The sequence below is a fragment of the Pseudoneobacillus rhizosphaerae genome (assembly GCF_917563885.1).
Classification (GTDB): domain Bacteria; phylum Bacillota; class Bacilli; order Bacillales; family Cytobacillaceae; genus Pseudoneobacillus; species Pseudoneobacillus rhizosphaerae.
In genome coordinates this window covers 1-109008 of sequence record NZ_CAKJTG010000013.1, presented here as the reverse complement: position 1 = coordinate 109008, position 109008 = coordinate 1, and the positions used below count along the sequence as shown (strand labels likewise).

General features: G+C 36.5%; 102 protein-coding genes, 1 tRNA gene, 1 riboswitch and 4 other annotated features. Of the genes, 91 read left to right on the top strand and 12 right to left on the bottom strand.

Annotated elements, in window-relative coordinates; genetic code table 11:
* Positions 1 to 169 precede the first annotated feature (169 nt).
* Positions 170 to 619 carry a universal stress protein gene (locus LRP83_RS13050; RefSeq protein WP_230497138.1) on the bottom strand — a complete coding sequence of 150 codons (450 nt, stop codon included), beginning with the start codon at positions 617 to 619 and terminating at the stop codon, positions 170 to 172.
* A 148-nt stretch (positions 620 to 767) separates the two neighbouring features.
* On the opposite strand from LRP83_RS13050, the gene LRP83_RS13045 reads away from it, so the two are divergent.
* The 3 genes from LRP83_RS13045 to LRP83_RS13035 all read left to right on the top strand — a co-directional run bounded on the left by LRP83_RS13045 (position 768) and on the right by LRP83_RS13035 (position 3323).
* The gene (locus LRP83_RS13045) at positions 768 to 923 is read left to right on the top strand and encodes a hypothetical protein (protein ID WP_230497137.1); all 156 of its coding nucleotides are present in this window, start codon (positions 768 to 770) and stop codon (positions 921 to 923) included.
* Between the two features lie 677 nt (positions 924 to 1600).
* On the top strand, positions 1601 to 2722 hold the full coding sequence (gene ald, locus LRP83_RS13040; protein WP_230497136.1) for an alanine dehydrogenase: 1122 nt from the start codon (positions 1601 to 1603) through the stop codon (positions 2720 to 2722).
* Between the two features lie 61 nt (positions 2723 to 2783).
* Positions 2784 to 3323, top strand: a complete 540-nt coding sequence (locus tag LRP83_RS13035) for a hypothetical protein (protein WP_230497135.1) — start codon at positions 2784 to 2786, stop codon at positions 3321 to 3323.
* Between the two features lie 47 nt (positions 3324 to 3370).
* On the opposite strand, the gene LRP83_RS13030 is transcribed toward LRP83_RS13035, so the two are convergent.
* On the bottom strand, positions 3371 to 4465 hold the full coding sequence (locus LRP83_RS13030) for a M24 family metallopeptidase (protein WP_230497134.1): 1095 nt from the start codon (positions 4463 to 4465) through the stop codon (positions 3371 to 3373).
* 172 nt (positions 4466 to 4637) lie between these two features.
* Between LRP83_RS13030 and LRP83_RS13025 the strand changes: the two genes are divergently transcribed.
* From LRP83_RS13025 to LRP83_RS13015, 3 genes are all read left to right on the top strand, one after another.
* On the top strand, positions 4638 to 5321 hold the full coding sequence (locus LRP83_RS13025) for a metal-dependent hydrolase (protein ID WP_230497133.1): 684 nt from the start codon (positions 4638 to 4640) through the stop codon (positions 5319 to 5321).
* Positions 5322 to 5433: 112 nt separating this feature from the next.
* The gene (locus LRP83_RS13020) at positions 5434 to 5673 is read left to right on the top strand and encodes a hypothetical protein (RefSeq protein WP_230497132.1); all 240 of its coding nucleotides are present in this window, start codon (positions 5434 to 5436) and stop codon (positions 5671 to 5673) included.
* Positions 5674 to 5780: 107 nt separating this feature from the next.
* Positions 5781 to 7100, top strand: a complete 1320-nt coding sequence (locus LRP83_RS13015; RefSeq protein WP_230497131.1) for a CBS domain-containing protein — start codon at positions 5781 to 5783, stop codon at positions 7098 to 7100.
* A gap of 54 nt (positions 7101 to 7154) precedes the next feature.
* Here LRP83_RS13015 and LRP83_RS13010 read toward each other — a convergent pair whose 3' ends face one another.
* The gene (locus LRP83_RS13010) at positions 7155 to 7457 is read right to left on the bottom strand and encodes a YtpI family protein (protein WP_230497130.1); all 303 of its coding nucleotides are present in this window, start codon (positions 7455 to 7457) and stop codon (positions 7155 to 7157) included.
* Between the two features lie 106 nt (positions 7458 to 7563).
* Between LRP83_RS13010 and LRP83_RS13005 the strand changes: the two genes are divergently transcribed.
* Positions 7564 to 8496 (top strand): DHH family phosphoesterase, encoded by a 933-nt coding sequence (locus LRP83_RS13005; protein ID WP_230497129.1) that lies wholly within the window; start codon positions 7564 to 7566, stop codon positions 8494 to 8496.
* Positions 8497 to 8527: 31 nt separating this feature from the next.
* Here LRP83_RS13005 and ytrI read toward each other — a convergent pair whose 3' ends face one another.
* Together ytrI and ytrH are read right to left on the bottom strand one after the other, a co-directional pair.
* Positions 8528 to 9037, bottom strand: coding sequence for a sporulation membrane protein YtrI (gene ytrI, locus LRP83_RS13000; RefSeq protein WP_230497128.1), 510 nt, complete (start codon positions 9035 to 9037; stop codon positions 8528 to 8530).
* Complete coding sequence (gene ytrH / locus LRP83_RS12995; RefSeq protein ID WP_230497127.1) at positions 9034 to 9372, bottom strand: sporulation membrane protein YtrH; 339 nt, start codon at positions 9370 to 9372, stop codon at positions 9034 to 9036. Before ytrH ends, ytrI begins: the two co-directional genes overlap by 4 nt.
* 167 nt (positions 9373 to 9539) lie before the next feature.
* On the opposite strand from ytrH, the gene dnaE reads away from it, so the two are divergent.
* The 8 genes from dnaE to LRP83_RS12955 all read left to right on the top strand — a co-directional run bounded on the left by dnaE (position 9540) and on the right by LRP83_RS12955 (position 20454).
* Positions 9540 to 12902 carry a DNA polymerase III subunit alpha gene (gene dnaE / locus LRP83_RS12990; protein WP_230497140.1) on the top strand — a complete coding sequence of 1121 codons (3363 nt, stop codon included), beginning with the start codon at positions 9540 to 9542 and terminating at the stop codon, positions 12900 to 12902.
* Positions 12903 to 13038: 136 nt separating this feature from the next.
* Entirely contained in the window at positions 13039 to 14277 is a 1239-nt protein-coding gene (gene ystJ / locus LRP83_RS12985; RefSeq protein ID WP_230497126.1) for an NADP-dependent malic enzyme, read from the top strand.
* A gap of 9 nt (positions 14278 to 14286) precedes the next feature.
* Positions 14287 to 14910: a FadR/GntR family transcriptional regulator gene (locus LRP83_RS12980; protein ID WP_230497125.1), complete on the top strand. Its 624-nt coding sequence runs from the start codon at positions 14287 to 14289 to the stop codon at positions 14908 to 14910.
* A 178-nt stretch (positions 14911 to 15088) separates the two neighbouring features.
* Positions 15089 to 15958 (top strand): acetyl-CoA carboxylase, carboxyltransferase subunit beta, encoded by an 870-nt coding sequence (accD, locus tag LRP83_RS12975; protein ID WP_230497124.1) that lies wholly within the window; start codon positions 15089 to 15091, stop codon positions 15956 to 15958.
* The gene (gene accA, locus LRP83_RS12970) at positions 15952 to 16929 is read left to right on the top strand and encodes an acetyl-CoA carboxylase carboxyl transferase subunit alpha (RefSeq protein ID WP_230497123.1); all 978 of its coding nucleotides are present in this window, start codon (positions 15952 to 15954) and stop codon (positions 16927 to 16929) included. Before accD ends, accA begins: the two co-directional genes overlap by 7 nt.
* Positions 16930 to 17256: 327 nt before the next feature.
* Positions 17257 to 18216 carry a 6-phosphofructokinase gene (gene pfkA / locus LRP83_RS12965; RefSeq protein ID WP_230497122.1) on the top strand — a complete coding sequence of 320 codons (960 nt, stop codon included), beginning with the start codon at positions 17257 to 17259 and terminating at the stop codon, positions 18214 to 18216.
* Between the two features lie 17 nt (positions 18217 to 18233).
* Complete coding sequence (gene pyk, locus LRP83_RS12960) at positions 18234 to 19994, top strand: pyruvate kinase (protein ID WP_230497121.1); 1761 nt, start codon at positions 18234 to 18236, stop codon at positions 19992 to 19994.
* Between the two features lie 73 nt (positions 19995 to 20067).
* Positions 20068 to 20454 (top strand): FxsA family protein, encoded by a 387-nt coding sequence (locus LRP83_RS12955; RefSeq protein WP_230497120.1) that lies wholly within the window; start codon positions 20068 to 20070, stop codon positions 20452 to 20454.
* A 36-nt stretch (positions 20455 to 20490) separates the two neighbouring features.
* Here the strand turns inward: LRP83_RS12955 and ytvI are convergent, their stop codons facing one another.
* The gene (ytvI, locus tag LRP83_RS12950) at positions 20491 to 21612 is read right to left on the bottom strand and encodes a sporulation integral membrane protein YtvI (protein ID WP_230497119.1); all 1122 of its coding nucleotides are present in this window, start codon (positions 21610 to 21612) and stop codon (positions 20491 to 20493) included.
* Between the two features lie 191 nt (positions 21613 to 21803).
* Here ytvI and LRP83_RS12945 point away from each other — a divergent pair, with 191 nt between their 5' ends.
* The 26 genes from LRP83_RS12945 (at position 21804) to LRP83_RS12820 (ending at position 47464) form a co-directional block, all read left to right on the top strand.
* Positions 21804 to 22265, top strand: coding sequence for a DUF441 domain-containing protein (locus tag LRP83_RS12945; protein ID WP_230497118.1), 462 nt, complete (start codon positions 21804 to 21806; stop codon positions 22263 to 22265).
* A gap of 371 nt (positions 22266 to 22636) precedes the next feature.
* Positions 22637 to 23755 (top strand): citrate synthase, encoded by a 1119-nt coding sequence (gene citZ, locus LRP83_RS12940; protein WP_230497117.1) that lies wholly within the window; start codon positions 22637 to 22639, stop codon positions 23753 to 23755.
* A 125-nt stretch (positions 23756 to 23880) separates the two neighbouring features.
* The gene (gene icd / locus LRP83_RS12935; RefSeq protein ID WP_230497139.1) at positions 23881 to 25152 is read left to right on the top strand and encodes an NADP-dependent isocitrate dehydrogenase; all 1272 of its coding nucleotides are present in this window, start codon (positions 23881 to 23883) and stop codon (positions 25150 to 25152) included.
* Positions 25153 to 25241: 89 nt separating this feature from the next.
* On the top strand, positions 25242 to 26180 hold the full coding sequence (gene mdh, locus LRP83_RS12930; protein WP_230497116.1) for a malate dehydrogenase: 939 nt from the start codon (positions 25242 to 25244) through the stop codon (positions 26178 to 26180).
* Between the two features lie 100 nt (positions 26181 to 26280).
* The gene (locus LRP83_RS12925; protein WP_230497115.1) at positions 26281 to 26757 is read left to right on the top strand and encodes a MaoC/PaaZ C-terminal domain-containing protein; all 477 of its coding nucleotides are present in this window, start codon (positions 26281 to 26283) and stop codon (positions 26755 to 26757) included.
* Between the two features lie 123 nt (positions 26758 to 26880).
* Positions 26881 to 27588, top strand: coding sequence for a response regulator transcription factor (locus LRP83_RS12920; RefSeq protein ID WP_230497114.1), 708 nt, complete (start codon positions 26881 to 26883; stop codon positions 27586 to 27588).
* Entirely contained in the window at positions 27588 to 28997 is a 1410-nt protein-coding gene (gene pnpS / locus LRP83_RS12915) for a two-component system histidine kinase PnpS (protein ID WP_230497113.1), read from the top strand. The genes LRP83_RS12920 and pnpS overlap by 1 nt, the downstream gene beginning before the upstream one ends.
* Before the next feature lie 224 nt (positions 28998 to 29221).
* Positions 29222 to 30190, top strand: coding sequence for an FtsH protease activity modulator HflK (gene hflK, locus LRP83_RS12910; protein ID WP_230497112.1), 969 nt, complete (start codon positions 29222 to 29224; stop codon positions 30188 to 30190).
* Positions 30180 to 31115: a protease modulator HflC gene (gene hflC, locus LRP83_RS12905; protein ID WP_230497111.1), complete on the top strand. Its 936-nt coding sequence runs from the start codon at positions 30180 to 30182 to the stop codon at positions 31113 to 31115. The genes hflK and hflC overlap by 11 nt, the downstream gene beginning before the upstream one ends.
* Before the next feature lie 94 nt (positions 31116 to 31209).
* On the top strand, positions 31210 to 33843 hold the full coding sequence (gene polA, locus LRP83_RS12900; RefSeq protein WP_230497110.1) for a DNA polymerase I: 2634 nt from the start codon (positions 31210 to 31212) through the stop codon (positions 33841 to 33843).
* A 58-nt stretch (positions 33844 to 33901) separates the two neighbouring features.
* Positions 33902 to 34738, top strand: a complete 837-nt coding sequence (mutM, locus tag LRP83_RS12895) for a DNA-formamidopyrimidine glycosylase (RefSeq protein WP_230497109.1) — start codon at positions 33902 to 33904, stop codon at positions 34736 to 34738.
* Positions 34739 to 34797: 59 nt separating this feature from the next.
* Positions 34798 to 35433, top strand: coding sequence for a sporulation membrane protein YtaF (gene ytaF, locus LRP83_RS12890; protein WP_230497108.1), 636 nt, complete (start codon positions 34798 to 34800; stop codon positions 35431 to 35433).
* Positions 35434 to 35450: 17 nt separating this feature from the next.
* Entirely contained in the window at positions 35451 to 36059 is a 609-nt protein-coding gene (gene coaE, locus LRP83_RS12885) for a dephospho-CoA kinase (RefSeq protein WP_230497107.1), read from the top strand.
* A 159-nt stretch (positions 36060 to 36218) separates the two neighbouring features.
* Complete coding sequence (locus tag LRP83_RS12880) at positions 36219 to 37259, top strand: glyceraldehyde-3-phosphate dehydrogenase (protein ID WP_230497106.1); 1041 nt, start codon at positions 36219 to 36221, stop codon at positions 37257 to 37259.
* Between the two features lie 615 nt (positions 37260 to 37874).
* Complete coding sequence (gene speD, locus LRP83_RS12875; protein WP_230497105.1) at positions 37875 to 38255, top strand: adenosylmethionine decarboxylase; 381 nt, start codon at positions 37875 to 37877, stop codon at positions 38253 to 38255.
* A 91-nt stretch (positions 38256 to 38346) separates the two neighbouring features.
* A complete protein-coding gene (locus LRP83_RS12870; RefSeq protein WP_230497104.1) occupies positions 38347 to 38733 on the top strand; it encodes a hypothetical protein in 387 nt (128 codons plus the stop codon).
* 96 nt (positions 38734 to 38829) lie between these two features.
* Positions 38830 to 39294: a transcriptional regulator NrdR gene (gene nrdR / locus LRP83_RS12865; RefSeq protein WP_230497103.1), complete on the top strand. Its 465-nt coding sequence runs from the start codon at positions 38830 to 38832 to the stop codon at positions 39292 to 39294.
* 60 nt (positions 39295 to 39354) lie between these two features.
* Positions 39355 to 40752, top strand: coding sequence for a replication initiation and membrane attachment family protein (locus LRP83_RS12860; protein WP_230497102.1), 1398 nt, complete (start codon positions 39355 to 39357; stop codon positions 40750 to 40752).
* A gap of 13 nt (positions 40753 to 40765) precedes the next feature.
* Complete coding sequence (dnaI, locus tag LRP83_RS12855; protein WP_230497101.1) at positions 40766 to 41692, top strand: primosomal protein DnaI; 927 nt, start codon at positions 40766 to 40768, stop codon at positions 41690 to 41692.
* Positions 41693 to 41848: 156 nt separating this feature from the next.
* A complete protein-coding gene (locus tag LRP83_RS12850; protein ID WP_230497100.1) occupies positions 41849 to 42715 on the top strand; it encodes a putative sporulation protein YtxC in 867 nt (288 codons plus the stop codon).
* Between the two features lie 60 nt (positions 42716 to 42775).
* Positions 42776 to 43008, top strand: a binding site (T-box leader).
* Between the two features lie 76 nt (positions 43009 to 43084).
* Positions 43085 to 45016 carry a threonine--tRNA ligase gene (gene thrS, locus LRP83_RS12845; protein ID WP_230497099.1) on the top strand — a complete coding sequence of 644 codons (1932 nt, stop codon included), beginning with the start codon at positions 43085 to 43087 and terminating at the stop codon, positions 45014 to 45016.
* A gap of 153 nt (positions 45017 to 45169) precedes the next feature.
* Positions 45170 to 45302: a sequence feature (ribosomal protein L20 leader region), on the top strand.
* Positions 45303 to 45373: 71 nt separating this feature from the next.
* Positions 45374 to 45880: a translation initiation factor IF-3 gene (gene infC, locus LRP83_RS12840; protein ID WP_230497098.1), complete on the top strand. Its 507-nt coding sequence runs from the start codon at positions 45374 to 45376 to the stop codon at positions 45878 to 45880.
* Between the two features lie 12 nt (positions 45881 to 45892).
* Positions 45893 to 46090, top strand: a complete 198-nt coding sequence (rpmI, locus tag LRP83_RS12835; protein WP_230497097.1) for a 50S ribosomal protein L35 — start codon at positions 45893 to 45895, stop codon at positions 46088 to 46090.
* A 35-nt stretch (positions 46091 to 46125) separates the two neighbouring features.
* Positions 46126 to 46485, top strand: coding sequence for a 50S ribosomal protein L20 (gene rplT, locus LRP83_RS12830; protein WP_230497096.1), 360 nt, complete (start codon positions 46126 to 46128; stop codon positions 46483 to 46485).
* Between the two features lie 65 nt (positions 46486 to 46550).
* Positions 46551 to 46814 (top strand): DUF1294 domain-containing protein, encoded by a 264-nt coding sequence (locus LRP83_RS12825; RefSeq protein ID WP_230497095.1) that lies wholly within the window; start codon positions 46551 to 46553, stop codon positions 46812 to 46814.
* A gap of 71 nt (positions 46815 to 46885) precedes the next feature.
* Positions 46886 to 47464 carry a TVP38/TMEM64 family protein gene (locus LRP83_RS12820; protein WP_230497094.1) on the top strand — a complete coding sequence of 193 codons (579 nt, stop codon included), beginning with the start codon at positions 46886 to 46888 and terminating at the stop codon, positions 47462 to 47464.
* Between the two features lie 37 nt (positions 47465 to 47501).
* On the opposite strand, the gene LRP83_RS12815 is transcribed toward LRP83_RS12820, so the two are convergent.
* Positions 47502 to 47879 (bottom strand): sigma-w pathway protein ysdB, encoded by a 378-nt coding sequence (locus tag LRP83_RS12815; RefSeq protein ID WP_230497093.1) that lies wholly within the window; start codon positions 47877 to 47879, stop codon positions 47502 to 47504.
* Between the two features lie 97 nt (positions 47880 to 47976).
* On the opposite strand from LRP83_RS12815, the gene LRP83_RS12810 reads away from it, so the two are divergent.
* Both LRP83_RS12810 and LRP83_RS12805 read left to right on the top strand, forming a co-directional pair.
* Entirely contained in the window at positions 47977 to 48465 is a 489-nt protein-coding gene (locus LRP83_RS12810) for a dUTP diphosphatase (RefSeq protein WP_230497092.1), read from the top strand.
* Between the two features lie 70 nt (positions 48466 to 48535).
* Entirely contained in the window at positions 48536 to 49624 is a 1089-nt protein-coding gene (locus LRP83_RS12805; protein ID WP_230497091.1) for a M42 family metallopeptidase, read from the top strand.
* Positions 49625 to 49669: 45 nt separating this feature from the next.
* Here LRP83_RS12805 and sspI read toward each other — a convergent pair whose 3' ends face one another.
* Positions 49670 to 49876 carry a small acid-soluble spore protein SspI gene (sspI, locus tag LRP83_RS12800; protein WP_230497090.1) on the bottom strand — a complete coding sequence of 69 codons (207 nt, stop codon included), beginning with the start codon at positions 49874 to 49876 and terminating at the stop codon, positions 49670 to 49672.
* A gap of 118 nt (positions 49877 to 49994) precedes the next feature.
* On the opposite strand from sspI, the gene LRP83_RS12795 reads away from it, so the two are divergent.
* The 16 genes from LRP83_RS12795 (at position 49995) to LRP83_RS12720 (ending at position 69540) form a co-directional block, all read left to right on the top strand.
* A complete protein-coding gene (locus tag LRP83_RS12795; RefSeq protein WP_230497089.1) occupies positions 49995 to 50747 on the top strand; it encodes a TrmH family RNA methyltransferase in 753 nt (250 codons plus the stop codon).
* Positions 50748 to 50805: 58 nt separating this feature from the next.
* Positions 50806 to 51042, top strand: a binding site (T-box leader).
* A 58-nt stretch (positions 51043 to 51100) separates the two neighbouring features.
* Positions 51101 to 52138: a phenylalanine--tRNA ligase subunit alpha gene (gene pheS, locus LRP83_RS12790; RefSeq protein WP_230497088.1), complete on the top strand. Its 1038-nt coding sequence runs from the start codon at positions 51101 to 51103 to the stop codon at positions 52136 to 52138.
* 21 nt (positions 52139 to 52159) lie between these two features.
* Positions 52160 to 54574 (top strand): phenylalanine--tRNA ligase subunit beta, encoded by a 2415-nt coding sequence (gene pheT, locus LRP83_RS12785; protein ID WP_230497087.1) that lies wholly within the window; start codon positions 52160 to 52162, stop codon positions 54572 to 54574.
* 176 nt (positions 54575 to 54750) lie between these two features.
* Positions 54751 to 55011, top strand: a complete 261-nt coding sequence (gene zapA, locus LRP83_RS12780) for a cell division protein ZapA (RefSeq protein WP_230497086.1) — start codon at positions 54751 to 54753, stop codon at positions 55009 to 55011.
* A gap of 10 nt (positions 55012 to 55021) precedes the next feature.
* Complete coding sequence (locus tag LRP83_RS12775) at positions 55022 to 55570, top strand: CvpA family protein (RefSeq protein ID WP_230497085.1); 549 nt, start codon at positions 55022 to 55024, stop codon at positions 55568 to 55570.
* A 107-nt stretch (positions 55571 to 55677) separates the two neighbouring features.
* Positions 55678 to 57411, top strand: a complete 1734-nt coding sequence (polX, locus tag LRP83_RS12770) for a DNA polymerase/3'-5' exonuclease PolX (RefSeq protein WP_230497084.1) — start codon at positions 55678 to 55680, stop codon at positions 57409 to 57411.
* A gap of 22 nt (positions 57412 to 57433) precedes the next feature.
* A complete protein-coding gene (locus LRP83_RS12765) occupies positions 57434 to 59791 on the top strand; it encodes an endonuclease MutS2 (protein WP_230497083.1) in 2358 nt (785 codons plus the stop codon).
* Between the two features lie 14 nt (positions 59792 to 59805).
* Positions 59806 to 60213 carry a DUF350 domain-containing protein gene (locus tag LRP83_RS12760; RefSeq protein ID WP_230497082.1) on the top strand — a complete coding sequence of 136 codons (408 nt, stop codon included), beginning with the start codon at positions 59806 to 59808 and terminating at the stop codon, positions 60211 to 60213.
* A gap of 242 nt (positions 60214 to 60455) precedes the next feature.
* Positions 60456 to 62150: an AMP-binding protein gene (locus LRP83_RS12755; protein WP_435531355.1), complete on the top strand. Its 1695-nt coding sequence runs from the start codon at positions 60456 to 60458 to the stop codon at positions 62148 to 62150.
* Between the two features lie 185 nt (positions 62151 to 62335).
* Positions 62336 to 62923 carry a fatty acid metabolism transcriptional regulator FadR gene (gene fadR, locus LRP83_RS12750; RefSeq protein ID WP_435531354.1) on the top strand — a complete coding sequence of 196 codons (588 nt, stop codon included), beginning with the start codon at positions 62336 to 62338 and terminating at the stop codon, positions 62921 to 62923.
* Between the two features lie 25 nt (positions 62924 to 62948).
* Positions 62949 to 63722, top strand: coding sequence for an enoyl-CoA hydratase (locus LRP83_RS12745; RefSeq protein ID WP_230497079.1), 774 nt, complete (start codon positions 62949 to 62951; stop codon positions 63720 to 63722).
* A 60-nt stretch (positions 63723 to 63782) separates the two neighbouring features.
* Entirely contained in the window at positions 63783 to 64556 is a 774-nt protein-coding gene (locus LRP83_RS12740; protein ID WP_230497078.1) for an electron transfer flavoprotein subunit beta/FixA family protein, read from the top strand.
* Positions 64557 to 64592: 36 nt separating this feature from the next.
* The gene (locus LRP83_RS12735) at positions 64593 to 65570 is read left to right on the top strand and encodes an electron transfer flavoprotein subunit alpha/FixB family protein (RefSeq protein ID WP_230497077.1); all 978 of its coding nucleotides are present in this window, start codon (positions 64593 to 64595) and stop codon (positions 65568 to 65570) included.
* A gap of 184 nt (positions 65571 to 65754) precedes the next feature.
* Positions 65755 to 66069 (top strand): thioredoxin, encoded by a 315-nt coding sequence (gene trxA / locus LRP83_RS12730; protein WP_230497076.1) that lies wholly within the window; start codon positions 65755 to 65757, stop codon positions 66067 to 66069.
* 111 nt (positions 66070 to 66180) lie between these two features.
* Complete coding sequence (gene uvrC, locus LRP83_RS12725) at positions 66181 to 67953, top strand: excinuclease ABC subunit UvrC (protein WP_230497075.1); 1773 nt, start codon at positions 66181 to 66183, stop codon at positions 67951 to 67953.
* Positions 67954 to 68016: 63 nt separating this feature from the next.
* A riboswitch (Lysine riboswitch) is annotated at positions 68017 to 68194 on the top strand.
* Positions 68195 to 68310: 116 nt separating this feature from the next.
* A complete protein-coding gene (locus LRP83_RS12720; RefSeq protein ID WP_230497074.1) occupies positions 68311 to 69540 on the top strand; it encodes an aspartate kinase in 1230 nt (409 codons plus the stop codon).
* 37 nt (positions 69541 to 69577) lie between these two features.
* On the opposite strand, the gene LRP83_RS12715 is transcribed toward LRP83_RS12720, so the two are convergent.
* Positions 69578 to 70033, bottom strand: a complete 456-nt coding sequence (locus LRP83_RS12715) for a YslB family protein (RefSeq protein ID WP_230497073.1) — start codon at positions 70031 to 70033, stop codon at positions 69578 to 69580.
* Positions 70034 to 70422: 389 nt separating this feature from the next.
* On the opposite strand from LRP83_RS12715, the gene LRP83_RS12710 reads away from it, so the two are divergent.
* The 18 genes from LRP83_RS12710 (at position 70423) to yihA (ending at position 88753) form a co-directional block, all read left to right on the top strand.
* Complete coding sequence (locus LRP83_RS12710) at positions 70423 to 71034, top strand: succinate dehydrogenase cytochrome b558 subunit (protein ID WP_230497072.1); 612 nt, start codon at positions 70423 to 70425, stop codon at positions 71032 to 71034.
* 49 nt (positions 71035 to 71083) lie between these two features.
* Positions 71084 to 72841 (top strand): succinate dehydrogenase flavoprotein subunit, encoded by a 1758-nt coding sequence (gene sdhA, locus LRP83_RS12705; RefSeq protein WP_230497071.1) that lies wholly within the window; start codon positions 71084 to 71086, stop codon positions 72839 to 72841.
* Positions 72842 to 72847: 6 nt separating this feature from the next.
* Positions 72848 to 73609 (top strand): succinate dehydrogenase iron-sulfur subunit, encoded by a 762-nt coding sequence (sdhB, locus tag LRP83_RS12700; protein WP_230497070.1) that lies wholly within the window; start codon positions 72848 to 72850, stop codon positions 73607 to 73609.
* 174 nt (positions 73610 to 73783) lie between these two features.
* Positions 73784 to 74248, top strand: coding sequence for an acyl-CoA thioesterase (locus LRP83_RS12695; protein WP_230497069.1), 465 nt, complete (start codon positions 73784 to 73786; stop codon positions 74246 to 74248).
* 147 nt (positions 74249 to 74395) lie between these two features.
* Positions 74396 to 74620, top strand: a complete 225-nt coding sequence (locus LRP83_RS12690) for a helix-turn-helix domain-containing protein (protein WP_230497068.1) — start codon at positions 74396 to 74398, stop codon at positions 74618 to 74620.
* Between the two features lie 200 nt (positions 74621 to 74820).
* Positions 74821 to 75279: a MarR family winged helix-turn-helix transcriptional regulator gene (locus LRP83_RS12685; RefSeq protein ID WP_230497067.1), complete on the top strand. Its 459-nt coding sequence runs from the start codon at positions 74821 to 74823 to the stop codon at positions 75277 to 75279.
* A 10-nt stretch (positions 75280 to 75289) separates the two neighbouring features.
* Positions 75290 to 76087 (top strand): glutamate racemase, encoded by a 798-nt coding sequence (gene racE, locus LRP83_RS12680; protein WP_230497066.1) that lies wholly within the window; start codon positions 75290 to 75292, stop codon positions 76085 to 76087.
* Between the two features lie 133 nt (positions 76088 to 76220).
* Positions 76221 to 77294, top strand: coding sequence for a GerMN domain-containing protein (locus LRP83_RS12675; protein ID WP_230497065.1), 1074 nt, complete (start codon positions 76221 to 76223; stop codon positions 77292 to 77294).
* A 111-nt stretch (positions 77295 to 77405) separates the two neighbouring features.
* On the top strand, positions 77406 to 78170 hold the full coding sequence (gene rph, locus LRP83_RS12670; RefSeq protein WP_230497064.1) for a ribonuclease PH: 765 nt from the start codon (positions 77406 to 77408) through the stop codon (positions 78168 to 78170).
* Complete coding sequence (locus tag LRP83_RS12665; protein ID WP_230497063.1) at positions 78167 to 78781, top strand: XTP/dITP diphosphatase; 615 nt, start codon at positions 78167 to 78169, stop codon at positions 78779 to 78781. Before rph ends, LRP83_RS12665 begins: the two co-directional genes overlap by 4 nt.
* Entirely contained in the window at positions 78774 to 79292 is a 519-nt protein-coding gene (locus LRP83_RS12660) for a metallophosphoesterase (RefSeq protein ID WP_230497062.1), read from the top strand. The genes LRP83_RS12665 and LRP83_RS12660 overlap by 8 nt, the downstream gene beginning before the upstream one ends.
* A gap of 110 nt (positions 79293 to 79402) precedes the next feature.
* A tRNA-Arg gene (locus LRP83_RS12655) sits at positions 79403 to 79476 on the top strand.
* Positions 79477 to 79578: 102 nt separating this feature from the next.
* Complete coding sequence (locus LRP83_RS12650) at positions 79579 to 80607, top strand: tetratricopeptide repeat protein (protein ID WP_230497061.1); 1029 nt, start codon at positions 79579 to 79581, stop codon at positions 80605 to 80607.
* Positions 80608 to 80767: 160 nt separating this feature from the next.
* The gene (gene tig / locus LRP83_RS12645; RefSeq protein ID WP_230497060.1) at positions 80768 to 82045 is read left to right on the top strand and encodes a trigger factor; all 1278 of its coding nucleotides are present in this window, start codon (positions 80768 to 80770) and stop codon (positions 82043 to 82045) included.
* A 388-nt stretch (positions 82046 to 82433) separates the two neighbouring features.
* On the top strand, positions 82434 to 83693 hold the full coding sequence (gene clpX, locus LRP83_RS12640; protein WP_230497059.1) for an ATP-dependent protease ATP-binding subunit ClpX: 1260 nt from the start codon (positions 82434 to 82436) through the stop codon (positions 83691 to 83693).
* A 215-nt stretch (positions 83694 to 83908) separates the two neighbouring features.
* Positions 83909 to 85597, top strand: a complete 1689-nt coding sequence (lonB, locus tag LRP83_RS12635) for an ATP-dependent protease LonB (protein ID WP_230497058.1) — start codon at positions 83909 to 83911, stop codon at positions 85595 to 85597.
* 251 nt (positions 85598 to 85848) lie between these two features.
* Entirely contained in the window at positions 85849 to 88185 is a 2337-nt protein-coding gene (gene lon, locus LRP83_RS12630) for an endopeptidase La (protein WP_230497057.1), read from the top strand.
* Positions 88172 to 88753, top strand: coding sequence for a ribosome biogenesis GTP-binding protein YihA/YsxC (yihA, locus tag LRP83_RS12625; RefSeq protein WP_230497056.1), 582 nt, complete (start codon positions 88172 to 88174; stop codon positions 88751 to 88753). Before lon ends, yihA begins: the two co-directional genes overlap by 14 nt.
* Positions 88754 to 88775: 22 nt before the next feature.
* On the opposite strand, the gene LRP83_RS12620 is transcribed toward yihA, so the two are convergent.
* Positions 88776 to 89276 (bottom strand): LiaI-LiaF-like domain-containing protein, encoded by a 501-nt coding sequence (locus LRP83_RS12620; protein ID WP_230497055.1) that lies wholly within the window; start codon positions 89274 to 89276, stop codon positions 88776 to 88778.
* 306 nt (positions 89277 to 89582) lie between these two features.
* Between LRP83_RS12620 and hemA the strand changes: the two genes are divergently transcribed.
* The 8 genes from hemA to ysxE all read left to right on the top strand — a co-directional run bounded on the left by hemA (position 89583) and on the right by ysxE (position 98109).
* Positions 89583 to 90932 carry a glutamyl-tRNA reductase gene (gene hemA, locus LRP83_RS12615; protein ID WP_230497054.1) on the top strand — a complete coding sequence of 450 codons (1350 nt, stop codon included), beginning with the start codon at positions 89583 to 89585 and terminating at the stop codon, positions 90930 to 90932.
* 15 nt (positions 90933 to 90947) lie between these two features.
* Positions 90948 to 91781, top strand: a complete 834-nt coding sequence (locus tag LRP83_RS12610) for a cytochrome C assembly family protein (RefSeq protein WP_230497053.1) — start codon at positions 90948 to 90950, stop codon at positions 91779 to 91781.
* A 16-nt stretch (positions 91782 to 91797) separates the two neighbouring features.
* Positions 91798 to 92730 carry a hydroxymethylbilane synthase gene (gene hemC / locus LRP83_RS12605; protein WP_230497052.1) on the top strand — a complete coding sequence of 311 codons (933 nt, stop codon included), beginning with the start codon at positions 91798 to 91800 and terminating at the stop codon, positions 92728 to 92730.
* The gene (locus LRP83_RS12600; protein WP_230497051.1) at positions 92730 to 93500 is read left to right on the top strand and encodes a uroporphyrinogen-III synthase; all 771 of its coding nucleotides are present in this window, start codon (positions 92730 to 92732) and stop codon (positions 93498 to 93500) included. The genes hemC and LRP83_RS12600 overlap by 1 nt, the downstream gene beginning before the upstream one ends.
* An 18-nt stretch (positions 93501 to 93518) precedes the next feature.
* The gene (hemB, locus tag LRP83_RS12595; RefSeq protein ID WP_230497050.1) at positions 93519 to 94496 is read left to right on the top strand and encodes a porphobilinogen synthase; all 978 of its coding nucleotides are present in this window, start codon (positions 93519 to 93521) and stop codon (positions 94494 to 94496) included.
* Positions 94497 to 94522: 26 nt separating this feature from the next.
* Entirely contained in the window at positions 94523 to 95812 is a 1290-nt protein-coding gene (gene hemL / locus LRP83_RS12590; RefSeq protein ID WP_230497049.1) for a glutamate-1-semialdehyde 2,1-aminomutase, read from the top strand.
* 124 nt (positions 95813 to 95936) lie between these two features.
* Positions 95937 to 96986: a stage VI sporulation protein D gene (gene spoVID / locus LRP83_RS12585; RefSeq protein WP_230497048.1), complete on the top strand. Its 1050-nt coding sequence runs from the start codon at positions 95937 to 95939 to the stop codon at positions 96984 to 96986.
* A gap of 94 nt (positions 96987 to 97080) precedes the next feature.
* Positions 97081 to 98109 (top strand): spore coat protein YsxE, encoded by a 1029-nt coding sequence (gene ysxE, locus LRP83_RS12580; protein ID WP_230497047.1) that lies wholly within the window; start codon positions 97081 to 97083, stop codon positions 98107 to 98109.
* Positions 98110 to 98122: 13 nt separating this feature from the next.
* Here ysxE and LRP83_RS12575 read toward each other — a convergent pair whose 3' ends face one another.
* Positions 98123 to 98302 (bottom strand): YszA family small membrane protein, encoded by a 180-nt coding sequence (locus LRP83_RS12575; protein WP_435531353.1) that lies wholly within the window; start codon positions 98300 to 98302, stop codon positions 98123 to 98125.
* Between the two features lie 169 nt (positions 98303 to 98471).
* Positions 98472 to 98712: a binding site (T-box leader), on the top strand.
* Positions 98713 to 98755: 43 nt separating this feature from the next.
* Here LRP83_RS12575 and LRP83_RS12570 point away from each other — a divergent pair.
* Positions 98756 to 101401: a valine--tRNA ligase gene (locus LRP83_RS12570; RefSeq protein WP_230497045.1), complete on the top strand. Its 2646-nt coding sequence runs from the start codon at positions 98756 to 98758 to the stop codon at positions 101399 to 101401.
* Between the two features lie 54 nt (positions 101402 to 101455).
* Here the strand turns inward: LRP83_RS12570 and LRP83_RS12565 are convergent, their stop codons facing one another.
* Entirely contained in the window at positions 101456 to 102733 is a 1278-nt protein-coding gene (locus LRP83_RS12565; protein ID WP_230497044.1) for a bifunctional folylpolyglutamate synthase/dihydrofolate synthase, read from the bottom strand.
* A gap of 79 nt (positions 102734 to 102812) precedes the next feature.
* Here LRP83_RS12565 and LRP83_RS12560 point away from each other — a divergent pair, with 79 nt between their 5' ends.
* The 5 genes from LRP83_RS12560 to LRP83_RS12540 all read left to right on the top strand — a co-directional run bounded on the left by LRP83_RS12560 (position 102813) and on the right by LRP83_RS12540 (position 108903).
* Positions 102813 to 104642 carry a hypothetical protein gene (locus tag LRP83_RS12560; RefSeq protein ID WP_230497043.1) on the top strand — a complete coding sequence of 610 codons (1830 nt, stop codon included), beginning with the start codon at positions 102813 to 102815 and terminating at the stop codon, positions 104640 to 104642.
* Complete coding sequence (locus LRP83_RS12555; protein ID WP_230497042.1) at positions 104621 to 105271, top strand: N-formylglutamate amidohydrolase; 651 nt, start codon at positions 104621 to 104623, stop codon at positions 105269 to 105271. The genes LRP83_RS12560 and LRP83_RS12555 overlap by 22 nt, the downstream gene beginning before the upstream one ends.
* The gene (locus LRP83_RS12550) at positions 105268 to 106179 is read left to right on the top strand and encodes an ATP-grasp domain-containing protein (RefSeq protein WP_230497041.1); all 912 of its coding nucleotides are present in this window, start codon (positions 105268 to 105270) and stop codon (positions 106177 to 106179) included. Before LRP83_RS12555 ends, LRP83_RS12550 begins: the two co-directional genes overlap by 4 nt.
* Positions 106172 to 107044: an ATP-grasp domain-containing protein gene (locus LRP83_RS12545; RefSeq protein WP_230497040.1), complete on the top strand. Its 873-nt coding sequence runs from the start codon at positions 106172 to 106174 to the stop codon at positions 107042 to 107044. Before LRP83_RS12550 ends, LRP83_RS12545 begins: the two co-directional genes overlap by 8 nt.
* A gap of 140 nt (positions 107045 to 107184) precedes the next feature.
* Positions 107185 to 108903: a sensor domain-containing diguanylate cyclase gene (locus LRP83_RS12540; RefSeq protein ID WP_230497039.1), complete on the top strand. Its 1719-nt coding sequence runs from the start codon at positions 107185 to 107187 to the stop codon at positions 108901 to 108903.
* Positions 108904 to 109008 lie beyond the last annotated feature (105 nt).

Genomic DNA, 109008 nt, shown 5'->3' with positions numbered 1-109008 from the left:
TAAATAAATACTCAAAAATTTAAACAAGGCACGAAAAGATGCCACGAAATCAAAATTGATACGGGAGGAGAATTGGTTCGAAAAGCAACAATCTTTGCGAAAACAGCCTTTTGTTAAGAAACTTATTATAAAAATCTCCAATAAAAAAAGCCAGGATTTTGTCCCCGGCTTAGCTGTCCTTTTGTGTCCGAACTACTAAAACATCACATGGTGCATATCTTGTAATACTTTCTGATACGCTACCAATAAAAATTCTTTCCACCATATTTAAGCCTGTGGCACCGCAAATAATTAAATCAGCATGAAATTTTTTAGCCAAATCCTTTGGAATTTTCACTTTGGGTGAACCGTAGTCAATTTCAGAAATGACATGAGTAATTCCAGCTTTTTCGGCCTCAGCCTTATAGCCTTCTATTAATTCACCTGCATAACAATTGGCCTTTTCTGCAAAGGTAGCATCATAAACACCGACAGTAGCAAAGGTCCGTGTGTCAACAATATGTGCCAATATAAGCTTAGAGTCATATCTTTTGGCCATTTCGATTGCCTTTTTAAACGCCCATTCAGCTTCTTTAGATCCGTCGACTGCGACTAAAATAGTTTTGTAAGTTAAACCCATCTTGCTCTCCTCCTTTTTAATTGTATGGAGTAAAAAATCAAGTTGGAAGGTTTCCACATCTTAATTATACATAAATTTAACAGGAATAAATGTCACAAATTTTCGAAAAATAAATAGGATAATTACTTTTTTGAAAGGGGGAAATACAATGAAAAAACGTGATACAAATGAACAGTATGGTTTTTTTTATGATGAAGATGGAACAAATGTAGTATCCCAACAAATAATGGCCTCTTACAACAGTGGGGTTATTGGGGTCAAAGATCAAGATGATGTTCAGTCGGATGAACAAACAAATATGTAAATTATTCAAAAGTATATTTCTTTGAAACAGGCGGATCTTTTCAATAAACGTTCCGTTTTGAGGTACGCATCCTTATAAATGACAATGAAAAAGGCGTGCAATCTGACAACAGATTTGACACGCCTTTTTCATTTATAATAGATTTGACACACCATAGATTTAAAAAAAGTACTAACCCTCAAGATAAGAGATGAGGAAAACAGTGCGGTTAAAAAACATAAGCGGAGAAATTCCCATTAAATTTAAAATAGCACTTAAAACAGAGTAAATAGACGGAAGAATTCCGACTATTTACTCAAAAAACGTCAAAATGGGTCATTTTGTATTGCTTAATCGGAAAACCTCCGCTTATATATCCCGTATTAAACCTTTTTACGCAGTTTAACCGGAAAATCTCCGCTTATTTTTAATGATCACTGGTACTATATGAAGGATATCCTTCTTATTTATTTGGAAACGTTGTCAAAACGGAACGGCTGACCCTTTTAATCAGCCTGTTCTTTTGATTTTATAGAAGCTTTTTCAGTAGGTACTATTTTTTTATGTAGGAATTTGTTAAAATGTAAGTGTTTTCATAGTTAAGAAGATTTTTCTTCTTCTTTTGCCTTAAAGGTGATATAGTAAAATCTAATTACCAATTAGTAACAAAATTTTTTTATTATAAGGAGGTATGCTTCTTGCGTATCGGGGTACCTAAAGAGATTAAAAATAACGAAAACCGTGTAGCGATGACACCAGCAGGTGTTGTAAACTTAACGAAGTTTGGACATGAAGTATTAATTGAAACAGGCGCAGGACTTGGTTCAGGATTCACTGATGAAGATTATTTCACAGCTGGTGCAAAGATTGTTGATTCAGCAAATGATGCTTGGTCAACGGAAATGGTTATGAAGGTTAAAGAACCACTACCGAGTGAATATACATATTTCCGTGAAGGTTTAATACTATTTACATACTTACATTTGGCTCCAGAGCCGGAATTAACAAAGGCATTAATTGATAATAAAGTTGTAGGAATCGCTTATGAAACTGTGCAAACAGCTAACGGTGCTCTACCTTTATTAACACCAATGAGTGAAGTAGCAGGTAGAATGTCAGCACAAATCGGTGCACAATTTTTAGAAAAGGTACACGGAGGACAAGGTATTTTATTATCGGGAGTACCAGGCGTTCAACGTGGAACAGTGACAATCATCGGTGGTGGTGTTGCTGGAACAAATGCTGCGAAAATGGCAATTGGTCTAGGCGCAAAGGTTACGATGTTAGACTTAAATCCAGAACGTCTTCGTCAATTAGATGATCTTTTTGGATCAGACGTAACGACTTTAATGTCTAATCCTTACAACATCGCAGAGGCTGTGAAAGAATCAGATTTAGTAATTGGTGCTGTATTAATTCCTGGTGCAAAGGCACCTAAGCTTGTTTCTGAGGAAATGATTAAATCGATGAAGTCTGGTTCTGTTGTTGTAGATATTGCGATTGACCAAGGCGGAATTTTTGAAACTACTGATCGCATTACAACTCACGATAACCCTACTTACACGAAGCATGGAGTCGTTCACTATGCGGTTGCGAATATGCCTGGAGCTGTACCACGTACATCCACTATCGCGTTAACAAATGTAACAGTTCCATATGCTGTTCATATTGCTAATAAAGGATATAAGCAGGCAGCTTTAGAAAATGAAGCCCTCTTAAAGGGATTCAATACATTAGCTGGATATGTGACTTATGAAGCAGTTGCTAAGGACCAAAACTTGGAATATAAGAGTACAAGAGAGCTTTTAGAACAGCTCTAATTATGAAAAAAATTCGAGGGTGTTCCCTCGAATTTTTTTGTTTTCAATTTTTCATTTTGGAATGAGAAGGATATTAGCAATAGAAACAGAATTAGTAAAAATAGAAATGGAGGGGATAGAGATTAGGATTAAAACGATACTTTCAATCTTATTATCACTTTTGATTATAGCTGGCTGTGCAAATGATGAAAATGCGGAGGTTGCAATGGATTCAGAGGTAACTTCTACAGTTACAAATACTAATATGTTAAAAATCGTTCTTACAACCGAAGAATTCAACTCGATGTTTAAAAAGAAATCTGATGAAACTCAATATAAGGATGGTAAGTTTGAACTAATGGATGGTACCCTTGTGACGGCTGATTTTTATTCCTATGGAGTTAGTTCTTTATTCGAATATGCAACAGCTGTTTTTTATAAGGAGGAATTAGCTAGTTTACATTTAATAACTACTGTTGGTATAGACCAGATAGAAGAAGCATTAAATATGAATTTTGAAGAGCTTGCATTAGTAGAACCGACTGAAAATGGTTACCAAATCATATTTGATAGTATGTTCCATGACACGAATATAAGCGTTTATCCTTTTGAATGGAAATAGAAAAAACTCGTCATTTACAGACGAGTTTTAAATGTTAATCAGCAATGTTAGATTGTTAGTAATTCTTTAGGGAATTTTGTTAGTATTTCAATTCCATCTTTTGTTACGTAAACATCATCTTCAATTCGAACCCCTGCTACATTTGGCACGTAAATCCCTGGCTCAATGGTATAGACCATACCTTCCTGAAGAAGCAATTGATTAGTCTCTGTAAGAGATGGGAATTCATGAACGCTAATACCTAAGCCGTGTCCAAGGCGGTGAGGAAAGAACTCTCCGTAGCCAGCCTCTCTAATAATATTTCTAGCCGTTAAATCGACTTCTGCACAGGTAGCACCTGGTTTACTAGCTTCGAGAGCAGCTAACTCAGCCTTTAGAACGGTTTCATAAATCTCACGTTGTCTATCATTGATTTCTCCAAAAGCAACTGTTCTTGTAATATCTGAACAATAGCCATCAACAACGACACCTAGGTCAAAAAGAACTAAATCTCCTTTTTGAATTTTTGTTAGTCCTGGTGTACCATGTGGAGAGGCTGCGTTTGCACCTGTTAACACCATCGTCGAGAAGGACATTTCGTTGACGCCTTTTTTCTTCAATGCGTATTCGATAGCAGCAAGGACATCTAATTCAGTTTTACCTTCTTTGATTTCCTGAACCCCAATTTCAATCGCATAATCAGCTAGCGCACAGGCTTCACGGAGTGTTTTTAATTCTGATTCATCCTTAACTAAACGAAGTGTACGAACCTTGTCTTCTGCAGAAACAAAAGTTGCTTGCGGAAAAAGATTAATAATCGCTTCATAGCGTTCAACATTCATATGCTCTTTTTCAATGGCGACTTTGTTAATAGAAATATTTCTATCTGAAATTGCTTTTTGAATGAGATCCCAAGGGCGATCAATATCGCTATGGCCAATTATTTCACCAGACCATCCTGAACGTTTTGCATCCTCTATTTCCATTCCAGGACAGATTAAGAAAGGCTCCTGTTCTTGAAAAATGGCAATAGCTAATAGTCTCTCATGCGGCTCGCTTAAAAATTTACTAAAATAAAAAACATTGTCAGGATTGGTAATAAAACAAAGCTGTATATCAGAGTCCTTCATCCAGCTAGATACTTTTTTTATTCTCTCGTTCATTTCGATATCCCCCTTTTACTATTAAAAACAAAAACACTACTTCGAGATTAGCAAGGATAAGCTAAAAAGTAAAACTTTTTAAGTAATTTAAATGAGTATTAAAAATGTTCTAGAAGGATATGATGAACATTTATTGAAATTATGATTAATAAAATTTAAGGAGGTATTTTTCTTGAAGCTATCCTATCATGGACATTCGGTAGTAAAGATTGAGACTAAAGGTAAGGTCATTATGATTGATCCATTTATAACCGGTAATAGCTTAACGGATTTAAAGGTTGATGACGCAAAACCAGATGTCATTCTTTTAACGCATGGACATAATGACCACGTCGGAGACACAGTAAGATTGGCGCAAAAGCACAACTCACTTGTTATAGCGGTTCATGAGCTTGCAACATTCTTGGGCTGGCAGGGAGTAGAAAGACTTCACGGCATGTCTATCGGAGGCGCTTTTGAATTTGATTTTGGTAAGGTAAAGCTAACCCCAGCATTTCATGGAAGTGCCTACATAACCGAGAATAAAGAAATCGTTTATTGTGGAATGCCATCAGGAATTTTGTTTACGGCTGAAGGTAAAACGATTTACCATGCTGGTGATACGGCTTTATACTCAGATATGAAATTAATTGGTGAGCGTCACTCAATCGATGTTGCATTTTTACCAATTGGAGATAATTTTACGATGGGGCCAGAAGATGCGGCATATGCTGCTAAGCTACTAAATGCAAAAACAGTTATTCCAATTCACTACAATACTTTTCCACCAATAAAACAAGATCCCAAAAGGTTCGTTGAACTATTAGAAAACCAAACATGCATAGTACTTCAACCAGGAGAATTTATTGAATTGTAAAAAAAGCTAAGTTAGAAGGTGTAAAATACTTCTAACTTGGCTTTTTTGCATAATTAAATGACTCCTTCTAGCATACATATGAAACAAGCTATGAAAAAAGGAGGAGAAAGGAATGAAAAAAAATCGCTATATTTTATGCTTGCTAGTAGGTGCTTTTTTACTGTATTTTGCGGTTCCAAGGTTTTCTATGTTTGCAGAAGGGTTAGAAGGAGTTTTTACAGCTAGCTGGATGTTGCTTGCATTATTAGTGATGGCAGGAAACCTCTCTGCCATGTTGTATGCACCTAAGCGAAAAGCTAAATCAAGAAAACTTACAAAACAAACAGCAAAACGATTACGTTATTACGCCTAATCAATGGAAATAAACGGGTTGTAGGTTGAATTACATTGAATCCGTCATACCTTCACTTTATAATAAAGTTATCATAATCCTATCATAGGACGGAAATAGGTGAACGTATGGCCACAAAGCATGAACAAATACTACAATATATTGATTCCCTTCCAGTCGGAGAGAAAATATCCGTTCGGCAAATTGCAAAGGCAATGAGCGTGAGTGAAGGGACTGCTTATCGCGCCATTAAAGATTCGGAAAACAAAGGCTATGTCAGCACAATTGAACGAGTTGGAACCATCCGCATTGAACGCAAGAAAAAAGAAAATATCGAAAAGCTAACCTACGCAGAAATAGTTAATATTATCGATGGACAAGTGGTAGGGGGGAGATCAGGTCTTCATAAAACATTAAATAAATTTGTCATTGGTGCTATGAAGTTAGATGCAATGATGCGTTATACAGCTGCTGGAAATTTATTGATTGTTGGTAACCGAACGAATGCACACGAACTAGCGCTAAAGGCTGGGGCTGCAGTTCTCATTACAGGTGGTTTTGATACAGAAGAACATGTAAAGAAATTAGCTGACGAGTTACAGCTACCAATCATTTCAAGTAGCTATGACACGTTTACAGTCGCAACCATGATTAATCGGGCGATTTATGACCAGCTTATTAAAAAGGAAATTGTCCTTGTGGAGGATATACTTACTCCAGTTGATGATACAATTTATTTAAAAGTAAATGATACGACTGAGGTCTGGCATGAACATAATCGTGAAACGATGCACAGTCGTTTTCCAGTAGTCGATGATAATCGGAAGATTCAAGGAATGGTTACCTCAAAGGATATACTTGGACAGAAACCGAATACCCATATTGATAAAATTATGACAAAAAATCCGATGACCGTTAGTGGAAAAACAAGTGTGGCTTCTGCAGCCCATATGATGGTGTGGGAAGGGATTGAAGTGTTACCTGTTGTCGATGATTCCAATCGTTTAGAAGGAATAATTAGCCGCCAGGACGTGTTAAAAGCATTGCAAATGGTACAACGTCAGCCTCAAGTGGGAGAAACCATTGATGATATCGTGACTAGCCAATTAGTTTTAACGAATGGAAAAAACAAAGGCGAAGAAATCTATCAGTGTGGAGTAACGCCACAAATGACCAACCATCTTGGTACCATCTCATATGGAGTTTTTACGACAATTGTGACTGAGGCAGCAAATCGGGTGCTACGAACGTATAAAAAAGGTGATTTGGTCGTTGAAAATATGACTATTTACTTTATTAAACCTGTACAAATTGACAGTATGTTAGAGATATACCCAAAAGTATTGGAAGTGGGTAGAAAGTTTGGTAAAGTTGACGTAGAAGTATTTAATGAGGGAACACTTGTTGGGAAAGCCATGATGATGTGTCAATTAATAGATCGTAGTTAATTGTAAAGGTTGAAAAATAAAGCTGTTTCTATTATAGAAACAGCTTTCAGGTTTTTATTTTTGGAATTGTTCAGCTTCTTTAATCGCAAGTGGTAGAAAATATCTGTAGGATTTCCAACCAGACCAAATACTCAAGCCACCTATTAGAATAAAAATGGCTGCTACTATATAGGTAACGGTTGATTGAAAGAGAAATAGTTGGTTGATTCCAAATAGACTAACAAATAATCCTAGAGCCATACTAGATTTAGCTGAAATCCATTTTTTTTCAATGGGTAAATTACTTCTAACAAATTTGATTTTATAAAAAATATAAAATGAGAATGAAATGACAATACATAGAACAAAAATTGGCATAAAGCAAGTCCTCCACTTTCAAAAATCGACAATCTATTTTATTTTAACGGTATTTTAGTGGAATTGCTACATGTAGTAAAGAATCTTTTAATTAAAGGAGAATGAAATGAAGGAGCAAATATTAGAAACCATCCAACAATATGAAACGATTATCGTACACCGTCACGTTAGACCTGATCCAGACGCCTATGGTTCGCAATGCGGGCTAGTAGAGATATTGAAAACCTCTTATCCGAATAAAAATATTTTTGCGGTTGGTAAGGAGGATCCATCTTTACATTACATGAGTCGATTAGATGATGTAGTAGATGAGGTTTTTCAAGAAGCATTAATTATTGTATGTGATACGGCAAATGCTGAAAGAATTTGTGATTCTAGATATAAGCTTGGTAAAAAGCTTATTAAAATTGATCATCATCCAAACGAAGATCCATATGGCGACTTATTATGGGTTGATACAACAGCCAGCTCTGTTAGTGAGATGATCTACGAATTCTATTTATTTGGGAAAGATAAGGGTCTGAAAATGTCTGATGAAGCAGCTCGCTTACTGTTTGCTGGAATTGTTGGAGATACAGGCAGATTTTTATTTCCAAGTACTTCAGAAAAAACATTCATGTATGCTGGTGAACTTATTCATTACCATTTTTCGAGAACGGAGTTATTTGACAAAATGTATGAGCTTGACAATAATGTCATACAGTTAAATGGATATATTCTACAAAACTTCGAGATGCGCTCAAATGGTGTTGCCAAAGTTGTCCTCTCCAAAGAAATATTGAGTAAGTTTGAGGTTGTACCTTCTGAAGCATCTTTACTGGTCGGAACGTTAGGAAATGTAAAAGGAATAAAGGCCTGGGTTTTCTTTATTGAAGAGGATGATCAAATTCGAGTGCGCCTGCGTTCAAAAGGTCCGGTTATTAATGGTATCGCAAGAAACTATAATGGTGGCGGCCATCCTTTAGCAGCAGGGGCATCTATCTATCATTGGGATGAAGCTGAAAAGGTAATAAAAGAGCTCGATGAGGCATGCTCATAACAAGAAAAGAGAAGGCCCAATGCCTTCTCTTTTAATTTGCTAAATGAATATTTAATTGTACATTCAAAGTCGTATAAATATATATTTCCTTCAATTCAAATCGATAGCGTTTACTATTGATTTTCACGACTTTATTCTCAATAACACGCTTCAACAGGTCGCGGCTTTTAAAAACAGTCTCTAAGTCCTTTGCAACGATTATACTTAAGTCTCCTTTTATACTTTCCTCCACCTCGTAAATGCTTAATCCATCTAGGTTAAATTTTAGCGCACTTTTCGGATTGATTTTGACCTTAATATCCTGCACGGTCATTTTTTCTTGGCTTTTTTTATTTAAAGCTTGGAACTCTGCCTGCCAAATCTTCTTTTCTTCTTTTAGTTCCTTAATAGACTCTTGCTGAGCATGGATAAGTTTTGATTGTTTTTCTTGTAATGTTCCATAAATAAAGACAAATAGAGCCCAGCTAATGGCCCCACCTATTGCCATTCCGGTAAAAAAACGGCGCCACTGCATCCATAAATGTATAGGTGGAATTTTCATATGGTCGTCTGCTCCTGTGTTAGCCAAAAAATCAATTTTGCTCCTGTTTGTGCTCCACCTAAAGCAGATAAAATTAATAAAAATTGCTTGAAGATATCCTTTGTGCCTCCCTCAAGGAATCCCTTTTCAAAGCTATAAACAGTATCAAAGGTCCCGCCAATAGCTGCGATAATCGCCCATATTCGTAAATCAGTTGAATATCGATAAATAGCAGTTAGCGGAGGTTGTCCAGTTAAAAAGGCGGCTAATCCACCTAGCAGCGAGCCTCCTAATATGACACCTAGTGCGAGAAAATAACCTTCAATTAGATTGGGAAAGAAGCCAATATCTTTCATAACATTACCACCTGTCCTATATATAGCATTACTTCATCTTATGAAAAATCGGTAGGATTATGATTTAAGAGCAAAAAACATTCACTTTTTTAAAGGGGAACATATTTTCTTTTTTTACAATTTGGCCCTATAATAGAGAAGGAATAACTTTGAAGGGTGTGATTGAAATGTCCTTTATTCACCTTCATGTATATAGTGCATATAGCTTATTAAACAGTACTATACAAATAGAAGAGCTTATCCAGGACGCGAAAGTGAAAGGCTTTAAAGCACTAGCGTTAACGGATCGGAACGTCATGTATGGAGCTATACCTTTTTATAAAGAATGCTTAAAGCATGGAATAAAACCTATATTAGGCTTAACGGCAGATATATTAAATGAGAAAGAGGAAAGCTTCCCATTAGTTTTCCTTGCAAAAGATCAACAAGGATTTCAAAATCTGTTGAAAATCACGAGTGTAATAAAAACGAAGTCGCAGGCTGGGATTCCGTTGAAATGGTTAAAGCATTATCAACAAGGTCTCTTTGTGATTACACCAGGTTTAGAAGGAGAGGTAGAGGGCCATTTATTAAATAACGATCTGGACCTGGCAAAAGAGATAATAGAGAAATACAAAAAGATTTTTGGCCAATCGAATTTTTATTTATCTTTACAGAATCACCTTTCACCAAAAGAAGCCGCCATCCAAAGACAGTTAATAGAATTAGCCGCTTTAACTAAAACGGAATTAGTTGCGACAAATCAAGTTTTTTATCTGAAGCAGGAAGATGCCCTTGCACATGAATGCATGTTAGCTATTAAAAATGGGGACAAACTCTCCGATGATCATATTGAGAAGCTGGAGAGTGACCAATATTACTTTAAAACTGCTAAGGAAATGGTAGAGTTATTATCGGAATATCCTTCTAGCTTAGAAAACACGTTTCGAATTGCTTCCGAATGTAACATTACTCTAGAGCTAAACCGAAAACGCTTACCTAAGTTTCCTACAGGAGAAAATCATACAGCTAATAGCCTACTTGAAGAAATTTGTTTAAAAGGACTGAAAGAACGCTTTGGAACTAGTCCCTCACAAATTTACCGTGATCGATTAAATTATGAATTACAAATCATTAATAAAATGAAATTTAGTGATTATTTTTTAATTGTTTGGGACTTTATGAGATTTGCCAGGGAACATCATATTCTAACTGGACCAGGTAGGGGCTCAGCGGCTGGATCATTGGTTGCTTATGTGTTACAAATTACTGATGTTGACCCAATAGAGCATGAGCTGCTGTTTGAACGATTTCTGAATCCTGAGAGAATTTCAATGCCAGATATCGACATCGATTTTCCAGATCACTCGAGAGATGAAGTCATTCGTTATGTAGCAGAAAAGTATGGTGAGTTACATGTTGCTCAAATTATTACTTTTGGAACATTGGCAGCTAAAGCTGCCTTAAGAGACGTCGGAAGAGCCTTTGGTTTAAACACGAAGGAATTAGACTATCTCTCTAAACAAGTTCCCTCCCATTTAGGTATTAGCTTATTATCTGCCTATCAACAATCAGAAGGCTTGCGTAAATTTGTTGATGAAAGTCCTTTACATGAGAAGCTATTCAACACCGCTTTAAAGCTAGAAGGTTTACCAAGACATACATCAACTCATGCAGCTGGAGTTGTCATAAGTGAGGAACCACTTGTCAATGTAGTTCCAATTCAGACTGGACATCAAAATGTATTCTTAACCCAATATTCAATGGAATACTTAGAGGATGTTGGTCTATTAAAAATGGATTTCCTCGGATTAAGAAATCTTACTTTAATCGAATCAATTCTTAAAAATATCGAAAAAGGGACTGGCAGAAAAGTAGATATCAGATTGATTCCTTTAGATGATCAGCTTACATTTGAGCTTCTTTCAAACGGGGAAACTACAGGGGTTTTTCAGTTAGAGTCAGAAGGTATGCGTAAAGTATTGATGAAATTAAAACCGTCTACATTCGAGGACATTGTCGCCGTTAATGCTTTATATCGCCCAGGTCCAATGGAAAATATTCCATTGTTTATCGATCGAAAGCATGGAATTGTGCCCATTCAATTTCCACATCCGGATCTTGAAAAAATTCTTAATAAAACCTATGGAGTTATTGTTTATCAGGAACAAATTATTCAGATTGCCTCGAAAATGGCTGGGTTTACTCTTGGGGAAGCTGACCTATTGAGACGAGCTGTCAGCAAAAAAAATAAAGAGGTATTGGACAAAGAAAGATCCCATTTTGTCGAGGGGTCGTCTAAAAATGGCTATTCACTTGAAGTAGCAAATGATATTTATGATTTAATTGTTCGGTTTGCTAATTATGGCTTTAACCGCAGTCATGCGGTAGCATACAGTTTAATCTCTTATCAGCTTGCTTATTTAAAAGCGAATTACCCATTATTTTTTATGACGGCATTGCTTACCTCAGCGATAGGTAATGAAACAAGGATTGCACAATATATTCGAGAATTGAAGCAAATGAATTATAAAGTGCTCGCACCTTCAATCAACAAAAGTGGTTACTCCTTTCATGTTGAAAATGGTGCGATTCGGTACAGTCTATCTGCGATAAAAGGGATTGGTGCTGTAGCACTTAAAGAGATTTTTCATAAAAGAAAAATAAAACATTTTGATGATTTATTTGATTTTTGTATGAGGGTTTCTACAAAAATTGTAAATCGAAAATCACTTGAATTGCTTGTGCATTCTGGTTGTTTTGATGAGTTTGGACATGACCGCGCTACATATCTAGCTAGTCTTGATGTTGCTATTGAGCATTCTTTGCTTGTGAATCCAGATGATAGTAATCAAATTGATTTCTTTTCAGAAGCAGAGTTTTTTTTGAAACCTAAATATGTTGAGATAGAAAACCTATCTATTGAAGATAAGCTAAATTTAGAGAAAGAAGTTTTAGGTATATATCTTTCTGATCATCCTGTTTCCATTTATGAAAAGGAGCTTTTAGCGGCAGGAGCTGTTCAGCTTTCGAGTTTAAAGGAAGACAGTAGAAACGTAACTGTTGGAATTTATATTACCAGTGTGAAGAAAATCCGCACTAAAAAAGGCGAAGCAATGGCCTTCTTAACAGTCACTGATTCAAGTGGCGAAATAGAATCAGTGGTTTTTCCGACTGTATATAACAAGATTATGTCTCTTTTGAAACAAGGAAATATGCTTGTCGTGGATTGTAAGGTTGAACAACGTTTGGACTCAAAACAATTAATCATCCAAAATGGAATAGAAATACATGAATGGATTGAAAAAAATAAGAAGCCAACATCAGTTCTTTACTTAAAGCTTGAAAAAGAAAAACAATCAGCTAAACAGCTTCAAAATTTAAAAGAACTATTAAGTAAATATCATGGCCGAACTAGTATCGTTCTTTTTTATGAAGGGTCAAAAAAGACAGTCCTACTAGAGGAACGATATCACATAAAACCCTCTAGATTATTATTGGAACAATTAAGCAAATTTCTTGGTTCTGAAAACGTAATCCTTAAGGAATAGTCTTTACAAGCTGTACAGTTATGTTATATTGATAGAGTGATTATTTGTGGTCTGACCACTGATATTTAAGAAAAAAATACCTTTTATGATAAAGGCCTTTTTAACTTCTTTTGATAAATATAGGGAGTGAATTCAGATGAGTTTACGTGAAGAAGCATTACATATGCATAGAGTGAGTAAAGGTAAATTAGAAACGGTATCAAAGGTCCCAGTTAGAGATGCAAAAGATTTAAGTCTTGCTTATTCCCCTGGTGTAGCAGAACCTTGTAAGGAAATCTATGATAAGCCTGAAACAGTATATGACTATACAATGAAGGGGAATATGGTAGCAATTGTATCCGATGGAACAGCGGTACTTGGATTAGGTAATATTGGTCCTGAAGCAGCACTTCCTGTAATGGAAGGAAAAGCAGTTCTATTTAAAAGCTTTGCAGGCGTAGATGCTTTCCCTATTTGTTTGGCAACTACTGATATTGATAAAATTGTTGAAACAGTAAAATTACTTGAGCCAACATTTGGTGGAGTAAACCTTGAAGATATCGCTGCCCCGAATTGTTTTGAAATTGAAGAGCGTTTAAAAAGAGAAACTAATATTCCTATTTTCCATGATGATCAACATGGAACTGCGATTGTAACGGTAGCTGGGCTTGTTAATGCATTAAAAATTGTTGGTAAAAAAGTTAATGAAATAAAGGTCGTAGCAAACGGTGCAGGTGCTGCTGGAATTGCGATTATTAAACTTCTTTATAGCTTTGGTGTAAGAGATATTATTATGTGCGATACAAAAGGTGCTATTTATGAGGGACGTCCTAATGGAATGAATACTATTAAGGATGAAGTAGCAAAATTCACAAACCGCGAAAATTTAAAAGGCAGTCTTGAAGATGTTATTAAAGGTGCAGATGTATTTATTGGAGTTTCAGTTGCTGGTGCACTAACAAAAGAAATGGTGGAATCAATGAATAGCGATTCGATTATTTTTGCTATGGCAAATCCAGTACCTGAAATTATGCCTGAAGTTGCAAAAGCCGCAGGGGCAAAAGTAATTGGGACTGGTCGTTCAGACTTCCCCAACCAAGTAAACAATGTGTTAGCATTTCCTGGTATCTTCCGTGGTGCACTCGATGTACGTGCAACACATATAAATGAAGCTATGAAGGTTGCAGCAGTTGAGGCGATTGCAAGTCTAATCGATGAAAATGAGCTAAATGCGGATTACGTAATTCCAGGACCATTCGATTCTCGTGTAGCACCAGAAGTAGCTGCAGCAGTTGCTAGAGCGGCTATGGATACAGGTGTTGCTCGTATTAAAGTTGACCCTGAAGAAATTAAAGAAAAAACAAGCAGACTTGCGACTATTGGAAAAAGTGAGTGATAAATAATAGTGCAACCCTCACAAAATGAATCTAAAGTCTATATAGAGATTGTGAAGCAACTAAGACTGATAATATCAAAAGAAGCATTAAAACCTGGAGATAAAATACCTTCTGAACGTGAACTTTCGGAGCGCCTTAACGTTGGGCGTTCCTCTGTTCGGGAGGCATTAAGAGCGTTAGAGCTCCTTGGATTAATTGAAACCAGACGTGGTGAAGGTACATTTATCCGCGACTTTCATGGGAATCAATTAGTCCAGCTTCTAGGTACTTTTGTTCTGCAAGATCAAAAAGCCATTAAAGATGTATTGGAGACAAGACATAGTATTGAGATGGATTGTATAAGGCTAGTCATAAAAAGATGTAATGATTCTCATTTCACTAAGCTTAGAGCTTTGCTTCAATTTCAAAGGGTGAATGATGAGCAAATTTTTTATGAAATAGCATTATTATCGGACAACCACTTAGTCATGCGAATTTGGCAAATATTGAATGATTATGTTAAAGCATTAGAAATTAAACAGGAAATGAAAAATAAAAGCCTGTATACTGAACTGATTGATGCTATAGTAAGTCGAAACGAAAAAAGCGCACTTCTCATATACAAGACACTGCGAAATTTGTCGTTTGACTAACGACAGATTCAAACACAATTCGTAAATAAATTGTTCTATAGTATTAGGACAAGCAAATTGCCCATGCATGCCGCTGGGTATTAAAAAACGATAAGTGGTCTGACCACTTTTTTACTTTAACTAGTTGTAGCGCCAAGCTCCTTAAGGCGCTTCCACATTTTTATTAGGAGGTTTCACTTTGCTTAAAGAATTATTTACAAAGTCTAAAAAGAAGAAATATGCAACGATTCCTTCTGAAAGTGCTAAGCAAGATGTTCCTGAAGGTATTATGTCCAAATGTCCAGATTGCAAAAAAATTATGTATACAAAGGAATTAATAAAAAATAATAAGGTATGTTTGCATTGTTTATATCATTATCCTATGAATTCTTTTGAGAGAATTGATAGCTTTTTGGATGAAAATAGTTTTGAAGAAATTAATTCTGGTATGATCTCTGAAAACCCACTTAATTTTCCTGATTATCTAGAAAAACTAGAAAAGGATAAAGAAAAAACAAACCTAAATGAGGCAGTAGTTACGGGAATTGGAACAGTTGGTGGCTTCAAAACTGTTGTTGCCATCATGGATTCTACCTTCAGAATGGGCAGTATGGGTTCGGTAGTAGGCGAGAAGATAACTAGAGCGATTGAGAAAGCAGATGAACTTTCCGTACCGTTCATTATTTTTACAGCTTCTGGTGGTGCTAGAATGCAAGAAGGTGTCTTAAGCTTGATGCAGATGGCTAAAACTAGTGTTGCGCTAAAGCGATTTAGTGACCATGGTGGATTAATTATATCCATAATGACACATCCAACAACTGGTGGGGTTTCAGCGAGCTTTGCTTCTCTTGGAGATTATAATTTTGCAGAGCCTGGTGCACTCATTGGCTTTGCTGGCAGAAGAATTATCGAACAAACAATACGCGAAGAGCTGCCAGAGGATTTTCAAACAGCAGAATTTTTACTTAAACATGGTCAATTAGATGCTGTTATATCTAGACTGGAGCTGAGAGAAAAAATGATTAACTTACTCGAAATCCATCAACCAGGGGGTGTACTTCAATGGTAGGCGGATTAGATTTCGAAAAGCCAGTAGTAGAATTAAGAAAAAAAATTCAAGAGCTTAAAGAATTTACGAAAAATGCCGATGTTGATTTGTCTTCTGAAATAGAGAAGCTAGAAGAGCGTCTTACAAGGCTAGAAAAGGACATTTACGAGAATATGAAACCATGGGATAGAGTACAAATAGCACGACATCCCAATCGTCCTACAACACTGGATTATATTTCTATACTCTTTAAAGATTTCTTCGAATGTCATGGGGACCGAGCGTACGGTGATGATGAAGCCATTGTTGGAGGAGTGACCATGTACAGAGGGCTTCCTGTAACGGTTATTGGACATCAAAGAGGAAAAGATACAAAGGAAAACATTCGCCGGAATTTCGGAATGCCACATCCAGAAGGATATCGTAAGGCATTAAGATTAATGTATCAAGCAGAAAAATTCCGACGTCCTATCATTTGCTTTATTGATACAAAGGGTGCCTACCCAGGAAAAGCGGCTGAAGAACGAGGACAGAGTGAAGCGATTGCCAAAAACTTATTTGAAATGGCAAGTTTAAAGGTTCCAATCGTTTGTATCGTGATTGGTGAGGGTGGAAGTGGTGGTGCCTTAGCATTAGGAGTAGGAAACCATATCCATATGTTAGAGAACTCAACCTACTCAGTTATTTCACCAGAAGGAGCTGCAGCGATTCTTTGGAAGGATGCCTCACTTGCGAAGCAAGCGGCTGAAACTATGAAGATTACCGCTCCAGATTTAAAAGGATTAGGAATAATCGATGAAATCATACCTGAGGTTAAAGGTGGAGCACACCGAGATGTGAAACACCAAGCTGAAGAGATTGATCAAGTTTTACATCGTTCATTATTAGAATTAACGAAAATGAGCGAGGAAGAATTGATCAACCATCGATATAATAAATTTAAAGCGATTGGTGAATTTTCTTTCGAAAAAGAGTCAATTGGGATAAATTAGAATGCCAAAATCTAATGGCTGACTTAAGCATGCTTGAATCAAGCATACTTAAGTCAGCTATTTCTTATTTGTTTTCATTGTGTATTTTTATAGTTGGACGGTTATCTGACATTTTTATGACATTTTTAAGTATATGAAACGCTTACATCGAATTATCATTCATTTAGTGTAAAAGTTGTATATGATTGTATTGTTATAGCAATTGCTTCATGTTATTTTAGAAATATTCTAGAGTGAATTGTTTATAATAAGAAGAGCATAGATAGCTCATCAGGATGTACACTTCATTCATACATACGTTACAATTATTCATAGAGGTGATTATAAATGAAAAGAATAGGTGTATTAACAAGTGGTGGAGATTCCCCAGGAATGAATCCTGCTGTTCGTGCAGTTGTTCGTAAAGCAATATTCCATAACATAGAAGTATTTGGGATATATGGAGGCTATACGGGCTTGATAAATGGAAATATAAAACAATTGGAATTAGGTTCAGTTGGTGACATTATTCACCGTGGTGGAACAATGCTTTATTCCGCACGTTGTGAAGAGTTTAAAACAAAAGAAGGCCAACAAAAAGGAATTGAACAATTAAATAAACTGGGGATAGAAGGACTAGTCGTTATTGGTGGTGATGGCTCCTATCGTGGTGCTAAGGCTTTAACTGAACAAGGCTACCCATGTGTTGGTGTACCTGGAACTATTGATAATGATATTGCAGGTACTGATTATACAATTGGTTTTGATACCGCATTAAATACTGTCATTGATGCGATTGATAAAATACGTGACACGGCGACTTCCCATGAACGTACCTTTATTATTGAAGTAATGGGTCGTGATGCAGGTGATATCGCTTTATGGGCAGGACTTGCTGGTGGAGCGGAAACCATTCTAATCCCAGAGGAAAATTATAATATGGAGGAAATCGCCGCACGTCTTAAAAGTGGACATGAGCGTGGTAAAAAGCATAGTATTATTGTGGTTGCTGAAGGTGTTTGTAGTGCTACGGAATTTGCAAAGCACTTAAAAGAAGCAACAAACTATGATACACGAATTTCTGTTCTAGGTCATATTCAGCGTGGAGGTTCTCCTACAGCTTTTGACCGTGTTTTAGCCAGCCGTCTTGGAGCTAGAGCTGTTGAGTTGTTGTTGAATGGTAAGGGTGGAAGAGCTGTAGGAATAGAAAAAAACGAACTAGTTGATTATGATATATTAGAAATTTTTAACCGGAAGCACAAGATAGATATGAATTTATTTAATTTATCGAAAGAATTATCGATTTAATTGGAGGAATACAACGTATGCGTAAAACAAAAATTGTTTGTACGATAGGTCCAGCTAGTGAAAGTGTAGAAAAATTAACACAGTTAATCGAAACGGGAATGAATGTTGCCCGTCTTAATTTTTCCCATGGAGATCATGTTGAGCATGGCCAACGTATTAAAAATATTCGTGAAGCAGCTAGCAAAACAGGAAAAACGGTTGCGATTCTTTTAGATACAAAAGGTCCAGAAATCAGAACGAACAATATGGTGGGTGGGGCAATCGAGCTTCAAGCTGGTAATAAGATAATTGTTAGCATGGCTGAGGTTGAAGGTACACTTGAGAAGTTTTCAGTTACATACCCTGGTCTAATAGAAGATGTGCACATTGGGTCAAAAATTTTACTTGATGACGGATTAATTGGTCTTGAAGTAACTAAAATTGATAAAGAAAACCAAGAAATTCATACAGACATTTTAAATAGTGGTACATTAAAGAATAAAAAAGGTGTAAACGTGCCTGGTGTTTCTGTTAACTTACCAGGGATTACGGAGAAGGATGCAAAGGATATTTTATTCGGCGTTGAGCAAGATGTTGATTTTATTGCTGCATCTTTTGTCAGAAGAGCTTCAGACGTATTGGAAATTCGCCAATTGCTTGAAGAAAATAAAGCTAGCCATATCCAAATTATCCCGAAAATTGAAAACCAAGAAGGGGTAGACAATATTGATGAAATATTAGAAGTCTCTGATGGTTTAATGGTTGCACGTGGTGATTTAGGAGTGGAAATACCAGCTGAAGAGGTACCACTAGTTCAGAAACAATTAATTAAAAAATGTAATACACAAGGTAAACCTGTTATTACAGCAACACAGATGTTAGATTCTATGCAACGTAATCCTCGCCCAACGCGTGCTGAGGCAAGTGATGTAGCAAACGCTATTTTTGATGGAACAGATGCGATTATGCTTTCTGGAGAAACGGCGGCTGGAACATATCCAGTAGAAGCGGTACAGACTATGCATAATATTGCATCACGTGCTGAACAAGCGTTAGATCATAAAGAAATTCTTTCGCAACGAAGCAAAGAAAGTGAGCATAGTATTACAGATGCAATCGGACAATCTGTTGCGTATACGGCATTGAATTTAGATGTAAATGCCATCATTACGCCAACAGAAAGTGGTCATACGGCTCGTATGATTTCGAAGTATCGACCGAAAGCTCCAATTGTTGCTGTTACAGCAAATGAATCGACAAAACGTCGTTTATCATTAGTATGGGGCGTATATCCGCAAATGGGTACTGAAGCACGTACTACAGATGAAATGCTAGATATAGCGGTAGAAGAAAGTTTAAATAGTGGCTTAGTAAAACATGGCGACCTAGTTGTCATTACAGCGGGAGTTCCTGTGGGTGAAGCTGGAACGACTAATTTAATGAAAATACATGTTGTCGGAGATATCATTGTAAAAGCACAAGGAATCGGCCGTAAAACAGCATACGGAAAAGTGGTTATTGCTAATAATGCAAAAGAGGCATTAGAAAAAGTAAAAGAAGGCTCTATTTTAATAACAATTGGCTCTGATAGAGATATGGTTCCAGCTATAGAAAAATGCAGTGCCTTAATTACGGAAGAAGGTGGCTTAACGAGCCATGCAGCCGTAGTAGGATTAAATTTAGGAATTCCAGTCATTGTTGGAGTTGAAAATGCTACAACACTATTTAAAGATGGTCAAGAAATTACAGTAGATGCAGGTCGAGGAGTTATTTATAACGGCCATGCAAGTGTATTATAATTAAATCAAAGAGAGGAATCTTCCTCTCTTTTTTGCTATAATATAAAGTAGAAGTACATTGAGGAGTGTCGACTTGAGATACTTATTTTTATTTATTATTATTGTACCTGCTGCTGAAATCGGATTCTTATTAGTTTCTGGCCAAATTATTGGTGTATGGCCAACCGTTTTAATAATCATTTTAACTGGAGTTATAGGATCTTACTTAGCAAAAAAGCAAGGCTTAGCTACTTATTACCAGCTTCAACGGCAGCTCCAAACTGGTCAATTACCAGGTGATGCTTTATTGGATGGTATATGTATCCTTGTGGGTGGAACGTTATTACTTACTCCTGGATTTTTCTCAGATATACTTGGATTTTTATTATTATTTCCAGGGACTAGGATATTTTTTAAACAAATGATGAAAAAATGGTTTCAAAAAAGAATAAAAAATGGAAATAGAAAAATAATATATTAAAAAGCTACTCCAAAATGGAAGTAGCTTTTTAATATATTATTTAACTTCTTCTGTTCCTTTAATATATGTCCACAGATCCCGAAATACATTTGCCCGATGTAGTGTACTTATGATAACTAGCAAAACTGGTCCAATAATAAGTCCTAAAAATCCCATTAATTTAAAACCGACGAATAAAGAAATCAAAGTTGCTAGCGGGTCTAATCCGATATTAGAGGATAAAACCTTTGGTTCCATGACCTGTCTTTGAACAAGGACAACCAAATAAAGTACACCAAGACCAATCGCAGTGTTAACATCCCCAGCAATAGCCTCGTAAATAATCCAAGGTACAAAGATTGCTCCAGTTCCAAGATAAGGAATAATATCGACAACACCTGAAATTAGAGCGATAGTAATCGCATAATCTACTCGAAGTATGAGTAAACCGATTAAAATAATGACAGTAGTAATAGAAATAAGTGTTAACTGTGCTTTAATAAATCCAAATAGCGCCTTTTTTAAATCGATAAATACAGTTCTTCCACTTGATTTTGCCCGATTCGGAAGGAAACGACTGCCAATTGTATTTAGTCGATACCAGTCTTTACTAATGAAAAAGGTAGCAAGCAATGAAAAAATTAACACGGTGGCTGCATTTGGAAACCAGGAAAGAATATTAGGAATATTACCAAATAAATTTTGTATGAAATCTCCCACAGTTGTTCCAAATTTTTTCCCGACATTTTGTATATTGTCCATAATTGTATCTTGTTGTCCTGCATCAAGTGTATTAAACAAGCTTGTCAGCTGATTGTATAGAGGGATAATTTGACCAGCAAACATTTGTTCAATATAATCTATAACGGTTTCTAAATGGGCTGGTACCACACTAGCTAAATATTCAGCTCCCGAAACAATCTCAGTAATAAGTAAGGTTATTAAACCTCCTGTAATAGCAAATAAAATAACTAAAGCTACAAAGACAGAAAGTGCTCGAGGCATTCTTGCCTTTGTTGAAAAAAAATTTACTAATGGATTTATTAAGAAGGCAATTGCCAAACCAATTAAAAAAGGATACGTTACCTTCGATATATAATAAAATGCCATAAGTCCAAAAATAACTGCAGCAACGACCATTACCAAGCGCAATGTTCGATAGAAGTAGGTTAAATTCATATTTTCCTCCTTAAATAAAATACTTAAATATAATTTATTTTAACATTTAATCGAATAATCTGCCTATTTAGATGAATGATTTATTTCCTTTTAGATGTAAAAGTATGTTTATTCAAAACATGCCTTGTATTATTCGATTTGTTGTTTAAGTTAAGTTATTTTACAATAGTGTTAAAAAGGAGGGTAAAAGATTGATAAGTCAATCCTTGTTATTTCTTCTATTATTATTTTCTATAGGTCTTATTGCTAAAAATAAATCGTTAATCATAGCTGTTTCAGTATTGCTCCTCTTAAAATTAATAGGTGTAGAATCGAAAGTTTTTACACAAATTCAATCAAAAGGAATTGAATGGGGAGTTACGATTATTACAATAGCTGTACTAGCCCCAATCGCCAGTGGTGATATCGGTTTTAAGGATTTAGGTGGTGCCTTTAAATCTCCCTTTGCATGGATAGCTTTACTATCCGGAATTGTAGTAGCACTATTAGCAAAGGGCGGAGTAATCCTACTAGCAAAAGATCCTCATATTACAACAGCGTTAGTCCTCGGGACCATATTAGCAGTATCACTTTTTAAGGGAGTGGCAGTTGGTCCTCTCATTGGTGCCGGAATCGCCTTTGTCGCGATGAAATTATATGAGTTTTTTAAATAGTTTTTTTGCGATATAATAATTTTTAAGACAATTTCATTCACAAAGTTCTGATAATTGTTTATAATAGGCTTGTAAGCGTATCCTTTTTTCTTTAATAAGTTTTTTATTAGTGGATATAGTAGAAACATAATTTTTGTTCAAAACAATTGAAAGCACTTTCTATTTGTTTCATTTCCGAGCAAACGCTCGATTTCTTTTGAAGAAAAAAGGATTTTGTAATATGATTCTATTTGAATGACTATATGTCGACATTAGCATTCAAAAGCTAATGAATAATTTTTATTTCTCACTAGTCGGTTTTTCCGACTAACATACAAAGTGGCTAAGACAAGTGGGATGGGGAAATTTTTTCATGTAAAGGAGAGATTCAAGTGACAGTTACACGTGGTCTTGAAGGGGTAGTTGCAACATCATCATCGATTAGCTCTATTATTGATGATACATTAACTTATGTAGGTTACAATATTGATGATTTAGCGGATAATGCCAGCTTTGAAGAAGTAATCTATCTTTTGTGGCATAGAAAGCTACCAACATCAGCAGAGCTTGCGGAATTGAAACAACAATTAGCTATGAACATGGAGCTTCCGAAAGAGGTTATTGAGCACTTCAAAATGTACCCAATTAACGAAGTTCATCCAATGGCTGCGATTCGTACAGTAGTTTCTTTGCTTGGTCTATATGATGAAGAAGCTGATGTAATGGAAGTAGAAGCAAATTACCGTAAAGCGATTCGGTTACAAGCTAAGATGCCTGCAATTGTTGCAGCATTTTCACGAGTACGAGCAGGTTTAGATCCAGTAGCTCCACGCACAGATTTAAGCTTTGCTGCAAATTTCCTATATATGTTAACTGGAAAGGAACCAGATGCTATCGCGGTTGAAGCTTTAGATAAAGCACTAGTACTACATGCTGATCATGAGCTTAATGCATCAACCTTTACTGCACGTGTTTGTGTAGCAACACTTTCTGACGTTTACTCAGGCGTTACAGCTGCAATTGGTGCTTTAAAAGGGCCTCTTCATGGAGGAGCAAATGAAGCAGTTATGAAAATGCTGAAAGAAATTGGTACAGTTGAAAATGTTGATACTTATGTACGCGGTAAACTAGCTAATAAGGAAAAAATCATGGGCTTCGGTCACCGTGTATATCGCCTAGGAGATCCTCGTGCAAAGCATTTAAAGAAAATGTCCGAAAAACTTACTGCTCTAACTGGTGAGCCTCATTGGTATACAATGTCTGTTGAAATCGATAAAATTGTAACAGGTGAAAAGAATCTACCACCAAACGTAGATTTCTATTCTGCTTCTATGTACCATAGTTTAGGAATTGATCATGACCTATTCACGCCAATTTTTGCGGTGAGCCGTGTTTCTGGTTGGTTAGCTCATATTCTTGAGCAATACGAGAATAACAGACTAATTCGTCCACGTGCGGATTACACAGGTCCTGGTATGCAATCGTACATACCGATTAACCAAAGAGGGTAATATTTTTACTTTCAATCGAAAACTGTTAATATGATTAGGGTTAGAAGGAATTCTTCTAACCTTTGAATATGTTTATATTAATTAATTTTAGCTTGTTTGCGAACAAAGAATTCGGAGGGAAAACAATAATGGCTGGAGAAAAAATTACTGTATCAAATGGAGTTCTTAATGTACCAAATCAACCAATCATTCCTTTTATCGAAGGAGACGGCACTGGTCCAGATATTTGGGCATCTGCATCACGCGTTCTTGACGCAGCAGTTGAAAAGGCTTATAAAGGCGAGCGTAAAATCGTATGGAAAGAAGTTTTAGCTGGAGAGAAAGCTTTTAACCAAACTGGAGAATGGTTACCATCTGAAACTTTAGATGTAATCAACGAATACTTTATCGCAATTAAAGGTCCATTAACAACTCCTGTTGGCGGTGGAATTCGTTCTCTAAACGTAGCACTTCGTCAAGAATTAGATTTATTCGTATGCTTACGTCCAGTTCGTTGGTTTGAAGGAGTTCCTTCACCAGTAAAACGTCCACAGGACACTGACATGGTTATTTTCCGTGAAAACACTGAGGATATCTATGCTGGAATTGAATATGCAAAAGGTTCTGACGATGTAAAAAAACTAATCAATTTCCTACAAACTGAATTAGGTGTTAATAAAATCCGTTTCCCTGAAACTTCAGGTATTGGTATTAAACCTATTTCTGAAGAAGGTACAACTCGTTTAATCCGTGCAGCACTTAACTATACGATTGCAGAGGGTCGTAAATCTTTAACAATCGTACATAAAGGTAATATCATGAAGTTCACTGAAGGTGCCTTCAAAAATTGGGCATACGAACTTGCTGAAAAAGAATTTGGAGATAAAGTATTTACTTGGGCTCAATACGACCGCATTAAAGATGAGCAAGGTTCAGATGCTGCTAACCAGGCACAAGCTGATGCTGAAGCGGCTGGCAAAATCATCGTTAAAGATGCAATTGCTGATATCTTCTTACAACAAATTTTAACAAGACCAAGTGAGTTCGATGTAGTTGCTACAATGAACTTAAATGGTGATTATATTTCTGATGCATTAGCAGCACAAGTTGGTGGAATCGGTATTGCTCCAGGAGCAAACATCAACTATGAAACTGGCCATGCAATTTTTGAAGCTACTCATGGTACAGCACCTAAATATGCTGGATTAGATAAAGTTAACCCATCTTCTGTCATTTTATCTGGTGTACTTATGCTTGAACACCTTGGTTGGAATGAAGCGGCTAAATTGATTGTTCAATCAATGGAAAAATCAATTGCGTCTAAAGTTGTAACTTATGACTTTGCCCGTCTAATGGATGGCGCAACAGAAGTGAAATGCTCTGAATTCGGGGATGAGTTAATTAAGAACATGGACTAATCTTTAAAAATTGTTGAAGTTTACGGGTCGTTTTTTTTACGGCCCTCTTGCACCAAAAAATTTCACGATCAATTTTAGGGGGAGTTACAATGTCATTCAATCGTAAAAAAGTATCAGTAATCGGTAGCGGCTTTACTGGAGCAACAACTGCATTTATGCTTGCTCAAAAAGAACTTGCAGATGTTGTATTAGTGGATATTCCACAAATGGAAAACCCGACAAAAGGTAAAGCACTAGATATGCTTGAAGCAGGTCCTGTACAAGGGTTTGATGCTAATATTACTGGTACTTCTAATTATGAAGATACGAAGGATTCTGATATTGTTGTTGTTACTGCTGGAATCGCACGTAAGCCAGGGATGAGTCGCGATGACTTAGTTCAAACGAATCAAAAGATTATGAAGAGTGTTGCTCAGGAGATCGTTAAACATTCTCCAAATGCCTATGTGGTGGTATTAACAAACCCTGTTGATGCAATGACGTATACTCTTTTTAAAGAAACTGGATTCCCGAAACATCGCGTGATTGGACAATCAGGAGTATTAGATACAGCACGCTTCTGCACATTTGTTGCCCAAGAATTAAATCTTTCTGTTAAAGATATTACTGGTTTTGTTCTTGGTGGTCACGGTGACGAAATGGTTCCGTTAGTTCGTTATTCTTATGCTGGTGGGATTCCATTAGAAACGCTTATCCCTAAAGATCGTCTAGATGCTATTGTTGAACGTACTCGTAAAGGTGGCGGAGAGATAGTCGCATTATTAGGGAACGGAAGTGCTTATTATGCACCAGCTGCATCTCTTGTTCAAATGTGTGAAGCTATCCTTAAAGACCAACGTCGTGTTATCCCTACAATTGCTTATTTAGAAGGGGAATACGGGTACGAAGGAATTTACCTTGGTGTTCCAACTATTTTAGGTGCAAATGGTATCGAGAAAATTATCGAACTTGAACTCACCGAAGATGAGAAAAAGGCTCTTGATAAATCTGCAGAGGCTGTTCGTAATGTAATGGGAGCATTAGTTTAATTTAGCTGAAATTTTATAAAATGAAAAAGGGTCTGATCAATGGTCAGTCCCTTTTGTATAAATAGCTTGAAATCGCTTTCATTTGGAGGTATGTCACAAAATGTTACTTGGGAAAAAAAGAAAATTAGGCCGTAAGATTGAAGAAATTACGGTTGGAGAAAAGCTAAGCTTAACCGAAAAAATCGAAGATAAGGATCTTTTATTATATTTAGGATTAACGAATGATGCGAATCCTCTTTATATTCAGCATGATTATGCGTCGCAAACACCGTATCAAAAACCAATTGTTCCAAGTGTTATGTTAACAGGAATTGTTACGGCTGCGGTATCAAAATACTTACCAGGTCCAGGAAGTCATGTATTAAAACAAACAATAGAATTCCCAAAACAGGTATATCATTACGGTACGGTTCAATTCTTGTTTGAAGTAACAGAGGTTAATAAAAGTGCTCATACGGTTCTAATTCATGTTGAAGGTGTAAATGAATCAGAGGAGCTAGTCATTTCTGGAGATATTCTAGTATGCCCTCCATATCAATTAGAAAAATTAGAAGGAAAAGCGCTAGATAATTTTTAGATTTAACATTTATTTAAAACCACAGTATAAAATGCTGTGGTTTTTTTATACTTTTCATTATAATGAAGGTGGATATAAAGGGGTTTTCGATTTTGGGGGTAAATAAATTTTGCGGAGGCAGATATGTCGAAAAAGGTGCTAGTCGTTGATGATGAGCAACATATTATTACTCTATTGCAATACAATTTAGAACAAAATGGTTTTCAAGTTATAACAGCTATGGACGGGGAAGAGGGGCGAGATTTGGCTCTATCCCATAATCCAGACTTTATTGTTTTGGATTTAATGCTACCCAAATTAGATGGTATTGAAGTATGTAAACAGCTTAGACAGCAGAAATTATCAACTCCAATCCTCATGCTAACTGCTAAGGGGGATGAGTTTGATAAGGTCCTTGGGCTAGAGCTTGGGGCCGATGATTATATGACCAAACCATTTAGCCCAAGAGAAGTAATTGCCAGAATCAAAGCCATTTTACGAAGAACTCAAATCAATAATGACCAACAGGATGCTGAAGATAAGGACTATATGAAAATTGCTGATCTTAAAATTTTTCCTGAAAGGTACGAAGCCTTTTTTGCAGATGAGTTAATTGAATTAACTCCAAAGGAATTTGAATTATTACTTTATTTAGTAACAAATAAAGGAAGGGTATTAACGAGGGATCAGCTCTTAAGTGCTGTTTGGAAATATGATTTTGCAGGTGACACAAGAATTGTGGATGTTCATATCAGTCATTTGCGCGATAAAATAGAAAAGAATTCAAAAAAACCGATTTATATTAAAACGATTAGAGGATTAGGCTATAAGCTAGAGGAGCCAAAATCGTAATGTTTAAATCTCGTTCAAAATTCCTTTTTGTTTTTATCAGTATTATTGTAGTCGTATTAATCTTTTCCGATATTCTTTTAGCCACATTGTTAAACAATTATTTTGATCAAGCCAATCGTGAAATATGGTGGTTAGTAAGCATTAGTCAAGCAATTGTTTTATTATTGATTTTTACATTAGGTATTAATATCAAAAAACGCTATACAAAACCGTTAGAAGCAGCTACTAATGTTGCCATTGAGTTATCAAAAGGAAACTATCGAGCACGTACGTATGTGGATCATCGAAAAGAAACGAGTATGCTCAGTAATGCCATCAATCTTCTGGCAAAGGACTTGCAAGAAAACCTAAAAACTCAACAGATGCAACAGGATAGATTAAGTACTTTAATTGAGAGTATGGGCAGCGGCCTCATGTTAATTGATAATCGGGGTTATATTAGTTTAATAAATAAAGCCTATATCGAAACTTTTGCTGTAAATTCGGAAAAATACTTATACAACCAATATTATACTGTTATAGAGCATAAGGAAATTACTTTGCTAATTGAAGAAATATTTATGACCGAACAAAAAGTAAAAAGGCAGCTACTACTTCCGATGGGAATCGTAAGACGTTATTTTGAGGTATCTGGTTCACCTATTATTGGTACACAAAATGAATGGAAAGGAGTACTACTTGTTTTCCATGAAATTACCGAAATTAAAAAACTGGAGCAAATGAGAAAAGATTTCGTTGCAAATGTATCCCATGAATTAAAGACTCCCATTACTTCGATAAAAGGTTTTTCTGAAACTTTATTGGATGGAGCAATGAAGGATGAATCCACATTAGAGGACTTTTTAAAAATAATTTTAAATGAAAGCGATCGTCTACAAACCTTAATAGAAGATTTATTAGATTTATCGCGAATCGAGCAGCATGGTTTCCATTTAAATATCGAGGAATTTGACATCGGTATTCTTATGAGTGATATTATTACGTTGTTAAAAGGCAAAGCTGAAGAAAAAAATATTATTCTTCACATTAATCCAATCTCAAAAACTCTCTTCATCAAAGGGGATTATTCTCGACTTAAGCAGGTTTTTATTAATTTATTGAGTAATGCTTTAACCTACACTCCTTCTGGAGGCTATGTTGAGATTGAGGTAAAGGAAATTGAGGAAATGGTTCATATTCAAATTAAGGATACAGGTATAGGGATAGAACAGGAAGAAATTCCAAGAATCTTTGAACGCTTTTATCGAGTAGATAAAGCGAGAAGTAGAAATTCAGGTGGTACGGGGTTAGGTTTAGCAATTGTCAAACATATTGTTGAAGCCCATAAAGGAAGCATATCTGTAACGAGTGTGAAAGAAAAAGGGACAACTTTTACAATTTCATTAGAAAAAGTCCTTCCAGCTATTTAAATGTAATGATTTAACATTACATTTACTTAAAATTAACATTTTCTTCACAATAAGTTGATATGATATTTTTGAAAACCCCCTTACCCAGGGAGCTAAGCAAAGAAAAGGGAAAGAGCTTACCCCGCTCTTTCCTTTTTCTTATGTTTAATATTATTTTATTATGAAACTTTTACAATGGTTATCCGTATAGACTAATGTGGATATTTTAAAAGGATGTGAAACGAATGACTAGTATAAAAAGAGTTTATACGATTGTGGGACTAATATTTTTAATAGCAATTTTAAGTGTTCTGGCGTTTACGACCTGGTATACAGTTGATGAATCAGAACAAGCGGTCATCCTGACATTCGGAAAGGTAGAAGAGGGACTTAATGAGCCTGGATTACACTTCAAGCTACCATGGCCAATACAAAGTGTAGAAAAGTTATCTAGAGAAACTTTTAGTTTGCAATTTGGTTATGAAGAAAATGCAGGACAAATTAAGGAGTTTCCTAACGAAACAAAGATGATTACCGGGGATGAAAATATTGTTTTAGCAGACCTTGTCGTGCAATGGAAAATAACAAATCCTTCCGAATATTTATTTAATGCCGAAAAGCCGGAAGAAATCCTTTATGACGCTACATCGGCAAGTCTAAGAAGTATAATTGGAAGCTCGAAAATCGACGATGCCTTAACCTCAGGGAAAGCTGAGATTGAAGCGGATGTTCGAGATTTACTATCAGAGTTAATAAAAAAATATGAAATTGGGATTTCAATTCTGGCTGTGAAGCTACAGGATGTAGAGCTTCCAAATGACGAAGTTCGAAAGGCCTTTACAAATGTTACAGATGCTAGAGAAACGATGAATACAAAAATAAACGAGGCAAAAAAATATCGTAATAAACGAACCAATGAAGCTCAAGGGGAAAAAGATGCGTTAATGTCAGCTGCCCAAGGTGATAGAGCAGCTCGTATTGAAGCAGCTCGTGGGGATGTGTCGGTTTTTAATAAGCTATATGCGGAATATAGTAAAAGTCCTGAAATTACAAGACAACGACTTGTACTAGAAACCATTGAGCAAGTACTTCCTAATACAGAGATTTATATTATGAATGACGATGGTAATACTTTAAAATATTTTCCGATTCGGCCTCTAGAAAAAGAACAGCCGAAAACGAAACAAGAAGGAAGTGATACCAATGGACAATAACAATGTGATTGATATAAAGGAAAAAAGTAAAAATGGTTTTAATATGTTTGGATATATGAAAGTTGGTATTTTCTTGCTTATCCTTCTTGCGTTATTAATTTTTACGATTACAAACGTTTTTATCGTTAAAGAGGGTGAGTATCGTGTCATCCGCCAATTTGGTGAAGTAGTTCGTATTGAAAGCTCACCTGGACTTAGCTATAAGATACCTTTTATCCAAAGTGTATCAACATTACCGAAATACCAGATGACCTACGATGTTTCAGAGGCAGAAATCAACACAAAAGATAAGAAAAGAATGATAATTGATAATTATGCCATTTGGAGAATACAGGACCCTAAGAAAATGATTTCCAATGCAAGAACCGTTGAAAAAGCTGAATCTAGAATGGAAGAATTTATTTATTCCGTTGTTCGAGCCGAACTTGGACAATTAAATTATGATGAAATAATTAATGATGAGAAATCCTCACGAGGTTCTTTAAATGATCGAGTAACAAAAATGGTAAATGAACTATTAACTCAAGATAACTATGGTATTGTTCTAGTAGATGTTCGTATGAAGAGAACAGATTTGCCTGCAGAAAACGAGCAGTCCGTCTATACTCGTATGACTTCAGAACGTGAATCAAAAGCTCAAGAGTATTTATCAATGGGTGATGCTCAAAAGAATAGAATTGTTGCTGATACGGATCGAGAAGTGAAGGAAATGCTCGCAAAGGCTAAAGCTGATGCTGAAGTCATTCGTGCAGAAGGGGAAGGAGAGGCAGCTAAAATTTATAATTTATCCTTCTCTAAGGACCCTAGCTTCTATGAATTATATCGTACATTGGAATCCTATAAGAAAACAATAAATGAAAAGTCAGTTATTGTACTACCTTCTGATTCACCATATGCTAGATTACTATTGGGCTATACGAAATAACTTAGAACCCCGTTGTTTTTCTTTCCTATTCTAATCATGTTAGAATAGGAGGATAAATAACGGTTTTTTTGATTTTAGAAAAGGGGATTTTTTCATGGAAAAAAAATTGGTTTTAATTGATGGGAACAGTATTGCCTATCGTGCTTTTTTTGCTCTGCCCTTATTAAATAATGACAAAGGTGTACATACGAATGCCATCTACGGCTTTACTACGATGTTATTGAAAATATTAGAGGAGGAAAAGCCTACTCATCTTTTAGTGGCATTTGATGCGGGGAAGACAACCTTCCGCCATGCAACTTTTACTGAATATAAAGGGGGAAGACAAAAAACACCACCAGAACTATCAGAACAATTCCCTTTTATTCGTGATTTGCTAGATGCATTTGGAATATCACGTTACGAATTAGAAAACTATGAAGCGGACGATATTATTGGAACCCTATCAAAGGTTGCTGATGAAGAAGGATTTCAAGTCAAAGTCATCTCCGGGGATAAAGATATGACCCAATTAGCATCAGAGAATGTTACTGTCTGTATCACTAGAAAAGGGATTACGGATATGGAAATCTATACTCCCGAACATATTCTAGAAAAATACGGCCTTCATCCAAATCAAATTATTGATATGAAAGGGTTAATGGGTGACCAATCTGACAATATCCCAGGTGTTCCTGGGGTTGGTGAAAAAACTGCTATAAAACTACTGAAGGAATTTGAGACGTTAGAAGGATTACTTTCTTCAATTGATCAAGTAAGTGGTGCGAAATTAAAGGACAAACTATCGGAATTTAAAGACCAAGCCATTATGAGTAAGCAGCTAGCCACGATAACAAGAGAAGCTCCTGTAGAAGTGGTGCTGCCAGCAATTGAATACAGTGGGTACAGTTACGAAAAGGTTAAATCGATTTTTAAGGAGCTAGGTTTTAATTCGTTATTAGAAAAAATGGAACCTAGTGGAACAGAAAGACAAGAGGTGGAGTTAGAAGAGATTCAATTTGAAATCGCTAAGGAAATAACAGAGGAAATGCTCACTGACAATGCCTCTTTATATGTAGAGATTTTAGAGGATAATTATCATCTAGCCCCTATTTTAGGGCTAGCCATTGTCAATGCTAACGGTAAATATTTTTTTGAAACAGATATAGCTGTGCATTCACCTCTTTTTAAAGAATGGGCTGAAGATGAATCTAAGTCTAAAATCGTTTATGATGCAAAAGGTACAGAAGTCTCTTTAAGAAAAAGAGATATTCATCTAAAAGGGATACAGTTTGATTTACTAGTCGCATCTTATCTATTAAATCCGTCGGAATCACTAGATGACATTTCCTCTGTCGCTCGTCGGTATAACGAAGTTAATATTCAATCAAACGATGAGTTCTATGGAAAAGGGGCAAAAAGAAGTGTTCCAGGTAAGGAAGAAATTGCGGATCATATTGTTCGTAAAGCAATTATTTTAGAAAAATTAAGTGGAAAACTGGAGGATGAATTAAAGGAAAATCAGCAATATGAATTGTTTCACGATTTAGAGATGCCGTTATCGTTGATTTTAGCCGATATGGAATCTGCTGGTATAAAGGTAGATGTAGGTAGACTTAAAAAAATGAACGAAGAATTGGCAGCTAAGTTAATCAAACTAGAAAGTAAAATTCACCAGCTAGCAGGGGAACACTTTAATATTAATTCCCCAAAACAGCTTGGCGTCATTTTGTTTGAAAAACTTGGTCTATCTTCAGGCAAGAAAACCAAAACGGGATATTCTACCTCAGCGGATGTACTTGAGAAGCTTGCGGATGACCATGAAATTATTCGCGAAATACTTGATTACCGTCAACTCGGAAAACTACAGTCAACGTATATCGAAGGACTGTTAAAGGTTGTTCACCCAAATACCGATAAAGTTCATACTAGGTTTAACCAAGTGCTAGCCCAAACAGGAAGGCTGAGCTCAATCGATCCTAACTTACAAAATATTCCGATTCGCTTAGAGGAAGGTCGGAAAATTCGCCAAGCCTTTATTCCTTCAGAAGAGGATTGGGTCATTTTTGCTGCCGATTATTCACAAATAGAATTAAGGGTACTAGCACATATTGCGAAGGATGAAAAGCTAATTCAAGCATTTAAGGATGACTTGGATATTCATACAAAAACGGCAATGGAAGTATTTCATGTGAGTGCAGATGATGTAACTTCTAATATGCGTCGACATGCAAAGGCAGTGAATTTTGGAATTGTTTATGGTATTAGTGATTTTGGATTATCTCAAAGTCTAAATATTACGCGTAGAGAAGCAGGGCTATTTATTGAAAGATACCTTGAAAGTTATCCGGGTGTAAAACATTATATGGAGGATAGTGTGAAAGTAGCAAAGCAACAAGGCTTTGTAACGACAATCCTACAAAGACGCAGATATTTGCCTGAAATAACAAGTCGTAATTTTAATATTAGAAGCTTTGCAGAGCGTACAGCGATGAATACACCGATTCAAGGAAGTGCGGCAGATATTATTAAAAAGGCTATGATTGATATGGCAGACCGTCTACAGTCTGAAAAGCTACAATCAAGACTATTATTACAAGTACATGATGAATTAATCTTTGAAGCTCCGAAAGATGAAATAGAGAAACTGAAGGAAATCGTTCCAGATGTGATGGAAAATGCAGTAGAATTATCTGTGCCCCTAAAAGTAGATTATTCTTATGGTCCTACTTGGTTTGATGCGAAATAAATTAAAGGCAAAAAATGTCTAGCCGTTTGAGCGGGACAAATAGAAGGAGGGATTTGTTTTGCCTGAGCTTCCTGAGGTCGAAACGGTCCGTAAAACATTAGAAAATCTTGTTCTAAATAAAACAATTGAGCACATTACAATAAGCTGGCCAAAGATGATTAAAAACCCAACAGAGATTGACCAATTTACTGATGCTTTAAAAGGTCAGACCATTAAGAAAATAGGCAGACGAGGTAAATTTTTAATATTTTACACGGATGTTTATGCTCTAGTCTCGCATTTACGAATGGAAGGTAAATATGCTGTTTATCCAAAAGATGAACCATTTGATAAACATACACATGTCGTTTTCCATTTTACGGATGGTACTGACTTAAGATATAAAGATGTACGAAAATTTGGAACGATGCACTTATTTAAAAAAGGCACTGAATTCGAAGGTCCACCATTAATCGATTTAGGTCCAGAGCCATTTTCGGAAGAGTTCACACTTGATTACCTGGGGCAAAAGCTTCAAAAGACGAATAGAAAAATCAAGCCTACCTTACTTGATCAAAAAATAGTTGTTGGATTAGGGAACATATACGTTGATGAGGCGTTATTCCGTGCGAAGATTCATCCCGAAACGATTGCAAATACATTGAATAAAGAACAATTGCTAAAATTACATCAAGAAATTATCAACACTCTTTCAGAGGCCGTACAAAAAGGTGGAAGCACCATTCGTTCCTACATTAATTCCCAAGGGGAAATCGGCATGTTTCAACTGGAGCTATTGGTTTATGGTCGTAAAGGTGAAAGCTGTAAGGATTGTGGACGAGATTTAGAGAAAACGGTTGTAGGTGGAAGAGGTACACATTTTTGTCCTAATTGTCAACCATTAGAGGAAAGTTAATAACATTCATAGGGATCCTTCATATACTATTCGTAATTCGACAGGAAGGAGCCCTATGAATGGCACAAATGATCTCACTGTTAATTCTTGCTTTTGCAGTAAGTCTTGATAGTTTTAGTGTTGGTTTCACCTATGGCTTAAGAAAAATGAAAATTCCATTTAAATCTATCATTATTATCGCTACATGCTCTGCATTTTCCTTACTTATCGCTTCCGGAGTCGGTCATTTCCTCGGCGAAATTCTCTCACCAAACATTACGGATAAAATTGGGGGCTTCATTTTGATCTTACTTGGAGCATGGGTACTGTATCAGTTTTTTCGCCCAGAGAAAAATAAGGAATTTGTTTCAATTGAAAAAACAATCGTTAATTTTGAAATTAAATCACTTGGAATTGTAATTAATATTTTAAGAAAACCCATGTCCGCTGATTTTGATTTATCAGGAACAATTACAGGAATCGAAGCCTTTATGTTAGGTGTAGCACTCTCACTAGATGCCTTTGGGGCAGGTGTAGGCGCAGCGATACTTGGATTTTCACCCATTTATTTAGCAGTTGCAGTTGCTATTATGAGCTCATTATTTGTATCGATGGGAATTAAAAGTGGCTCTTTTTTTTCAAAAAGTGATTGGGTTCAGAAATTTACCTTTATCCCAGGAATTTTATTAATCATTATTGGTGTATGGAAAATATAACTATTTAGAGGTAAAATATGGCACTTATTATTGGGTTAACAGGTGGTATTGCAAGCGGGAAAAGCACAGTTTCTCGGATGTTATTAGATATTAATATCCCTGTTATTGACGCTGATCTAGAGGCGCGTAAGGTAGTTGAAAAAGGCGAAAAGGCTTACGTGCGAATTATTGAAACATTCGGTAGTGAGATTTTAACAGCTACTGGAGATATTGATCGAGTAAAGCTCGGGTCAATTGTGTTTCATGATGAGGATAAGAGAAATCAATTAAATGCAATTGTTCATCCTGCGGTTAGGGAAAGAATGAATGATAAGAAAGTTAAGTATGTAGATTCAGGAAATTCAGTGGTAATCTTAGATATACCACTTTTGTTTGAGAGTAAACTTACTCATATGGTCGATAAAACAATTCTTGTATACGTAGATGCAGAGGTTCAGCTAAATCGGTTAATGTCACGTAACCAGCTTATCGAGAGCGAGGCAATGGCTAGGATTAAATCTCAAATGCCACTTAAAGAAAAAATTAAGTTAGCTGATGCAGTAATAGATAATAATGGAACCATTCATGATACGAAAACACAACTAATACAAATATTAAATAACTGGGGAGTGTTGGAAAAAGCGTAAGGGTCAATTCCTTACGCTTTTTTATTTCAACAAATATTATCAGAAAAGTACAACTTTTGTATTTTTCAATTTTTTATATCACACTTCAACCTTAATATGTTATACTAATTATATAAATACGACATTAAAGTATAACATTATTATGGAAGGGGCCGCATAATGAAACCTAGAATAGCTATAAATGGCTTTGGAAGAATCGGCAGAATGGTATTTAGAAAAGCAATTTTGGAAGATAATCTTGAAATAGTTGCGATAAATGCAAGTTATCCCTCTGAAACACTTGCTCATCTAATTAAGTATGACACAAATCATGGTCAATTTGAAGGGGAAGTTATTCCATTAGATAATGCCATCGAAGTTAATGGAAAACAGATTCAACTTCTAAGTAATCGGGACCCTAAACTTTTACCTTGGAAAGAGCTAAATATAGATATTGTAATTGAAGCAACAGGGAAATTTAACTCTAAAGATAAAGCTATCGCTCACATCGAAGCGGGAGCAAAGAAAGTGATCATTACCGCTCCTGGTAAAGATGAAGATGTAACGATTGTTATGGGAGTAAATGAACACGTATTTGATGTAAAAGAGCATCATGTCATCTCAAATGCATCATGCACAACAAACTGTTTAGCTCCAGTTGCAAAAGTATTAAACAAGAAGTTCGGTATTGTAAATGGATTAATGACCACTGTACACGCTTACACAAACGACCAAAATAATATCGATAATCCACATAAAGATTTAAGACGAGCAAGAGGCTGCGCACAATCCATTATTCCAACGTCTACTGGAGCTGCTAAAGCATTATCACTGGTTTTACCTGAGTTAAAAGGTAAATTACATGGAATGTCACTGCGTGTACCAACACCGAATGTTTCATTAGTAGATTTAGTAGTCGATTTAGAAAAAGATGTGACAGTTGATGATATTAATGATGCATTTATAGAAGCATCATTTGGTGAATATAAAGGAATTATTGGGTTTACTACAGAACCTCTAGTGTCAGTAGATTTTAATACAAATCCGCATTCAGCGATTATTGATGGTTTATCAACGATGGTAATCGGCTCGAATAAGGTGAAGGTTCTAGCCTGGTATGACAATGAATGGGGATACTCTTCACGAGTAGTAGATTTAGTCAAATTTGTTGCGGATGCAATGGTTAATTCATCTTCAACTTCATCTGTAAAGGTAGGATAAGTAAGTCTAAGCTTGCTGGGAAACTGGCAGGCTTTTTTAATTTGTAAATCAATGATAAAGGTAGTTTTTTACTGAAAAGAGGTATCATAATCCTTTAACAACCTTACCTAACTAATCCATTTGATTTTTACGAACTATTATTGCGCAATATCTTCCCTTCTTCTAAAAAATAGATTGTAAATCTAGTAATGTGCACAGATTTTTGGCTAATTTCGTATAAAGCGATAGCTTTATACGCCTTTCGGCGTAGCTGAAAGGTGCTCAGATTGTTTAAAAAGGGGAGGAGAAAGCTCGCTTATTCCTCCCCTTTTTAAACAATCTGAACAAAATTAGCCAAAAATCACTATGCTAACAGCAGTATTTGTACAAAGATGACCACAAACTAAGCCTCTGATCCTAGTGCACGGACATTAAAACTTATTATTGAAAAATTTTAATTTCATGTGTTGCAAAAATAATATAAACGAAGTATACTAGTCATCGTGAACTTCTTCTTAAGGTATCAAGGAACTACTTAAAGGGTTAGGACCTCTCTGGACTAACTTTCCCCCGTGGTAGTTAAATCTTACCGGCATTTAAAGAACTTCATGATAACCAGTTTAAGGGGGAAACAAAATGGAAACAATGGGACGTCATGTAATCTCTGAATTATGGGGATGCGATTTTGAAAAATTAAATGACATGCAATTTATTGAGCAAACGTTTGTTGATGCTGCATTAAAATCAGGTGCTGAAATTCGCGAGGTAGCTTTTCACAAATTTGCACCACAAGGTGTAAGTGGAGTAGTTATAATCTCTGAGTCTCATTTAACAATTCATAGCTTCCCTGAACACGGATATGCAAGTATTGATGTATATACTTGTGGAGATTTAGATCCGAACATTGCTGCTGACTATATTGCTGAGGCTTTAAATGCCGAAACACGTGAGAATATTGAACTTCCTCGTGGAATGGGTCCAGTTGCTATCAAGCAAGCTCAAGCAAAAGTACTATAATTAAAATTGACATTAACGCGAGGTGTATTTTCCTAATACACCTCTTTTTTGTACTTATTATAGAAATTAAAATTCTAAAGGAGGGAAAAGGTTGTCAATATTCACTCGTTTCCAAAAGAATTGTGAAACTAAAGAAAGCCATACGGACGAACAACTTAAAACACATTATTATAAAGGTACATATAATCAGATATTTGATTTAGTTGAAACTTTGCTACGACGAGATACAAGGTATGTAATTGACCATGTATCGAAAGAGCATGGGGAGCTTTCGGTGAAATTAAAAGGAGGTAAACCTTGTTTTTATATCATTACAATTGTGGCCGTTAAACCGCTTGAAGTAGCAGTCGATATACATATATCAACAGATGCATTTTCTATATTTGGTTCTTATCCTTTTTTAAGGAACGAAGTAATTGTTTTTTATGAAAAGCTAAATAAGATCGCTACATTTATTGGTACAGGGAGAAGTATGTAGAAGGCTTGTCTTAATAAGGTGTTTTTTATAAGATAGTAAAGAGAGCAAAAGCAAAAATCGTAAAACGATGTGCTTATACATTTGGAGCTGATATTATTGAAATGTCCTTCTTGTCAACATAATGGTACTCGTGTGTTGGATTCTCGTCCTGTCGATGAAGCTAAGGCTATTCGTCGTAGACGGGAATGTGAACTTTGTAATTTCCGGTTTACTACCTTCGAAAAAGTCGAGGAAATACCTTTAATCGTAGTAAAAAAGGAAGGTACCCGTGAGGAATTTAGTCGTGAAAAAGTGCTAAGAGGTCTCATTAAAGCATGTGAAAAGCGCCCGGTTGCTTTAAAGGAATTAGAGGAAATCGTAAGTGAGGTTGAAAAGGAACTTCGTAGTACTGGTATTTCAGAGATTAAAAGTGAAGCTATTGGTGAAATGGTTATGGACCGGTTAGCTGGAATTGACGAAGTTGCTTATGTTCGATTTGCTTCTGTTTACCGACAATTTAAGGATATTAATGTCTTTATAGATGAATTAAAAGAATTGATTAAAAGGGAACAATTAAAATAGAGCTGAGGGTTTGTACTTTAGCTCTTTTTCAATTTTAGATAGAAAGGGGGGGGATGTATTATGGCTCTGCATTGGCAGGAACTTCTTCCTATTGATCGATATAAGGTCGCATCAGATGGATTACTTCATTTTTACGATCAAAAAGTTCTTACCTTTTTATATCAACCATTAATCGGTTCAACAGCTTTTAGTCTTTATATGACTTTATGGGCAGAATTAGAAGAAAACCGTCTATGGTCGGATACGACTACTCACCATAGTTTAATGAATTCACTCGATACTAACCTTAAAGAAATTTTTTATGCACGGCAGAAGTTGGAGGCAATAGGTTTATTAAAAACTTATGTCAAAGTAAAAGAAGATGATCGTTCCTTTATATATGAGTTAAAACCGCCATTAAACCCGGAAACGTTTTTTTTAGATGGGATGCTTAATATTTTTTTGTATCAAAAAATTGGAAAAAAGCAATTTGCTCGATTAAAACGTTTTTTCAGCGATCATCAATTGCCGCAACAGGACGAAGAATATAAAGATATCACTAAAGCCTTTCAAGAGGTCTATTCCTCTGCTTCACCTGAATCACTTCAATTCCATCGAGAGTCTTCGAAGGATTTAAAACTGAACGAGGGTGAAACCTTTATTGGTAGGTCAGATTCAAAACCAATTCAAATACATGTAGATAATTTTAATTTTGAACTTCTTTTTGCTGGTTTAAAGGATACCTTTATATCACAGCAATCGTTTACAGTGAAAGTAAAGGAAGCTATAGCTAACTTAGCCTTTTTATATAATATTGATGCCCTGCAAATGCAAGGCATTGTCATAAGTGCATCAGATACAGATGGGATTAACATTGAAGATCTAAGAAAAGCAGCTAGAGATTGGTTTCAGTTTCAAAATGAGGATAAGCTTCCATTACTTGTGGACAACGTACAGCCAGTATTACTAACAACACAACGAACTGAACCGAATACAAAGGAAGAAAAGCTTAAGTATTATTTTGAAACAGTTTCTCCACGACAATTTTTAATGGATATTTCAGGTGGTGGGGAGCCGGGTAAAGCTGATTTGCAAATTGTAGAGGATATTATGTTTGCCCAACAATTACCTCCAGGGGTTGTAAACGTTCTTATTCATGTTGTGATGATCAAAACAGATATGAAGCTAACAAAAGGATATGCTGAGAAGATAGCTAGTCATTGGGCGCGTAAAGGTGTACAAACTGTCGATGAAGCAATGGATTTAGCTATTAAGGAAAATCGTCAATATATAGAGTGGGCAAGTGGAAAGAAGGATAAAAAGTCATATAATAAAAAACCAACTCGGACAGAGATGCTGCCAGAGTGGTTTAATAACGATGAAAAGAAAGTTGCTTCTAATGAGCCGGAAAGTGATAAAAAAGAAGCTGCTGCCAAGAAACGCGCTTTAGAAGAAAGGTTAAAGAAGTTTAAAAAATAAAGGAGGGATTAGGATGGAAAAAATCAACCAAACTTTAAAGAGACTTTCCTTGAATGAAAATTTCCAAAAGCGATATGAAAAAATGAAACAAGAAATCTATTCTGACCCTCATATTACTGCCTTTATAGATCAGAATCGAGATAGGCTTACAAATGAAGTGGTTGATAAAAATTTAATTAAGCTTTTTGAGTATTCTTCTCAAAGTAAAGAATGTGATAAATGTTCGGATTTGAATAATTGTGTCAACATGATGAAAGGTTATCAACCTGTGCTTGTAATCAACAGGCAATCGATTGATTTAGAGTATCATCGTTGTCCTCGAAAAGTGATATTTGATGATCGTCAAAAGAATGAAAAACTAATTCAAAGCCTTTACGTTCCTAAGGATATTTTACAAGCATCATTTGCAGATATACATATAGAGGGTAGAATGGATGCAATTGATCGAGCTGTATTATTTGTAGAGAAATATCAAGCTGGTACTCGAATTAGAGGACTATATTTACATGGGAAATTTGGTGTGGGCAAATCCTATCTTCTTGGCGCAATAGCCAAGGAATTAGCTGAAAAAGGTATTTCTTCTATGATAGTTTACTTTCCTGAATTGGTAAGAGAATTTAAGGCATCAATTGGAGATCAAACGCTAAATTCAAAAATTGAAGCAATTAAGAAAGTCCCGATCCTAATGTTGGATGATATCGGAGCTGAAACGATGTCTAGCTGGTTAAGGGATGAGGTATTAGGTCCCATCCTACAATTTAGGATGCTTGAAAATTTACCAACCTTCTTCTCATCAAACTTCAATTATGAAGAGTTGGAGCATCATCTTACTTATAGTCAACGTGGTGAAGAAGAGAAGATTAAGGCTAGGCGGATAATGGAAAGAATTCGATACTTAACAGAAGCGGTTGAAGTCAATGGACCAAATCGTCGCAATTAAAGCAGTTAGCTCACAAGCTAACTGCTTTTTACTTTTCTCGTAAATTGACTCTTCTATTTTGAACAAGCCCCCCATATACATGTAAAGAAATCATTTCATCTTAAAAAATGATATTTCTTTAAATAAATAGGCTGATTGTTGTTAGGGGGGATTTGGTTGGTTGAAATCATCTTCCAAAATAAAGAGGATGTGAATAAGCTTTATTCTAAGTTAGTGTCGAAAATTTTATTTTGTGATGAAATTCTTCTGTTTGAAGAACGTCAAACAATAAAAATAAATGTGGGTTTGTTAGATGAACATTTTAAAGTAATGGTCACAGATGTATTTTATGAGTTTATTCTCAAATCCAAACGTGATGACTGGCTACGAAAAATTTTGTCAGAGCAATTTTATTATGAGGACTTTGATGTGCAGCAACAAATTCTAGAAATCATTTATTCGATTATAGATGGTGAAAATGAGGAGTTAGCTGAGCTCATCGGTGACCAATTTGAAGAGATTGCCGTGAAAGATGCGGTTAGCGACCTCCTACAAGATTCAAATATTGCCTTCTCCTTTGAGGCATTTGTAAAATTTAGATTGAGAGGATATATAGAAAAACTTTTAAAATATGTAGAAATTGCTATTGATGAATATAAAATGGAGCAAGAATACCAAGTTTTTATTCAAACTCTGAGAGAATTTCTACATAGCCGTCAGGAAAGGGTACACCAATTACATTTAGTTTACGACGAAGAACCAACTTTTTTTAATGAAAAATTTGAAGAAATCAAGAAATCGGAATTAACGAGGATGATTGATCGAAAATTACTTTCCAATCACCCTGTATATGTGGATTCGGTGACAATTGCCCCACTTTTATCGATTGCGCCTAAACAAATCTATATATATACATCCAATTCGGATGAACCACTAATTCGTACATTAAAAAACATTTTTGAAGAAAGAGTCATCGTTAAGTCAATTCAATTATTCGAAAAGGCTCGAAACTTTACATTGGAAAAAGTAAATGAAAATAGGTGAATTCCTTACTTGCTTTTCTCATCATTACAAACTATAATACTTTACATATTAAACATAAATGAAAAAGTAATGATAAGGATATGAGTATACTGAAATCGGTTATTTAGAGAGGGGAGTCCTGGCTGAAAGCTTCCTAACTAGACCAGAATACTTACCACCTTTAAACTTCAACCATGAACCCGAATAAGTAATGGTTGACGGCTAAAAACCGTTATCGAACACAAAGTCACAATTTGAATGTTTGATTGTGAAAATTTGGGTGGAACCACGTGTTTATTAAACTCGTCCCTTTCCTAGGGATGGGTTTTTTTATTTTATATAAATGTCATATACTGACATTTATGGTAATTACTAAAAGGAGGAAGAAACATGAGTGAGCTTATTAAAGTTTTGTTTCCAGATGGTGCTGAAAAGGAGTTTCCAGTGGGAACGACAACAGAAGATATAGCAGCATCGATTAGTTCAGGTTTAAAAAAGAAAGCCATTGCTGGAAAGCTAAATGGCGAATTGATTGATCTTCGTCGTCCGATTTTAGCAGATGGTGCGATTGAGATTGTAACTCCAGAACAGCCAGAAGCGCTAGAGGTTTTACGTCATAGTAGTGCCCACTTAATGGCTCAAGCCCTTAAGCGGTTATACCCGAAAGTGAAACTAGGGGTAGGACCTGTAATTGAAGGAGGATTCTACTACGATGTAGATGTAGAAGAGTCAATTACTCCAGAAGATTTGCCTAGGATTGAAAAAGAAATGTCAAAAATTATTAATGAAAATATTGAAATCGTTCGTAAAGAAGTTTCGCGTGAAGAAGCAATTGAACTTTTTACAGAAATGGATGACGAATATAAATTAGAGCTTATCGAAGCCATTCCTGATGATCAAACGGTTACTGTTTATCAACAAGCTGAGTTTATTGACCTTTGTCGTGGAGTTCATGTACCTTCGACAGGTAAGTTGAAAGAATTCAAATTATTAAGTATTGCTGGTGCCTATTGGCGCGGTAATAGTGATAATAAAATGCTACAACGAATTTACGGAACTGCCTTTTTCAAAAAGGAAGATTTAACAGAGCATCTTCGATTGTTAGAAGAAGCGAAAGAACGTGACCATCGTAAAATTGGAAAGGAATTAAATTTATTTACAAACAATCAATTAGTAGGTCAGGGATTACCCGTATGGCTACCTAAAGGAGCAACAATTAGACGTACAATTGAGCGCTATATTGTAGATAAAGAAGTTCGCTTAGGCTACGATCACGTTTATACTCCAGTAATGGGAAGTGTTGATCTTTATAAAACATCTGGCCACTGGGCTCATTACCAAGAAGATATGTTCCCAGTAATGGAAATGGATAATGAACAGCTTGTTTTACGCCCGATGAACTGCCCTCACCATATGATGGTTTATAAAAATGCACCACATAGTTATCGTGAGTTGCCAATTCGGATTGCCGAGTTAGGAACAATGCATCGCTATGAAATGTCTGGAGCTTTATCAGGTTTACAACGTGTTCGCGGAATGACATTAAATGATGCTCATATCTTTGTTCGTCCTGATCAAATTAAGGAAGAATTCAAGCGTGTTGTTCATTTAGTTTTAGATGTATATAAAGATTTCAACATCAATGATTATTCCTTCCGTTTATCTTATCGTGACCCACAGGATACTGAGAAGTATTTTGATGATGATGAAATGTGGAACAAAGCGCAATCAATGCTTAAGGAAGCAATGGATGAAATCGGTGTGGATTACTTTGAGGCAGAAGGTGAAGCGGCATTCTACGGCCCTAAGCTTGATGTACAAGTCAAAACAGCGCTTGGGAAGGAAGAAACTCTTTCAACTGTTCAATTGGATTTCTTATTACCAGAACGCTTTGATTTAAGTTACATCGGTGAAGATGGTAAACATCATCGTCCAGTTGTTATTCACCGTGGTGTTGTTTCAACAATGGAACGCTTTGTAGCTTATTTAATTGAAGAATACAAAGGGGCATTCCCAGCTTGGCTTGCTCCGGTACAAGTACAAGTTATTCCTGTTTCTCCAAATGTTCATGGGGATTATGCCGGGCAGGTAAAAGAAGAGTTACAATCTAAAGGGATTCGCGTAGAGCTTGATAGCCGTGACGAAAAAATCGGTTACAAAATTCGTGAAGCACAAATGCAAAAAATCCCATATATGCTTGTTGTTGGAGATAAGGAAGTCGAAGGAAAAGCAGTTAACATGCGTAAATATGGAGAGCAAAACTCCGAAACAGTGCAACTTTCAGCGTTTGTTGATATGGTTGTTGCAGAGGTACATCGTTAATAGAAAAAATTTACAACTGAAATTTTATTAAATATCTATTGCAAAATGATGTATATTTTGATAATATTTAAAACGTTGTCACAATCGTTGGATTTTGTTTGACATATTATCATAATTTATGTTATAGTTGCTAAGGTAAATTGAATACAAGCTAAGAATAAGAAGAAGCACCCGCTTCTCACCTGAATGACGCTTTTATAGTAGTTGACAGGTCATACGAAAACAACTTTTTTTAATTTGTTTCGTTAAGTGTGGGTGAATCATTCGCCCACACTTTTTTATTGCTTTTAGCGGGGGCATTATTCATTCGCTGTATTCGCTAAAATACCTTGGAGGTGTCTAACTATTAGTAAAGACATGATGTTGAACGATGGAATTCGCGCACGTGAAGTTCGTCTAATTGACCAAAATGGCGATCAATTGGGAATTAAATCAAAAATCGAAGCGTTAGAAATTGCAGCCCGAGTAAATCTTGATGTTGTCTTAGTTGCTCCAAATGCAAAACCACCAGTAGCTCGTATTATGGACTATGGTAAGTTTAAATTTGAACAACAAAAGAAAGATAAAGAAGCTCGTAAAAACCAAAAAATCATCAACGTTAAAGAGGTTCGCCTTAGCCCAACAATTGATGAACATGACTTTAATACAAAGCTTCGTAACGCTATTAAATTCTTAGAAAAAGGCGATAAAGTAAAAGCATCGATCCGATTTAAAGGACGTGCCATTACACATAAAGAAATTGGTCAAAGAGTGCTGGACCGTTTCTCAGCAGCTTGTACTGAAGTAGCAACTGTTGAATCCCCACCAAAAATGGATGGTCGCAGTATGTTCTTAATGTTAGCACCGAAAATCGATAAGCAATAGGAGGATACCATAATGCCTAAAATGAAAACTCACCGTGGCGCTGCTAAGCGTTTCAAAAGAACAGGATCTGGTAAATTAAAGCGTAGCCACGCTTACAGAAGCCATATGTTCTCTAACAAATCTCAAAAGCAAAAGCGTCACCTACGTAAAGCTACTTTAGTTTCTAGCGGTGATTACAAACGCATTCGTTTCTTATTAGTAAACATTTAATAATTCGCAAGAGTGAAATATAGGAGGGAACACACATGCCACGTGTTAAAGGCGGTACTGTTACACGCAAACGTCGTAAAAAAATAATTAAATTAGCAAAAGGATATTACGGTTCCAAACATACATTATACAAAGTAGCTAACCAACAGGTTATGAAATCATTAATGTATGCTTACCGTGATCGTCGCCAAAAGAAGCGCGACTTCCGTAAGCTTTGGGTTACTCGTATCAATGCTGCAGCTCGTATGAACGGACTTTCTTATAGCCGTTTAATGCACGGTTTAAAGCTTGCTGGTATCGAAGTAAACCGCAAAATGCTTTCTGAATTAGCTATCACTGATGCTGCTGCATTCACTGAATTAGCAAACGCTGCAAAAGCACAATTCAATAAGTAATTATATATAGCCATTCTCGTTTTTCGAGAGTGGCTTTTGACTTTTTTGGAAAGAGGTAAGCGATTATGGAATTAATGCCTTTGATCATATTACTTATTATTAATCTCTATGGTATTTTTCTGATGGGGTTTGATAAATCGAAAGCAAAAAAGGGACAATACCGAATTAGTGAACGGACACTTTGGATCGTGGCCATCTGTGGTGGTGCAGTTGGAACAACGATAGGAATGAATGTATTTCGTCATAAAACAAAGCATAAAGCCTTTCAAATTGGTATGCCTTTTTTAGTCGGGTTACAGCTGGTTGTCCTGTTTTTATTATTTAATTAATTGTCATAACTTCTTGTCTGACTCTATATGCTTTAACAGTGCTTGTTAAGTCAGTCATAGAAGGTGGAAATATGGATGAACAACTAACCATGGTATTTATACTAGTGGAATCCGTTGGAATTTTAGCTCCATTAGCCTTTATTCTTTTTCATTTGTTGCGACAATTTTTATTTCTGCCTGTAGCGATTGTTTGTATTGCGGGCGGCATCTTATTTGGAACCGTATTAGGAACGGTTTACTCTATAATTGGTTTGATGCTTGTAAGTGTCATTTTCTATTTGGTTGTGAATAGAATGCCGAAAACGTTAGAAAAACTTTATCGGATTAAAGTGAAATGGTTCGGGGAATACCGTAATTTAACCGTTGGCCAAATAGCTATTTTAAGACTTATTCCTTTTATTCACTTTCATCTAATGAATTTTTGTTTAATGCAAAGAAAAAAGAGCTTTAAGGAGTACGTATGGGGATCATTTTACTCCAATATACCTTTAGCGTTTTTTTATACGATATTCGGTCAATTTATAAGCCGGTTTACCCCGACGATGATTCTAGTGATTCTGTTTGCCTTAACCGTATTTGTATATTTATTAAGGGAAAAGATTGCAGTTATTCAGTGGGGAGAATTTTTCAAGAAGGCTAGGGCTTCATAAAAAAAGGAAAAATGGCATGAAGTGCCATTTTTCCTTTTTACTTTTTTAACAGGTCTTTTATAGGGCTTTTCCAATCAATTTTGGCATTTGGGTAATGACCTCGAACATTTTCTTCAATTAGAAGGAAATCATCCTTGGTTAATCCTTGTAGTGAAGCTAAATCTCGAGGGAAAATAAAAATGGAAACAACTTCAAAAGAATTACTTGTCGAGCCTAAATATTTCTCCCCTTCAAAGAGCACTCCATTATAGGTGAGTAAAAAGTTTTTTCGAACATTATCAAAATCATCGAAAAAGTAATAGCGTCTTTGCTCATGAGCCAACTCAAGTTTACGTTTCGGATTAATAATATATTTAATAAGGTAATAAACAAGGAACAATATGACTGTTAGTATAAGAATACGAAGAAACCACATAGATACGTCCTCCAAAAAATTAGCTTTATTTGTTATACGTCTAGGTAAGTAAAAAGTTTCAAATTTGATATAATTTTTATTAAAGGAGAGTGAAAATGTGAATATAACTAGACTTTATACGATGCAAAGGGAATTGGATGCTCATATACAGAGTAACCACCAGCTTCAGCAAGATAATCTAATTGATAAAAAGATCCTTGCCCTACTCGTTGAAATTGGTGAACTTGCCAATGAAACTCGTTGCTTTAAGTTTTGGAGTTTGAAGCCACCTGCGACAAAGGAGAAAATTTTAGAAGAGTTTGTTGATGGAGTACATTTTATTTTGTCAGTAGGCATTGAATGTGGGTTTGAAGGTAGTAAATTACAGTTTGAAAACTGTCATTCCGAGAATCTTACCGATCAGTTTTTATCCGTTTATGAATCGGTAAATAAATTTAAAACATCTCAATCATTTAAAAACTATGAAAACCTTTTTTCTGAGTATGTCTCCTTAGCGAAGTTATTAGGATTTAACTCGTATGAAATTGAAGAAGCATATATTCAAAAAAATGAAGTAAATTATGAAAGGCAGCAAAATGGATATTAGCAGAAAATTTGTACATTTTGCAAGCATTTTTGTATAATAATACTGAATACATATTGAGGGAGCCGAAGTAATGACTAAACTAGATGAGACGTTAGTAATGTTAAAGGAATTAACTGATGCAAAAGGGATTCCTGGGAATGAAAGAGAACCACGCGAAGTCATGAAGAAATACATAGAGCCATTTGCAGATGAAGTAACAACAGATAACCTAGGAAGTTTAATTGCCAAAAAGATAGGGAAAGATGGCGGTCCGAAGATTATGGTTGCTGGGCACTTGGATGAAGTAGGCTTTATGATCACTCAAATCGACGATAAGGGCTTCCTACGTTTCCAAACAGTTGGCGGTTGGTGGTCACAGGTAATGCTTGCACAACGAGTGACAATCGTGACTAGTAAAGGTGATGTAACGGGAGTAATTGGCTCTAAACCACCTCATATCCTTTCAGCAGAAGCACGTAAAAAGCCAGTTGAAATCAAGGATATGTTTATTGATATCGGAGCTTCAAGTCGTGAGGAAGTAATGGAGTGGGGCGTTCGTCCTGGCGATATGGTTGTACCTTACTTTGAATTTACCGTTATGAATAATGAAAAAATGTTATTAGCTAAAGCTTGGGACAATCGTATTGGCTGTGCAATTGCAATCGACGTCTTAAAGCAATTAAAGGCTGAAGACCATCCAAACGTTGTGTATGGTGTAGGAAATGTTCAAGAAGAAGTGGGATTAAGAGGAGCCAAAACAGCTGCTTATGCAATCGAACCAGATATTGGTTTTGGCGTAGATGTTGGTATTGCTGGTGATACTCCAGGAATTTCAGAAAAAGAAGCCATGAGTAAAATGGGTAAAGGTCCACAAATTATCCTCTATGATGCATCGATGGTTTCACATAAAGGCCTACGTGACTTTGTCACAGGTGTTGCCGATGAGTTAGGGATTCCGTATCAATTTGATGCGATTCCTGGTGGCGGAACAGATGCGGGGTCAATTCATCTTGCACATAAAGGTTCACCTTCTTTAGCAATTACAATTGCGACACGTTATATTCACTCACATGCTGCCATGCTTCATCGTGATGACTATGAAAATGCGGTAAAATTAATTGTGGAAGTAACAAAGCGTTTAGACCGTGAAACGGTTGATAAAATTACGTACGAATCATAATAAAAAAACTCCGACAAGCACATATGTCGGAGTTTTTTTACTTTACTATTTTAGTCCTTGTTCTAGCGCCTGCAGCATTTCAGCTTTCTCTTCATCAGTGGAATTATTCCAAATAATTTCGAAAAGTACACCAAGACCAGGAAGCATTTTTTCCTCACCGTTTTGAATAGCGTCGACAATGGTATCTCTTAATTCATCCTGACTATTTCCTGCAACGTTATGAACAATCGCATTTCGTAAATTTAAATTCATTGATTCCCACCCCTTTCTTCCATTTCTTTCTTATGTTTTTCCATTTCTGCTTTTATTATGTATGAAATAAAGCTATAATAGTAAAATTGAAATGGACTAGTTAAAAGGAGAGAATTCAGTGAAATACATTCACTCTTCGAAAAATCCGCAGGTAAAACAGTGGAAAAAATTACATACAAAAAAAGAGCGTGAAAACTCCGGAACGTTTTTAGTAGAAGGTTTTCATTTAGTGGAAGAAGCATTAAAGATTGAGGATATGGTTTTGGAACTGATTGTATCTGAAGAAGTTGAAATTCCGCCGAGAATTGATTATGGCTCTGTTTCCATGACACAAATTAATAAAGAAGTTGTGAAGGAACTTGCTGAAACAGAAACCTCACAAGGGATATTTGCTGTCTGTAAGCAACCTAAGCATAAGCAGGTAGATGCAACGAGCTATCTACTTCTTGATGCAGTCCAAGATCCTGGAAACCTAGGTACAATTATCCGCACCGCTGATGCTGCAGGAATTGATGCCATCGTAGTAGGTAATGGAAGTGTAGATATTTATAATTCAAAGGTTCTGCGATCTGCTCAAGGCAGTCATTTCCATCTTCCGATTATTCGTGGAGACTTGTTTGAATGGATAGAAAAATTAAAGTCAGATGGCATTCCGATTTATGGTACTTCATTAGACAATGGAATCGTTTTTACAGAGGTGGAACCAACACCTAGCTATGCTCTCATCGTGGGCAATGAAGGAAATGGAATCCAGACTGACCTCCTAAACGAAACCACTAAAAATCTTTATATACCCATTTTTGGGAAAAGTGAATCCTTAAATGTAGCAGTTGCTACTGGAATCCTCTTGTATTATTTTAAAAAAATATAAGAACGCATTTGAACTGTAGCGCATTTTATAATATAATAATCAACAAAACTGCATGATTCCAAAAACGTTGATGGAGAAAAGTAACTCGTACCTGATCTTTTAGGGAGAAGATGCCTTAGACTGTAAGCATCTTTATGAAAAGGGCTAGTGAAGTTCACCTCCTGAGTTGGCACCGGGACCACTTAATAAGTGTAAAGGTGCATCGGCCTACGCCGTTATCTTCAATGAAGTGAATGGATACATATTTTGTAAACATTTATAAGGGTGGTACCGCGATATAAACCTCGTCCCTTTTGGGATAGAGGTTTTTTTTGTGTCCAAAATCATGCGAATCATTTAAGGAGGAAATCAAAATGCAAGATCGTTTAAAAGAACTGCAAACCGAAGCTATCAATCTTATTGATGCTGCTACTGACCTTAAAGCATTAAATGATGTACGTGTAGCGTACTTAGGTAAAAAAGGTCCAATTACCGAGGTATTACGTGGGATGGGCAAGCTTTCTGAAGAAGAAAGACCTAAGATGGGAGCACTTGTCAATGAAGTGCGCGAAGTGATTGCCTCTAAAATTGCTGGAAAACAAAACGAACTAGAAGCGGCTGTTATAAATGCAAAACTAGCCTCTGAACAAATTGACGTTACACTTCCTGGTAGACCTGTTAGGACAGGAAATCATCACCCATTAACACGGATTATCGAGGAAATCGAAGACTTATTTATTGGAATGGGATACTCAGTCGCTGAAGGACCAGAAGTAGAAAAAGATTATTATAACTTTGAAGCATTGAACTTACCAAAAGGTCATCCAGCGAGAGACATGCAGGACTCCTTCTATATTTCTGAAGAAATTCTATTACGTACCCATACTTCTCCTGTTCAAGCAAGAACGATGGAAAATAATCAAGGCAAAGGTCCTATTAAAATTATTTGCCCGGGTAAAGTGTACCGTCGGGATAATGATGATGCGACACATTCCCATCAATTTATGCAAATTGAAGGCTTAGTAATTGGTGAAAACATTCGCATGAGTGATTTAAAAGGAACGTTAGAAGTTTTCGTTAAGAAAATGTTTGGTGAGGATCGTAAAATTCGTCTACGCCCTAGCTTCTTCCCATTTACCGAGCCTTCGGTAGAGTTAGATATTTCATGTAAAATTTGTGGTGGAAATGGCTGTAACGTATGTAAAGGAACAGGCTGGATTGAAATTTTAGGTGCTGGAATGGTACATCCAAATGTGCTTGAAATGGCTGGATATGATTCTAAAAAATATTCGGGCTTTGCCTTTGGTATGGGTCCAGAACGTATTGCAATGCTGAAATACGGTGTTGATGATATTCGTCATTTCTATACAAATGATGTTCGTTTCTTAAAGCAATTCTCGGTACACGAGTAAATAAAAGGAGGATTAAAAACCATGTTTGTTTCATATAAATGGCTTCAGGATTATGTCGATTTGTCAGGTGTAACTCCAACTGAACTCGCTGAAAAAATTACGAAAAGCGGGATCGAAGTAGAGGGAGTAGAGGTTTTAAACGAAGGAATTAGCGGTGTGGTTGTTGGCTATGTAATGGAACGTGAGCAACATCCAAATGCCGATAAATTAAGTAAATGTTTAGTTGATATTGGTGCAGAAGCACCAGTTCAAATTATTTGTGGAGCAAAAAATGTCGCTCAAGGACAAAAGGTTGCCGTAGCGACTGTAGGAGCTATTTTACCAGGAGATTTCAAAATTAAAAAAGCAAAGCTTCGCGGTGAAGAGTCTAACGGGATGATTTGCTCTCTTCAGGAATTAGGTATTGAAGGTAAATTAGCACCAAAGGAATATGCTGAAGGAATCTTTGTTTTCCCTGCGGATACTGAGGTTGGAAGTGATGCAATGGCTCAACTGAATCGTGATGATCAAGTTCTTAAGTTAAGTTTAACGCCAAACCGTTCTGATGCTTTAAGTATGCTTGGAGTTGCTTATGAAGTTGCAGCGATTCTTGGAAGAGAAGTGAAGCTTCCTGAAGCAAAGGTAACTGAAGCTACAGAAAAAGCATCAAATTATATTTCGATATCTGTTGATGCAAAAGAAGAAAATCCACTTTATGTTGGAAAAGTAATTAAAAACGTTAAAATTGCTCCTGCGCCGCTATGGATGCAAACACGTTTAATGGCTGCTGGGATTCGCCCGCACAACAATGTAGTGGATATTACTAATTACATTTTATTGGAATACGGCCAACCGTTACACGCTTTTGACTATGACCGCTTAGGATCCAAGGAAATTTTAATACGACTTGCTCATGAAGGGGAAGTAGTCGAAACATTGGATGATGTGAAAAGAACATTATCTAGTGATGAATTAGTAATCACAAATGGCCAAATCCCTGTAGCTCTTGCTGGTGTTATGGGTGGAGCGAATTCCGAAGTATCATTAGATACAACAACTGTACTTTTAGAGTCAGCTTATTTCAAAGGCGGAAGTATCCGTAAGACATCAAAAACTCATGGACTTCGCAGTGAAGCTAGTGCTCGATTTGAAAAGGGAGTAGACCCTAACCGAGTTCGTGCTGCTGCTGAGCGTGCTGCTTATTTGATGGAATTGTATGCAGGTGGAGAGGTTCTAGAGGGTTCAGTTGTAGCTGATTCTCTTGAAATTCAACCTGCTGTAGTATCAACAACACTTGAGAAAATTAACAATGTTATTGGAATGAATTTAGACATTGAAACAGTTGAAGCTATCTTTGCTAGACTCAAGTTTGATGTAGAAACAGATAATGAAGTCTTTAAAGTAACAGTTCCATCGCGTCGCGGCGATATTACGATTGAAGAGGATTTAATTGAAGAAGTGGCCCGATTATATGGTTATGATAATATACCATCTACATTACCGATTGGAGAAGCAACTCCTGGGCGTTTAACCGACTACCAATTAAAACGCAGAATTGCTCGTAACTACCTGGAATCAACAGGTTTATACCAAGCGGTTACTTATTCTTTAACTAGTGAAGATAAAGTTTCGCAGTACGCATTAGATAAAAGAGAGCCAATCCGTCTTGCGATGCCAATGAGCGAAGAGCGTAGCTTGCTTCGTTTAAGTATTGTTCCACAATTACTAGAAGTAGTGAAGTACAATGCCGCACGTCAACATGACAGCACAGGAGTTTATGAAACTGGAGCAGTATTCCTTGCAGAAAGTGGGCAAGAGTTACCTCAAGAGCAAGAGCATTTGGCTGTTGCCTTAACGGGATTATGGCATTCACATTTATGGCAGGGCGAGAAAAAGCCAGTCGATTTCTACGTGCTAAAAGGAATTCTAGAAGGATTATTTGCAAAACTTGGTCTACAGGAAAAAGTAGAATATCGCAAAGCTTCTATCGAAGGCATGCACCCTGGACGTACGGCAGAAGTGCTTTTAGAAGGAAAATCAATTGGTTTTGTTGGTCAAATCCATCCACAAGTTCAAAAGGAAAAGGACTTAAAGGACACGTATGTAAGTGAAATCAATTTGAGAGAAGCATTACAAGCTGCAACCGAACCATTAAAGTATCAATCTATACCTAGATATCCTTCTATTACGCGAGATATTGCTCTTGTAGTGGATAAAGCGGTATCATCCTTTGAGTTAAAATCGGTAATTCAAATTGCTGGTGGAGCATTACTAAAAGAGGTTCAAGTCTTTGACCTATACGAAGGAGACCGTTTAGAAGCAGGTACAAAATCAATCGCGTTCTCATTAAAATACTTTGATCCTGAACGTACCCTAACAGACGAAGACGTAACAAAAACACACCAACAAGTACTCAATGCCCTAGAACAAAAAACAGGCGCCGTACTAAGAGGATAAAACTTCAATACACTAAAGCGGTGGGGGACAGTCCCCGGTTGCTTTAACGCGGCAGAGTGCCGGGGGACAGTCCCCCGGCACTTTGCTGCGTTAAAGTGAATGTTCTGACTTTCCACCCTTTTAACATTCATGGTATGATACGAAGTAGGATTCTTTAGTATAGGGGTGCACTTTCGTTGGCAGAAACAAAAAAAATACGCACAACAGTTGATATATACGGTCAGCAATATGTCATTGTAGGAACGGAAAGTTCAAGTCATATACGACTTGTTGCCTCGATGGTAGACGACAAAATGCGTGAAATTGGTTCAAAGAATCCTTCACTTGATGTCAGTAAGCTTGCTGTCTTAACAGCTCTCAATGCGATGAACGATCTCGTTAAATTAAAGGATCACGTTGAGAAATTAGAATCTGAATTAAATAGAGTAAAGGAATGAAACAAATAAAATGCTTGATTTAGCCATTCTCGTTATCTTTTTGATAGGCTTTTTCGTAGGTTTGAAAAGAGGACTTATCTTACAATTTATCCATTTAACCGGTTTTATTGTAGCTTTTATTGTCGCAGCTACCTATTATGATAATTTAGCACCAAAATTAACATTATGGGTTCCATATCCTAACCTTGGAACAGAAACAGCTTTACATAATATCTTTAATGGTGAATCTTTTGAAACAGCTTATTATCGTGCTATTGCCTTTGCAGCCATCTTCTTTCTAGTGAAAATTTTCCTGCAAATCATAGGAACCATGTTAGATTTTATTGCTCATATTCCTGTTATTAAACAGCTCAATGTTTGGGCTGGCGGAATTTTAGGACTAGTTGAGGTTTATTTACTAATTTTTATTGTATTATACATTGCGGCATTACTTCCAATCGAATTTATCCAATCTCCTATTAAGGATTCGACAATTGCCCAATCCATTATTAAGAATACACCAATATTCTCCAAACAAATTAAAGAAATGTGGTTTAACTATATCGCAACAAGGGGCTGAGTTTAAAGGGTACTCCTTTAAAGTCAGTCCCTAGATTTCATGTTTGAAAATAAAAATATACTGAAAATCGCATAATGATAAGGTAATCAAAAGGCGGTGTGAAAATATTGGAGCTAACTAAAAAGGATATTGTCAGGTTATTAGAAACCATTTCTATATATATGGAATTAAAAGGGGAAAATACATTTAAAGTTTCCGCTTTTCGTAAAGCAGCAGCTGCAATTGAAACAGATGATCGTAGCCTCATGGAAATCCATGATTTCACGGAGCTTTCCGGGATTGGCAAGGGGACAGCAGCTGTTATCGAGGAATACATACTTACTAGGGAATCAACCGTTTTAAAGGAACTCCAAGAAGAAGTTCCAAATGGTCTAATTCAACTATTACAGATTCAAGGCTTAGGTGGAAAGAAAATTTCCAAACTTTATTTAGAACTTGGTGTGGAAACAATTGAGGACCTAAAGGAAGCCTGTTTGGAAAAAAAGGTCCAAAGCCTTGCGGGATTTGGAAAAAAGACAGAAGAAAAAATTCTGCTAGCAATCGAAAATGTAGGGACTAGACCTGAGAGGTTGCCGATAGCCTTTATGTTAAGGGTCGCTAATTTTATAGAAGCAGAATTACAACATTTTAAAGATATCGAAAAATTTTCGCGTGCTGGTAGCCTAAGAAGAATGAGGGAAACAATTAAAGATTTAGATTATATTATTTCGACAAACGAATACGAAAATGTTCGAAAGCAATTACTTGAGTTACCAAAAATAAAAGAAGTAATTGCAGCAGGAGATACAAAAGTCTCATTAACGCTTCAATTTGATTATGACGTTTCGGTAGACTTCCGCTTAGTTAAGCCTGAAGAATTTGCGACAACCTTACATCATTTTACTGGCTCAAAGGAGCATAATGTAAGAATGAGACAGCTAGCAAAGGAACGGGGATTGAAAATCAGCGAATATGGGGTGGAAAACGTTGAAACCGGAGAAGTATTAACTTTTTCCTCTGAAAACGAATTCTATCATCACTTTGGACTTCCCCTTTTCCCACCAGAGATTAGAGAGGACGGACGTGAAGTAGAGGATTTCACCGAAGACCATCTACATCGAATAATTTCACTTGAGGATATAAAAGGTGACCTTCATATGCATTCAACTTGGAGTGACGGGGCTTATTCAATTGAAGATATGGTAGAAGCTTGTCGGGCAAAAGGGTACCAATATATTGCGATTACGGATCACTCTCAATATTTAAAGGTTGCAAATGGTTTGGACCGCGACAGACTAAGAAAGCAGCACCAAGAAATAAAACGATTAAATGAAAAATATGATGATTTTCTAATTCTAACCGGTGTTGAGATGGACATTCTTCCAGATGGAACACTCGATTATGATGATGTACTATTAGCAGAAATGGATGTTGTCATTGCATCTATTCACTCTTCTTTTTCTCAGCCAGAGGAAAAGATCATGAATCGTCTTAAGAATGCTCTAATAAATGCTCATGTCGATATCATCGCCCATCCAACAGGAAGATTAATCGGTAGAAGAGAAGGTTATCCAGTCAATATCGAAATGCTCATTCAATTAGCAAAAGAAACGAACACCGTATTGGAATTAAATGCAAATCCAAATCGGTTAGATTTATCCGCTGAAAATGTACGAAAAGCCCAAGATGCTGGGGTAAAAATAGCAATTAATACAGATGCACATCACAAGGACACTCTTTCCCACATGGAAATAGGAGTTGCATCTGCGCGCAAAGGCTGGATTCAAAAGGAAAATGTCTTAAATACACTTGATAAAGAAGAGCTGCTTCATTTTTTACATCGACGTTACGAGAAGAATTAGATAGATAAGGGAGGTTTTCTCCATGCAGCAAAGAGTACTAAAGGTATTAGAATTCTATAAAGTAAAAGAACAATTAATAACTTTCGCCTCATCTAGTTTAGGGATTGAAAAGGTGAACAACTTAATTCCATCTGCTAATTTTGATGAGGTTGTAAAATGGCAGGAAGAAACGGACGAAGCAGCTAAAGTTTTTAGACTAAAAGGGAACGTACCATTATCGGGCATTTTTAATATTCGTCCCCATGTGAAACGATCGGCGATAGGAAGTATTTTAAGTCCGCAAGAGTTAACACAAGTAGCAAGTACTATACGGGTAAGTCGCCAAATGAAGCGTTTTGTCGAAGATATGGTACAGGACCAAATTGAGCTACCGATCTTAAGCCAATATGTTAACAAAATAATCGTCTTAGCAGATTTAGAAGAAAAAATTAGAAATGCCATCGATGAAGGTGGAGAAGTAATGGATAGTGCGAGCGATACTCTTCGCTCATTACGTCAGCAATTGCGTGCAAACGAATCCCGTGTTCGTGAAAAATTAGAGAGCATGATTCGTTCTTCAAATGCTCAAAAAATGCTATCCGATTCCATTGTCACGATTCGAAATGACCGTTATGTTATTCCGGTTAAGCAGGAATACCGTGGCCACTACGGTGGAATTATACACGACCAAAGTTCTTCTGGTGCGACATTATTTATTGAACCTCAAGTCATTGTCCAATTAAATAACCAGTTGCAGGAAATAAGAGTAAAGGAACAACTGGAAATTGAACGAATTTTAGCAGAGCTTTCGGACTTCGTAGCAGAATTTGAACAAGATCTGTTAACGATTGTTTATGTTTTAACAGAACTAGACTTTATGTTTGCCAAGGCTCGTTTTGCCCATAAAATTAAAGCCTCAAAACCGTCTATTAATCAAGATGGACGAATTACATTATATAAAGCTCGCCATCCATTAATTCCAAAAGATGAAGTGGTGGCCAATGATGTCATGCTTGGAAAAGATTTCACTTCCATCGTTATTACTGGTCCCAACACGGGTGGTAAAACGGTAACGTTAAAAACGGTTGGTCTATGCGTATTGATGGCACAAGCTGGCTTACAAATTCCTGCTTTGGATGGCTCTGAGGTGGCGATATTTGACAATGTATACGCGGATATTGGTGATGAGCAGTCGATTGAGCAAAGCTTAAGTACTTTCTCCTCCCATATGGTTAACATTGTTGATATTCTAAAAAAAGTTGATTTTAATAGTCTCGTTCTTTTTGATGAATTAGGGGCCGGAACGGATCCACAGGAAGGTGCAGCTTTAGCGATTTCCATTTTAGACGAAGTTTACAAACGAGGAGCAAGAGTTATTGCTACCACCCACTATCCTGAATTAAAGGCTTATGGATATAACCGACCTGGTGTTGTGAATGCAAGTGTTGAATTTGACGTAGAAACGTTAAGTCCAACCTATAAGCTTCTCATCGGTGTTCCCGGCAGAAGTAATGCTTTTGAAATTTCAAAAAGGCTCGGCTTAAGTGATCATGTCATTGAAAATGCTCGAAATCAAATAAGTGCTGATACAAATCAAATTGAAAATATGATTGCATCACTTGAAAAAAGTAGACGAGAAGCAGAAGCGGATCGTTTAGAAGCAAATGACCTATTAAAAAATGCAGAAAAGCTTCATAAAGATATCCAAAATCAGATGATTGCCTTTTATGAACAAAAGGACTCAATGGTTGAAAAAGCTCAAGAAAAGGCTGCTGATATTGTTGATAAGGCTAAATCAGAGGCTGAATATATTATCAAAGAGCTTCGTAAGTTACGATTAGAAAAAAATGCTGAAGTAAAAGAGCATGAATTAATTGAAGCTAGGAAACGACTTGAAGAAGCTACACCAAAGGTGAAAAAGTCCTCACAAAGAGTCCAAACTAAGAATAAAGCACATACATTTACTTCAGGGGACGAAGTAAAAGTCCTTACCTTTGATCAAAAAGGAACTTTAATTGAGCAATCCTCAAATAAAGAATGGGTAGTTCAAATAGGGATTTTGAAAATGAAAGTAAACGAGAAGGACTTAGAATACATCAATACTCCAAAACAAAAAGAAATAAAACCAGTAGCGGTTGTAAAAGGAAAAGACTTCCATGTTAGTCTTGAACTAGACCTTCGAGGAGAGCGCTATGAAAACGCCTTAATGAGGGTAGAAAAGTATATTGATGATGCTTTATTGGCAGGCTATCCTCGCGTCTCCATTATTCACGGTAAAGGAACTGGAGCACTTAGACAAGGGGTAACGGAGTACTTAAAAAATCATCGATCCGTTAAACGAGCGCGATTTGGAGATGCAGGTGAAGGTGGTATTGGGGTAACCATTGTAGAATTTAAATAAAGGGGTGGCGCATAATGAGTGAATTTTGGGAAAATGTCTTTGTAAGAACTGCAGCCAATTATAGTGTCGTCATCCTTTGTATCATCGTCTTTTTAGCGGTTTTTGAGCTTGTGACGAAATATAGAAATTGGGAAGAAATCAAAAATGGGAATTTAGCTGTTGCTATGGCGACAGGTGGAAAAATATTTGGAGTGGCTAATATTTTTCGATTTTCAATCATGCAGCACGATAGTCTTTTAACTGTTATTAGCTGGGGAGTATTTGGCTTTTTTCTATTACTTATTGGTTATTTTATTTTTGAATTTTTAACTCCAAAGTTTAATATTGATAAAGAAATTGAAAATGATAATCGTGCGGTTGGATTTATTGCACTCGTCATCTCAGTTGGACTTTCCTATGTTATTGGTGCAGGAATCCTGTAAGGAGCGAATGAAGTGGAAAAGTTATCTAAGATTCTACTGGTATTATGTGGTGGATTCATATTAGTTGGCCTAATTTGGTTGTTATTTTTTGCCTAAGTCAACATAGATCAAAACTACCTAGTAAGTGCTGGGTAGTTTTTTCATTGTCATTTAAAGGCCCAGTATATTATAATAAAAGAGATAATTTATAATTTGAATTTTCTAACTATTGCAAAAAGAGAAAAGGAGGTCAAATCGTGCAGATCGAAAAACCATGGCTAAAGCATTACCCTGAAGAAATCCCACATACACTAACTTATTCTTCACAACCAGTACAACAATATTTAGTAAATGCAGCTAAAGAATTCCCTGATAAGAGTGCTATTCACTTCATGGGAAAAGAATCAAGCTTTAAAGACATTTATGAAAAAGCAACGAAGCTAGCTGCTTATTTACAGCATTTGGGGATTTCTAAAGGTGACCGTGTCGCTATCATGTTGCCCAATATTCCTCAAACAGTTATCAGCTATTTTGGCGTACTATTAGCAGGTGGTGTTGTCGTCATGACTAACCCACTTTATATGGAGAGGGAAATTGAATATCAAATGAATGATTCAGGTGCAAAAATGATTATCACACTTGATATTTTATTTCCAAGAGTATCAAAAGCCATGCCTAGTACCCAACTAAAACACATCATTGTAACCGCTATCAAAGATGCACTGCCTTTTCCTAAAAACCTCATTTATCCATTTATTCAAAAAAAGCAATATGGTATAGTCGTCAACGTGAAGCATGCCGGGAGTCAACATTTATTAACAGAAATTTTAAAGCAGCCAGCTAAATCGTTAAAGACAGTTGATTTTGATTTTGAAGAAGATATTGCGTTATTACAATATACCGGCGGGACAACTGGTTTTCCTAAGGGAGTAATCCTTACACATAAAAATCTCATTGCAAATGCCACTATGTGCAAGTTTTGGATGTATAAATGTAAACGAGGCGAAGAAAAGGTATTGGGCATCATACCGTTTTTTCATGTTTATGGGATGACGACTGTCATGGTATTATCCGTCATGCAAGCCTTTGAAATGATACTTTTGCCAAAGTTTGATCCAGAAACGACTTTAAAGACCATACAAAAGCAACGCCCTACTTTGTTTCCTGGAGCGCCAACCCTTTATATTGGACTGTTAAATCATCCCGACTTATCAAAATATGATTTATCCTCCATAGATTCTTGTATTAGTGGTTCAGCACCACTTCCCGTAGAAGTTCAACAAAACTTTGAAGAGGTTACCGGTGGAAAACTAGTAGAGGGTTTTGGGTTAACGGAATCGTCACCTGTCACTCATTCTAATTTTCTATGGGATCGTCCAAGAGTAAAGGGAAGCATCGGAGTTCCATGGCCAGATACAGAGGCAGCGATTTTTTCAATGGAAAATGGTGAACCAGTACCACCAGGTGAAATTGGTGAGCTTGCGGTCTTTGGTCCTCAAGTGATGAAGGGCTATTGGAATAAACCAGAGGATACAGCTCAAACACTACGGAATGGTTGGCTGTTAACAGGTGACTTAGGTTACATGGATGAAGATGGCTATTTTTACATCGTTGATCGTAAAAAGGATATGATTATAGCGGGTGGATTTAATATTTATCCTCGGGAAATTGAAGAGGTATTATACGAGCATCCAGACGTCCAGGAAGTGGTAGCGGCAGGTGTGCCTGACCCATATCGAGGTGAAACGGTTAAAGCTTATGTGGTATTAAAGGAAGAAGCAAATGTTACGGAAGAAGATCTTAACCAATTTGCAAGAAAGCATTTAGCTGCCTATAAAGTTCCTAGAATATACGAATTTAGAAAAGAACTACCTAAAACGGCTGTTGGTAAAATTTTAAGAAGAGCATTGGTTGATGAAGAAAAGAAGAAAATAGAGGAGCTTACAAAACAAGCGTGAAGACCTTCCTGAGTCGAATTTCGGCTCATCCTTTTTTGCTAAAAGCTTGTCCCAACTTCTAGATAAATAATTAAATTCATAGTATTCTTGACACAAGGATGGTTTCTTACTATTATAGAAATATGAATGACTATTCATTCATTTCTATAATAGTAAGTGACCTCTTTTTATGGAGTGAAATATGGATGAAAAAAAACAAACCAAAATATATGCAAATCATTGATGCGGCGGTTGTTGTTATTGCCGAAAATGGCTACCATCAAGCACAGGTTTCTAAGATTGCAAAACAAGCGGGTGTCGCTGATGGAACCATTTATCTTTATTTTAAAAACAAAGAAGATATATTAATATCACTTTTTCAAGAAAAGATGGGAACATTTGTTGAAAAAATCCAACAAAAAATTGCAGGAAAAGAAAGCGCAGTAGAGAAATTATTAATGATGGTCAAATTGCATTTTCAATTGCTCTCAGAAGATCATCATTTGGCTATCGTAACCCAATTGGAATTAAGACAATCAAATAAAGACCTTCGCCTTAAAATTAATGATGTTCTTAAAAACTATTTACAGGTAGTAGACCAAATTCTACTAGAAGGTAAAGAAAAGGGAGAGTTTAGCCCTGAATTAGATATTCGACTTGCACGCCAAATGATTTTTGGAACGATGGATGAAACAATTACATCATGGGTCATGAATGAACAACGCTATGATCTACCTTCACTTGCACCATCCGTCCATCAGCTCCTGATTAGCGGCTGCGGTTATAAATCTTAAATGTTTCACACTAGGAGGATATAAAATGGAATATTTAAAATGGTCTTTTGAAGACCAGATTGCTACTATCACAATTGAAAGACCTCCGGCAAATGCCTTATCTTCAGGGCTTCTAAAGGAAATATCATCTGTATTAGATGAAGTGGAAAAAAATAAGGAAATTAGGGTTATCGTCATTCATGGCGAGGGGCGCTTCTTTTCTGCTGGTGCAGATATTAAAGAATTTACTGAGGTTTCTTCCGAAGAAGAATTTGCCAAGCTTGGGGAATACGGTCAAAATTTATTTGAACGTATGGAGAAGTTTCCAAAGCCTATTATTGCCGCCATCCATGGGGCTGCACTAGGTGGTGGATTAGAATTAGCTATGGCTTGTCACTTCCGTTTAGTCTCGGAAACTGCTAAACTAGGATTGCCTGAACTTTCATTAGGCCTAGTTCCTGGCTTTGCTGGATCACAGCGTCTACCCAAATATGTTGGGGTTGCAAGAGCAGCTGAAATGCTGTTTACAAGCGATCCAATATCAGGACTGGAAGCTGTACAGTATGGATTAGCTAATCATGCGTATCCAGATGGTGAGGTTTTAGAAAACGCTTACAAGATTGCAAGGAAAATCGCCAAGAAAAGTCCAGTCTCAATTCGTGCTGCCATTGAGCTCTTAAATTATTCGAAAACGCCAGAATTTTATGCTGGGGTAAAGCAAGAAGCTTATCTTTTCGGTAAAGTATTTGGCTCAGAAGATGGACAAGAGGGTATTGCGGCGTTTTTAGAGAAAAGAGAACCGCAATTCAAAGGGAAATAATTTTTTTGAAATTAATTTTTTTAATCTTTTGAACTAACGAATTTTTCAGGAGGGGAAACAATGAACATCTATGTATTATTAAAAAGAACATTCGATACTGAAGAAAAAATTACTATCTCTGGTGGAAAAATTAATGAAGATGGTGCTGAATTCATCATTAACCCATATGATGAGTACGCTGTTGAGGAAGCTATTCAAGTTCGAGATGCTCACGGTGGGGAAGTAACGGTTATTACTGTTGGCGGAGAAGATGCTGAAAAGCAATTAAGAACAGCACTAGCTATGGGTGCTGATAAAGCAGTTCTTGTTAATATAGAAGATGATGTGGAGAATGGAGATCAATTCACTACATCGAAAATTATATCTGAATACCTAAAGGATAAAAACGCTGATTTAATTATCGGTGGGAATGTGGCTATCGATGGTGGATCTGGTCAAGTAGCTCCTCGGGTTGCTGAGCTACTTAACATTCCTTACGTAACAACGATCACAAAGCTTGAAATCGATGGTACAAATGTAAAGATTGTCCGCGATGTAGAGGGTGACTCCGAAGTAATCGAGACAACATTACCATTACTTGTAACGGCTCAGCAAGGTTTAAATGAACCACGTTACCCGTCATTACCAGGGATCATGAAAGCTAAGAAAAAGCCATTAGACGAACTTGAGCTTGATGACTTAGATCTTGAAGAAGATGATGTTGCTGCGAAAACGAAAACGATTGAAATATTTTTACCAGCTCAAAAAGAAGCTGGAAGAATTCTAAACGGTGATCTTTCTGACCAAGTGAAGGAATTAGTTCAACTTCTTCATACTGAAGCAAAAGTAGTATAAAATCACTTTATTTTTATAGCACAGGAGGTTAAACAAATGGCGAGAAAAGTATTAGTATTAGGTGAAGTACGTGATGGTTCACTACGTAATGTTTCATTTGAAGCGGTTGCTGCTGGCAAAGCTGTTTCTGAAGGTGGCGAAGTAGTCGGAGTATTAATTGGAGAATCGGTAAACACTTTAGCACAAGAATTAATTCAATTTGGTGCAGATCGTGTTGTAACAGTAGAGAATGAAAAAGTAGCGTCTTATACTTCTGATGGCTTTTCACAATCATTATTAGCAGTATTGGAAGCAGAAAAAGCTGAAGGTCTTATTTTAGGGCACACAGCACTTGGGAAGGACTTAGCTCCGAAACTTGCTGCTAAATTACAGGCTGGATTAGTTTCTGACGCAACTGCTATTGAAGTAGCTGGAGGAAACGTTGTATTTACACGTCCAATCTATTCTGGAAAAGCCTTTGAAAAAAAGATTTTTACAGATAGCTTTATTTTCGCAACTGTACGTCCAAATAATATTGGAGTTTTAGAAAAAGATGAATCAAGAACAGGAAATGTTTCATCTATTTCTGTAGATGTTAAAGATTTACGTACCGTTATTAAAGAAGTTGTTCGCAAAGCTACTGAAGGCGTTGATTTATCAGAAGCTAAAGTAGTTGTTGCCGGCGGACGTGGTGTAAAAAGCGAAGATGGTTTTGAACCATTAAAAGAGCTTGCTTCGGTACTTGGTGGGGCAGTCGGTGCATCTCGTGGTGCATGTGACGCTGAATACTGTGATTATTCTTTACAAATTGGTCAAACAGGTAAAGTTGTTACACCTGACCTTTACATTGCATGTGGTATTTCTGGAGCTATTCAGCATTTAGCAGGGATGTCCAATTCAAAGGTAATCGTTGCAATAAACAAAGATCCTGAAGCGAACATCTTTAAAGTAGCTGACTACGGTATCGTAGGTGACCTATTCGAAGTAGTTCCGATGCTGACAGAAGAGTTTAAAAAGCTAAAGGTTAATGCATAAAAATATATTCGGTGGCCCTTGAGGAGTTCAGGGTCGCCGTTTTTTTACCATGAGAAAAATAATAAATAACGAATAGTACATTGCTCCCAAGGGAATTTTAGTTAAGGAGCAAATAATTAGCGTGATTGATGATTGAATGATATACTGACGTTAGATTTTTAGTATATATTAGGAGGCAAATTAAATGGCAATTACAAATGTAACTGATGCAAACTTCTCTTCTGAAACAGGCTCTGGCGTTGTTTTAGCAGATTTCTGGGCACCTTGGTGTGGACCTTGTAAAATGATCGCTCCAGTATTAGAAGAACTTGATAGTGAATTAGGCGATAAAGTTAAAATCGTTAAACTTGATGTAGATGATAACCAAGAAACCGCTGGACAATTTGGCGTTATGAGCATTCCGACTTTAATCGTTTTTAAAGACGGCAAACAAGTTGACAAAGTTTTAGGCTTCCAACCAAAAGAAGCATTAGAAAATCTTGTAAAAAAACACTTATAATAATAAAGGCCTTAGTGAGCAAAAGCTTATCTAAGGCTTTTTTATTTCACTTTAACAAATTAAAAATGGGCTGTATAATGTAAAGTGAAATTGAAAAAGGGGTGGTCAGTTGTGAATGAAGTAATCAAGAACAAATTGTCCTTACTGCCTGACCAACCTGGCTGTTATCTTATGAAGGATCGCCAAGGAACGATTATTTATGTAGGGAAGGCAAAAATACTAAAAAATAGAGTTCGTTCTTACTTCACTGGATCTCATGATGGGAAAACCTTGAGACTTGTTGGTGAGATTGAGGACTTTGAATATATTGTAACTTCTTCAAATATTGAAGCGCTATTACTTGAAATAAATCTAATAAAAAAACATGATCCAAAATACAATGTGATGCTAAAGGATGATAAAACATACCCTTTTATTAAATTAACTGCAGAGAAACATCCTAGACTCATTACAACCCGCCAGGTTAAGAAAGACAAAGGGAAATATTTCGGTCCTTATCCGAATGTCCAAGCTGCAAATGAAACAAAAAAACTGTTGGATAAAATTTATCCACTAAGAAAATGTTCTACCTTACCAGATCGTGTTTGTCTGTACTATCATATGGGACAATGCTTAGCACCTTGTGTTTATAATGTAGATGATGCCAAGTATAAAGAATTAACGGACGAAATTACTCGTTTTCTAAATGGTGGCTATAAAGAAATCAAAAAGGACTTAACCGAAAAAATGACTGCTGCCGCCGAGGAATTGGATTTTGAAAGAGCGAAGGACTTTCGTGACAAGATTGTTCATATTGAAGCAACAATGGAAAAACAAAAAATTACAATGACTGACTTTACTGATAGGGATGTATTTGGATATGCCGTTGATAAAGGGTGGATGTGTGTCCAAGTATTTTTTGTCAGACAAGGTAAATTGATTGAACGAGATGTCTCGCTGTTTCCGATTTACAATGAACCAGAAGAGGAAATATTAACGTTTCTCGGCCAATTTTATACAAAAGCAAATCACTTTAAGCCAAAGGAAATTCTGATTTCAAATTCAATAGACGAAGAAATACTTGAGAATTTACTAGAAGTAAAAGTTATCAAGCCTCAACGTGGACAAAAAGAGGATTTAGTTAAACTAGCAGAAAAGAATGCTAGCATCGCTTTAAAAGAAAAATTTTCTTTAATTGAAAAAGATGAGGATCGAACAATAAAAGCAGTTGAGAATCTCGGTACTGCATTAGGAATCTATACACCTCATAGGATTGAAACCTTTGATAACTCTAACATACAAGGAACTAGTCCTGTTTCAGCGATGGTAGTTTTCATTGATGGGAAGCCTGAGAAAAGGGAGTATCGGAAATATAAAATCAAGACGGTTCAAGGACCTGACGACTATGAATCCATGCGTGAGGTAGTAAGACGTCGCTATAGTCGAGTTCTACAAGAAAATCTACCTCTACCAGATTTAATCATCATAGATGGCGGAAAAGGTCATATTGAATCAGTAAGAGATATACTAGAAAACGAGCTAGGTTTGGATATCCCGTTAGCTGGATTAGCAAAGGATGAAAAACATAGAACCTCACAGCTTTTATATGGAAATCCTTTAGAAGTAATTCCACTAGGTAGAACAAGTCAGGAATTCTACCTTTTACAACGGATTCAGGATGAAGTCCATCGTTTTGCGATTACCTTTCATAGACAAATTCGTGGTAAAGGAGTTTTTCAATCATTACTGGATGAAATAGAAGGTATTGGTGAAAAACGAAAGAAAGCATTACTCAAGCATTTTGGGTCTGTCAAAAAAATGAAGGAAGCTAAAATGGAAGATTTTACAGCAATAGGGATACCGGTAAATGTAGCCAATGAGCTCTTGAAAAAGTTACAAGAATAAGGTTGTCGGTGCAGGAACCCTATGCTATAATAAGTGAAAATTAAATTACAAACACTTTAATTAAGTGATGGTAGAGGTGCGAGCCTTAATAGTAAAAGTTTGGAGAAGATTGAGCTTCTGTGAAAAACTTTGAAAGGATTGCTCGCCGAAGTGGAGAAAGACTCATTCTTTTCTTTGCTGGTCCTGCGTTTAAAAAATGTAGGATTGTCAAGATGAAATATCTTGGAGAGCTATCTCACATTGTGAATATGCGTAATTTTATTTACGTTTACTAAAGCAATGAGAGAATAACTCTTATTGCTTTTTTTGTTTTTTAAGGGAAAGTTAGAATTAAATCAACGGAAAGAAGGGGAAAAAGTGGGCTTAATCGTTCAGAAATTTGGAGGAACATCAGTCGGAAGTGCAGAAAAAATTAAAAATGTCGCTACACGGGTTTTAGAAGAAAAAAATAATGGCAATGACGTAGTAGTTGTCGTTTCAGCAATGGGCAAAACAACAGATGTATTGGTTTCTTTAGCTAAAGAACTCTCATCAAACCCATCTAAAAGAGAAATGGATATGCTGTTATCAACTGGAGAGCAAGTAACGATTTCCTTACTAGCAATGGCTCTAGCCGAACAAGGAGTTAAAGCGGTTTCCTATACTGGATGGCAAGCAGGAATCTCAACAGAAAGCATACATAGTAATGCTCGTATTACTAAAATTGATACGAAAGTGATTGCAAACCAACTTGCTGCTGGCAACGTAGTTGTTGTTGCAGGTTTTCAAGGGATTTCCGAAGCAGGTGAAATCACAACCCTCGGTCGTGGTGGCTCTGATACAACAGCTGTTGCATTGGCTGCCGCTTTAAATGCAGATAAATGTGATATTTATACAGATGTAACCGGTGTTTTTACAACTGATCCCCGTTATGTAAAAGAAGCAAGAAAGCTATTATCCGTTTCGTATGACGAAATGCTAGAACTTGCTAATTTAGGTGCAGGTGTTCTTCATCCTCGAGCGGTAGAATTTGCTAAAAATTATCAAATTCCTTTAGAGGTGAGATCAAGTATGGAAAGAGAATCCGGAACTATTATTGAGGAGGAAGCAAGCATGGAACAAAATCTAGTCGTTCGTGGAGTAGCATTTGAAGATGAAATTACAAGAGTAACGGTGTTAGGCTTGCCCCAATCAATAACAAGTCTATCTACCATTTTTACAACTCTAGCAGCAAATCGAATCAATGTTGATATTATCATCCAAAGCACAACAGCAGAGGACACAACAAATTTATCATTTTCGATTAAAACGGAAAGCCTAGATGAAACACTTCAAGTACTTGAAGACAATAAAGAAACGTTAAAGTTTAATCGAATTGAAAGTGAAGTTGGATTAGCTAAAGTTTCAATTGTAGGCTCTGGAATGATATCTAACCCAGGGGTGGCAGCCGAGATGTTTGCATCTCTAGCCAAAAATCAAATTCAGGTGAAAATGGTAAGCACCTCTGAAATAAAGGTTTCAACCGTCGTCGAGAAGGAACATATGTTAAACGCTGTTCAAGTACTACACGAAACTTTTGAACTGACAGGAGCTTTTGCGAACGCGTAAAAAGTAGGGGGTGTCCATATCTGGACACCCTTCATCCTTATTTTTGGATAATATCTTTATGATCCCATCTTACGGTAATTTCTACAATTCCAGCCTTTTTTTGAATTTGTTCATAGGCTTCAGAAATCATTCCTATTTGGGTCTCGATTTGTTGGGCTAGAAAACCTGCCTCTAATTTAAAATGGGCATCCGGTTTTAGTAGAATTCGATTTCTTATTAAAGGACTTGTTAGTTCAAATAATAGTTCGTCTTTTAATTCCTTTTTTACTGTTAAAGCTCCCCAGCCAGCTTCTTCAAAAAATGCCGATATTTCATTAAGGTTTTGAAGTAGATGTGTTCGGGCCAAATGCTTACCTGACCAATATAGAATATCAGGCGCATCTTTACCCAGTATATTAGTTAATAGTTCTTCACGGATAAGTTCATAACCAAATGAAGGAACGGAAATGTCTTCAAGTGTGATTTCATGCTCTGCACTTCGAGTCTTTTTCAAGATGTTTCTCCTCTCTTTCTATTATTCTATTATAATCAAAATTTCCTTTCTATTTTCAAAAAAGAAGGGAAATAATTAATTTAAATCCTTTACCATAATTATTATTACCAATTATTAATATGATTTTATTGGTAAAATTTTTTGTTTTTAATAAAAAGATTTATGACATTTAGCGGGAAGAGATAATTCAGAATTTTAGAAATTCTATATTTGTAAAACATTTTATGTATACGGTTTCTTGACGCATATACTTGATGGGGGTAAAATGAACATGTCACATAATTGTAAGAAAAGTGTCGAAACTTTTTCACAGTGATAATAGGATATACATCCTACATAGGGGAAGTTAGGAAGAAGAATCAATTTTTAAAATTTAAGGGGGGTACATTATGGCAGGTAATCGAGAGTTTTTAAATCGCAGGTTGCACTCATTGTTAGGAGTAATTCCAGTTGGTCTTTTTTTAATGCAGCATATGGTAGTAAATCAGTTTGCTACAGGGGGAGAAGAAGCTTTTAATAAAGCTGCTGCATTTATGGAGCATCTTCCATTTCGTTATTTGTTAGAGACCTTTGTAATTTTCTTACCATTATTATTCCATGCAATCTACGGACTTTATATTGCTTTTACTGCTAAAAACAATGCAAGTCGTTATGGATTCTTTCGTAACTGGATGTTCTTATTGCAACGTGTATCAGGTGTCATTACATTAATTTTTATCACATGGCATGTATGGGAAACACGTGTTGCAGCTGCTTTCGGATCAGAAGTTAATTTTCAAATGATGGAGAATATTTTATCTAATCCATTTATGTTCTGGTTCTATGTTGTTGGGGTTGTTTCAACTACTTTCCACTTTGCAAATGGACTTTGGTCATTCATGGTAAGCTGGGGTATTACTGTAACACCTCGCTCACAAGTCATTTCAACATATGTGACGATTGTGATTTTTATTGCGACTTCATTTGTATTTGTTAATACATTATTTGCATTTGTATCATAAGAGAAACTATTGAAATATGAAAGATTTACGATATAGGGAGTGAGTCACGATGAGTAAAGGTAAAGTGATTGTTGTCGGTGGCGGACTAGCCGGCTTAATGGCAACAATCAAAGTTGCAGAAACCGGTACACCGGTTGAATTATTCTCATTAGTACCTGTTAAACGTTCTCACTCTGTTTGTGCCCAAGGCGGTATTAACGGAGCGGTAAATACTAAAGGAGAAGGAGATTCTCCGTGGGAGCATTTTGATGATACTGTTTATGGTGGGGACTTTCTTGCAAACCAACCACCTGTAAAAGCAATGACTGAAGCTGCACCAGGAATTATTCATTTATTAGACCGTATGGGAGTTATGTTCAATAGAACGCCAGAAGGTTTACTAGATTTCCGTCGTTTCGGTGGTACACAACACCATCGTACAGCATTTGCGGGAGCAACAACAGGCCAACAATTATTGTACGCATTAGATGAGCAGGTACGTCGTTATGAGGTAGCAGGTCTTGTTACAAAATATGAAGGCTGGGAATTTTTAGGATCGGTTATTGACGATGAAGGTGTTTGTCGTGGTATCGTAGGACAAAACTTAATTTCTATGGAAATTAAATCCTTTGCATCTGATGCTGTCATTCTTGCAACTGGTGGTCCTGGAATTATTTTTGGAAAAACAACTAATTCCGTAATTAACACTGGATCTGCTGCAGCAATTGCTTATCAACAAGGTGTTTATTATGCAAATGGTGAATTTATCCAAATTCATCCAACTGCGATTCCTGGGGATGATAAGCTTCGTCTTATGAGTGAATCAGCTCGTGGTGAAGGTGGCCGTGTTTGGACGTATAAAGATGGAAAACCTTGGTACTTCTTGGAAGAGAAATATCCTGCGTATGGAAATCTTGTTCCGCGTGACATTGCAACTCGTGAGATATTTGACGTATGTGTCGAGCAAAAGCTTGGAATTAACGGTGAAAACATGGTTTACCTTGATCTTTCTCATAAGGATCCGAAAGAGCTTGATATTAAGCTCGGTGGAATTATTGAAATTTATGAGAAATTCATGGGGGATGACCCACGTAAAGTTCCAATGAAGATTTTCCCTGCTGTTCATTACTCTATGGGTGGATTATGGGTAGATTATGACCAAATGACGAATGTTCCTGGACTTTTTGCAGCTGGTGAGTGTGATTATTCACAGCATGGTGCGAATCGTTTAGGTGCTAACTCCCTTCTTTCTGCGATTTATGGTGGGATGGTTGCAGGACCGAATGCAGTTCGCTATATGAGTGGTTTAGAAAAGAGTGCAGACTCCATTTCTTCTACAGTTTACGATCGCTCTGTTAAACAGGAAGAAGATAAATGGAATAACATTATGTCACTGAACGGTACTGAAAATGCTTATGTTATTCATAAAGAGCTTGGAGAATGGATGACTGACAATGTTACTGTTGTTCGTCATAATGATAAACTTCGAAGAACTGATGATAAAATTCAAGAATTACTTGAGCGTTATCAAAATATTAACATAAATGATACAGCTAAGTGGAGCAATCAAGGGGCGATTTTCACTCGTCAACTACAAAACATGCTTCAGCTTTCTCGTGTCGTTACGATTGGTGCACTTAACCGTAATGAAAGCCGTGGAGCTCATTACAAGCCAGAATTCCCAGATCGTAATGATGAGGAATTCTTAAAAACTACTATGGCTAAGTTTGTTGATGCAAAAGCAGCACCAGCATTCCATTATGAAGATGTAGACACTTCGTTAATAAAGCCGCGTAAGCGTGACTATTCGAAGAAAAAGGGAGAGTAGAAAGGTATGTCTGAACAAAAAACAGTTAAGTTTATTATTTCGCGACAAGACAGTCCTGATTCAGCTCCTTATACGGAAGAATTTGAACTAGCTTATCGCCCAAATATGAATGTTATTTCTGCTTTAATGGAGATTCGTCGTAATCCGAAAGATGCAAAAGGAACAGATACAACTCCTGTAACTTGGGATATGAACTGTTTAGAAGAAGTTTGTGGAGCTTGTTCCATGATCATTAACGGTAAACCGCGTCAATCTTGTTCAGCACTAGTTGATCAACTAGAGCAACCTATCCGTCTTGAGCCGATGAGAACCTTCCCGGTTGTGCGTGATTTACAAGTTGACCGTAGCCGCATGTTTGATTCATTGAAAAAGGTAAAAGCTTGGATCCCAATTGATGGAACATACGACTTAGGACCCGGTCCTCGTATGCCAGAAACGAAGCGTCAATGGGCTTATGAATTATCTAAATGTATGACTTGTGGTGTTTGTTTAGAAGCTTGTCCGAATGTAAATACCAATTCTAATTTCATTGGACCTGCACCTTTATCACAAGTTCGTTTGTTCAATGCGCATCCAACTGGGGAAATGAACAAAGCAGAACGCCTTCAAGCTATTATGGGAGATGGCGGACTTGCAAACTGTGGTAACTCACAAAACTGTGTTCAATCATGTCCAAAAGGAATTCCTTTAACTACATCTATTGCTGCACTAAACCGTGACACAACGTTCCAAGCATTCAAAAACTTCTTCGGAAGCGATCAAGTATAAACACAAGAACCCCCCTTCCTCAAATGAGAAAAGGGGGTTCTTTAATCCTTTAAAGCGCCGGGGGACAGTCCCCCGGCGCTTTAAAGGATTAAAGAAATGTTCCCCTTTTGGTGTAAGTAGGCTATAATTAGAGAATGAACATTCATTCATTTTAGAATAGGGGGACTGTTTGAAATGAGTAGAATCTCTTATATTGAAGATTTTTCAGTTTGGCAGGAGGAATTTTCTTTTTTTAATTCTGTAAAAGTGCGTTTTTCGGAAACAGATATGTTTGGGCATGTGAACAATACGGTGGCATTTTCGTATTTTGAAGAAGCAAGAATTGAATTTTTTAAAAGTAAAGGTTTTATGCAGGAGTGGTTGAAGCAAGAAAACGATACGATTCCTGTTGTTGCCAATCTTCAATGTGATTTCTTAGCCCAGGTCTATTTCGGAGAAACACTCAAAATTTATGTTAAAGCGCCTAATGTGGGTAAATCTTCGGTAGATTTACATTATATGGGACAAAAGGAAGATGGAAGCATTTGTTTTGTAGGTAGAGGAACGATGGTTCAAATGTCTAAAAGCACGGGTAAAGGTAGTCCTTGGACAGATGAAATGAAACAATTACTTCTACAAAATAAGAGGATAGAAGCATAACTCAGCGTTTTAATGGCAATTAATTTTATTTATTTCTCTTTTTAAGAATATAGTCACTTCATGGCCCCCCTTCACATAAGATATGGTGACTAAATCTATACCCATCCCACGGTTCAAAGCTGGCGAAGGCAAGGAGGGTTACAGTACTTGAAGGAGAATGAATATACTCACAAGCCATTACTCACAAAAAGAGAAAGAGAAGTATTTGAGCTGTTGGTCCAAGATAAGACGACTAAGGAAATCGCTAGTGATTTATTTATAAGCGAAAAAACAGTTCGAAACCACATATCAAATGCCATGCAAAAGCTTGGTGTTAAGGGGCGTTCACAAGCGGTTGTAGAGCTCCTTCGTATGGGAGAGCTAGAACTTTAAAGTTGACCGGCAATCATTAATGGTGATTGCCGGTTAAAATTCATATCTTCTTGAAATTTTGCAGAAAAAAGGAGAAAATATAAATAGGATGTTTGTTGTAAACTTATAACATCAAAGAAGTTACACAAGGAACATAAAACAGTTAAAGGTTAGACCTTATAATAATGATACGAATAGACGTAATAAGGGAGATGGTAACGTTGAAATTAGAAGAAGTTGAAAAGAACCTAGCAGTTAATATAGTTGCAGACATTGAGAAAGAGTTAAGGTACATATCTGGGCTTGTAAAGCAAAAAGGAAGAGAAATTTTAAGCAACTATACAATTACTCCTCCACAATTTGTTGCATTGCAATGGTTATTTGAATTTGGAGACATGACAATCGGTGAGCTTTCAAATAAAATGTTCTTGGCCTGTAGCACAACAACCGATTTAGTAGATCGGATGGAAAAGAATCAACTTGTTTTGCGTGTAAAGGATCCTAATGATCGTAGAGTAGTACGTATCCATCTATTAGAAGAAGGTGAACGTATTATTGATGAAGTAATTAAGAAAAGACAAGCATACCTACATGGTGTTCTGAAAAATTCCTCCACAAGTGAAATTGAATCGTTAAAAGCGAATTTATTAAAATTACATCAAGATATGCGAGTAGAATGAGGCGAGATGCTTGAAACAACCGATTGGTATAATTGATTCTGGTGTTGGTGGTTTAACGGTTGCAAAGGAAGTTATGCACCAATTGCCAAACGAACAAATTTTTTATGTTGGGGATACTGCTAGATGTCCTTATGGTCCGCGTTCGAGCGAAGAAGTAAAGCTGTTTACATGGCAGCTAACTCATTTCCTTCTGAAAAAAAATATAAAAATGTTGGTTATTGCATGCAATACTGCAACGGCTGTTGTCCTTGAGGAAATGCGTGAGACCTTACCTATTCCAGTGATTGGTGTTATTTATCCTGGAGCTAGGGCTGCATTGAAGGTAACCCAAAATCACCGTGTCGGAATTATTGGAACTATAGGAACTGTAAAGAGTGGTGCTTATGAAAAGGCACTAAAATCATATAATCAAAAAGTAAGAGTAGAAAGCTTAGCCTGTCCAAAATTTGTTCCACTTGTAGAAAGTGGAGAGTTTAATGGTCCAATTGCTAAAAAAATAGTAGCAGAAACATTGCAGCCACTATTAGATAAACAACTAGACACACTAATTTTAGGCTGTACCCATTATCCCTTATTAGAGCCGTTAATAAAAAATGTTATGGGACAAACTGTTAATATTATTAGTTCCGGGGACGAAACAGCAAACGATATGAGTGCTATACTTCATCATAACCGCTTATTAAATCCGTCAACTGAAGAACCAGTTCACGAGTTTTTTACAACTGGATCAACAACTATTTTTAGAAATATTGCCTCCAAATGGTTGAATAAGCAGATTGAAAATGTTCGACATATAAAGATTGATTAAAGAATCCTTACTACTAAAAATAGATAGGATTCTTTTTTTTTTGCTAATGTCCCATTTTTCTTTTAAAAGACGGTCTATTTTTTAAAAATAGCTCGTATACATGTTAGTACAAACAGTATTAGGAGGGATTTTCATGTCTATCAAAAAAACAACTGGCCTCGTATCAGCTGTCCTAGTTTCGTCTGTTCTTCTTTCAGGATGTGGATTATTTGGAGGAGAAGAAAAAACACAAATTGATCCACCACAGGAAGTATCGTATTTGGAAGATGGGCAACAATTTGTTGAAACAAAAGAAACGACAGGTGCTGAGACTACTGCCGGTGAAGAAGTTGGAGAAGGCTCTGTTATGACAGAGCTATACTTAATCGATAAAAATGGTTACGTTGTACCTCAAACAGTTGCTTTGCCACCAAAAGAAGCGGTAGCAACACAGGCATTAGAATACTTAGTTGCAAATGGTCCTGTATCTGAAATGCTTCCAAATGGATTCCGGGCTGTCCTACCAGCCGATACAAATGTAACAGTTAACGTAAATGGTGGTGTGGCAACAGTAGACTTTTCAAAGGAGTTTAAAAATTATCAGCCTAAGGATGAAATGAAAATTCTTGAAGCAGTTACTTGGACATTAACACAATTTGATTCGATTAAAAAAGTAAAGTTCCAAATGAACGGTCATGAAATGACAGAAATGCCTGTAAATGGAACTCCGATTAATTCAGAGGTTAGCCGTAACAATGGAATTAATATGGATACTAAAGAAGTTGTCGATATTTCAAATACCAAGCCTGTAACCGTTTATTATCTTGGTGGAGATGCAAAGAATTACTATTACGTACCTGTAACAAAGCGTGTTAGCAATGAAACAACAGATCCAGTTGTAGCAGTTGTTAACGAATTGATTAAAGGACCAAATATTTCTTCAGGTCTAGTTTCTGAATTTTTATCTTCAGTTGAATTACTAGATAAGCCATCAGTAGCTGCTGGTAAAGTAACATTAAACTTTAATGAAGACGTCTACGGGAAATTTGATGAAAAAATGGTTTCTGAACATTTACTTACATCACTAGTTCTTTCCCTAACCGAACAACAAGGTATTGAAAGTGTTGCCGTAATGGTTGATGGAGATGCAAACATTGTTAACGAAAAAGGAGAAAAGCTCAGCGAACCAGTTACTCGTCCAGAAAAAGTAAACACAGGTAGTTTCTAATAAATATAATTTGATATACTATATAATGACAATGAAAGAGGTAGGCATGATTGCCGCCTCTTCGTTTTTGTTAACATCTATTGTAAAGAGCTTAAAGTAGGAGGAAATAGAATGCGCTTTGATGGAAGACAAGAGAACGAATTAAGACCAATACATATTGAAACTAGCTATTTAATGCACCCTGAAGGATCAGTCCTGATTACAGTGGGGGACACAAAAGTTATCTGTACGGCAAGTATCGAGGACCGAGTTCCTCCCTTTATGAGAAACCAAGGCAAAGGTTGGATAACAGCAGAATATGCTATGCTTCCAAGAGCTACTGGAACTAGAAATATTCGAGAATCCTCAAAAGGAAAAGTATCTGGAAGAACGATGGAAATTCAACGTTTGATCGGTCGAGCATTAAGAGCTGTTGTTAATCTAGAATCAATTGGCGAAAGGACGATTTGGATTGACTGTGATGTCATTCAAGCTGATGGTGGTACTCGTACAGCTTCCATAACTGGCGCCTACGTAGCAATGGTACAAGCCTTACATAAGCTACAGGTAAATCGATCCATTTCGAAATTCCCAGTCCATGACTTTTTAGCCGCAACAAGTGTTGGTATTTTAGAAAATGGTAAAACTGTTCTCGATTTAAATTATGTAGAAGATTCTGCCGCCCAAGTTGATATGAATGTGGTAATGACGGGAAATGGTGAATTTGTTGAATTACAAGGAACAGGAGAAGAATCAACATTTTCGTATAATCAGTTAAATGAGATGTTAAAATCTGCCCAGGAAGGCTTAATGGAGTTATTTGAACACCAAAAAGCAGCTCTGGGTGATGATGTTGTAAAGCTAATCACTGCTACGAAAAAGGGGAAAAGCAAATGAAGGAAATCGTTGTAGCAACTAAAAACAAAGGGAAAGCCAAGGAATTTGAAAAACTATTTTCAGCGCATGGCTTTCAAGTTAAAACACTATTAGATTACCCGGAAATCGGTGAGGTAGAGGAAACAGGAACTACTTTTGAAGAAAATGCTGTTCTAAAAGCTGAAGCTGTATCAAAGCAATTAAATCACCCTGTCATTGCTGATGATTCGGGATTAATTGTCGATGCACTTGAGGGAAGACCAGGTATTTATTCAGCGCGATATGCTGGCGCTGAAAAAAGTGATGAAGCGAATATGGACAAGGTTCTTAACGAGCTTAAGGGCATTCCTGATGAAAAGAGGATAGCAAGATTTTATTGTGCTTTAGCTGTTGCTTTACCTGGCCAATCTACATATACAGTTTTTGGTACGTGTGAAGGCGAAATTTTAAGTGAACGCAGAGGAAACAATGGCTTTGGTTATGATCCCATTTTTTATGTATATGAAAAAAAACGTGCTATGGCTGAATTAAGCTCAGAAGAAAAAAATTCAATTAGCCATCGGGCTAAGGCACTTGAAAAATTAGGACAAGATATCGAAATGATCCTTTCAGGTGTGGGTGTGGATGAGTAAGGTACTAGTTTTAAGTGATAGTCATGGATTAACCTCTGAACTATTACATATTAAAGAAAAGCATAAGGATGATGTGAATTTATTTCTTCACTGCGGTGATTCAGAATTACCAGCTAATGATCCAGCCTTAGAAGGATTTAGTGTTGTACGAGGCAACTGTGATTATGATGAAGAATTCCCTGAAGATTCTATACAGGTAGTGAAGGATAAGAAGATTATGATTACCCATGGTCACCTTTACCATGTGAAATCTTCGCTCACGCGCCTATCATACCGTGCCCAAGAACTAGAGGCCAAAATAGTTTGTTTTGGGCATTCTCATATTCTTGGAGCTGAAATGGTAAACGGTATTTTATTTCTAAATCCCGGTAGTATTCGTCTCCCAAGGCAACGAAAAGAGAAAACTTACTGTATTTTAGAAGTAATAGATGACAAAATCATCTTAAATGTATATGATATTAACCTAGGGCAAATAACCGAATTAAGTCATGAATTTATTGTTTCATCATAGTTTGGGTTGAGGGGGGCACTCCCCTCAGCTTTTAAAAAAAATATTATTAATGTGTTGACTTTTTGTTGTCATACTACTATAATAAAAAATGTCTTAAGGAATTATATTATGTCCCAGTAGCTCAGCTGGATAGAGCAACGCCCTTCTAAGGCGTCGGTCGGGAGTTCGAATCTCTCCTGGGACGTACCAAAAACACAAAAAACTCACTTACAATAAGTGAGTTTTTTGTGTTTTAAGAATCACCATGCTACACTAACGTACAAGAAACGTTTAAGGCGGAAATGCTATGAAAAAGCGAAAGAAAAACAAGCCACATAAAGATAATATCTTTCTTTTTCCTAATGTGGATAAGCTTTTGATGGAAAAAGGTTTAGAGAAAATCAAGAATAAAAGATTTACTGAAGCTATTGAATTTTTAGAGAATGGCAGGGAATTGGCTCAGGAAAATGAAGAAATTGCTCTTGGATTAATCATTGCCTATTTTGAAGCAGGCAACCTATTAGCAGCTAAAAATCTAGCACAGGACAGCCTTCATAAAGGTTTCAGTGATTATTTCCAATTATTTGATGTTTATATCATGATATTACTTCAATTAAACGAATATGAGGAAATTGTCTCTACTATTCAAGCACTGATTGATGAGCGAGAGGTGCCACTTGATAAATTAGATAACTTTACTAAAATCCTCGAATTTAGTAAAAGGAAAATTGAGACTGAATTTAGTAAAACGAGTCAGTGTTCTTACGATTATGATGAAGGCAAGGATTTCGATATATTACAATATAAAAACTTAAATGATCAGTTTCTTGCCATAGCTGGATTAGCCCATGCAAACGTTAGGGTCTATTTAAGAGGGATTAAAGAATACTTGCAGCTAGATAAGGGGCATCCGTTTCTTAAAACGATGCTTCTCCAATTACTAAAGGAACAAGAAGTTAGCGAAGAACTCGTACTCGTTAAATTTAATCAAACTCTTTCTATTAATCCAGATCAACTAGTTGCAATTGATTTATATTTAGACAGTCCTGATATTACCAATATTTTTAAGCGAGTAATCGAACAAAGAAATCCTACTCTCTATGAAAGTATTAAAGCTATTATGAATCGTCATTCCTTTCTTCTATTTCCGATAGAACGTGTTCCGCAAAACCCTTATATTTGGGCTGCGGCCTATCATTTTATTGCACTAGAGTACCATGGTGAAACAATTTCAATAGACAAACTGGCAAAAAAATATGAAGTTGAACAAGAAGCTATTAGTAAAACGATCCTCTTTATTAGAGAATTAGAAGAAATTTCTTCTCCTATTATATAGTCTAGGATGTTGAAAGAAAGGAATCGTATGTTATAATGTAGTGGTTGTAATGTGTGAAATAACATATTTTACATGAGGATGGATATGAACTTGTAAGGCAAGAAATATTCAACCAATAATACTTAATGAAATGATAAATAGATTTTGGAGGGAAATGTAAATGTCTGCAAAGTGGGAAAAGTTAGAAGGAAACCGCGGTGTCCTTACTGTGGAAGTTGAAGCAGCAGAAGTAACAAAAGGTTTGGACGCAGCGTTCCAAAAAGTTGTTAAGAAAGTAAACGTTCCAGGATTTCGTAAAGGAAAAATGCCTCGTGGACTTTTTGAACAACGTTTTGGAGTAGAGTCTCTTTACCAAGATGCGTTAGACATACTTCTGCCTGAAGCATATGCTAGTGCTATTGTTGAAACAGGAATCGAGCCAGTTGATCGTCCTGAAATCGACATCGAACAAATGGAAAAGGGACAAAACCTTATTTTCAAAGCTACAGTTATCGTTAAGCCAGAAGTTAAGCTTGGTGAATATAAAGGCTTAGAAGTTGAAGCATTAGACGTTACTGTTTCTGATGAAGATGTAGATAACGAAATTAAAACTCTTCAGGAGCGTCAAGCTGAGCTTGTTGTAAAAGAAGAAGGAACTGCTGAAAATGGTGATACAGTTGTAATCGACTTCGAAGGCTTTGTTGATGGTGAAGCATTTGAAGGTGGGAAAGCTGAAAATTACTCATTAGAGCTAGGTTCTAATTCATTCATTCCAGGATTTGAAGATCAGTTAGTAGGAACAGCTACTGGTGAGTCTAAAGATGTAGAAGTAAACTTCCCTGAAGAATACCATGCTACTGAGCTTGCTGGAAAGCCAGCTGTTTTCAAAGTAACTTTACATGAAATCAAAACAAAACAACTTCCTGCATTAGATGACGAATTTGCTAAAGATGTAGATGATGAAGTTGAAAGCTTAGATGCTTTAAAAGAAAAAATTAAAAACCGCCTAGTTAGCGATAAAGAACACCAAGCTGAGCATCATGTTCGTGATGCCGTAGTTGAAGCTGCAGCTAATAATGCTGAAGTTGATGTTCCAGAAGCTATGGTCGACACTGAGCTTGACCGCATGATGAATGAGTTCGAGCAACGTTTACAAATGCAAGGAATGAACCTTGAGCTATACTTCCAATTCTCTGGACAAAACGAAGATGTTCTTCGTGAGCAAATGAAAGAAGAAGCAGCAATCCGTGTTCGTGCAAACTTAACGCTTGAAGCAATCGCAAAAGCTGAAAATATTGAAGCAACTGATGAAGATGTTGAAAATGAGCTACAAAATATGGCTAAAGTTTACAACATGACTGTTGATAATATCAAAAATGCTTTAGGTGGCGTTAGCGGATTAAAAGCTGATTTACAATTGAAAAAAGCAATAGATTTTCTTGTTGAAAACAAGAAGTAATCTTAAGTTTTAAAGCAGGGCACGATCTTATCGTGCCTTGTTTTTACAATAAAAAAGCTTTTATTCAATCAGACCATTTTGTATCTAAATAGTCTATACATATGAACGAAATCTTGTACTTACGATTTATTTTACTGAAATTTGGTTAAGCTTAATTCGTACGGTATTTTTTTAGTAACGGATTTAAAAGTAAATATATCCATACATATACATATCAATAAAACGACTCTTATCCGAGAGTTATTATTTCCTGTCCGTACATAAAATGTGTTACAATCCAATACATAACATTAAGAAAATTTTAGAAAAGTGGAATAGTTTTTCTTATTTTCTTTTAAAATCCGTAGCTTTAATCAGAGTCAGAAGTTCTCTCAAGGGGTGAAAAAATTTGTTCAAATTTAATGATGAAAAAGGGCAGTTAAAATGCTCATTCTGTGGAAAAACCCAAGATCAAGTTCGTAAATTAGTTGCCGGACCAGGTGTCTATATATGTGACGAGTGTATTGAGCTTTGTACTGAGATCGTTGAAGAGGAGCTAGGAACAGAAGAAGAAGTAGAATTTAAAGATGTTCCGAAACCAAAGGAAATCCGAGAAATTCTAGATGAATATGTTATCGGTCAGGACCAGGCTAAAAAGTCACTCGCTGTAGCCGTATATAATCATTACAAACGGATTAACTCTAATAGTAAAATTGATGATGTGGAATTATCAAAGAGTAACATTGCCATGATTGGACCTACTGGTAGTGGAAAAACTTTACTAGCTCAAACTTTGGCCCGTATCCTAAATGTTCCATTTGCCATTGCAGATGCAACTTCCTTAACAGAAGCAGGATATGTAGGTGAAGACGTTGAAAATATTTTATTAAAGCTCATCCAATCTGCTGATTATGATGTGGAGAAAGCAGAAAAGGGCATTATTTATATCGATGAAATTGATAAAATTGCCCGTAAATCAGAAAATCCATCGATTACTCGTGACGTTTCTGGAGAAGGTGTGCAACAAGCATTACTGAAAATCTTAGAAGGTACCGTGGCAAGTGTTCCACCACAAGGTGGCCGTAAGCATCCACATCAAGAATTTATTCAAATTGATACGACTAATATCCTATTCATTTGTGGCGGAGCGTTTGACGGTATTGAACCAATCATTAAACGTCGTCTTGGACAAAAAGTAATTGGTTTCGGCGGGGATAATAAACAACTAGAAATAAGCCAAAAAGAATTACTTTCCAAAGTATTACCTGAGGATTTATTAAGATTTGGGTTAATTCCAGAATTTATTGGTCGTCTACCAGTAATTGCGAGTTTAGAGCAATTAGATGAAGCTGCTTTAATTGAAATCTTAACTAAGCCTAAAAATGCTCTTGTTAAGCAATATCAAAAGATGCTTGAGTTGGATAATGTTGATTTAGAGTTTGAAGAAGGTGCGCTACTGGAAATTGCGAAAAAGGCAATTGAGCGTAAAACGGGAGCTCGTGGTCTACGATCTATTAACGAGGGCATTATGTTAGATGTTATGTTTGATTTACCTTCACGTAATGATATTACTAAGTGTGTTATTACGAAGGAGTCTGTATTGGAAAATAGTATTCCTAAGCTTGTTCTTGAGGATGGTTCTGTTTTGGAACAGGAACGTTCTGCTTAGATGATTTTTTACTCGCCATATTTTTGTGGCGAGTTTTTTGTGCTTTTTGAAAAGCCCCAAATCACTCAGATTGACTGCAATATTTTTAAAGTTTGTTAAGGAACTATTCCTATAAATCCCCTTCAAATGAATCTTTTCTAAAAATTCCTTGTTTATTCCATCTGGCTTGCGGAGATAATAGCATATATTGATATCGTAATAGTGGGAGGAATAAGATGAGTTGGACGGGAATTGCCTTAATCATACAACTGTTTTTTGGGGTTATTATTGGCTTATATTTCTGGAATTTACTAAAAGGACAGCGGACACAAAAAATTTCGATTGATAAAGAATCTCGGAAAGAAATGGAACAGCTTCGTAAGATGAGGTCAATCTCATTAACTGAGCCACTTTCTGAAAAAGTCCGTCCAAATAGTTTTCAGGATATTGTTGGCCAAGAGGATGGAATTAAAGCCTTGAAGGCTGCACTTTGTAGTCCAAATCCACAGCATGTCATTATTTATGGACCCCCTGGAGTTGGGAAAACTGCTGCAGCTCGTTTAGTGTTAGAAGAAGCAAAAAGAAATCAAAAATCACCATTCAAACCGGCTTCGGTTTTTATAGAGTTAGATGCAACTACGGCAAGGTTTGATGAAAGAGGGATTGCAGATCCTTTAATTGGTTCTGTACATGATCCGATTTATCAAGGTGCCGGAGCAATGGGACAAGCTGGAATTCCTCAACCTAAACAAGGTGCTGTAACAAATGCTCACGGAGGAGTTTTGTTCATTGATGAGATTGGGGAACTTCATCAAATTCAAATGAATAAACTTCTTAAAGTATTAGAGGACAGAAAAGTGTTTTTGGAAAGTGCTTACTATCATGAAGAAAATACTCAAATCCCAAATCATATACATGATATTTTTAAAAATGGTCTTCCAGCTGATTTTCGCCTAGTGGGGGCTACAACGAGAACACCTAGTGAAATCCCACCAGCTATCCGTTCACGGTGTATGGAAGTGTTTTTTAGAGAGCTTAATCAAGAGGAAATTGCTTTGATTGCTAAAAAAGCAGCGGCCAAGGTTAAGCTTCAAATCGCTGATACTGGAGTAGCTATATTATCAAATTATGCTAGAAATGGTCGTGAAGCAGTTAACATTATTCAAACGGCTGCTGGGATTGCGATTACAGAAGATCGATTAAATATTAAAGATGAAGATATCGAATGGGTGGTTCACTCTAGTCAATTAACACCTCGGATGGAGAAAAAAATCAATGATAATTCGTCAATAGGATTGGTAAATGGCTTGGCAGTATATGGTCCCAATTCGGGAGCGTTGCTTGAAATTGAAGTAACTGTTATTCCTGCGAAGGATAAGGGCTCAATAAATATTACGGGTATTGTTGAGGAAGAGAGTATCGGAAGTAGCGGAAAGTCAATACGCCGTAAAAGTATGGCAAAAGGGTCTATTGAAAACGTATTAACAGTGTTACGATCAATGGGAGTACCCGCGAATGATTTTGATATACATGTAAACTTCCCAGGCGGCGTTCCGATTGATGGTCCTTCGGCAGGAATTGCGATGGCAACTGGTATTTATTCTGCGATTTATAAAATCCCAGTTGATCATACTGTCGCGATGACAGGTGAAATTGGAATCCATGGACATGTAAAGCCAATTGGAGGAGTGTATCCAAAGATAATTGCAGCAAAAAAAGCTGGTGCAAAAACAGTTATTATACCAATAGAAAATAAACAATCAATCTTAAATGAAATTAAGGGTATTGATATTGTGACTGTTACTCATCTCGAAGAAGTCTTTGATGTAGCCCTTCATCAAAAACGGTATATTTCGGATTCGATTCCATTACCAATTGATTCAATTCCTGCTTCATTTGATCTTTCGAAAAAAGAGTCTATATAATAAGTTAAAAACTTCGGTTTAGCATAATTAACCGAAGTTTTTTAGTTGGTAGTTAGTCCCTAAACATAAAAAAGGGTAAAAATATTGATAATAGTAAAGAGGTTATCATTAATAAAATGAATAAGGGTTTAATTGTCGATTAAAGAGCCAACTGGCTTCGTTAAAAATAGACACTTTTTCCTAAATACGTTAGAATTGTACAAAGATTGCTTAATAGGCAAATATTACGGTGAAAACTGGAGGTGCTTCGCATGGCGAAACCTAAAGAATACAACGTTCCTCTACTTCCTCTACGAGGGCTGCTTGTGTATCCTACAATGGTGTTACACTTGGACGTTGGACGTGAAAAATCAGTGCAAGCGCTTGAAAAAGCAATGGTGGATGACCATTATATTTTCTTAACAACTCAAAAAGATATATCATTAGATGAACCTGCTGAAGAAGATTTATATTCTATGGGTACATTTACAAAAGTGAAGCAAATGTTAAAGCTTCCTAATGGTACAATTCGAGTTTTAGTCGAAGGGCTAAAAAGAGCAGAAGTAGTAGAATTTTTATCAGATACTGATTATTTTTCTGTTTCTGTCCAAACGTTTGATGACGATGAAAGTAAGGATGCGGAACTTCAGGCTTTAATGCGAACAATGCTTGATTATTTTGAACAATACATAAAAATGTCTAAAAAAATATCTGCCGAAACCTATGCCTCAGTGACTGATATTGAAGAACCAGGTCGCATGGCTGATATTATTTCTTCACATCTTCCTTTAAAGCTAAAGGAAAAACAAACAATCTTAGAGACACTCGATGTAAAAGAAAGAATTAACCGGGTCATCGATATCATTCATAACGAAAAAGAGGTACTAAACCTCGAAAAGAAAATCGGTCAGCGCGTGAAAAAGTCAATGGAACGCACACAGAAAGAATATTATCTTCGTGAACAAATGAAAGCGATCCAAAAGGAATTAGGCGATAAAGAAGGAAAAACAGGTGAGGTTGCCGAGCTTACAGAAAAAATTGAAAAAGCTGAAATGCCAGAGCATGTATTAAAAACTGCTTTAAAAGAATTAGATCGATATGAGAAAGTACCTTCTAGTTCGGCTGAAAGTGCCGTAATTCGCAATTATCTTGAGTGGTTAATTTCCTTGCCTTGGACGCAGGCTACTGAGGATGATTTAGACATCCATAAGGCTGAGAAAATCCTTCACGAGGACCATTATGGATTAGAAAAAGTAAAAGAACGCGTGTTAGAGTATTTAGCGGTACAAAAACTGACTAATAGTCTTAAAGGTCCGATTTTATGCTTAGCAGGACCTCCAGGAGTCGGTAAAACAAGTCTAGCCCGTTCCATTGCCACATCCCTAAATCGCCATTTTGTTCGAGTATCTCTTGGTGGCGTCCGAGATGAATCTGAAATTCGTGGCCATCGTCGAACTTATGTAGGGGCTATGCCAGGTAGAGTCATTCAAGGGATGAAAAAAGCTGGAACGATAAATCCTGTATTTTTATTAGATGAAATTGATAAAATGTCAAACGATTTCCGTGGTGATCCTTCTGCAGCGATGCTAGAGGTATTAGACCCTGAACAAAACCACAGCTTTAGTGATCATTATATTGAAGAAACGTATGACTTATCGAAGGTAATGTTTATTGCGACAGCAAATAATTTATCAACAATTCCTGGCCCATTACGTGACCGGATGGAAATTATCACAATTGCAGGCTACACAGAATTAGAAAAGCTGCATATTGCAAAGGATCACTTACTCCCTAAACAAGTAAAAGAACATGGTTTATCGAAGGGCGTACTTCAAATCCGTGATGAGGCAATTACAAAAATTATCCGTTATTACACAAGAGAAGCTGGTGTGCGTTCTTTAGAACGCCAATTGGCAACTATATGTCGAAAGACGGCCAAAATTATTGTTTCAGGAACCAAAAAGAAAGTTATTGTAACCGAAAAAAGTGTGGAAGAATTTTTAGGAAAAACAATCTTCCGATATGGTCAGGCTGAACTAGAAAATCAAGTAGGCGTTGCGACTGGATTAGCTTATACAACTGTTGGTGGAGACACTCTTCAAATTGAGGTTTCACTAGCTCCTGGAAAAGGGAAGTTAGTATTAACGGGTAAGCTTGGCGATGTGATGAAGGAATCTGCACAAGCTGCCTTTAGTTATATTCGTTCGAAAGCCGGAGAGTTAAACATTGATGAGAATTTCCATGAAAAGCATGATATCCATATCCACGTCCCAGAGGGTGCTGTGCCAAAGGATGGTCCTTCAGCTGGGATTACAATAGCCACTGCATTGGTTTCTGCATTAACAGGAATTCCAATTCGTCGCGAAGTAGGGATGACAGGAGAGATTACCTTAAGAGGTAGGGTATTGCCAATCGGTGGATTAAAGGAGAAGAGCCTTAGTGCCCATCGTGCCGGTCTAACTAAAATTATTTGTCCGAAAGATAATGAAAAGGACATTGACGATATTCCTGAAAGTGTAAGGGAAGATTTAACTTTTGTGCTTGTTTCTCACGTTGATGAGGTTTTAAAGCATGCGTTAGTGGATGGTGTAAATAATGAAGGTAACTAGCTCGGACATTGTCATAAGTGCGGTAAAACGGGAACAGTATCCTGATACGACGATACCCGAATTCGCGCTTGCTGGAAGATCGAATGTAGGAAAATCGTCCTTCATTAATAAGATGCTGAATCGTAAAGGTTTAGCAAGAATTTCATCCAAACCTGGTAAAACGCAAACGTTAAATTTTTACCTTATTAATGAAATTTTACACTTTGTTGATGTACCTGGTTATGGATACGCAAAGGTATCTAAATCAGAACGTGAAGCTTGGGGAAGAATGATTGAAACGTATTTTACCACTAGGGATCAGCTTAAAGCTGTCGTACTAATCGTAGACCTGCGCCATCCCCCCACAGCCGATGACCGCATGATGTATGATTTCTTAAAGCATTACGAAATCCCATGTGTCATCATAGCAACAAAAGCCGATAAAATTCCTAAAGGGAAATGGCAGAAGCATTTGAAAGTTACGAAAGAAACACTCGATATCCATCCGCATGATCATATTATCCTTTTCTCTTCTGAAACAGGTTTAGGGAAAGATGAAGCATGGAAGGTATTGGGAGAATATATGTAAGAAAAAGAGACAGCGGTTAATATCACCGATGTCTCTTTTTTTTTTCTTTCTTAAGTAAAAGATAGATTCCAATCACAATCAATACCGCTGGCCAGAATTTCCACGCTAACGATACTCCATTTTCAATTAAACCAAACCAGTTAACAATTTTATCATAAAATAGAAGCAGTCCAGCTAACACCAGAAACAACAAACCTTGAAACAGCCCTGTCCCTAGCTTTTGGTAACGAAGCAAGAAGCCAAGTGCAATAATTAATATAAACGCTCCAATATGATCAGGCCATAGGGCAAGCTTATTAACGACATGGAAATGTACGCCGAAGCCAAGTAAAATGGTACCTGGTAATATTGATTCATATTCATTTGCCATATAGGCTTGACCAAGAAACGCAATCCCAACTATTATTAAGAGCGTTGGCCAAGTATAAAATTCCTTAAATAGGTTTATTTGCGTCTGTTGCAGGTAAAAATAAGCACCAAATCCTATTAAAATAATTCCTGGAAAAATACGTTGATTTTTCAACCCACTACCACATCCACTTCACTTGAATCTCTTATGTTTTTTTGTTAAGGTACATAAGGAAGGTTTTTGTCGTATTTGTGAATTTTTTATGCTATGTTAACCTTTTTTATTTAAAAAGGTATACAATGATAAAGGTCATTTTCTATTAAAGATAAAATTGGATTTTATTGGACAAGTCACTTTTCTATCATATTAACATAGGTTTTCGGTTTCTGTTCACATTTTTTGCGTAAAAATCGAAATTAGCCATGATATAATCAAACTATATAAAAACAAGTAAATGTATTTAGGGGGTGTTCGGGTAAGATGCATATTTTAGTTGTTGGTATAAACTATAAAACTGCCCCTGTCGAAATCCGCGAGCGGTTAACTTTTAATCCTAATGAATTAGGGGATGCAATGAAGAAGTTGCAAACAAAGAAAAGCATCCTTGAAAATGTGATTATCTCTACTTGTAATCGAACGGAAATATATGCCGTTGTAGATCAATTGCATACTGGTCGATATTATATGAAGGAATTTCTATCAGAATGGTTTGAAATCGAACAGGATGAATTTGTTCCTTACCTGTTTATTTATGAACAAGATGGTGCAATTAATCATCTTTTCAATGTAGCATGCGGTTTAAATTCGATGGTATTAGGGGAAACACAAATTCTTGGTCAGGTACGAACAAGCTTCTTGTTAGGCCAAGAAGAGAAAACGACTGGAACAGTATATAACCATTTATTTAAACAGGCGATTACACTAGCCAAGAGAGCTCATTCAGAGACTGAAATTGGTGCAAACGCAGTTTCAATTAGTTATGCTGCAGTTGAATTAGCCAAAAAGATTTTTGGAACTTTACAAAGCAAGCATGTTTTAATATTAGGTGCAGGAAAAATGGGAGAGCTTGCGATTCAAAACTTACATGCTAACGGTGTTAGTAAAGTAACAGTCATTAATCGCACATTTGAAAAAGCACAAAATTTAGCTAACCGTTTTAATGGAATTGCTAAAACACTTCAAGAGCTACAATGTGCCCTAATAGAAGCGGATATATTAATTAGCTCTACTGGTGCAAATGATTTTGTTATTACGAAAGAAATGATGGCACAGGTTGAAAAGCTACGTAAGGGTAAGCCATTATTTATGGTAGATATTGCAGTACCTCGCGACCTTGATCCAAGGCTTGCTGAATTAGAAAATGTATTCTTATATGATATAGATGATTTAGAAGGTATCGTTGAAGCCAACATGAAAGAACGTCAAAAAGAGGCGGAAAAGATAAGATTCATCATTGAGGCTGAGATTGTAGAATTTAAACAGTGGCTTGCTACTCTTGGAGTTGTTCCTGTTATTTCTGCTTTAAGAGATAAAGCGTTATCGATTCAGGAAGAAACAATGATTAGTATTGAGCGAAAGCTACCGAATTTAACTGATCGTGAAAAGAAAATATTAAATAAACATACAAAGAGTATTATTAATCAGCTTCTAAAAGATCCGATTTTACAGGCGAAAGAACTAGCCTCCGGGAAAGAGGCTGACAAAGCATTGGACTTATTTGTAAAGATCTTTAATATAGAAGAGAATGTAAAAGCCCAGGAAATTGTAAAAAATGCCGAAACCAAATATGTAATGGCCCAAAACGTATCACAGGCTTCCTTACAACCATAAAGAGAGGTTTCGTCTATGTTTGACATGTATTTTACTAGGCTGCACGAGTTGACAGTTATCCTATATGCGTTGAGCGTCCTCTTATATTTTGTAGATTTTCTTCAACAGAACCGGAAGGCGAACGGAATAGCCTTCTGGTTACTTGCATTTGTATGGGTATTACAAACCGTCTTTCTTATTCTTTATATGATAACAACCGGAAGATTTCCAGTTCTAACTATTTTTGAAGGGCTTTATTTCTATGCCTGGGTGCTAGTTACGTTATCATTAATCATTAATAGACTTTTGAGAGTCGATTTTATTGTCTTTTTTACAAATATATTAGGTTTTGGAATCATAGTGATTCATACCTTCGCACCAATGCAATTTGAATCCACCATAATGGCGCAGCAATTAATATCGGAGTTATTGTTAATTCATATCACGATGGCGATTCTTTCGTATGGGGCTTTTTCCTTATCCTTTGTCTTTTCTCTACTTTATTTAATACAATACGATTTGCTGAAGAGGAAAAAGTGGGGAACTAGATTATTGCGTATATCTGACCTATCAAAGCTTGAGCAATTTTCCTATATTTTAAACATTATTGGCGTGCCAATGTTAATTCTAAGCTTAATTTTAGGGATTCAATGGGCCTTTTTAAAATTACCAAATATGATTTGGTACGATCCGAAGGTATTAGGATCCTTTAGTGTGTTAATTATTTACAGTTTTATTTTATATTTGAGAACACGTAAAGGCGTTTCAGGTAAGAAATTATCGTTATGGAATGTTGCATCGTTTTTAATCGTTTTAATTAATTTTTTCCTTTTTGGTCAATTATCATCCTTCCATTTTTGGAACTCGTAATCACTAGGAGGCTCTTATGCGAAAAATTATTGTTGGTTCTAGAAAAAGTAAATTAGCGTTAACACAAACGAATTGGGTCATTCAGCAATTGAAAAATCTTGATGCATCGTTCGAGTTCGAAGTTAAGGAGATTGTCACAAAAGGTGACCGTATTTTAGATGTAACTTTATCTAAAGTGGGTGGTAAAGGCCTTTTTGTAAAAGAAATCGAGCAAGCCATGCTGGATAAAGAGATTGATATAGCTGTTCATAGTATGAAAGATATGCCTGCTGTATTGCCTGAAGGCTTAACAATTGGAAGTATCCCTTTCCGTGAGGATCATCGTGATGTCTTGATCTCTAAAGGTCATGTTCAATTAGAGGATCTACCTGCAGGAGCAAAAATTGGAACTAGTAGCCTACGTCGTGCAGCTCAATTGCTTGTAGAGCGCCCTGACCTTGAAATCAAATGGATTCGTGGAAATATAGATACTAGACTAGCTAAACTTGAAACAGACGAATATGATGCCATTATTCTAGCTGCAGCAGGACTATTTAGAATGGGTTGGGCAAAAGATGTTATTAGCCAATTCCTATCTACAGAGATTTGCTTACCAGCTGTAGGGCAAGGGGCATTATCAATTGAATGTCGTGAAGATGATCAAGAGGTGCGTGAGCTATTAGCAAAGTTCACATGTGAACATACCGATTTAGCTGTTCGTGCAGAAAGAAGCTTTCTTAACAAAATGGAAGGCGGCTGTCAGGTTCCAATTGCTGGCTATGCCTTTATTAATGATGGAAACGAGATTGTCTTAACTGTACTAGTCGCATCTCCTGATGGAAGTATTATTTACAAGGAAGAAGTAAAAGGGACAGATCCAGAAGAATTAGGTACAATTGCTGCAAACCTGTTAATTGCACGCGGAGCAAAGGAATTAATCGATAAGGTAAAAGAGGAGCTTGACCAATAATGAAAGAGCACCTTCCACTTTTAGGTAAAAGTATACTTGTACCTCGTGGGAAAAAGGAAGCGAAAGCTTTTTCATCATTAGTGAGAAAATACGGGGGAGTTCCAATGGAAATCCCTCTCCTTTCTTTTCGACCGATTGTACCAGCAAAAGAAATGAAGGAAATAATGTACAATATTAATACATATGATTGGATTGTTTTTACGAGTAATGTTACCGTCGAAACATTCCTAGCTATAGCAAATAATAGTTATGACATGTTCCCTAAAATTGCTGTTATAGGAAATAGAACAGAATTGGTCCTCACCAGTAAAGGCTATAAGGTTGATTTTGTTCCAGATGAATATGTTGCGGAAGGGTTCGTTCGCGAATTTTTACCATTAGTACAAAAGGGTATGAAGGTATTAATTCCTAAAGGAAACCTAGCAAGAGATTACATTGCGGAGTCCTTAACTGCTGCTGGGGCACATGTTGATGAACTCATAGTGTACGAAACCTATTTACCTGAGGAAAGTAAAAGCCAATTAAAGGATGCAATAAGTGAAAAGCAAATAGATATCCTAACTTTTACTAGTCCATCTACTGTCGATCATTTTATGGAAGTCATAAATGAAAATGGCTTGCAACAATATTTAGATGATTGTCTAATTTCCTGTATAGGTCCTATAACCAAGGAAAGAATTGAATCTGTAGGGTTACGTGTCCATGTGATTCCTGAAACTTATACAGTTGAAGATATGTTAAAAAAAATAATCACTTATTTAGAGCAATGAATTAGAGGAGGAATTAAATTGGAACTCAATTTTCATCGACACCGTCGTTTAAGAAGTACTGAAAATATGCGTGCTCTCGTACGTGAAAATCATTTACGAGTAGAGGATTTTATTTACCCCCTTTTTATTATTGAGGGTGAAAATATCGTTAATGAAGTAAAGTCGATGCCAGGTGTATTCCAGATTTCTTTGGATAAGTTGGAAGCGGAAATGGACGAAATCGTTTCTCTTGGAATTAAATCGATTCTTTTATTTGGAGTTCCTTTGGAGAAAGATGAGCTTGGACAAGGTGCCTATCATAATCATGGGCTTGTTCAAGAAGCAACCCGTCTAGTAAAGGGAAAATATCCGGAAATCATCGTTGTAGCAGATACTTGTTTATGTGAGTACACAAGTCATGGTCATTGTGGCGTAATTGAAGGTGAAAAGGTTTTAAATGATCCGTCTCTACAATTACTAGTACAAACTGCAGTAAGTCAAGCAAAGGCTGGAGCTGATATCATCGCACCATCTAATATGATGGATGGCTTTGTGGCTGCGATTCGCAAAGGACTTGATGAAGAAGGCTTTGAAGATATTCCGATTATGTCTTATGCGGTGAAATATGCTTCTTCTTTTTATGGACCATTCCGTGATGCGGCAGATAGTACACCTCAGTTTGGTGATCGCAAAGCCTATCAAATGGATCCAGCGAATCGTTTAGAAGCACTACGGGAAGCAGAGTCAGATGTAATGGAAGGCGCTGACTTTTTAATGGTTAAGCCTGGTCTTCCTTATTTAGATATAGTTCGTGACGTGAAAAACCACTTTAATTTGCCAATAGTAATTTACAATGTAAGTGGAGAATATTCGATGGTTAAGGCAGCAGCGTTAAACGGTTGGATCGATGAGCAAAAAGTTGTAATGGAAATGTTAACGGGTATGAAACGTGCTGGTGCAGATTTAATCATTACTTACTTTGCAAAAGACGTTGCTCGTTGGCTAAAAGAGTATTAAATAAGTCAGGAATGAGGAATCCTAATATGCATTCATATAATCAATCAATTGAAGCCTTTAAAGAAGCTGTAAATTTAATGCCCGGTGGGGTTAATAGTCCAGTACGTGCGTTTAAATCAGTAAATATGGACCCGATTTTTATGGCAAGGGGTAAAGGCTCGAAAATTTATGATATAGATGGAAACGAGTACATTGACTATGTTCTTTCTTGGGGACCACTAATTTTAGGTCATACAAACGACTCTGTTGTCGAGTCAATTAAAAAAGTAGCTGAACTAGGAACAAGCTTTGGGGCTCCTTCTTTAATTGAAAATGAGCTTGCAAAACTTGTAATTAAACGTGTTCCATCAATTGAAATGATTAGAATGGTTTCTTCCGGAACAGAAGCAACAATGAGTGCTCTACGCCTTGCTAGAGGATACACAGGAAGAAATAAGATTTTAAAATTCGAAGGCTGTTATCATGGACATGGCGATTCACTTCTTATTAAAGCAGGATCTGGTGTAGCGACCTTAGGCTTACCTGATAGTCCTGGAGTACCAGAAGGGATTGCTCAAAATACGATTACAGTACCTTACAATGACTTAGTAAGCTTAAAATATGCCTTTGAGCAATTTGGTGAGGATATCGCTGCGATTATTGTCGAACCGGTTGCAGGTAACATGGGAGTTGTCCCTCCTCTACCTGGATTTTTAGAAGGTCTTCGTGAAATCACTACGGAATATGGTGCACTATTAATCTTTGATGAGGTTATGACTGGATTCCGTGTTGGCTATAATTGTGCCCAAGGCTACTTTGGAGTAACACCAGACTTAACTTGCTTAGGTAAGGTAATCGGTGGTGGACTACCTGTAGGTGCTTATGGTGGCCGTAGAGAAATTATGGAAAGAATCGCTCCAAGCGGACCAATCTATCAGGCTGGAACACTGTCAGGAAATCCATTAGCGATGTCTGCAGGTTTAGCGACTTTAAAACAGCTTACACCTGAGCATTATGTAGAGTTTGAGCGTAAAGGCGATATTCTTGAGCAAGGTATTAAGGCGGCAGCTGATAAGTATGATGTCCCTCATCGTATTAATCGTGCGGGGTCGATGATTGGATTCTTCTTTACAAATGAAGAAGTAACTAACTACGAACAGGCTAAAACATCAAACTTAGACTATTTTACAACTTATTACAAAGAAATGGCTAATCAAGGTGTTTTCTTACCACCATCACAATTTGAAGGATTATTCCTATCGACTGTTCACAGTGATGAAGATATCCAGAAAACTTTAGAAGCAATTGAAAAGTCATTTGCAGTCATAAAAGGTTAAAATTTCGAAACTTCCACATTTTAGTGGGAGTTTTTTTTATGTCATATTCATAAAAATGGAGTTTCATACATACAGTTTAATGACATGGTGATTTAACGTTAAATGATTGAAAGGAGGAGTCGCTTTGTCTCAGGGAAACCAATCGTTTTTACGATTTTCTTTAGAGGAATCTGTATGGTTTCAAAGAGGACAGGAAGTCGAAGAGCTCGTTTCGATTTCACTTGATCCAAATATAACAATCCAAGAAACTGACCAATACGTGACGATTCGTGGCACACTTGATTTGACAGGGGAATATAAATGTCAAGGTGAGGTAGAGGCTGAGAATAGCCAAGAGCCGAGTGTACAAAAGTGGGTTCATTCGGTTGATGAAAGAGAAGAAGGTCTCTATGAATTTTCTCATCGCTTCCCTGTGGATATTACCATCCCCACGTATCGGATACGTGATTTAAGTGAGATTGATGTTATTATTGAAACTTTTGATTATTTATTCCCAGAAAGAAGCTGCTTAAAGCTAACGGCAGATTTAAATGTTACTGGCTTATATGAAGAGCAATCAGAAGAAGTAGAAGAAGTAGAAGAAGAAGAGGACGTGTTTGAGCTTTCGTATCGCTCCCAAGAGGACGTTGAGCCTTCTCTAGATACAGATGAAATTGATGATGATGATGAGGATTATGAGCCATTTGAAGTTGAAGCACGCAAGGAAGACACCTTCTTTGCAGAACCAACTCTTGCAGAATCCTCTTCTCATCAACCTTCGATACCTGAAATTTCCTTTTCTGCTTATCGAAGTGAGCAACCAGCTTTGCAAGCTGAAGAATCTGAAGAATCTGAAGAAGAAGTTCAACCAATTGTGGAAGATGAAAATCTACCAGTTGAGGATGAAACTCCTGTTAATAGTCCAAAGACAACGACTTCTGTTGTAGACTATGTGAAAAATAAGCTGACGAATAAGAAAAGTATGTCAATCTCTGAATTTCTTTCACGAAAAGAAGGAGAAGAACATGCAAAGCTTAAGGTGTGTATTGTTCAAAATGGTGAGTCGATTGGTACACTAGCTGACCGTTACGATATTTCGGTACAGCAGTTATTAAAAGTCAATCATTTGGAGCCCAATCAGGACGTCTATGAGGGGCAAGTTCTTTATGTCCCTAGTGTAGCATCCAAAAAATAAAGGTAAATAAATTAAGAAACAGATTGAGCGGGTTTAATAAACCTGCTCTACTGTTTTCTACCTCCTTTTCTATTAGGAAGTGAGTGGAGATTGGATGAATGAACAAGATATAGTTACTATTTTAAGAAATTACTCGATACGAGCAGATTTTATTGAACGTTTCGGAAAGATCTATAAAATTTACTCAAATAAAGGAACTTTTGCCCTTAAACACATTCCAATTCATCATGGTATTGATTTTGTTAAGCATGTTCAATATTTATACCAAAAGGGATATCATCGCATTGTTCCAATCTTTCCAACTCTAGATGGAAGGTATGCGGTAATGCATGAGAATTCGCTTTATTATTTGATGCCTTGGTTAATAAATGATGAGAAGGAAGATAGAAAAGAAAGACCACAGCTCATGTTTCGCGAGCTGGCTAGGATGCATGCCCTTTCTCAAAAAGAAATAAAGATTGATAAGGAAGACAGAAAAGAGCATTATGATGGAACAAAACAGCAGTGGGAAAAGGATGCAGAATTTTTAGAGGGATTCATAGAGTCCTGTGAAAAAAAGATTTATATGTCGCCTTTTGAATTACAGTATTGCCTTTATTTTCATGAAACAAGGCAAGCTCAACGTTTTGCCTTACAGAAACTTGAAGAGTGGTATGAGGCAACAAAAGATCAAGAAAAGGCGCGAACCGTTATTAATCACGGTAAGGTATCAACTGAGCATTTTCTATTTGATGAAAAAGGCTATGGCTTCTTTTCTAACTTTGAAGAATCAAAGCTAGGTTCCCCAATTCATGATGTACTTCCGGTATTGTTTAGAGCCTTAAAGGGTCATCGAAAGAATTTTGATGAAGCGATTACGTGGTTGTATGACGGCTATTTTAAATACTTTCCCTTTAAAGAAGATGAAAAGCTTCTGTTTTTTAGCTATTTTTCCTATCCGAATTTAATGATTCGATTGATTACAGAATACGTACAAACAAGCGAAAAGAGGAATGAATTAAATTTTTCGCAAAAACTACAAAGACGATATTGGCAATTGAAAAATACAGAGTATGTAGTTGGCAGAATAACCCAGATTGAAGAACAATTAAAACAACAAAAAGAAGGAGCCCCAGGATCATAAGCTGGTTGGCTCCTTATATTATTTCTAAATATAAACAAATGGCAATTGAGATAAAAATAATTAAAAGTAATACATCCAAAACTGTTGGAAAAAATACTGTTCTAATTCCTTGGAAGATACAAAATGGAATAATAAATTGCGAGGCAATGAGCTTTAATTTTCTGACCCATGGTGAATATGGGTTAAACCTCATACATAACCCCTCCATCTTTTTTTATTTCAGTTTATGTTAGAAAGATTCTAATTGTGCCTATATAAATTAAGTGTCAACTTAGGATAAGCTGAATATTTTATTGAAAATAGGAAATCATGATTGACGAAGTAACCTTTTTTTCGGTAGTATAGCTATATATAATTTTTAATAAGTAGCGAAGATAGGGATAGTACGTTGGTACTCTATTTAAAGAGAGGGAAATGATTAGCTGGGACATTTCCTATTTAGGCCCATCAGAAAGTCACCCTTGAGCTTCTTCTGTCAACGGAAAATACTTTTCTTAGTAATGGAAGACGGAATAGACCGTTATCTAACTTGAGAGCCAATTGTGTTTTTTTGCAATTGGAAAAAAGGTGGTACCGCGAATTTGAACTCCATTCGTCCTTTTATAGGCGAATGGGGTTTTTTATTTTTATAAGGAGGTTTTGATTGATGGAAACAAAAGAATTAACGATGCCGACTAAATACGATCCTAAATCGATAGAAAAAGGACGTTATGAGTGGTGGCTTTCAGGGAAATATTTCGAAGCAAAAGGGGAGCAGGAAAAACAGCCCTACACGATCGTCATTCCTCCTCCAAACGTGACAGGTAGGCTTCATCTTGGTCATGCTTGGGATACAACGCTACAGGACATTTTGACGCGTATGAAGCGCATGCAGGGCTTTGATGTTCTATGGTTACCAGGAATGGACCATGCTGGCATCGCTACTCAAGCAAAGGTAGAGGAAAAGCTACGAAGTGAAGGGAAAAGTCGCTATGACCTTGGACGAGAGAAATTCGTTGAGGAAACATGGAAATGGAAAGAAGAATATGCAAGTCATATTCGGGAGCAATGGTCAAAGCTAGGTTTGGGCTTAGATTATACACGTGAGCGTTTTACATTAGACGAAGGTCTTTCAGACGCTGTTCGTGAAGTGTTTGTAAAGCTTTATAATAAAGGGCTGATTTATCGCGGAGAACGTATTATTAACTGGGATCCTTCTACAAAAACGGCATTATCAGACATTGAAGTAATTCACCAGGATGTTCAAGGTGCATTTTATCATATGCACTATCCTTTAGTGGATGGTAGTGGAACTATAGATGTTGCAACCACTCGTCCTGAAACGATGCTAGGTGATACTGCTGTAGCAGTTCATCCAGAAGATGACCGCTATAAGCATTTAATTGGAAAAATGGTTAAGCTTCCAATCGTGGGCAGAGAAATCCCGATTGTTGGCGATGATTACGTTGATATGGAATTCGGATCAGGAGTAGTAAAAATTACTCCGGCCCATGATCCTAATGACTTTGAAGTTGGAAACCGTCACGACCTTGAAAGAGTACTAGTAATGAACGAAGACGGATCGATGAACGCTAACGCGGGAATCTATCAAGGCTTAGATCGTTTTGAGTGCCGCAAGCAAATAGTAAAGGATCTCCAAGAGCAAGGCGTTCTCTTTAAAATTGAAGAACACCTGCATTCAGTAGGACACTCAGAGCGTAGTGGAGCAGTTGTTGAGCCTTACCTTTCAACTCAATGGTTTGTAAAAATGCAGCCATTAGCCGATGAAGCAATTGCCCTACAAAGCAAGGAAGAAAAAGTACACTTTGTACCAGATCGCTTTGAAAATACGTATATGCGCTGGATGGAGAATATCCGTGATTGGTGTATTTCTCGTCAATTATGGTGGGGTCACCGTATTCCAGCTTGGTACCATAAAGAAACAGGTGAAGTTTATGTTGCTCATGAGCCACCAGCAGATATCGAAAACTGGAATCAGGATAACGACGTATTAGATACATGGTTTAGCTCGGCGCTTTGGCCATTCTCCACAATGGGTTGGCCGAACACAGATTCTGATGATTACAAACGTTATTACCCAACCGATGCTTTAGTAACAGGCTACGATATCATTTTCTTCTGGGTATCTAGAATGATCTTCCAAGGATTGGAATTCACAGGTGAGCGTCCGTTTAAAGATGTTTTGATCCATGGATTGGTTCGTGATGCCGAAGGACGGAAAATGAGTAAATCATTAGGAAACGGCGTTGACCCAATGGATGTTATCGACCAATACGGTGCTGATTCCTTACGTTATTTCTTATCAACTGGCAGTTCACCTGGTCAAGATTTACGTTTCAGTATGGAAAAGGTTGAATCCACTTGGAACTTTGCTAATAAAATTTGGAATGCCTCTCGTTTTGCGTTAATGAACATGAACGGTTTAACGTACGAAGAAATCGATTTAACAGGTGAGAAATCTGTTGCTGACAAATGGATTTTAACTCGTCTGAATGAAACGATTGAAACTGTTACGAGACTTTCGGACCGCTATGAGTTTGGTGAAGTTGGTCGTGTTCTTTACAACTTCATTTGGGATGATTTCTGTGACTGGTATATTGAAATGGCGAAGCTTCCACTTTACGGAGAAAATGAGGCGGCTAAGTTAACAACAAGGTCTGTTTTAGCGTATGTACTGGATAACACAATGAGATTGTTACATCCGTTCATGCCGTTTATTACGGAGGAAATCTGGCAAAACCTTCCACACCAAGGGGGATCCATTACAGTTGCGGCTTGGCCAACAGTTAATGAAGAGCTAATGGATAAGGAAGCTGCGGCAGAAATGAAGCTTCTAGTTGAAATTATCCGTTCTGTTCGCAATATAAGAGCAGAAGTAAATACCCCTTTAAGTAAAAAAATCAATATGTTCTTAAAAGCGAAGGATTCTTCAATCGTCACAGCTCTAGAAAATAATCGAGGCTATTTAGAAAGATTCTGTAATCCAGATGAGCTTCAGATTGGAACGGATCTATCTACGCCAGATAAGGTAATGAGTGCAGTTGTAACGGGAGTAGAAATCATTCTTCCTTTAGCAGGTCTAATCAATATTGATGAAGAAATTGCTAGACTAGGGAAAGAATGGGATAAGCTGAACAATGAAGTTGACCGTGTTCAGAAGAAACTTTCAAACCAAGGCTTTGTGGCAAAAGCACCTGAAAAGGTCATTGCTGAGGAAAAAGCAAAAGAACAGGATTACTTAGAAAAACGTGCAGCTGTGGAAGCACGTATAAATGAATTGAAAAATAGTTAATTAGAAAGGCTGACACCAAATGATGATAAACATCTTTTGATGTCAGCCTATTTTTTATAAAATATCCTTCAGAATGTCCTTTACTTCTGAGATCAAATATAACGATCCAGTTATAACTAAAATATCATCCTCGTTTAATCCTTTTATTTCTGTGGAAAGGCAATCTGACAAATGGCTAGCACTGCTTTTATTCTCCAATATGCTTAAAGCTTCTAATTGTTCAGCTGAAGCGGCTCTTGGAAAATCAAAATCAACAAAGGTAATTTTATCTGCAATTTCTTCTAGCATTCTAATCATTGCCAAACTGTTTTTATCCTTCAAAGCCCCAAAAAGGAATTGGAAATTGTGGCCTGGGTATTCGTCTTTTAGTGTTTTGACTAAATATTGGACTGCGTCATCATTATGGGCGCCATCCAAAATAATATCAGGTCTCACAGATACGCGCTCAAATCGTCCTGGCCAAAAAGCATTTTTTACACCATTTTCAACATGACTATGTTCGATAGTAAATGAGTGTTCCTTGTTTAACAATTCCGCTGCCACAATAGCAAGTGAACAATTTTCCTTTTGATGCTGACCTTTCATATGTAGTTCTAAATCGTATTTAGTTTTTGGGGAATGAAGTGTAAAATCCTTCCCTTCACTTGTAATGGCAAAATCCTCATTCAACACATATAAGCTGGAATGATGCTCATTTGCATATTTTTTGATTACGTCTAAGGCTTCTATATTTTTCACCGCAGTAACACATGGTATATGGTCTTTAATGATTCCTGCTTTTTGAACAGCTATATCTGATAGATTATTTCCTAAGAATGCCGTATGTTCTAGACTAATATTCGTAATAATCGACACAAGTGGTTGAATTATATTGGTAGAATCTTGAAGGCCACCCATCCCTGTTTCGAAGAGGATAATATCCTGTTTGTTTATTCTTGAAAAATAGACGATAGAAAGTACAGTTAATAGTTCAAAATCAGTTAATAACTCAATCTTTTTTTTATCTTCCACTATCTTAATTAAATACCTAATCGTTTCTTCGAATTTCTCAATGGAGATAGGACCATCATTTGTAGATATTTGATCATTAACAGATAAGATATGTGGAGAAGTGAAAGATCCTACTAAATAGCCAGCTTCCATCAGAATCGTTCGCAAAAATTGAAGCGTGGAACCTTTACCATTCGTACCAGCAATATGAACCGTTTTGATTTCATTTTGTGGATTTCCAATACTAGCTAAAATTTCTTGAATTCGATCTAATCCTAAGTTAATTTCTTCATTCGTTTGAATGTCAAATTTACTTTTATAAAAATGAAATCCTTTGATCAATTTAATCCCTCTTCTATTGTCACATTTTGTCTTTATCGTTAGAATAACATTATAATTCAAATCATAGAAGGTGTAGGAAATGTTTTTCAGACTCAATGCCGAAAAAGAAAAAAATGAGATAGACCGACTGATAATTTCTGAAACTAAACCGAAGTCAGCCTTCGATTTTTTGAAGCTTAGTGGTACATACAAAGGGAAAATCCCAATATTAATAGTAGTTAGTGATACCAATGATTCAATTAGAGCTAAGAATTGGTGTAACACACTCCAAAGGCTAACAAAAGCACATGTGAAATTTATACATTCTATTCATTACTCATTTGAAATTGAAGCCTATATAGAAGAATATAAGATTCAGTCACTGTTTATTTTAGATATTGGCTACACTAAAGAAGGTATTTTTATTTCAAGTAGGAATGCCGCCATTCAGTCCTTCCTAATCCAATCATTTTCAGTGGAAAGTCATCAATTTAGTTGGATGGAGACCGATATTGAAAATCTACCAATCTATTCAAATACGCTAACAGCATTAGTTAGAGTTGGAAAGGAAGTTGACCTTCCAAAGCTGTGCTCTTTTTTGAGTTCTATGATTGGGGTCATTCCTAAATTGTCGCTTTTTGATGAGAGCCAAATCTTAATGAAAACGGATGGCAAAGTGAAACAAAATATTCCCTATAACAGGATTGAATTAAATCCTACTTTTATAACTCAAAATCAATTACAAGAAAACGATTATGTAGTCATTTATAATCCTTTGAATTTCTTATTTACTGTTGCATGTGTCAAAAGCACTTCAACTTTAGGGATGAATGAAATAACTACCAGCAATTCGATTAGTAAAAAATTAAAACTAGCCGTGAATGGGGAAATTGTTTTACATCCTTTAGAGAGAATAATAATCAATAGGATTGTAGTGCAAAATGCAAGTCAACTAGTTGACGGAGATATTACGATTTCAAAAGATATCGACGAAGGATTAACAGCAATAGGGGCAGATTATTTTGAGATTGTTAACCGTGTTACATCTGCATCTTTTGACATTGAACGATTAAAGATCAGAGTTAACTCTGATCTGGCATCTGGGACGATACAGCTAAGTTATATGCAGCGTGAATTCCTTGATTTGGAGCATCCACCAGATATATTGTCGAAATTTTACTATGAAGAAATTACTGAATCCTTAATTAAACAGCTAGAACCTATCGATTTTATACAGAAACAATATGAAAAACAAAAAGTCCGTGAAGATTTAAAATTTGAAGATAAACAAAAACTGAAGAAACTAATTAAGCAAGCAGGCTTTAATAATGTGGCCATTTATCCACTATTTTTAAAACCAGTAAAGAAAAAGAGATTCTCACTATCTAGATTGTTTCTAAATGTGGCCATTCGACCTGCCACTCTTCAATTAAATGTTATTCGTCCATATAGTACAGACGAGTCGAGCAATATTGTGAGGATGTCTAAAAGTGCGATGAACTTACTGGGAATAGCTGAAAATGACCTCGTTATCCTTAATTACCGAGGAAAGTCGATTGAGGTTCCTGTATTAGAGTTTGATTCACCGGAATTAGTTAAAGAAACGAATATTGTGACGAATGAAAGCTCGATTAACATATCGATTGGCATTCCTGCCCACTTAAGATTTAAATTAGGAATAAAACAAATAGGGAAAATCTGTGAGATTGAAAGAAATCTTTCGTTTCTATTTAAGAAAAATTTAAGTTTGCAGTTTATTCCTATATTAGCAGCTGCCTTCGCTGTGTTTTCTTTAAACGAACTTAGCTTTTGGAATAGAAGTATCATAGCGGCAATCATTGTACCGATTTCAAGCTATATCACCTTATCCGTTGTACGTGAAAAAATCCCAAAAACTAGGAGGGCTTCATGGTCACTTTGGAAAAAATAAAAAAGATGGAATTACTCTATAAAGAAGAAACCTTCGAAACGAATGAAGCGTTTGAAGTCATCCTTGGGGAGCTGCCTGTTTTAGTTTCTGCACCTCATAGTGTGACACACTTTAGAAAAGGACAACCAAAGCACGGTGAATTCATGACGGGGGTAATCGCAAAACTTTTACAGGAGCGTTTAAATTGTTATTGTATTACGAAAACCAAAAATGATTTAACCGACCCGAATTTTGATGGTGATCATCCTTATAAAGAAGCGATTACCAATCTAGTAGCTGAACAAGGAATTTCCTTTCTCATTGACCTTCATATAATGGCAAGCGAACGTCCAGCGGCAATTGAAATTGGAACTGGTAATGGAAGAAATGTTTTTAATGATTATCGTTATGAAGAGATTTTAAAACAAAATTTTGAGCTTCAAGGTATTAACCCGATTATTGTAAATGAACTATTTACCGGAGGCTTTAAACATACAGTGTCATCGACCATTTCTCGAGAAGCCAATATTCCGTGTATTCAAATTGAAATCAATTGGAGATTACTAAATTCATTAAGTGACCAACACCAAATTTATGAAGTATTAGACTCACTCACATCGAGTATTGATACATTAAGGAGTAGAAAATGAAAACTCTATCTTGCTGGATAATCTACAACGGAAGTTTAACCTCTCCAAAATTTATTGAACAAGCTGAAATGATAAAGGTCAGTGCTGAACGAAGGAATATCTCTTGTACCATCTACCAAAATGATGAGTTAACGATGGAGATTTCAGAAGGAAATTTAACTTTAGGATTTTTAAAAGAGGGAAACAAGCCAGACTTTGTTATTTTTTTAGATAAGGACATTCTGCTTGCAAGACAATTAGAGCAGCTTGGTATTCCTGTTTATAATCCTGTATCATCCATTGAAAAATGTGATAATAAAGCAATTATGTATCAAACGTTAGCGAACCATGGTTTACCAATCCCAGAAACGATCATTGCCCCAAAAGTATATAAGGGTTTTAAACTAAAGGACAAGCGATATTACGAATACGTAATCAACCGACTAGGCTTTCCAATGATTATTAAAGAAGTCCATGGTTCATTTGGAATGAAGGTTTATTTAATTCAAGATGAAACAGAATTTTATGCTAAAGTAGAAGAGCTATCAGGTATTTCGTATTTGTTCCAAAAATATATTTCTACCAGTCATGGTAGAGACATACGAATCAATGTTGTTGGTGACAAAGCAGTTGCCTCAATGTATAGACATTCAGATATTGATTTTAGGGCAAATGTAAGCAATGGTGGAAAAATGATGACTTACCAACCTACTGAAGCCCAGATTGAGCTTGCAGTAAAATGCACGAAAATCATGGGAACTTATTTTTCAGGAATCGATATTTTGTTTGGTGAAAATGAAGAACCGATAATTTGTGAAGTAAACTCAAATTCTCATTTACGAAATATATACGATTGTACCGGGATTTGGGTAGCAGACTATATGATTGATTTCGTGATTGATCACCTCAAGGTGTTAGCAAATGAGTGAGCAGCTAAGCGGATGGCTTATATACAAAAAGAAGGATGCTGAGAAAAATCATGGCTTCATTAAGATGCTAGTAGATGAAGCTGCCAATTTACATATTTCTCTACAACTAGTCTTGGAAGAAGATTTACTGTATGGGATTAAAAATAGCCAATTTACCCTATCTCATTCTATTTATGATGTGAAAAAGATTAACTTTGCTATTGTCAGAACAATCAACCCCTTATTAACCAAACAGCTTGAATACCAAGGAATCCGTTGTTTTAACAACTCGGCGATTTCTGAAATGTGCAATGATAAGGCGCTAACTTATCAGTACGCAGCAAAGATTGGTCTACCTCTATTAGATACTTATTTTATATCCTATGAAACCTTTCAACCAGAATTGGTCATTTTGGACTTTCCATTGGTGCTTAAGCAAGTGGATGGAAGAGGGGGCAACGAGGTTTATTTAATAGATACGTTAGAAGGGATTTTAAATAAGTTAAAAGACTATCCACATAAGAGATTCGTTTTGCAAGTGTTCGCGGAGAACCCTGGTAAAGACGTCCGAGTATTTGTGATAGGCTCTAAAATCATCGGAGCTGTTCTTAGAGAATCGAGTACTTCGTTTAAAGCTAATTATACGTTAGGTGGCAACGTAAGTGCCTACCAGCTAAATGAAGCTGAAAACCTTCTTGTAAGCAAAATAACATCATCAATTAAGGCAGATTTTGTCGGAATTGATTTTCTCTTAAACAGCAAAAATGAATTCATTTTTAATGAAATAGAAGACGTTGTAGGGTGTCGATCCTTGTATTCAACTAGCAATGTAAATGCCGCTGCATTGTATATGAAATATATAAAAAAGACCATAAACAGGGAGTAGTTGAATGCTGGCAATTCCTATTTTAATAGTTAATAGCAAAATATTGTAAATTTCGGTATAGATTGTTGTGACAATTGACTGAATTTTTGATAAAATAGTCTTTATACTTAGTTGAACGGTTTAGAAGAGGAGGGTGGATAATGTATGTGAAACCAAATATACAAAAAGCAGTCTGGATTATTTGGGCTTTACTTGTACCGGTTGGATTGTGGTTGGTTGCTTTATACTTTCCACCTCACATTGCCGGTTTCAAACTAGATTTACTTGGATTCGCTGTATTAGCACTTATTGGGGCAGCGATGCCGATGGTTATCAACAATACGCCCATTTCGATTATTCAATGTTGGTTATTAGCAGTCTTTCTAGCATTTGGAATATTTATTGAAATGCTTGTTGCGCAAATGGCCATAATTGTTTTATTACTGAGACTTCGAATTGGAAAAAACGGCTCCTTTAGATATCCACTCAATTCTATAATGTTTTTTCTCATTTCTTTAATTAGTGGTCTAGTCTACTATGCTCTGGGTGGTACAACGGGTGTTAACCTCATTACTAATGCTTCCAATTTGTGGTTTGCAATCGTGTATGCATGCGTTCATTTTATCGTCAATCAAATTATTCTAAGGTCTAACTTTCGGATAATATATGGTAAAAAAATAACCTTTTTTGGGAAAGATTTTAGTTGGGATTTAGTTACTGCAATTATTAGCCTTCCAATTGGCTATAGCTTATATATTCTTTATACAGAAGAGGGACGAGCTGCCTTTTTGTTCGTAGGAGTTCCATTTGTTAGCTTATCAATCATCTTATACCTCTATTATACAAGTCAAAAAATTAATGAATACTTACATAAAGCCGCAGACATTGGTCACCAACTAGCAGAGCGACTGCAGGTCGATGAGGTTTTGGATTTATTTATCCAAAAGGTTTCCGAAATGCTACCAGTTGATTACGCCTACATTCTAGATGTAGTAAAAGGTGAAGAATTACAGCTGCTCCGTCGAGTTGAAAAAGGAGAAATTCTACCTCCTGACATAGCACCATTAAAGAAAAATGAAGGAATCAGTGGGTATGTATGGGCCAATCGTAAAGCAGCTCTTTTCCATTCAGCTAAGGATTGGCTGAGACACGCAAAAGGCTACATGCCTCCAGAAGCACAGAGCCTGTTAAGTGTCCCGATTGTTCGACATAATGAGGTAATCGGTGTCCTTTTCTTAGCATCTAAACGAAAAAGAGCTTATGAAAAATCTCAATTAATTATTGTAGATTTGCTTTGTTCACACTTCGCAGTCGCAATCGAAAATGCTAAACACTATAAAGAAACAAAAGAGCTTAGTGAAAAGTGCGCCTTAACAAAGGTTTATAACTATCGCTTCTTTGAAAATCTAGTAGCAGAAGAGTATAAAAAACTAGAAATAGGTCAACGTAAGGAATTATCACTAGTCATCCTGGACTTGGATCATTTTAAAATTATTAACGATACGTATGGTCACCAAAGCGGCAATGAAATTCTCAGTGAACTTGCTGAACGTTTACAGAAATGTGTTGGGAATAAAGGCACCGTCGCTAGATTTGGTGGGGAGGAATTTGTAGCCCTCCTACCTGACGTACCTAAAGAAGAAGCACTTGAAATTGCCGAAACCATTCGTCAAGAAATCGCTTATTATCCATTTGTGCTAAAGGAACATATTGGGGATGAGGAGATTCAATTATCTGTTCATGTGACGGCTTCTATTGGGGTGGCTACTGCTCCTGCTGATGCAGATGATTCGTTGGCGTTGATTAGGCACGCTGATAGAGCACTTTATGTAGGGGCGAAGCGGGCTGGGCGAAATCGGGTTGCGGAGTATGTGAAATAATAAAAAATAGACAGAAAGACCTTTATTTTATTGGGTCATTCTGTCTATTTTAATATAAAAGCAAATAATTTCCATCAATTAACACTTGTGAATACTATATTGACA

Excerpts from the sequence above, each read along its gene's own strand:
- LRP83_RS13050 (WP_230497138.1), bottom strand. The coding sequence starts at position 619 with ATGGGTTTAACTTACAAAACTATTTTAGTCGCAGTCGACGGATCTAAA.
- LRP83_RS13045 (WP_230497137.1), top strand. The coding sequence starts at position 768 with ATGAAAAAACGTGATACAAATGAACAGTATGGTTTTTTTTATGATGAA.
- LRP83_RS13035 (WP_230497135.1), top strand. The coding sequence starts at position 2,784 with ATGAGAAGGATATTAGCAATAGAAACAGAATTAGTAAAAATAGAAATG.
- LRP83_RS13030 (WP_230497134.1), bottom strand. The coding sequence starts at position 4,465 with ATGAACGAGAGAATAAAAAAAGTATCTAGCTGGATGAAGGACTCTGAT.
- LRP83_RS13020 (WP_230497132.1), top strand. The coding sequence starts at position 5,434 with ATGAAAAAAAATCGCTATATTTTATGCTTGCTAGTAGGTGCTTTTTTA.
- LRP83_RS13015 (WP_230497131.1), top strand. The coding sequence starts at position 5,781 with ATGGCCACAAAGCATGAACAAATACTACAATATATTGATTCCCTTCCA.
- LRP83_RS13010 (WP_230497130.1), bottom strand. The coding sequence starts at position 7,457 with ATGCCAATTTTTGTTCTATGTATTGTCATTTCATTCTCATTTTATATT.
- LRP83_RS13005 (WP_230497129.1), top strand. The coding sequence starts at position 7,564 with ATGAAGGAGCAAATATTAGAAACCATCCAACAATATGAAACGATTATC.
- ytrI (WP_230497128.1), bottom strand. The coding sequence starts at position 9,037 with ATGAAAATTCCACCTATACATTTATGGATGCAGTGGCGCCGTTTTTTT.
- ytrH (WP_230497127.1), bottom strand. The coding sequence starts at position 9,372 with ATGAAAGATATTGGCTTCTTTCCCAATCTAATTGAAGGTTATTTTCTC.
- dnaE (WP_230497140.1), top strand. The coding sequence starts at position 9,540 with ATGTCCTTTATTCACCTTCATGTATATAGTGCATATAGCTTATTAAAC.
- ystJ (WP_230497126.1), top strand. The coding sequence starts at position 13,039 with ATGAGTTTACGTGAAGAAGCATTACATATGCATAGAGTGAGTAAAGGT.
- accA (WP_230497123.1), top strand. The coding sequence starts at position 15,952 with ATGGTAGGCGGATTAGATTTCGAAAAGCCAGTAGTAGAATTAAGAAAA.
- pfkA (WP_230497122.1), top strand. The coding sequence starts at position 17,257 with ATGAAAAGAATAGGTGTATTAACAAGTGGTGGAGATTCCCCAGGAATG.
- pyk (WP_230497121.1), top strand. The coding sequence starts at position 18,234 with ATGCGTAAAACAAAAATTGTTTGTACGATAGGTCCAGCTAGTGAAAGT.
- ytvI (WP_230497119.1), bottom strand. The coding sequence starts at position 21,612 with ATGAATTTAACCTACTTCTATCGAACATTGCGCTTGGTAATGGTCGTT.
- mdh (WP_230497116.1), top strand. The coding sequence starts at position 25,242 with ATGTCATTCAATCGTAAAAAAGTATCAGTAATCGGTAGCGGCTTTACT.
- LRP83_RS12925 (WP_230497115.1), top strand. The coding sequence starts at position 26,281 with ATGTTACTTGGGAAAAAAAGAAAATTAGGCCGTAAGATTGAAGAAATT.
- LRP83_RS12920 (WP_230497114.1), top strand. The coding sequence starts at position 26,881 with ATGTCGAAAAAGGTGCTAGTCGTTGATGATGAGCAACATATTATTACT.
- pnpS (WP_230497113.1), top strand. The coding sequence starts at position 27,588 with ATGTTTAAATCTCGTTCAAAATTCCTTTTTGTTTTTATCAGTATTATT.
- hflK (WP_230497112.1), top strand. The coding sequence starts at position 29,222 with ATGACTAGTATAAAAAGAGTTTATACGATTGTGGGACTAATATTTTTA.
- hflC (WP_230497111.1), top strand. The coding sequence starts at position 30,180 with ATGGACAATAACAATGTGATTGATATAAAGGAAAAAAGTAAAAATGGT.
- polA (WP_230497110.1), top strand. The coding sequence starts at position 31,210 with ATGGAAAAAAAATTGGTTTTAATTGATGGGAACAGTATTGCCTATCGT.
- ytaF (WP_230497108.1), top strand. The coding sequence starts at position 34,798 with ATGGCACAAATGATCTCACTGTTAATTCTTGCTTTTGCAGTAAGTCTT.
- coaE (WP_230497107.1), top strand. The coding sequence starts at position 35,451 with ATGGCACTTATTATTGGGTTAACAGGTGGTATTGCAAGCGGGAAAAGC.
- LRP83_RS12880 (WP_230497106.1), top strand. The coding sequence starts at position 36,219 with ATGAAACCTAGAATAGCTATAAATGGCTTTGGAAGAATCGGCAGAATG.
- speD (WP_230497105.1), top strand. The coding sequence starts at position 37,875 with ATGGAAACAATGGGACGTCATGTAATCTCTGAATTATGGGGATGCGAT.
- LRP83_RS12860 (WP_230497102.1), top strand. The coding sequence starts at position 39,355 with ATGGCTCTGCATTGGCAGGAACTTCTTCCTATTGATCGATATAAGGTC.
- dnaI (WP_230497101.1), top strand. The coding sequence starts at position 40,766 with ATGGAAAAAATCAACCAAACTTTAAAGAGACTTTCCTTGAATGAAAAT.
- thrS (WP_230497099.1), top strand. The coding sequence starts at position 43,085 with ATGAGTGAGCTTATTAAAGTTTTGTTTCCAGATGGTGCTGAAAAGGAG.
- infC (WP_230497098.1), top strand. The coding sequence starts at position 45,374 with ATGATGTTGAACGATGGAATTCGCGCACGTGAAGTTCGTCTAATTGAC.
- rpmI (WP_230497097.1), top strand. The coding sequence starts at position 45,893 with ATGCCTAAAATGAAAACTCACCGTGGCGCTGCTAAGCGTTTCAAAAGA.
- rplT (WP_230497096.1), top strand. The coding sequence starts at position 46,126 with ATGCCACGTGTTAAAGGCGGTACTGTTACACGCAAACGTCGTAAAAAA.
- LRP83_RS12825 (WP_230497095.1), top strand. The coding sequence starts at position 46,551 with ATGGAATTAATGCCTTTGATCATATTACTTATTATTAATCTCTATGGT.
- LRP83_RS12820 (WP_230497094.1), top strand. The coding sequence starts at position 46,886 with ATGGATGAACAACTAACCATGGTATTTATACTAGTGGAATCCGTTGGA.
- LRP83_RS12815 (WP_230497093.1), bottom strand. The coding sequence starts at position 47,879 with ATGTGGTTTCTTCGTATTCTTATACTAACAGTCATATTGTTCCTTGTT.
- LRP83_RS12805 (WP_230497091.1), top strand. The coding sequence starts at position 48,536 with ATGACTAAACTAGATGAGACGTTAGTAATGTTAAAGGAATTAACTGAT.
- sspI (WP_230497090.1), bottom strand. The coding sequence starts at position 49,876 with ATGAATTTAAATTTACGAAATGCGATTGTTCATAACGTTGCAGGAAAT.
- pheS (WP_230497088.1), top strand. The coding sequence starts at position 51,101 with ATGCAAGATCGTTTAAAAGAACTGCAAACCGAAGCTATCAATCTTATT.
- pheT (WP_230497087.1), top strand. The coding sequence starts at position 52,160 with ATGTTTGTTTCATATAAATGGCTTCAGGATTATGTCGATTTGTCAGGT.
- LRP83_RS12775 (WP_230497085.1), top strand. The coding sequence starts at position 55,022 with ATGCTTGATTTAGCCATTCTCGTTATCTTTTTGATAGGCTTTTTCGTA.
- LRP83_RS12765 (WP_230497083.1), top strand. The coding sequence starts at position 57,434 with ATGCAGCAAAGAGTACTAAAGGTATTAGAATTCTATAAAGTAAAAGAA.
- LRP83_RS12760 (WP_230497082.1), top strand. The coding sequence starts at position 59,806 with ATGAGTGAATTTTGGGAAAATGTCTTTGTAAGAACTGCAGCCAATTAT.
- fadR (WP_435531354.1), top strand. The coding sequence starts at position 62,336 with ATGAAAAAAAACAAACCAAAATATATGCAAATCATTGATGCGGCGGTT.
- LRP83_RS12745 (WP_230497079.1), top strand. The coding sequence starts at position 62,949 with ATGGAATATTTAAAATGGTCTTTTGAAGACCAGATTGCTACTATCACA.
- LRP83_RS12740 (WP_230497078.1), top strand. The coding sequence starts at position 63,783 with ATGAACATCTATGTATTATTAAAAAGAACATTCGATACTGAAGAAAAA.
- LRP83_RS12735 (WP_230497077.1), top strand. The coding sequence starts at position 64,593 with ATGGCGAGAAAAGTATTAGTATTAGGTGAAGTACGTGATGGTTCACTA.
- trxA (WP_230497076.1), top strand. The coding sequence starts at position 65,755 with ATGGCAATTACAAATGTAACTGATGCAAACTTCTCTTCTGAAACAGGC.
- LRP83_RS12710 (WP_230497072.1), top strand. The coding sequence starts at position 70,423 with ATGGCAGGTAATCGAGAGTTTTTAAATCGCAGGTTGCACTCATTGTTA.
- sdhA (WP_230497071.1), top strand. The coding sequence starts at position 71,084 with ATGAGTAAAGGTAAAGTGATTGTTGTCGGTGGCGGACTAGCCGGCTTA.
- sdhB (WP_230497070.1), top strand. The coding sequence starts at position 72,848 with ATGTCTGAACAAAAAACAGTTAAGTTTATTATTTCGCGACAAGACAGT.
- LRP83_RS12695 (WP_230497069.1), top strand. The coding sequence starts at position 73,784 with ATGAGTAGAATCTCTTATATTGAAGATTTTTCAGTTTGGCAGGAGGAA.
- LRP83_RS12675 (WP_230497065.1), top strand. The coding sequence starts at position 76,221 with ATGTCTATCAAAAAAACAACTGGCCTCGTATCAGCTGTCCTAGTTTCG.
- rph (WP_230497064.1), top strand. The coding sequence starts at position 77,406 with ATGCGCTTTGATGGAAGACAAGAGAACGAATTAAGACCAATACATATT.
- LRP83_RS12665 (WP_230497063.1), top strand. The coding sequence starts at position 78,167 with ATGAAGGAAATCGTTGTAGCAACTAAAAACAAAGGGAAAGCCAAGGAA.
- LRP83_RS12660 (WP_230497062.1), top strand. The coding sequence starts at position 78,774 with ATGAGTAAGGTACTAGTTTTAAGTGATAGTCATGGATTAACCTCTGAA.
- LRP83_RS12650 (WP_230497061.1), top strand. The coding sequence starts at position 79,579 with ATGAAAAAGCGAAAGAAAAACAAGCCACATAAAGATAATATCTTTCTT.
- tig (WP_230497060.1), top strand. The coding sequence starts at position 80,768 with ATGTCTGCAAAGTGGGAAAAGTTAGAAGGAAACCGCGGTGTCCTTACT.
- lonB (WP_230497058.1), top strand. The coding sequence starts at position 83,909 with ATGAGTTGGACGGGAATTGCCTTAATCATACAACTGTTTTTTGGGGTT.
- lon (WP_230497057.1), top strand. The coding sequence starts at position 85,849 with ATGGCGAAACCTAAAGAATACAACGTTCCTCTACTTCCTCTACGAGGG.
- yihA (WP_230497056.1), top strand. The coding sequence starts at position 88,172 with ATGAAGGTAACTAGCTCGGACATTGTCATAAGTGCGGTAAAACGGGAA.
- hemA (WP_230497054.1), top strand. The coding sequence starts at position 89,583 with ATGCATATTTTAGTTGTTGGTATAAACTATAAAACTGCCCCTGTCGAA.
- LRP83_RS12610 (WP_230497053.1), top strand. The coding sequence starts at position 90,948 with ATGTTTGACATGTATTTTACTAGGCTGCACGAGTTGACAGTTATCCTA.
- hemC (WP_230497052.1), top strand. The coding sequence starts at position 91,798 with ATGCGAAAAATTATTGTTGGTTCTAGAAAAAGTAAATTAGCGTTAACA.
- LRP83_RS12600 (WP_230497051.1), top strand. The coding sequence starts at position 92,730 with ATGAAAGAGCACCTTCCACTTTTAGGTAAAAGTATACTTGTACCTCGT.
- hemL (WP_230497049.1), top strand. The coding sequence starts at position 94,523 with ATGCATTCATATAATCAATCAATTGAAGCCTTTAAAGAAGCTGTAAAT.
- ysxE (WP_230497047.1), top strand. The coding sequence starts at position 97,081 with ATGAATGAACAAGATATAGTTACTATTTTAAGAAATTACTCGATACGA.
- LRP83_RS12575 (WP_435531353.1), bottom strand. The coding sequence starts at position 98,302 with ATGAGGTTTAACCCATATTCACCATGGGTCAGAAAATTAAAGCTCATT.
- LRP83_RS12570 (WP_230497045.1), top strand. The coding sequence starts at position 98,756 with ATGGAAACAAAAGAATTAACGATGCCGACTAAATACGATCCTAAATCG.
- LRP83_RS12560 (WP_230497043.1), top strand. The coding sequence starts at position 102,813 with ATGTTTTTCAGACTCAATGCCGAAAAAGAAAAAAATGAGATAGACCGA.
- LRP83_RS12555 (WP_230497042.1), top strand. The coding sequence starts at position 104,621 with ATGGTCACTTTGGAAAAAATAAAAAAGATGGAATTACTCTATAAAGAA.
- LRP83_RS12550 (WP_230497041.1), top strand. The coding sequence starts at position 105,268 with ATGAAAACTCTATCTTGCTGGATAATCTACAACGGAAGTTTAACCTCT.
- LRP83_RS12545 (WP_230497040.1), top strand. The coding sequence starts at position 106,172 with ATGAGTGAGCAGCTAAGCGGATGGCTTATATACAAAAAGAAGGATGCT.
- LRP83_RS12540 (WP_230497039.1), top strand. The coding sequence starts at position 107,185 with ATGTATGTGAAACCAAATATACAAAAAGCAGTCTGGATTATTTGGGCT.